The sequence below is a fragment of the Microbacterium sp. Au-Mic1 genome (genome assembly GCF_021341785.1).
Classification (GTDB): domain Bacteria; phylum Actinomycetota; class Actinomycetes; order Actinomycetales; family Microbacteriaceae; genus Microbacterium.
The window spans coordinates 1-115343 of sequence record NZ_JAJTTF010000007.1 but is presented as its reverse complement, the minus strand read 5'-3'; the positions used below and the strand labels follow the sequence as shown (position 1 = coordinate 115343).

Below are 115343 nucleotides of genomic sequence, written 5' to 3'. Positions count from 1 at the left end.
AGGGCCGGCCGGCCAGCGCGGCGAGCAGCTCCAGCACGCAGAGCGCGGCGAGGCGCACGGTACGGGCGTCCTCGTCGTCCGCCGTCGCGTCCACCTCGGCGATGTCGGCGCTCACGACGCGGGGATCGCCGGCGATGCCTCGCACCAGCGCACGCAGCTCCCAGGCCGCGAACCCGCCGGGCACGCTCGCGGGGCATCCCGGGGTCGCGGCGCGGTCGCACGCGTCCACGTCGATGTCGAGGTGCACGCGGGAGGCGTCTCCGGCGCCGGCGATCTCGACCGCCTCGGCCACGACGTCGTCGATGCCGCGGCGGCGCACCTCGTCCAGAGTGATCACCCGGATGCCCCAGTCCGCAGCGCGCTGCGCGTAGGCGGCGGAGTTCGCGAAGTCCGCGATGCCGATCTGCACGATCCGGTGCGGGTCGATCGCGGATCCCTCCGGGGCGTCCTCGACGAGGCGGCGCACGGGTGAGCCGTTCGAGACGCCGTCGCGCAGATCGAAGTGCGCGTCGATCGTGATGAGCCCCGTGGATCCGGATCCGAGGGCGACGGGGTAGGTGAGGGAGTTGTCACCGCCGAGTGCGATCACGAGGCGCGATGCCGCGGACAGCTCGGACACGCGGGCGATCGCGCGGGCGATGCCCTCGTCGCCGTCCGGCTCGTGCACGTCGCCGGCGTCGGCGATCCGCAGCACGGCGTTCAGGTCGACCACGGGCGGGCCCATCAGGGTCGGGCTGTAACGGCGCAGGGCGTCGCGGATCGCGGCCGGCGTCGCATGCGCGCCGGTGGGCGAGAGCGACGTGCGCCAGGTCGGAACTCCGAGCACGACCGCATCGGCGGGCGTGCCGAACTCGGGCCAGTCGCCCCCGCGGGGCCAGAGGGGATCGTGCGACAGTGCCATGTGGAGTCCCTTCCCGGACGCGCGGGCGGCATCCGAGAACAGCGTGCCACGGCGCGGGTTCTCCGCGGGGATGCCCGTGCGAACGTTGTCTGGCCCACCAGACACCCAGCGTGCAGGTTCCGGTTCGTCTCGCCCGGGCCCGGTTGACTCCGGCGGTTGTCGGTCGGGTTCGCGCCGCTGTCGTGTGTGCCGGCATGCCTCGCTTGCCGGCCTGCTGCCCGCGACGATCCGCACACGATGTCACGATCAGCACACGAATACGCCGGATCCGTGTGCTGATCGTGACAGGGTGTGCTGATCGTGACAGTCCGCGGTTCGTCACACGCCGCGGTTCGCCGCACGCCTCAGCTCGCCGCACGCCTCGGTTCCTCACCGCGGGTCGCCGCACGCTGCGGATCATCACTCGCCGTGCATCGTCACACCCCGCGGAGTGCGGCGAGGATCGCTGCCTGCACGGAAGGCCAGTCGTGCACGACCTGCGCGTAGTCGAACCGGAGGGTGCGGTATCCGAGGCGCGCAGCGGCGGTGTCGCGCACGAGATCCCGGTGTCGCTGCGTCTCTCCGTCGTGGTTCTCCCTGCCGTCCACTTCGATGATGAGCCGGTCGACCACGAAATCGACCCTGCCGACCCCGACGATGCGCACCTGGCTTTCGAGGCGCAGACCGATCAGGTGCAGTCTCAGCCGCAGCAGCGATTCGAGTCCGCTGTCCGCGTCGTGCCGCGCCAGATCGACGAGCCAGCGGGCGGAGGCCGGCAGAGCTTCGCGGATCCGCCGGCGAGCCGCCACGGGCAGAAGTCGTTGCCTCCAGGCGGACTCGAAGGCGGCGAAGAACGCCTCATCTCCGGCGCAGAGGCGCAGGTGCAGCAGGGCGGTCTCGAGATCCGCCCGACCGAGTGGCGGTGAGCCGCGGTAGTAGTGCGGAACGCAGGCGCAGTCCGGATGCGCGCGCCCATGCCGCCCCGCGCCCAGCCAGACGTGCGGCCCGGCGACCTCGGGCAGCACCCAGATCCGCTGCTCCATCAGCACGCTCGCGCACGTGAGCGCGCCACCATGCGTGACCGCGGCGCGGACGTCGGGAACGATCGGGCCGGCCGCGAACACGCCGTCCCTCAGGCGGTCGACCGTTCCGGCACGCACGGCACGGGCGAGCGCTGTGCGGGTGAAGCCGAGCCGCTGCAGGTCCGGTCCCCGGGCGATGCCGCCGCGGCGTCGGATCGTGTCGATCAGGGAGAGCATGTCCTCAGCGTGGCGAACTCCACTCGCCCCCGGCGCCGACATCACGGGATCCGTGCACAACCCTCGATGTCGGGCCACTGTGAGGGACGATCGACCGGAACGATCGGCACACGATGTCACGATCAGCACACGAAAACGCCGGATCCGTGTGCTGATCGTGACGGGGTGTGCTGATCGTCACGGGGCCATGGGCAACACCTCACCCGGGCCCCTCCGGATCCAGGGGCTAGACCGAACCGAGGGGTAGTCCGGATCCAGGGGGCAACCGTGCTCGGCAGCCAGGCCGGGCCCAGGGAGCAGACCGGGCCCGGCACGGCTAGGCCGGGCCCGGCATGGCTACACCGGGCCCAGGGGCCAGACCGGGCCCGGCACGGCTACACCGGGCCCAGGGAGCAGACCGGGCGCGGAACGGCTACACCGGGATCACGGCATGGGCGACCGCGAAGATCGCGAGCCCCGCCAGAGCTCCGACCACGGTGCCGTTGAGCCGGATGTACTGCAGGTCGCGGCCGACCATGAGCTCGATCTTCTCCGTGGTCTCGGCCGGATCCCACCGCTCCACGGTGTCGGTGATGATCGAGGCGATGTCGTGCCGGTAGCGGTCGACGAGGAACACGGCGGCGTCGGTGAGCCAGGTGTCCACGCGGTGCTGCAGCGGGTCTTCCGTGGCCAGGCGATCGCCGAGCTCGCCGATCGCCACGGCGGCGCGACGGCGCAGCCCGCTCTCGGGATCCGCGAGTGCGGACAGGAGCCCGGTCTTCGCCGCGTTCCACACCTCGGCGGCCAGTGCGCCCACGCGCGGGCTGTCGAACACGGCGGCTTTGGCGTTCTCCAGACGCGCCCTCGTGTCGGGGTCGTGCTGCAGGTTGTTCGCCAGGCGGGAGAGGTATCCGTCCAGGGCGCGTCGGGCGGGGTGGCGCGGATCCGCCTGCACCGCGCGCACGAAGCGCACGGCCTCGTTGTAGGCGGCCTCGTCGACGAAGCGGTGCGCAAGGCGCGGCACCCAGCCCGGCAGCCGGCGCGAGAGCAGCCCCTGGAACGCAGCTGCGTTGCCGTCCAGCCAGGTGGCGATGCTGTCCACCGCGAGGTCGACCGCCCCGCGATGGGCGTCGGCTTCCACGATGCGCTGCAGCCAGGCCCCCGCGGGCGTGCCCCACTCCGGGTCGACCAGGTGCTCGCGGGCGAGCTCCGCGATCACGCTCTGCACGTCGTCGTCGCTGAGAGCGCGCAGCACGGCGGAGGCGATCGTGGATCCCTCCGTCGCGACTCGCTCCGCATGCGAGGGCTCGCGCAGCCAGGATCCGAGTCGCGCGGCGATCGAGGCGTCCTCGAGCTTCGTGCGCACGACCTCCGCGGAGAGGAAGTTCGTCTCGACGAACTCGCCGAGCGTGCGGCCGATCTCGTCCTTGCGGCTGGGGATGATCGCGGTGTGCGGGATGGGCAGTCCGAGCGGGTGCCGGAACAGCGCCGTCACGGCGAACCAGTCGGCCAGAGCGCCGACCATGCCGCCTTCTGCGGCCGCGCGGACGTACTCCAGCCACGGGTAGCGCCCCTGCAGCCAGAACGCGACGACGAACGCGATCGCCATCACACCGAGCGCGGCGAGGGCGACGGCCTTCATCCGCCGGAGGGCCCGCAGACGCTCCAGATCCGCCGGGGACAGCAGTGCTTCACGGGCGCGAGCCATGCGCCCATCCTTGCAGAGCCTCTCCACGCCTTGCAGAGCCTCACCGCGCGAGGCGGGCGGTACTCTCTACCTCGTGATCGAAGACATCAAGAAGCGCGCCCTGCACCGCACCAGCATCCTCGAGGGGCAGCTCCGCGGCGTCGCGAAGATGATCGAGAACGAGGAGTACTGCATGGACATCATCACGCAGTCCCGCGCGATCCAGCGTTCGCTCGAATCCCTCAACAAGCTGCTGCTCGAGAACCACCTGCGCACGCACGTGGCGCACATGTTCGACGAGGGCGGTGAGCAGCGCGAGCAGGCCATCGAGGAGCTTCTGAAGGCGTTCGACTTCCAGGCGAAGTAGCTCGCTCGTAACACGCACGAAACACGCATATTCGTTGACAGACGCCTGATCGACAACGAATATCGTCGCAGGAATCCGACGAACCTACGTTTTCCTCTGTACTGAGCGCAGATCCTGTGCCAGACTCTCCGCAGCGAAGAACTCACTGTGGAGGTTCCATGAGCGGTCCCATGTCCGTACCTGCTCAGAGCACGACCGATGCGGCCACCGGCGGCGTCGAGATCTCTGGCGTCACCAAGTACTACGGTGAGGCGACGGCCGTCGACCGGCTGTCGCTGTCGATCCGGCCGGGGGAGTTCCTCTCCCTTCTCGGTCCCTCGGGATGCGGCAAGACCACGACCCTGCGCATGATCGCGGGCTTCGAGCACCCCGACGAGGGCGACATCCGCCTGAGCGGCCGGAGCGTCCTCGGCCTTCCCCCGCACAAGCGGGAGGTGAACACGGTCTTCCAGGCGTACGCGCTGTTCCCGCACATGACGGTGGCGGAGAACGTCGCCTACGGACTGCAGCAGCGCGGGGTGCCCAAGGCCGAGCAGCGCGAGCGCGTGGCCGAGGCCCTCGACATGGTGCAACTGCGTCGCTTCGCCGACCGCAAGCCCACCCAGCTGAGCGGCGGGCAGCAGCAGCGCATCGCGCTGTCCCGCGCTCTGATCAACCGCCCCAGCGTGCTGCTGCTGGACGAGCCGCTCGCGGCTCTCGACCGCCAGCTGCGCGAGGAGATGCAGCTCGAGCTGAAGCTGCTGCAGTCCCGGCTCGGCACGACCTTCGTGTTCGTCACGCACGACCAGGCGGAGGCGCTGTCGATGAGCGACCGGATCGCGGTGATGCGTGCGGGGCGGATCGAGCAGCTCGCCGCCCCCGCCGACATCTACGCCGAACCGGCCTCGGCCTACGTGGCCTCGTTCATCGGCCAGCAGAACTTCCTGCACGGGACGGCACTGGGCGGCGACGCCGTGGACACCTTCGCGGGAACCGTGCACGGCCGCTGGGGCGGCGCGCAGAGCGCTCCCGGATCCGCCGCCGTCGCCGCGATCCGCCCGGAATTCGTGCGGCTCGCTCCTGCGGGACGTGCGGACGAACCCGGCCTCGACGGCACCGTGCTGGGCGTCTCGCATCTGGGCGAGACCCTGCAGGTCGCCGTGGACGTGGGCCGCGAGCAGACGTTCCTGGTGCGGATCCCCGCTCCCGGCGCGCCGGCGGTGGCCGTCGGCGACGCCGTGCGCTGCACCTGGAGCGACGCCGACGTGCGCATCTTCGCCGGCGACGGGATCCCCGAGACGGCCACCCACGTGATCGCCCTGCCCAAGGAAGCGGCCTGATGGCGCACGGCGGCGCTCACGGCCAGGCCCCGGTGCGGGTGCTCGCGAACGCTCCCTCCGCACGCAAGATCGGTGCCGAGCTGACGCGGCGCGGCTTCCTCGCGACCGCGCTCGCGGCCTCGGGCGCCGTGCTGTTCACCGCCTGCGCCCCGCAGAAGGCGTCCGCGGCATCCCAGGCGAACGGCGGTCCGCTCGAGGACAAGCTCTCGATCTACACCTGGAGCGACTACGACAATCCGGATCTGCTGAGCGCCTTCACGAAGAAGAAGGGGCCGAAGATCGTCGTCGACGCGTTCAACTCGAACGAGGAGCTCGTCGCGAAGCTGGTCGCCGCACGCGGCACGTCGGGCTACGACATCGTCGTCCCGACGGGTCCGTTCATCCTCCCGATGGCCGAGAACGGTCTGCTGGAGCGGCTGAACCTCGACCTGATCCCGAACTTCCAGACGATGAACCCCCACTTCATCCACCGCACGTTCGATCCGAAGAACGAGTACTCGATCTGCAAGGCATGGGGCACGACGGGCTTCGCCTACGACAAGACCGTGATCAAGCGGGAACTGACCGGGTGGGCCGACTTCATCGATGCGGCGCAGAACGAGGCCTCCGGGAAGACCTCCCTCCTCGATGACCCGGCGCCCATGTGCGGCATCTACTTCTGGTCCCACGGGATCGACTGGAACACGACGGACGAGAAGCACCTCGCGGACTGCGAAGCGTTCATGACGAAGGAGATCGCCCCGCACGTGATCTCCTTCGACTCCGCACCCGGCGGACAGATCATCCCGCAGGCGACCGCGGCACTCGTGCAGGTGTACAACGGCGACGCGCGCACCGGGATCGCGGCATCGAAGAATCCGGAGCGCTGGCAGTGGGTGCTGGGGGCCCCGGCGACCGAGATCTGGATGGACAACTGGTCGATCGCAAAGGGGGCGCCGCACCCCGAGGCGGCGCACGCCTTCATCAACTTCATCATCGCGCCGGACGTGCAGGTGAAGCAGATGGACTACATCGGCTACGACACCGGCGTCGAGGGCAATCAGCAACGGGCCGAGGAGGCGGGATTGGAGAACCTCGACATGGTCTTCTTCACGGAGGAGCAGATCGCCACGATGCACGAGGGGAAGTTCACGAAGGCCCAGGAGCGGATCGTGGCGATCTGGAACGCGACGAAGGCGGCCGCCGGTGCGTAAGCTCAGGATCCGCTTCGGCCTGGCCCTGCCGGCCTGGGTGTGGCTGCTCGTCTTCTTCGTCGTCCCGATCGGCGTCGTGGTCTGGTACAGCTTCGGCTACAAGCCGAGCATCTTCTCGACCAACGCGAACGACAAGCTGTCCTTCGATCGCTACGTCGAGGCGCTCTCGCCCACCTTCTTCGCGACCTTCCAGAACACGCTCTGGGTCGGCATCGCCGGAACCGCCCTGTGCCTGATCATCGGCGCTCCCGTCGCGTACTGGATCGCGGTGAAGTGCGCGCCGAGCCGGCGCGGGATGTTCCTCGCCCTGGTGATGGTGCCGTTCTGGACCAACTTCCTGGTGCGCACGATCGGCTGGCAGATCATCCTGGCGCCCGAGGGCTGGCTCTCGCACGCACTGCAGTTCCTCGGCGTGATCCCGGGGCCCCTGGGGATCCTGAACACCCGCGGTGCGGTGCTGCTCGGCGTCGTCTACAACTATCTGCCGCTCATGATCCTGCCCCTGTTCGTGGCATTCGACCGCGTCAGCGGACCGCTGCGCGAGGCGAGCAAGGACCTCGGCGCCGGCAGCTGGCAGACGTTCTTCCGCGTGACGATCCCGCTCGCGCAGCCCGGCATCATCGCCGGGGTGCTTCTGGTCTACATCCCGCTCATGGGCGACTACATCACGGCGACCGTCCTGGGCGGTGCGAAGGGCAACATGGTCGGTCAGATCGTCGCCAGCCAGTTCCAGACCGCGCAGAACTGGGCGCTCGGATCCGCGATGGCCGTGCTGCTCATCCTCACGATCGCCCTGTCGATCGGGGTCATGGCGGCGATCGGCTGGCTCGTCACGATCCCCATCCGCCGCAGCTACCGACTGACGCTGGAGGACGCACGATGACCGTCGTCGCAGAACGCCCCGCCGAGCAGGCGGATCCGTCACCGTCCACGACCCGGGCGGGATCCGGTCGCCGTGCGAAGGCGCCGCGCAACGTCAGTCGCTGGCTGCTGCCGCTGTGGGCGACGCTCGTGTTCGTCTTCCTGTTCCTGCCGATCGCCGTCGTGATCGTGTATTCGTTCAACGTCGGCCGACTGCTGATCTCGTGGGACCACTTCGGCTTCGACTCGTTCGCCGCGATCGTCACCAAGCCGGCCGTCCGCGACGCGGTGCTGGTCTCGCTGCGCACCGGCCTCATCGCGGCCGTGCTCGCGACGGCGCTCGGCACCCTCGCCGGCATCGCGATGGCACGCACCCCCGGCAAGTGGGTGCCGTGGTTCCTGGGACTGCTGCTGCTGATCTCGGTGACGCCCGAGATCGTGGACGCGGTGGCGCTGCTGCCCTGGGTCGTCTTCCTCGGCCAGGATCTGGGGCTGTCGATCTTCAACGACGGCACCGTGCGCCTCGTGATCGGCCAGTCGCTGTTCTCCATCGCGATCGTGTCGTACATCGTGCGGGCGCGCCTGGTCGGCCTCGATGCGAAGCTGGAGGAGGCCTCGGCCGATCTCTACGCCAAGCCGTTCACCACCTTCGCGAAGGTCACGCTGCCGCTCGCGATGCCGGCCGTCCTCGCGGGCTTCCTGCTCTCGTTCACGCTGGGGCTGGACAACACGATCGTCTCCGCCTTCGTGCAGGTCTCGGGCACCACGCCCTGGCCCGTGTACGTGCTGAGCGCGCTGCGCAGCGGCCTGCGTCCGGAGATCGCCGCGGTGTCCACGATCATGCTCGTGCTGACGCTCGGGGCTCTCGCGCTCGTGGCCCTGGTCTTGAAGAAGGCAGGCGACTCCGCGGCCGACATCGCCCGGACGATGGCGGGAGGCTGAGCCGGGCGGCTAGCCTCGGCTGCGTGGACGCCTCCGACCTCGCCGCCCTCCGCGGCGGACTGCTCGCCTTCTGCTATCAGATGCTGGGCTCCCCGTTCGACGCGGAGGACGCGGTGCAGGATGCGCTCGAACGGGCCTGGCGCGGCCGCGCGTCCTACGATCCGGCCAGGGCCGCTCTGTCGACCTGGGTGTACCGCATCGCGCGCAACGTCTGCCTGGACAGGCTTCGCGAGACGCCGCGCCGCCCGCTCCCGCGCGACCTCACGGATCCGGGCATCGACGTCGGCGCCCCTCTGGTCCCGGCCATGGACGTGCCGTGGCTGGTGCCGGCACCGACCCGCTGGTGGGCCGACTCCGAGCCGGAGCGGGTGGTCGCCGAGGCCTCCGGGGTGCGGCTCGCGGTGACTCTCGTGCTGCAGGCGCTGCCCCCGAAGCAGCGCGGCGTGTTCATCCTGCGCGAGGTGCTCGGGCATTCCGCGGCGGAGACGGCCCGGATCCTCGAGACGAGCGTGCCGTCGGTGAACTCGGCGCTGCAGCGCGCGAAGGCGGCAGTGGCAGAGCGGTCCTCTCGCGCCGCGCCGCTGCGGCGCGAGACGGTCGAGCGGTATGCGCGCGCCATCGAGCAGGCCGACGTCGCGGCTCTCGCAGAGCTCGTCGCCGATGACGTGCTGTTCGAGATGCCGCCCGTGCCGTACTGGTCGATCGGTCGGGAGACCTACGCCGCGTTCATGGCGCACCTGTTCGACGGGCAGGGCACGCGCTGGCAGACCCGCCCGATCTCGGCCAACGGGCAGCACGGCTTCCTGCTCCTGCGCGTCGATGAGGACGGCCCTCAGCCGCACACCGTGCAGCTGTTCGAAGCCGATGCGACGGGAACCAGGATCGGCCACGTGCTGGTGTATCGCGACGCGGCGCTGTTCGCCCTGTTCGAGCGCGACGGCGTCGTCGCCGTATGAGGTACCCGAACGGATCCCGCTCGCACCGATGAGTTCGACGGCTCTCGTCCGTACACCCTTGTGAAGCCCTCCGCGGAGGATCCGCATCGGGGCACGACGCAAGGAGCACGACATGGCACGCATCATCGTGGCGCAGTTCATCACCCTCGACGGGGTCGTGGAGGACCCGGACGGATCGGACGGCACGCCCTTCGGAGGGTGGGCGTTCCGCCATGGCCGGGAGGCGATCGCGGGAGACAAATTCGGCTACGGGACGATCCTGCAGACAGGCGTCTTCCTGTTCGGACGCCGCACCTGGGAGTCGTTCTCGGCTCTGTGGCCGCCGCGCGACGCGACGGATCCGTTCGCCCGCGCGTTGAACGCCGCGGACAAGGCGGTCGTCACGGGCGGTGACGTCGACCTCGATCGCTGGCAGCACTCGCGGCGGGTCGAGTCGGATCCGGTGGGCTGGGCGCGGGAGACCGCGGCGGAGCGCGACGTCATCGTGATCGGCAGCGGCTCGCTCGTCGACGGCTTCGTCGCGGCCGGTGCCGTCGACGAGTACCGTCTGCGCGTCTTCCCGACGGCGACCGGCGCCGGCCGTCGGCTGTTCCCCGACGGCGCGGCGCTCGACCTCGTGAGCGTCGAGCAGATGGGGCCGACGAGCCTCGTGATCGCGACACCGTCCGCTCGGGGTCGTTGAGCGAGGACGCCGCACGGTCGTTGAGCGAGGACGCGCAGCGACCGAGACGAAACGCAGATCGAGACGAAACGCCGCACGGGTTCAGAGGGAGCGGATGCAGAGGAAAGGGGAGGGCGGATCCCCATCCGCCCTCCCCGTGTCGCGTCCCCAGCGACTACAGCACCGACTCGGCCTCCTTCAGCACGCCGCGCAGGATCCCGGTGATCTCGCGGAACTCCGCCGGACCGATCGTCAGCGGCGGTGCGAGCTGGATCACAGGGTCGCCGCGGTCGTCCGCACGGCAGTACAGCCCGGCCTCGTAGAGAGCGCCGGAGAGGAACCCGCGCAGCAGCCGTTCCGACTCGTCGTCGTCGAAGGTCTCCCGCGTCGTCTTGTCCTTGACCAGCTCGATCCCGAAGAAGTAGCCGTCGCCGCGCACGTCGCCCACGAGCGGCAGATCGAGCAGCGTCTCCAGTTCTGCGCGGAACAGCGGCGAGTTCTCCCGCACGCGCTCGTTGAGCTTCTCCTCCTCGAAGATGTTCAGGTTCTCCAGCGCGACCGCGGCCGAGACCGGGTGCCCGCCGAACGTGTAGCCGTGCGGGAACGACAGATCGCCGTGGGCGAAGGGCTCGTAGATCCGGTCGCTCACGATCGCGGCGCCCAGGGGGGAGTAGCCGCTCGTGATGCCCTTGGCGCAGGTGATGATGTCGGGCACGTAGCCGTAGGCGTCGCACGCGAACATGTGCCCGATCCGGCCGAAGGCGCAGATCACCTCGTCGGAGACGAGCAGCACGTCGTAACGGTCGCAGATCTCGCGCACCCGCTGGAAGTAGCCGGGCGGGGGCGGGAAGCAGCCGCCGGAGTTCTGCACCGGCTCGAGGAAGACGGCCGCGACCGTCTCAGGACCCTCGAACTGGATCATCTCCTCGATCCGGTCGGCGGCCCAGACTCCGAACGGCTCGGGATCCGTCGGCGCGCCCATCTCGGCCGCGCGGTAGATGTTCGTGTTCGGAACGCGGAACCCGCCCGGGGTGACCGGCTCGAACATCGCCTTCATCGCGGGGATGCCCGTGATCGCGAGCGCGCCCTGCGTCGTGCCGTGATAGGCGATCGAGCGCGAGATGACCTTGTGCTTGGTGGGCTTGCCCTGCAGCTTCCAGTAGTGCTTGGCGAGCTTGAAGGCGGTCTCGACGGCCTCGCCGCCGCCCGACGTGAAGAAGACCCGGTTCAGATCGCCCGGGGCGTAGCCGGCGAGCCGGTCGGCGAGCTCGATCGCGGCCGGGTGCGCGTACGACCACAGCGGGAAGAACGCCAACTGCTCCGCCTGCTTCGCGGCGGCCTCGGCCAGCCGCTTGCGGCCATGGCCGGCGTTGACGACGAAGAGGCCGGCCAGCCCGTCGATGTACTGCTTGCCGGTGTCGTCCCAGATGTGGTGTCCCTCGCCCCGGACGATGATCGGCACACCGGTGCGGTCCATCGTGGACTGCCGGGTGAAGTGCATCCAGAGGTGATCGTGTGCTTTCTGTTGCAGATCGGCGCTCATGTTCCGATCTTGTCACTCGAAATCGGAATTGACAACAGAAATCGAAGGTTGAAGTCCCCGGATCCTGCGGATTCCGAGGTCACGGGTTCCGGCGGCGGAATCACGCCGTCACGGCAGCTGGACGACCTCGGTGTCCGGCATGGGCGCGGCGTCGCGGTCGCGCAGATCCGGGAAGAACCGCACGAACACCGCCGAGACGACGAGCGCCGCCGCCGCGAAGCACGTGGCGGCGAGGTAGGCGCCCGTCGGGCTGTGCAGGCTGTCGATGAGGAATCCGGCGATGGCGGATCCGGCGGCCGCGCCGATCAGCTGCCCGGTGCCGGCCCAGCCGAACGCCTCCGCGGTCTCGGAGAACTTCACGCTCGCGGAGGTGATCGCGAACAGCACCGCGAGGGCGGGGGCGATGCCGATGCCTGCCGCGAGCAGGGTGCCGCCGAGCCAGAACACGTTGAGGGAGACCATGGTCAGCGCGAGGCCGACGGTCACGATGGTCAGTCGCCGTGCCATCGCCCACGGCCCCATGGGCACCCGGCCCGAGGCGAGACCGCCGACGAGGCTTCCCACGGAGAAGACGGCGAGCACGAGCCCCGCCTCCAGGCCGCCGTGGTCGAAGGTCTTCACCACGCCTGCCTCCACCGCGGAGCAGGCGCCGATGAGGAGGAAGCCGATGACCGTGGCCAGCAGCACCGGCGGCTTCAGCACGACGGCGCCGAAGCCGCGGCGGCTGCGCGGGATGCGCACGCGCCCGACCTCGGGGGAGAGGATGAACCAGGCTCCGCCGCCCACGAGCACCGCGGCGACGAGCAGCAGGCCCTGCACGGTGCCGACCTGCGTGGACACGATCGTGATGACGACGGGCGCCACGATCCAGATGATCTCCTGCAGCGATGCGTCCAGCGAGAACAGCGGTGTGAGCTGCGAGGAGTTCACGAGCTTCGGGTAGATGGTGCGCGCGGCGGACTGGATCGGCGGGGTGGAGAGCCCGGCGATCAGGCCGAGCACCACGTAGCCGGCGAGCGGCAGGAACGAGAAGAACGCCAGTCCGAGGAATGCGAGCACGCAGATCGACAGGGTCAGCGTGAGCACGGGGCGCATGCCCCAGCGGCCCATCCAACGGCTGGTGACGGGGCCGGACACGGCCTGTCCGATCGACGACGCCGCCAGCACGAGTCCGGCCGCCCCATAGGATCCGGTCGCGTGCTGCACGTGCAGCAGGATCGCGAGGCTCGCCATGCCGTTCGGGAACCGCGCCGTCAACTGCGCGGCGATGATGCGCCCGACTCCCGGTACGCGCAGAAGCTCCTTGTATCCCGATCCGGCCACGGATCAACGCTACAGGTCGCGGGGCGCGGAGAGCAGGTCCCGCGTCCGCCCGGACCGTCCTGCGGGAGGAGTCGATGCGACACGCCGACGACACGCCGGAGGGCGATTTCCACAGGCTGAGGAATGTCCGCGGCCCCTTCTAGCGTCGGATCTGTGGAGGGATCCGACGGGGGCGTCCGCGAGCCGCGGGAAACCGCGGTTCGGGAGGGCTCCGCGGCTGCCCCGGGCTGTGGACAGAAGCGTGGAGAACCTGTGTTGTAGCGGTGGAATACGGTGGAAAACTACACGGTTGTAACTACTAGCCCTTGTGGTCGATCCGAATGTCCGCACCTATATGTAGTATTGAACTCCCGGCAGGGCCACCTGTCCGAAAGCCGGGTTCTGAGGGGAAGAAGAGGCGCAATACATGTCCATCACGGTCTACACCAAGCCCTCCTGCGTCCAGTGCAACGCGACCTACCGCGCGCTCGACGCCAAGGGCATCGAGTACGAGATCCACGACGTCTCCGAGGACGCCGCGGCGCTCGAGCACGTGAAGTCGCTCGGCTACCTGCAGGCGCCCGTCGTCGTCACCGACGAGGACCACTGGTCGGGGTTCCGTCCCGACAAGATCGACGAGCTCGCCGCTCGCCTGGCGTAATCGCGGAGGAGGCGATCTCATGAACGCCGCCACCGCGACCGCCGCGCCGCTTCTGGTCTACTTCTCGAGCATCTCGGGCAACACCGCCCGGTTCATCGAGAAGCTGGGCCTGGAGGCGCGGCGGATCCCGCTGCACAGCACCGAGGAGCCGCTCGTCATCGATGAGCCCTTCGTGCTGGTCACGCCGACCTACGGCGGCGGGCAGGGGCGCGGCGTCGAGAAGGGCGCCGTGCCGAAGCAGGTCATCCGGTTCCTCAACGACGAGCGCAACCGGCGACACATCCGCGGAGTGATCTCCGCAGGCAACACCAACTTCGGCGACGCGTTCTGCGCCGCCGGTGACATCATCAGCCGCAAGTGCCACGTGCCCCACTTGTACCGGCTCGAGATCTACGGCACACAGGACGACGTCGATCGCGTGAGCGACGGATTGGAACGATGGTGGGTATTGCAGTCGAAGAGCACGCAGAGCGTGACGCAGTGAAGGCCGAGGCCGACTACAAGGCGAACCAGGCGTACGAGGGGCTCGATTACCACGCCCTGAACGCGATGCTGAACCTGTACGACGCGAACGGGCAGATCCAGTTCGGCGCCGACAAGCGCGCGGCACGGGAGTACTTCCTGCAGCACGTCAACCAGAACACGGTGTTCTTCCACTCGCTCAAGGAGCGCCTGGACTACCTCGTCGAAAAGGAGTACTACGAGGGCGCCGTCCTGGACAAGTACTCGTTCGACTTCATCAAGGAGCTCAACGAGTTCGCCTACTCGAAGAAGTTCCGCTTCGAGACCTTCCTCGGTGCGTTCAAGTACTACACGAGCTACACGCTCAAGACGTTCGACGGCAAGCGCTACCTGGAGCGCTTCGAGGACCGCGTCGTGATGACCGCCCTCGCGCTCGCCGACGGCGACGAGGACGTGGCGAAGAACCTCGTCGAGGAGATCATCTCCGGCCGCTTCCAGCCGGCCACCCCGACGTTCCTGAACGCCGGCAAGGCGCAGCGCGGCGAGCTCGTCAGCTGCTTCCTGCTGCGCATCGAGGACAACATGGAGTCGATCGCCCGCGGCATCAACTCCGCCCTGCAGCTGTCCAAGCGCGGCGGCGGCGTGGCGCTGCTGCTGAGCAACATCCGCGAGTCGGGCGCCCCGATCAAGCAGATCGAGAACCAGTCCTCGGGCATCATCCCCGTCATGAAGCTGCTCGAAGACAGCTTCTCCTACGCCAACCAGCTCGGTGCGCGTCAGGGCGCCGGCGCGGTGTACCTCAACGCGCACCACCCCGACATCATGCGGTTCCTCGACACCAAGCGCGAGAACGCCGACGAGAAGATCCGCATCAAGACGCTGTCGCTCGGCGTCGTCGTGCCGGACATCACGTTCGAGCTCGCCAAGAACGGCGAGGACATGTACCTCTTCTCGCCGTACGACGTGGAGCGCGTCTACGGCGTGCCGTTCGGCGACATCTCGGTGACCGAGAAGTACCGCGAGATGGTCGACGACCCGCGCATCAAGAAGACGAAGATCAACGCGCGCGAGTTCTTCCAGACGATCGCCGAGATCCAGTTCGAGTCGGGCTACCCGTACATCATGTTCGAGGACACGGTGAACAAGGCCAACCCGGTCAAGGGCCGGATCAACATGTCCAACCTGTGCAGCGAGATCCTGCAGGTCAACACCCCGACGACGTACAACGAGGACCTCTCGTACGCGCAGATCGGCAAGGACATCTCCTGCAACCTCGGCTCGATGAACATCGCCCTCGCGATGGACGGGGGCGACCTCGGCGCGACCGTCGAGACCGCGATCCGCGGCCTCACCGCGGTGAGCAACCAGAGCCACATCGCCTCGGTGCGCTCGATCGAGGACGGCAACGACCGCTCGCACGCGATCGGCCTGGGCCAGATGAACCTGCACGGCTACCTGGCGCGCGAGCACGTCTTCTACGGATCCGAAGAGGGCGTCGACTTCACGAACATCTACTTCTACACGGTGCTGTTCCACGCGCTGCGCGCCTCGAACAAGCTCGCGATCGAGCGCGGGACGGCGTTCGACGGCTTCGATGACTCGACCTACGCGTCCGGTGCGTTCTTCGACAAGTACATCGATCAGGAGTGGGCGCCCGCGACCGAGAAGGTCGTCGAGCTGTTCGCCGGTCACCACATCCCGACGCAGGCCGATTGGGTGGAGCTGAAGGAGTCCATCCAGAAGCACGGCATCTACAACCAGAACCTGCAGGCCGTGCCGCCGACCGGATCCATCTCGTACATCAACAACTCGACGAGCTCGATCCACCCGATCGCGTCGAAGATCGAGATCCGCAAGGAAGGCAAGCTCGGTCGCGTCTACTACCCGGCGGCGTTCATGACGAACGACAACCTGGAGTACTACGAGGACGCGTACGAGATCGGCTACGAGAAGGTCATCGACACGTACGCCGCGGCCACGCAGCACGTCGACCAGGGCCTGTCGCTCACGCTGTTCTTCAAGGACACGGCGACCACGCGCGACATCAACAAGGCGCAGATCTACGCCTGGCGCAAGGGCATCAAGACGATCTACTACATCCGCCTGCGTCAGATGGCGCTCGAGGGCACGGACATGGCCGAGTGCGTCAGCTGCATGCTGTGAACCTCTGATCAGGCATTCTTCTGAAGGATTGATATGACTCCCGAACCGCTCAAGCTCGTCGATCGCGTCCAGGCGATCAACTGGAACCGCATCCAGGACGACAAGGACCTCGAGGTCTGGAACCGTCTGGTGAACAACTTCTGGCTGCCCGAGAAGGTGCCGCTGTCCAACGACATCCAGTCGTGGAACACGCTCACCCCGGAGGAGCAGACGCTCACCATGCGGGTATTCACCGGCCTGACGCTGCTGGACACGATCCAGGGCACCGTCGGCGCCGTGTCGCTCATCCCCGATGCGATCACCCCGCACGAGGAGGCCGTCTACACGAACATCGCGTTCATGGAGTCGGTGCACGCGAAGAGCTATTCCTCGATCTTCTCGACGCTGTGCTCGACGAAGGAGATCGACGAGGCGTTCCGCTGGTCGGTGGAGAATCCGAACCTTCAGAAGAAGGCTCAGATCGTCATGGACTACTACCGGGGCGACGAGCCGCTCAAGCGCAAGGTCGCCTCGACCCTGCTGGAGAGCTTCCTGTTCTACTCGGGCTTCTACCTGCCGATGCACTGGTCGTCGCGGGCGAAGCTCACCAACACGGCCGACCTCATCCGCCTCATCATCCGTGACGAGGCCGTGCACGGGTACTACATCGGCTACAAGTTCCAGCGCGGCCTCGAGACGCTCGACCAGACCAAGAAGGACGAGCTGAAGGACTACACCTTCTCGCTGCTCTACGAGCTCTACGACAACGAGGTGCAGTACACCCAGGACCTGTACGACGGCGTCGGCCTCACCGAGGACGTCAAGCGCTTCCTGCACTACAACGCGAACAAGGCGCTGATGAACCTCGGCTACGAGGCGATGTTCCCGGCGACCGTGACGAACGTGAACCCGGCGATCCTGTCGGCGCTCTCGCCCAACGCGGACGAGAACCACGACTTCTTCAGCGGTTCCGGATCCTCCTACGTCATCGGCAAGGCCGAGGCCACGGAAGACGAGGACTGGGACTTCTGAGTCGCAGCACACGAGAGGCCCGGATCCGCGATCATCGCGGGTCCGGGCCTCTTCCTGTGCCGGAAGGGATCAACCCGCCTGGTGCTCGGCGGCGACGTCGAGGATCCAGGTCACGCCGAAGCGGTCGGTCAGCATGCCGAATCCCCGGCTCCAGGCCGATGCGGCGAGCGGCTCGATGATCGATGCGCCCGCGGACAGCGCGTCCCAGTACTCCTTCACCTCGTCCAGGGCGGTGCCGCGCACGGAGACGAAGAAGGGCTGCTCGGTGAGCGTGACGCCGTTCTCGCGGCGCGTCGGACCGCCGGTCGCGGGGCCGGCGGGCGCGCCGGGAATGTCGTAGGCCATGACCCGGAAGCCGCCCTCGGACTCGAGCTGCCCGAAGACGACGTCGTCGGCACCGGGGGCATCCTTCGGCATTCCGAAGTCGCCGTAGGTCGCGATGCCGAGCCGACCGCCGAACACGGCCTGATAGAACTCCAACGCCTGGCGCGCGTCGCCGCGGAAGTTGAGGTGGGTGGTCGTCGTGATGCTCATGAGCGCTCCTTGATCAGATGTTTTCCCGGCTTCCCCCGGACTCGCTCAGCCTCGCATCCATATAGGTCAGATCATGTCCTATACCAGAAGTACTGTTCATACATGGCCGCTCCCACCTCACGCCTGCTCACCCTGCTGTCGCTCCTGCAGACCAGACGCGACTGGCCGGGATCGACCCTGGCCGAGCGGTTGGAGGTCAGCCAGCGCACGGTCCGCCGCGACATCGAACGACTCAGGGAGATGGGGTACCGCATCCAGGCGACCATGGGGCCGGACGGCGGATACCGCCTGGGCGCGGGCAGCGAGCTCCCGCCCCTGCTCTTCGACGATGACCAGGTCGTCGCGCTCGCCGTCGCGCTCCAGGCCGCGACGGCTTCCGGAGCCGGCATCGAGGAGGCCTCCCTGCGGGCGCTGACCACGATCCGTCAGGTGATGCCGTCGCACCTTCGGCACCGCCTCGACGCGCTCCGCTTCACCACGCTCCCGTCGCGCCCCTACGACCACCTGCAGGATGCGGTCTCGACCGGCGTGCTGATCGCGATCTCGGCTGCGGTGCGGGCCGACGAGGTGCTGCGCTTCGACTACACGAGCGGCGCTCGTCGTGCGGACGACGACCATCGGCCTCTGCGGCGGGTGGAGCCACATCACCTCGTGACCGCCCGGGGCCGCTGGTATCTGGTCGCCTGGGATCTCGACAGGGATGAATGGCGGCTCTTCCGCGCCGATCGCATTGCGCCGCGCACACCTGCGGGCCCGCGATTCGCGCGCCGGGAGATCCCGGGCGGCGACGTCGCCGAATACGTCTCTGCGCGGTTCAAGGGCTCTGCCGAGGGGGACCGCTGGCCGTGCCAAGGCAAGGTCGTCCTCTCTCTGCCCGCTCGTGACGTGCTGCCGTTCGCGGGTGGCGGAGTCGTCGAGGACCTCGGCCCCGACCGGTGCTCGCTCGAGATCGGCTCGTGGTCCTGGATCGCCCTCGCGGCGGACCTCAATCGGTTCGACACCGACATCGAGGTCGTCCGCCCTCCGGCACTCGCGCACGCGTTCGCCGTGCTGGCTGAACGGAACGCGGCGACCGCCCGGGGGAAAGGTACGCCCGGTTCAGCAGTTGCGAAGGCGGCCGCTGATACCGTCTCCTGACGGCGGACGAGGGGAGACACGGTGGCCGACGACCCGACCCTCGGACTGACGCTGAGCGGCGGCGGCGCCTACGGCGCGGCCCAGGCCGGAGTGCTGCAGGTGCTCGCGGAGCGCGGCATCCGCCCCGGGATCGTCGCGGGGACCAGTGCCGGCGCCCTCCTCGGGGCCGCATATGCGGCCGGTTTCGATGCCGATGCGATCGATCGCGCGGTCCGTGGCTTCCGCTGGGGCGCGATCGCGCGATGGTCACTGCGCCCGCGCTGGGGCCTGCTCGACACTCATGCCGTGACGGACGCGATCCACCGAATCCTCGGGCGCGACCCACTGATCGAAGACCTGCCCCGCCGCTTCGGCGCCTACGCGACGGATCTGCGCACGCGCCGCGGTGTGATCCTCGACCGCGGTCCGCTCAGCACCGCCCTGCGCGCCACGGTCGCGGTCCCCGGGGTGCTGCCGCCGATCCGCCGCGATGGCGCGCTCCTCGCCGACGGCGGAATGGTCGACAACGTCCCCGACTCCGTGACCCGCGCGCTCGGCGCAGAGCGGACGATCGTCGTCCGCCTGCACGCGAAGTGGGAGAACGTGCGTATGATGCGCACCGTCACTGCGACGGCCGACCTCGTCGCCGATCCGACCGTGATCCTCATCCAGCCGCAGATGGAGCGCATGGCGCAATGGGTGATGAAAGATGTGCCCCGGCTCATCGCGGAAGGGCGTCGCGCCGCGGACGAGGCCCTGGATGCCGCGCATCGTGACGGCCGCCTGATGGCCGCTGCCTAGGCCGCCGCCTGCCCGCACGCCCTGGCGCCGCCCGTCTTCGCGCAAGGGTTCCCCGGTCTTCGTGCCAGGATTCCCCGGTCCTGATGCCAGGCCGTCGCCGTGGTCCGTCGTTCAGAGGCCTCGCAGGATGCTTTCGTGCCGGATGCGCAGGCGTCTCATGCCCGTCGATGCATATGGATGCGCGTACGGTGAGAGCAGCGATCGGCACCTGCCCTTGGCTCCAGCTCCGGCTCGTCCGGACACAGGGAAGGCGCTCGCGATGTCATCCACCTACGCCGAGACTTCGTCCAGGCTCGGACCCGTCCGACAGACCTACGCCCGCCAGGAGGACTTCCCGCACGTCGCGCGGGCGTTCGTCGAAGTGTCCCGGGTGGTGCGGGAGACCGGACTGATGCAGCGCACGCCGCGGTTCTACATCTTCGTGGCGATCGGGATCGCGATCGCATTCGGCGGTGCGATCACCGGATTCATCCTGTTCGGAGACAGCTGGTACCAGCTGCTCATCGCCGCCGCGCTGGGGATCATCTTCACCCAGGTCGCGTTCCTCGCGCACGAGGCCGCGCACCGGCAGATCCTCGCCTCCGGCCCGGCGAACGACCGGCTCGCCAGATTCCTCGCGGCGGCGGTCGTCGGGATCAGCTACTCGTGGTGGGACTCCAAGCACAGCCGTCACCACGCGAACCCGAACCGCGTGGGCAAGGACCCGGACATCGAGGTCGACACCATCTCCTTCCTCGAGGAGGACGCGGTCCAGGCGCGGGGTCTGCGCCGGATGATCACCCGCAAGCAGGGCTGGCTGTTCTTCCCCCTCCTCACCCTCGAGGGCCTGAACCTGCACTACCTCGGCATCAAGCATCTCGCCGGCCGGGAACCGGTCAAGGGCCGCTGGACGGAGATCGGCATGATCGGCGCCCGGTTCGCCCTGGTGCTGACGCCCGTCTTCCTGCTGCTCCCGCTCGGCAAGGCCTTCGCGTTCGTCGGCGTCATGCTCGCCGTGTTCGGCGTGTACATGGGGGCATCGTTCGCACCGAACCACAAGGGCATGGCCGTGATCGCCCCGGAGGCCCGACTCGACTTCTTCTCGAAGCAGGTGCACACCTCGCGCAACATCCGCGGCGGCTGGTGGGCCACCTGGCTGATGGGCGGCCTGAACTACCAGGTCGAGCACCACCTCTTCCCGAGCATGTCCCGGATGCACCTCGCACAGGCGAGCGAGATCGTCCGCGAGTTCTGCACCACGCACGGCGTCCCCTACACCGAGACCTCGCTCTGGCGGTCCTATGCGATCGTCATCGACTACCTCAACCGCGTGGGCCTCGCTGCGCGGGATCCGTTCGACTGCCCCATGGTCGGGCAGTACCGGCGCGCCTGATCGGGGGCGCCCGGCTCCTCGCCGCAGCCTCAGGAGACGCCTCGGGGCAGCCCTGGCGGAAGACCGCTCAGGCGAGGTCTGCGAAGAGCGCCATCGTCTCGGGACCCATCTCGACCTGGGTCAGGATCACTCGGAACGAACCGTCGGGGGCGACGTACACGTCGGTGCCCAGCCCTCCGGACCAGCCGTAGCGACCCCGATGCGGCCCTTCGGTCTGCACGGCGACGCCGTAGCCCCAGCCCATCCCATCCCAGAAGCCGGGGAAGAAGCTGTCCGGCGTCTTGAGGCGCGCGAGAACGCGGTCGGTCCGCATCTGCTCGAGCAGTGCGGGCTGCACCATGACGCGTTCGCCGACACGGCCGCCGGAAGCCAGCATCCGGGCGAAGGCCGCATAATCCGACGCCGTCGAGACCAGCTCGGCATGACTCAGGTCGAACGGCGCCGGGGCCACGTAGAAGCCCGATGCGGCGGGTTCGATCTCGATGAGCGCGCCCGGCCCGTCGTGGCGGTGCGCCGCGGGGAGACGATGTGCCTGCGGCTGCGGAACCGAGTATCCCGTGTCGGTCATGCCGAGCGGATCGAAGATCTCGTCCGAGAGGTGATCCTGCAGGGGGCGGTCCGCGACGCGGCTGAGCAGGATCCCGAGGATCCCGAACGAGTGGTGGTAGCGCCATCCCGCACCGGGCTGGAACATCAGCGGGAGCTCAGCGAGGGCGTCGAGCCAGTCCTGGGCGCCGAGCGCGACAGGATCCTGACTCGCCTGGGTGCGACCCCGCACCATCGCATCCTGCAGCGGTCCGGGAGCGGTCGTCATGCCGTAGCCGGACGTGTTCGTGAGCAGATGCCTGACGGTGATGGGCGATCGGGCGGGCACGACGTCGTCGAGCGCCGCACCCGGAGCGCGCAGCACGCGGCGGTCGGCAAGCTCCGGAAGCCACCGCTGCACGGGAGCGTCCAGCTCGAGCCGTCCCTCCTGCACCAGCCGGAGCGTCGCGACGGCCAGGACGGGTTTCGTCATCGACTGGATGCGCACGATGGCGTCGACGGGGAGATCGCCGGAGGAGACGATGTCCAGCCGTCCGTCGTCGGCCCCATCCGCGACCACGATGCCGGGCGCGGTGCCGCCCGCGACATGCCTGTCGATGATTTCCTGCAACTCCGTGGTCGTCATCGTCCGGCTCCTTCACGTGCGCAGGCGTCGTCTAGGGGTGGTCCCGGCCCACTCTAGGCGGAGAGCGGGAGTGGGCGCCCTCGTCCGCGCCGAAGGCCTTCGCCGCCGGTTGTCAACCCCCGTGCCACGGCGCGGGGTCCGGCCTAGTGTCGGACCGTTCGACCACCCAGTCACCGAACGGAGGCCCTCCTCATGGGCATCGGAACCGGCATCGTCCTCTTCGTCATCGGCGCGATCCTCGAATTCGCGCTCAACATCCAGGTCACCTGGATCGACCTGCACCTCGTCGGCTACATCCTGATGATCGCCGGTGCGGTCGTGTTCCTGCTGAGCCTGATCCTGATGCTCACGCGGCGCGGGCGCCGCACCGGGCCGGTCGACGACGAGGATCTGCTCTGACCGAGAATCGGCCGGGCGGAGAGGCGTCGCGAGGGTCGGCGAAGCGTCGGGGCGTCAGAGACCGCGGTGCGCGGCCCATCGTCGGGCCGCCTCGGTCGCCGCGCCCGTGAGGAGCGCATCGATCGCGGGGGAGTGCTGCACCGGGAACGACACGTAGGCGCCCCGCCCACCGGCGACGGGACGCCCGTACGCCTTCGCTGCGAGTGCCCCGTCGGGCAGGAGCCTCACGGTGAGGGACTGCAGTTCGAACCGTTCGCCGCGGCGTTCGTCCTCCCACCGCAGCTCCGGCGGGATGGTGACGTTCAGCGCGAGCGCGCCGATCTCGATCTGGTCGTCGCCCACGTCGGCGCCTCAGGCCTTCCGCTGCTCGCGGTAGTACGCGAGCAGCGCCCGGGTGGAGGGATCCTGGGCGTCGATCGCGTCCTGATCGCCCTCGATCGCAGGCGCGATCTGCAGGGCCAGCTGCTTGCCGAGCTCGACGCCCCACTGGTCGAAGGAGTTGATCCCCCAGATCACGCCCTGCGTGAAGGTGATGTGCTCGTACAGGGCGATCAGCTGACCGAGCACGGCCGGCGTCAGCGCGGGGGCGAAGATCGACGTCGTCGGACGATTGCCGGCGAAGGTCCTCGCCGCCACGAGCGCGCCGGTCGTGCCCTCTGCCTCGACCTCCTCGGCGGTCTTTCCGAACGCGAGCGCCTTCGTCTGGGCGAGGAAGTTCGCCAGGAAGAGGCCGTGCACGTCGCGGCCGTCGTCGGCGAGAGGGTAGGCGGGATTCGCGACGGCGATGAAGTCGGCGGGGATCAGTCGAGTGCCCTGGTGGATCAGCTGATAGAACGCGTGCTGGCCGTTCGTGCCGGGTTCGCCCCAGAACACCTCGCCGGTGTCGGTCGTCACCGGCGACCCGTCCCACCGCACGGACTTGCCGTTCGACTCCATCGTGAGCTGCTGCAGGTAGGCGGGGAAGCGGCTCAGCTGCTGCGCATAGGGGAGCACCGCGTGCGACTGCGCGCCGAGGAAGTTCGTGTACCAGACGTTGAGCAGGCCCATCAGAACCGGAACGTTGCGCTCCAGCGGCGTGGCGCGCACGTGCTCATCGACGGCGTGGAAGCCGGCGAGCAGCTCGCCGAACGCGGCGGGGCCGAACACGATCGCGAGCGACAGGCCGATCGCGCTGTCGACCGAGTACCGTCCACCGACCCAGTCCCAGAAGCCGAACGCGTTGGCCGGGTCGATGCCGAACGCGGCGACCTTGTCCAGCGCCGTGGAGACGGCGACGAAGTGGTGGGCGACCGCGTCGCTGCGCGCCTCATCGGTGGCGACGTCGACCCCGGCCTCGGCGAGACGCGCCCAGAGCCAGTCACGGGCGAGGCGCGCGTTGGTGAGCGTCTCCAGAGTCGTGAACGTCTTCGAGGCGACGATGAACAGCGTCGTCTCAGGATCCAGATCCGCCGTCTTCTGGGCGATGTCGGTCGGATCGATGTTGGAGACGAAGCGGGCCTGGATGCCCGCGTCGGCGTAAGGCTTGAGCGCCTCGTAGACCATGACCGGGCCGAGGTCGGATCCGCCGATGCCGATGTTGACCACGTGGGTGACCTTCTTGCCCGTAACGCCGCGCCATGCGCCGGAGCGCACGCGATCGGCGAACGCGCCCAGTGCGTCGAGCACGGCGTGCACGTCGTGATCCACGTCCTGGCCGTCGACGACCAGCTCCGGGGTCGCTCCCGCAGGCCGACGGAGGGCGGTGTGCAGCACGGCACGATCCTCGGTCGTGTTGATGTGCTCGCCCGCCAGCATCGCGGCGAAGCGCTCGGCGACGCCGGTCTGCTCGGCGAGCTGAACCAGGGCCGCTCGGATCTCGGGCGTGATGAGGTTCTTCGACAGGTCGACCCGGAGGTCGGCCAGATCGAAGGTCAGGCTCTGCACGCGCTCCGCATCGGCCGCGAACCAGCCGCGCAGATCGGGCGAGAACGACTCGCGCAGCGCGGTGAGCGCGGTCCAGGCGGGTGTTGCGGTGGCGTCGATCGGGGAGCTCATGGTGCCACGCTAGCGCGCGCGACGGCACCTGTGCGGACGATGTCACGCCGGCCGCAGACGAGAGGGGGCGGGGCGCACCTGACACCCCGCCCGCTCAGGGTCAGGCCTGCGCGCTGCGGTCCGGAAGCTCCTGCAGCGTCCAGCGGTTGCCATCGGGATCGGCGAACGTGACGAAGCGGCCCCAGGCCTGCTCGTCGACATCGGTCGCCTCCGCACCCACGCTGCGCAGGTGCGCCAGAGCCTCGTCGGCGTTCGGCACGACGACCTGGATCGTGTTCTGCCTGCCCGGTTCGAGGTCGATCCCGAGGTTGGTTCCGAACGCGATCGAGCACGCGGATCCGGGGGGCGTCATCTGCACGAAGCGCAGCCCGTCGAACGGTGTCTGGTCGTGGTCGGGGTTGAAGCCGATCCGCTCGTAGAACTCCTTCGAACGATCGACGTCCGTGACTGGCACGAAGATGAGCTCGATCTTCCAGTCCATACTGCACGCTCCTCTGAGTGGGAATTCCGTGGCGGAGGATCCGCCGTCGATCCGACGCTACGCCGGGCGTCGGACATTCGACTCGGTCGTGGAGGCGGCCCCGGCGGGTCGCACTCAGTCGTCGCGCAGAGCCTCGGTCGCCTGACGGTGCGGGAGCACCGAGTGCTTGCCGGTGAAGCCCTCGCGTTCCCGGGCCGCTGCGAGGATCCGGCGTCGGGCGGCGAACCATCCGACGATGAGCGCCGGGATGATCACGATGAGGGAAAGCAGCACCCACCGGCCGGTCTCGGTGAACCCCATGGTGACGAGCACGAACACGAGGAACGCGAGCGTGAGATACCCCGTGTACGGCGCGCCGAACATGCGGAACGAGGATCGCTCCAGCAGCCCCTTCTTCGTGAGCGCATGCAGGCGCAGCTGGCACAGGACGATCGTGGCCCACCCGCCGATGATGCCGAGCGCGGAGACCTCGAGCACGATCTCGAACGCCTGCGACGGCACGATCGCGTTCAGGACCACGCCCGCGAGGGTGATGACCGAGGTGAGCAGGATTCCGCCGTACGGTACGCCGTTCCGGCTCATCCGGGCGGTGAAGCGCGGTGCCGACCCGTTCACCGACATCGATCGCAGGATGCGACCGGTCGAGTAGAGGCCGGCGTTCAGGCTGGACAGCGCGGCCGTGAGCACGACGAAGTTCATCACGGACCCGGCCACGGCGCCGGTCTCCGCGCCGCCGAGGTGCGTGAAGAAGGTCACGAACGGCGATTCGCCGGCCTTGTACGTATTGAACGGCAGCAGGAGCGAGAGCAGCAGGATCGAGCCGACGTAGAAGATCGCGATCCGGATCACGACGGTGTTGATCGCGCGGGGCATGATCTTCGCGGGCTCCGCCGTCTCACCCGCCGCCGTGCCGACGAGCTCGATCGAGGCGTAGGCGAACACCACGCCCGAGATCGCGATGAGCGGCGCGAACAGGCCCATGGGAAGGATTCCGCCGTGCTCCGCGATGATCGAGAAACCGGTGGGCCCGACGTCGGTCGGGGCCTGGATGATGAGGATGACCGTTCCGATGATGAGGAACGCCACGAGGGCGACGACCTTGATCATCGCGAACCAGAACTCCATCTCGCCGAAGAGCTTCACGCTGACGAGGTTCAGCGAAAGCACCACCACCAGCGCCACGAGCGCGATCAGCCACTGCGGTACGGCCTGCAGCGGCGGCCAGTACTGCGCCCAGAACTTCACGTACAGCGCCGCCGCGGTCACGTCGACGATCGAGGTCATCGCCCAGTTCAGGAAGTACAGCCAGCCGCTCACGAAGGCGACCTTCTCGCCGTAGAACTCTCGGGCGTACGAGACGAAGGAGCCGGAGGACGGGCGGTGCAGGACGAGCTCGCCGAGCGCGCGCAGGATCAGGAATGCGAAGAAGCCGCACACCGCGTAGACGATGATCAGGGCCGGCCCGCTCGAGGCGAGGCGGCCGCCTGCGCCCATGAACAGACCGGTGCCGATCGCGCCGCCGATGGCGATCATCTGGATCTGCCGGGGCTTCAGCGCCTTGTGGTAGCCGGCGTCCTCGCTGGAGAAGTCCTCGACCGCCATGAGGCGATCGCCGGTGAGTTCGCGTTCGTTCTCCAGGGCGTCCTCGGGGTCGACCGCCCGGCCGGGGTGCTGATCGCTCATCTGCGCTGCCTTTCCTCTGGGCCGCCCCGGGACGACAGCCGATCATCGGTGCATCGAAGATCCTGCCGCGGATCGAGGGTGCAGGGCAACGAACGAACCGGCGTCGGGGGACAATGAGCCATGACCGAAACCAGCCTCGTCGGCGACACGATGCTCTCCCGGGCGGAGGGGCTCGCCGCCGGCCGCGCCGCCCGCGACCGCGTGCCCCGCACCGCCTTGGCGACGATCACCACGACCGGCCGCGACCCCCTCGGGATCCTGGATCGGCAGAACAGCACGCGGCTGCGGGACCTCATCCCGCTGCGCACGGAGCGCATGGCCGCCAGCCCGTTCGCGTTCTACCGGGGTACGGCCGCGATCATGGCCGCGGACTTCGCGCGGGAGCCGCACACGGGGATCCTGGTGCCGTCCTGCGGCGATGCCCACATCGGCAACTTCGGCTTCTTCGCGTCGCCCCAGCGCACGCTGATGTTCGACCTGAACGACTTCGACGAGGCCGCCTGGGCGCCCTGGGAGTGGGATCTCAAGCGGCTCGTCGCGAGCGTCGTGATCGGCGCACGGGGGAGCCGCGGGCAGGCGCTGGCGGATGACGCGGCTCGGCAGTGCGTGGTCGCGTACGCGAGGGCGCTGCGCTCCGCCGCCTCTGCGGATCCGCTGCAGCGGTACTTCGCCCACTTCGACGCGGCTGCCGCGCGGGACGGGCTCGACGTCGATTCGCAGCGCACCCTGCAGAAGGCGATCGCCGCGGCCGAGAAGCGCACCGGGGCGCGCGCGGCGCGCAAGCTCACGGTGCGCGGCGACGACGGGCATCTGCGCTTCGTCGAGCAGCCTCCGGTCATGACGCACGCCGATCCCGAGATCCGCGAGGTCAGCGACACCGCCTTCGCGCAGTACGCGGCTTCCGCCAACATCGACATCCAGCTGCTCCTGCGCCAGTACCGGGTGCGCGACGTGGCACGCCGCGTCGTCGGTGTGGGCAGCGTCGGCACGCGGTGCTTCCTCGCGGTGCTCGGCACCCCCGATGCCGAGCCGCTGCTGCTGCAGGTCAAGCAGGCGGGACGCAGCGTCCTCGCCGAGTACGGCGGGATCGAGCAGCCGGCCGACCTCCGGGGGCGGATCCGCGACGGCGGGGAGGGCGCGAGGGTCGTCGGGGTGCAGCGGGTGCTGCAGGCGTTCTCGGATCCCTTCCTCGGGCACATCAAGGGTTCGCGCGACGACTACTACGTGCGCCAGTTCCACGACATGAAGGGCTCGATCGACACCGACGAGATCGAGGACGAGGGGTACCGCGAGTACGCGGTGGCCTGTGCGATCACGCTCGCCCGCGCCCATGCGCAGGCGCCTGCGGCCGCGGAGATCGCCGGATACGCGGGAAAGGGCGCGCAGCTCGCGGATATCCTGGTGAGCTGGGCCAACGCCTACGCCGATCTGGCCGAGCAGGACTACCGGTCGTTCACAGCGCGGTCGGACGAGCAGGGGGCGGCGAGCGCCGCTCCACACGCAGCGCAGCAGTCTGCGCAGGAGGAGAGCACCGCATGAAGCAGATCCGATTCGGATCCGGATCCGCCCCGGCGGTCGTCGCGGGCATGATGCGCATCGACGGCCGCACGGACGCGCAGGTCCGCGAGCTGTACGACACCGCCCGAGCGAACGGGATCGACTTCTTCGACCACGCCGACATCTACGGCGGAGCGATGCACGTCTGCGAAGACCGGTTCGGCGCCGCGCTCGGGCTGTCCGCGTCGGAGCGGGACGAGATCACCCTGCAGACTAAGTGCGGCATCGTGCCGTCGGAGGGGATGTTCGACTTCTCGTACGAGCACATCATCGGCCAGGTCGAGGGTTCCCTGAAGGCCCTGCGCACCGACCGCATCGACGTTCTGCTGCTGCACCGCCCGGACGCCCTCGTGGAGCCCGAGGAGGTGGCGCGCGCCTTCGACGAGCTGCACGCCGCGGGCAAGGTGCGCTCCTTCGGCGTCTCGAACCACACCCCGCGCCAGATCGACCTGCTGAAGACCGCGGTGACCCAGCCGCTCATCGCGAACCAGCTGCAGCTGTCGGTCACGCATGCGCCGATCATCGCGCAGCCGCTCGCGGCGAACATGGCCGGACTCGACCAGAGCATCGTCCGCGACGGCGGCGGGATCGTGGAGTACTGCCGCATCGAGGGCATCACGATCCAGGCGTGGTCGCCGTATCAGGCGGGCTTCTTCACCGGCGTGTTCCTGGACAACCCGGCCTACCCGGAGCTCAACGCGGCGATCGACCGGATCGCGGCCGCGCACGGCGTCACCCCGATCGGCATCGCCACCGCATGGATCACCCGGCACCCCGCCGGAATGCAGGTGGTGCTCGGCACGACCACGCCGTCGCGCGTCCAGGAGGCGGCGGAGGGCGCCGACGTCGAGCTCAGCCGCGCTGAGTGGTACGAGCTGTTCCGCGCGGCCGGCCACACCCTGCCCTAGGGCGCGGCCGGAGCGCACCCGGGATCTCCTAGGCTGTCGGCATGGGCCTGGTGTTCACGATCCTCATGCTGGTGCTGATGATCGGCGCGCTCATCGACATCATCACGCGTCGCGACGACCAGGTGAAGCACCTGCCCAAGGCGTTCTGGATCATCCTCGTGATCATCGTCCCGCTGGCCGGATCCCTGATCTGGTTCCTGGTCGGGCGCGAGTACGACGGCGAGGGGATCCGCCTGCCGCGGCCGCGGGAGCGCCGCTCCGGTCCGCCGGCGCCCACGGCGCCGTCGCAGCCCGCCGACACGCGCAGCACGGAACAGCAGATCGCCGATCTGGACCGCGAGATCGAGGAGTGGCGGCTGCGCGCCGAGATCGAGAAGCGCAAGAAGCAGCAGGGCGAGGCGGAACAGGGATGAGCAGCGCTGCGGGCCTGCCCCGCGCGGTGATCGGCGGCGGAAGCGGCTACCTCGGATCCGCCCTGCGCGACGCGCTGCGCGTCGACGGCTACGACGTGCGCACGATCGGGCGCGGGGGCGATGCGGATGCGCGCTGGGGTGACGAGGACGGGATCCGGCGTCTGATCGACGGCGCCGCGCTCGTGATCGGCCTGGCCGGGCGGCGCATCGACTGCCGCTACACCGATCGCAACCGCGACGAGATCCTGCGCTCACGCGTGCGCACCACGGCGGCATTGCACCGCACGATCTCCACCGTGGCGCATCCTCCCGCCGTCTGGATGAACGGCAGCTCCGCGACCGCCTACCGCTACTCGCTCGACACGCCGCGCACGGAGGCGGACCCGCTCGACGAGCGCGGCTTCTCCTGCGACGTCACCCGGGAGTGGGAGGCGGCGCTGTTCGCCGGCGAGCTGCCGGACACCCGCCGGATCGCCTTGCGCACCTCGCTCGTCCTGGGCCGGGGTGCGCCGGTCATGACCATGCTGCTGCGCCTGGCCCGGCTGGGGCTCGGCGGGCCGCAGTACGACGGCTGGTGGTTCCCGCACCGGCGCTACCGGGGGATCGGCTCGCATCCGACGGAGCCGGTTCGGCCCGACTATGAGCGCTCGCGGGGGCGGCAGAGGCTGAGCTGGATGCACGAGCAGGACTTCGTGCAGGCGGTGCGGTTCCTCCGAGACCACGACGAGATCGCCGGCCCCGTGAACATGGCGTCACCGAACGCGGTGACCAACATCGCGCTCATGCGCGCGCTGCGCCAGGCTGTGCGCGCGCCGTTCGGGCTGCCCGCACCGCGCTTCGTGCTCGAGCCGGGGATGGCCGTGCTGCGCACCGAGTCCGAGCTCATCCTGAAGAGCCGGTGGGTGCTGCCGCAGGTGCTCGAGGACGCCGGATACGTGTTCCGGTTCCCGGAGCTGGACGGAGCCGTGCGGGCGATCGTGGGGCGCTGAGGCGCGCGCGGGGACGGCACCTCCCCGGGGAGTCCGGTGTTCCCGTCGCGAAAGCCACCGCTGCTGATCGCTCCAGGCGCAGAGGACGCCGCAGACCGGTGGTCAGAGCGACTCTCTCCGCGACGGCAACGGATCAGGGTCTCGCGACGGGGCAGCTCCGAGACCGAAGGACGCGCGGACGGCCTCATCGAGGTCGGGGTGCGCGAACGCGTAGCCCGCGGCGAGCAGCTTCTCCGGCGCGGCCCAGCGGCTCTTCAGGATCAGCTCGGTCTCGGTGCGGATCCCGATCGCGCCGAGCTCGAGCATCCAGCGGGGCTGCGGCAATCCGAACGGCACGTCCAGGGCGCGGCGGATCGTCGCCATGAGCGTGCGGTTGTCGCTCGCCCCGGGGGCCACCACGTTCACGGGTCCCTCCAGCGCGGGGTGATCCTCGAGGAACGCGATGATCCCCGCCACATCGTCGAGGTGCACCCAGCTGAACCGCTGCCGCCCGCCGCGGGTGCGGAAGTCGTGCGCCGTCCCCGCTTCGCGCCGCGCACGGCCCACGGGCCAGTGCCCGTCGTACTGGGTGCCGCCCAGCCCGAACCGCGCGAGCGTCCGCAGCGTGCCCAGCACGCCGCCGTCGCCGAGCACGATCGCGGTGCGCAGCGCCACGCGGCGCGTTCCCGGCAGATCGCCCGCGAACAGGGCCCGCTCCCACGCCTTCGCCACCTCGGCGGAGAAGCCGGTGCCCGGCTCGCCGCTGGCCTCCGTCTGCGCCCGGTCCTCCGCATGGCGGTAGATCGTCGCGGTCGAGGAGTTCACCCAGAGCGGGGGCGGCGTCGCCGCGCGCCCGATCGCGGTGTGCAGGGCGGCGGTCGTCCGCTCGCGGGAGCGGAAGATCTCTGCCCGGTTCGCCGGGGTGTACCGGCAGTTCACGCTCCTGCCGGCGAGGCCGACCACGAGACCCGCGCCGTCGACCGCGGCATCGATCCCGGACTGGTCGTCCCAGCTCAGATCGGCGTCGTGGCGCGAGATCGTGACGACCTCGCGCCCTGCGGCACGCCAGCGCCGCGCGAGATCCTGGCCGATGAACCCCGTGGATCCGCCCAGCACCACCCTGCCGCGACCGTCCTCGTGCGCGCTCATGCGTCCTCCTCGATGTCGTAGCGGAACGTCCCGGCGTACTCATGGATGCGACCGAGCAGCGGCACGTCCACCGTCAGGGCGACCCGCTGCCCGCCGAGGTCGGTGTCGGCGCTCTCGATCAGTCGGATCCGGGGAGCGAGGCACCGCGGGAACCGGATCCCCCGTCTCCCGAGCCGCACACCCACCCGAGTGCTGCGCAGCTCGAGGGCGCCGCCGGATGCCGTCACGTCGAAGACCGCGGCGAGCACCTCGCGCTGCCCCAGGCGATCCGCGACCCTGCCGCGCGGCAGGGATCGCACGCGGTCGCGCATGGTCCAGTCCCCGCCGGTGAGGTGCAGCGTCCGCTCGGCCGATCGGCCTTCGCCGTCACGGTTGCGGATCGTGAACGGGACGTCCTCCGCCCAGCCGGCGTACACCGCGCCGCGGCGTTGCAGGACGCGCAGCACCGGTCCGAGCAGCACGCGGACCGCGCCGCTCCGGCAGCCGACCCGCTCGAACACGCCGTGTCCGACGCCGACCCTTCCCGGAGGGATCGGCTGGAGGTACGCCCGCAGGTGCGGATGCAGCTCGCCGAGGCCGTCACCGAGTGCGGTGGCGTAGGGGGAGAGCGGATCGATACTCATGGTCCCACAATATCGAACACGTTCAAAAAACGCGAGCGCACCGCTTCGTGCCGTCGAGGTCCGCGAGGCTCCAACGGGTGACGAGCGGCGCTCGGGAGCGCCATCCCGCTACGGAAACGGACGCGGAGACGGAGTCTGAGACGGGCGCGGCGGACGCGGTACGCCTGAGGGGGCCTCAGGCGCCGACGTCGGCGCGGCTCGTCGCCTGCGCCACGTAGGCGTCGACGTTCGCCGAGGAGAGGATGTGGCGGGCCACCATGATCGCGGCGCCGAGCACGGCCGCCTTCTCCCCGGCGTGCGTCTGCACGATCGCGAGGTGCTGCGTGGCGAGGGGGATGGAGCGGCGGTAGACGACCTCGCGTACGCCCGCGAGGAGGTGCTCACCGGCGCGCGCGATGCTGCCGCCGAGCACGATGACCGACGGATTCAGCAGGTTCACGAACGTGGCGAGCACCTCGCCCACATCGCGGCCCGCCTGCCGGGTGGCCTCGATCGCCGCGGGGTTGCCGTTGCGGACCAGCTCGACCACGTCCGAACTCGTGACGGCGTCGAGACCCTGGGCCCTGAGTGCCGTGGCGATCGCGGTGCCGCTGGCGAGCTCCTCGAGGTCGCGGTCCTCCCCGGGTGCATGCGAGGACTCGGGGGAGTACGGCACCTTGACGTGCCCCATGTCGCCGGCCGAGCCCTGGGCGCCGCGTTGCAGCCGCCCGCCTGCGATGATCCCGGCTCCGATGCCCGTCGCGACCTTCACGAAGACGAGATCGTCGACGTCGGCGAAACTCGTGGCCTGTTCGCCCAGCGCGAGGACGTTGACGTCGTTGTCGACGAGCACGGGCACATCCAGGGTGCGCTGCACGTAGCCCGGCACGTCGAACCGGTCCCAGCCGGGCATGATCGGCGGGTTGTAGGGCCGACCTGTGGAGTGCTCCACGGGGCCGGGGACGCCGATGCCGATGCCCACGAGCGGGATGCCGCGCAGGGCTTCGGTCTCGAGCAGCGCACGGCCGTCGGCGAGCACCCCGTCGAGCACGGCGGCGGGGCCGTCGGCGATGCGCAGCGAACGTGTCGTGCTCTCCAGGATCCGTCCGCCGAGATCCGAGACGGCGACCGTCGCGTGCGAGGCGCCGAGGTCGGCGGCCAGAACCAGTCCGACCCGCGGGTTGAACGCGACCCGCGAGGGAGGGCGGCCGCCGGTCGACAGGCCTTCGCCGGCGGGGACGACGAGGCCGGACGCGAGCAGGGCGTCGACGCGCGCCGACACCGTCGAGCGGGCGAGGCCGGTGAGGTGCGCGAGGTCGGCCTTCGTGCGCGCCTGGCCGTCGAGGAGCAGCTGCAGCATGTCGCCCGCGCCCGGCGAGGCGCCGCCGTTCAGCCGGTCGGGGTCGCTCATAGGGTCAGTAAACCACACGGGTATTGCTGAGCTGAGGAACGACATCTGTCGGCGCCGGAAAGACTTTTGTCTAACACTTGACAAAAGGGTGTCGATCCGTGTCAGAATCATCGACATGACAACGGAGGTCACTCACACCGGCATCGGGACGATCCGATCCGGCTTCCTCGGCGGAGGATTCATGGCGCAGGCGCACACCCGAGCGGCGCGTGCCGCGGGCGCGGTCCTCGCCGGCATCGCCAGTTCCTCGCCCGAGCGCGCGGCGGTCGCCGCGGCTCAGCTCGGGGTCGAGCACGCCGCTACGGTCGACGAGCTCCTCGCCGGGGACAGCGATGTCGTGCACGTCTGCACCCCGAACTCCACGCACGCCGCGCTGGCGATGAGCGTGATCGAGGCGGGCAAGCACGTGATCTGCGAGAAGCCGCTGGCCACCTCGCTCACCGATGCGCGGGCGCTGGCCTCCGCAGCGCGGGAACAGGACGTGGTCGCCGCGGTCCCGTTCGTGTACCGGTACCACCCGATGGTGCGGGAGGCGCGAGCCCGCGTCCTCGCCGGCGAGCTCGGCGCTCTGCTCACGGTGGACTGCGGCTACCTGCAGGACTGGATGCTGCTGCCGACCGACGACGACTGGCGGGCGACGTCCGACGAGGGCGGCCCGTCCCGCGCGTTCGCCGACATCGGATCGCACCTCTGCGATCTCCTCGAGTTCGTGGCGGGCGAGCGCATCGTCCGGCTCACCGCCCGCACCCGCCGGGCGTTCGCGGAGCGCGGGGGTCACCCCGTGCAGAACGAGGACGCGGTCGTGATCCTCGTCGAGACCGCAACGGGGGCGATCGGCACCCTGCTGGTCTCGCAGATGGCGGCGGGCCGCAAGAACGCCCTCACCCTCGAGTTGCACGGCACCCGGGAGAGCATCCGCTTCGACCAGGAGCGCCCAGAGGAACTCTGGATCGGCCGGAGGGAGGGCAACGCGCAGCTGTTCCGGGATCCGCAGAACGCCCATCCCGGCGTCGCCCGGTTCTCCCGTCTCCCGGTCGGGCACGCCCAGGGGTATCAGGACGCGTTCAACGGTTTCGTTGCCGACGTCTACGCCGCGATCGCGGGGGAGCAGCCCGACGGCCTGCCGACCTTCGACGACGGCGTGCGCGCGGCGCAGCTGACCGAGGCCGTGCTCCTCGCCGCCCGGGAAGAGCGCTGGGTCGACGTTCCGGCCGAGACTCCCTGACCACCGCATCAGCACACGAGCTCCTGAACCGAAGAAGAGGAAGAGCAATGTCAGACGAATACGATCTCGTCATCGTCGGATCCGGTCCGAACGGCGCGATCATCGCCCGCCGGGTGCACGAGCAGAACCCGGAGGCGTCGATCCTCGTGATCGAGGCGGGGTCGCGGATCACGGGTGTCGACGGCGAGCACCTCGTCGAGGTCGACGAGAATGCGATGAACGCCTCCTACGAGGATCTGATGCGCCGTGCGCGGCAGATCGAGTACGTCCGCGGCGCCGCCTCGATGAACGAGATCGACGGCGACGGCTGGACAGCGGACTCGACCGGCATCTTCCCCGCGGCGTTCCTCGGTCACAACTTCTCCGAGTTCCCCGGCGCGTCCGTCGCCTGGAACATCGGCGGCATGGGCGTGCACTGGACCGCGGCGACCCCGTGGCCCTACGCCGAGGAGATCCCCCCGTTCCTGCCGCGCGCGCAGTGGGACGAGGATCTCGAGAGCGCGCGAGGCCTGCTGCGCACGTATGTCGGACCGCTCGTCGACAACCCGTTCACCGAGCCGCTGTTCGCCGCGCTCCGTGACGCCGTGCCGAGCCCTGACCCCGAGCGCCGCTTCGGGTACATGCCGATGGCAGGGGTCCCGCACCAGGACCGCCCGTTCGCCCGCACCGGCCCCCGCGACATCGCCCCGTACCTGTTCGACGGCAGCGAGCCGAACGTCGCGATGCGCACCGGCGTGCTGATCACCAGGATCGAGCACGACGGCGCGCGCGTGACAGGGCTCGTCGGACGCGACCTCGCATCGGGGGAGGAGGAGTCCTTCCGCGGCCGGGTGGTCCTGATCGCCGGTGACGCGCTGCGCACCCCGCAGCTGCTCTGGGCCTCGGGAATCAGGCCCGAGGCGCTCGGCGTGCGGCTCAACGAGCACGCGTCGATCGACGGCGACGTCGTGATCGACGCGGCCCGTCTCGGGCTCACCGACGCGGACATCCCGGTGCCGCCGGCCGGCGAGCCGTTCATCGGCTCGTACTGGAGCCCGTCGATCGGAGCCGCTCGCCCCGCTCACGGACAGCTCATGGAGCGCGAGTTCGACGGGCAGCACGTGCTCGGCGTCGGCTGGTACTGCGCCACGGAGATCCGGCCCGAGAACCGGATCGAGTTCTCCGACGACCGCACCGACGCTCTCGGGATGCCGCACATGACCGTGCGCTTCTCCTATTCCGAGGCGGACATGGCCGAGATCCGACGGACCATGGACGTGCAGCGCGCGGCCGCGAACGCGATCGGCGTCTTCCCCGCGGAGGACTCCGAGATCCTGCCCGCCGGCGCCTCCCTGCACTACACGGGCACCGTGCGCATGGGCCCCGTCGACGACGGCACCGCCGTCGTCGACACGGACGGGCGCGTCTGGGGCTTCGACAACCTCTATCTCGCAGGCAACGGCGTCATCCCGACCGCCCTCACCTGCAACGCCACCCTCACGGGCGCCACGATCTCGGTGCGCATCGCGCGCGCCGTGTCCGCGGCGCTCTGACCATCACCGAACCCGACCCACCACCCGATACAGAGGAGAATGCGATGCACCTCACCACCCGACGGTCGCGCCGAGCAATGCTGCTCGGCACCGCCGTCCTCACCGCCGGTGCCCTGCTGCTGACCGGCTGCGGACGCAGCAGCGACGCCGGCGCGCCCAGCGGCGGCACCGGCGCCGCGATCGACGACAAGCCGGCGAAGGGCACGGTCCAGCTCTGGGCCGAAGGCGCCGACGGCGACAAGCTGCCCGACATGATCGCCGAGTTCAAGAAGGCCAACCCGGACGTCGACATCAAGCTGACCAAGGTCCCCTCCGACCAGTTCGCCTCGAAGATGACGGCCGCGATCACCGCGGGGACCGTGCCCGACCTGCTCTTCGCTTACACCGAGGATCAGCCGGCGCTGCTGAACACGGGCGGATTCGACCCGGTGCCGGACGGCCTGGCGAAGAAGGACGACTTCTTCCCGGCGATCTGGAACAACTCGATCGTGAAAGACGTGCAGTACGGCGTGCCCTGGTACACCTACGCGAACATGCTCATCTACCGCAGCGACCTCGCGGAGAAGGCGGGGGTCACCGCCGCGCCGAAGACCTGGGACGAGCAGAAGGCGTTCGGCGAGAAGCTCAAGGCCGCAGGGTCCGAGTTCCCGTTCGCGCTCGCCGTCAACTACGACAAGTACAGCGCGGGACAGCTGCAGGTCATGGCCGTTCAGAACGGCGGTGCGTTCCTGAACGCGGATCACACCAAGTGGACGCTGAACGACCCGAAGAACGTCGAGGCGCTCGACTACTGGGCCGGTCTCATCAAGAGCGGCCTCTCGTCGCCCGACGGCCCGCAGTTCCTCGACACGGTGCCATGGTCCTCGCAGGGCAAGAACGCGGCGATCGTCGACGGCGGCCCGTGGTTCAAGGCGTGGTTCAACGACGCCAACGGCGCGGACTGGGCGAAGGACCACCTCGCCTTCGCCCAGAACCCGACCGGTCCCGACGGCGGCAAGGGCGCGACGACAGGCGGCGGAAGCTGGCTCGTGCCGAAGGACGCCAAGAACAAGGACGCGTCCTGGAAGTTCGTGCGCTGGATGTCGGCCACCGCCCAGCAGGTCAAGTGGTACCAGATCTTCGGCAACATGCCGGCGCTGAAGGCGGCCTGGGACGACTCGGCGATGAAGGGCGACCCCATGCTCGAGACCGTCCGCTCCGCGCTCGACAACGGCGTGGCGCAGCCGAACGTCCCGACCTGGTCGCAGGTCGGAGACGTGATCGGCAAGCAGATGGAACGGGTCGTGCGCGGCGGGGTCTCCGCCAAGGACGCGCTCGACGCCGCACAGCAGCAGGCGGAGTCGATCGGGCTGGGCGGGAAGTAGTCGCCGATGTCCACCGCCACGCGTGCACTGGTCACCCCGGGGGCGTCCTCGCGACGCCCCCGGGGCGCCACCCGGGCCGTCTCCGCGCATGAGGGATCCCGCGCGGAGGCGGCCACCGGATGGATCTTCCTGATCCCGTTCCTGCTCATCTTCGCCGTCTTCACCGCCGTACCCACGATCCTGGCCGTCGGCGCGAGCCTCACCGACATGACCGCTCGCGACATCCGCGATCCGCTCAACGTCAACTTCACCGGATTCGAGGCCTATGCCAAGGTCCTGGGATCGCCGGCGTTCCAGAGCGCGTTCGGGAACACCGTGATGTTCGTGGTGCTGTGCGTGCCGCTCAGCATGGTGCTCGGGTTCGCACTCGCGCTCATGCTGAACAACGGCATCCGGCGGCTGCGCACCTTCTTCCGCGCCGCCGTGTACGTGCCGGTGATCACGAACATCGTCGCTGCCGCCGTGATCTGGCAGTACGCCTTCTCGATCTCCGGCCCGGTCAACAGCGCCTTCTCGAACCTGGGCGTCCCGGTGGTGAACTGGCTGGGCAAGCCCGAGTGGGCGATCGTGACCGTGGTCATGATGGGGGTCTGGCGCAACGCCGGAACCTGCATGATCCTGTTCCTCGCCGGGCTCCAGGCCGTTCCCGAGGAGATCTACGAGGCGGCCGCGACGGACGGGGCCTCCACGATGCGCCGGCTCTGGTCGATCACGCTGCCGCTCCTGCGCCCCACCACCCTCCTCGTCACGGTCCTCATGACCGTGTCGTTCCTGAACATCTTCGAGGAGCCGTTCCTGCTCACCAAGGGCGGTCCGCTGGGATCGACCCGGCCGATGGCGCTGTGGGTCTACGAGCAGTTCGGCTTCGGCAACATCGCCTCATCGATGGCCGGATCCGTGATCCTGCTCATCCTCGTCGGCATCGTCGCCTTCATCCAGTTCCGAATGCTGAGGCCGAAGCATTGAACAAGACAACCCCGCTCCGCTCCACGCTGACCTACATCGCCCTCGCGGTGATCACGGTCCTGATGCTGCTGCCGTTCGTCTGGGTGTTCTTCGGATCCTTCAAGACCCAGGCCGAGTTCTTCTCGGACCCCGGCGCATGGTTCCCGAAGTCGTTCCAGGTGCAGAACTACATCGGCCTGTTCACGGACGGCGGCTTCGGCGGCTACATGGCGAACAGCATCGTGGTCTCGGCGATCGTGGTCGTGTGCAACGTGCTGTTCAGCGCGATGGCAGGCTATGCGCTCGCCAAGCTGCGCTTCCGCGGTCGCGCCGTGATCTTCCCGCTCGTGATCGTGTCGATGATCGTGCCCTACGTCGCGCTGTTCGTGCCGCAGTTCGTCATCGTCGTGCAACTGGGCCTGGTCAACACGCTCATCGCGATCGCCCTGCCGTTGCTGGTCATGCCGCTCAGCGTGTTCATCATGCGCCAGTTCGCGCACGGCGTGCCCTTCGAACTGCTCGAGGCGGCTCGCCTGGACGGCGCGGGGGAGACGCGGATCTTCTTCCGGATCTTCCTCCCGCTGACCGGCCCGGGCCTCGCGACCGTCGGGATCCTCTCGTTCCTGTCTTCGTGGAACAACTTCCTCTGGCCGCTCGTGGTCGCGCAGTCGCAGGACGTGTACACGGCGCCGGTCGGACTCGCGGTCGCCTCGCAGGCGTCCAACACGATCGCGTTCGGCGTGCTTCTCGCCGGCGCCATGGTCGTGCTGCTGCCGATCCTCATCCTGTTCCTCTTCCTGCAGAAGTACTTCATCCAGGGCGTCGCCGCCACAGGACTGAAGTAGCCCCACCTCTCGAAAGGCATCGACATGGCATCCCTCTCCACGCTGACGTTCTCGCTCAACGCGATCCAGTGGATCAACGTGCTGTCCGACCCCTCCGACCCGGACAGCCCCGGTCTGTGGCGGTTCGCGGATCCGACCTTCGTGGCTGAGTACCCCGATGTGCTCGCGCAGATCCGCACCGCCGGATTCGACACGACCATGATGGAGGTGCTCGACACCCAGACGCTGCAGAGCTACGCCCGCATGATCGCGGACTCCGGGCTGCGGGTCTCGCCGGGCTACGCGCAGGTGCCGGTGGGATCCGCGCACGGCGGACGCCTGGAGAAGGGGACGTTCGAGCGCGCCCACTGGTTCGACGGCGTGCGCCGCAAGGCCGAGGAGTCCACCTTCATGGGGCTGTCCCGGATCTTCCTCGCCGCCGAGGTCGACTACGCCGCTCCGCGCTGGGAGCATCCGGCGGTCGGCTACGACTTCGATCAGGACCGCCTCGACGAGCAGCTGGAACTGCTGGACGAGGCCGTCGACGTGCTCAACGCCGAGGGTGTGCGTCCCGGGCTGCACAACCACGTCGGCACTCTGATCGAGACCGAGCGGGAGTACGAGTACGTCCTGGAGAACATCGACGCGTCGCGCCTCGGAGCGGCGTTCGACATCGGCCACCTGGAATGGGCCGGGATCGACTCCCGGGCCGTTCTCGAGAAGTGGGGGGACCGGGTGCAGGACCTGCACATCAAGGACATCGACCTCGCCGTCGCCCGGCGCACCCGCGAGGAGGGGCTGAGCTACGAGAAGGCGACCAACCTCGGTCTGTACCGCGAGCCGGGCCTGGGAGATCTCGATCTCGTCGGAATCCTCGGAGCTCTCCCCGACTCGTTCGACGGCACCGTGCTGATCGAAGTCGACCGTGCCAGCATGGATCCCACGGAGAGCGCGGTCTACACGGCGGGCTGGCTGGCCGACGCGACGAAGTCCTGAGGAGACGCTCATGAGCACGCATCCCGTCACGCTGTTCACCGGTCAGTGGGCGGATCTGCCGTTCGAGGAGGTGGCCCTCCTCGCCGCCTCCTGGGGGTACGACGGGCTGGAGATCGCCGCGTCCGGCGATCATCTCGACCTGAAGCGCGCCGATGAGGACGACGCCTACGTGGCGTCGCGACTCGAGATCCTGGATCGCCACGGCCTGAAGACGTTCGCGATCTCGAACCATCTCGCGGGCCAGGCGGTGTGCGATGCGCCGATCGACTTCCGCCACCAGGCGATCCTGCGCGACCACGTGTGGGGCGACGGCGACGCGGAGGGCGTGCGGCAGCGTGCCGCGGAGGACATGAAGCGGGCGGCGCGCGTGGCGCGCAAGCTCGGCGTCGACACCGTCGTCGGCTTCACCGGGTCGTCGATCTGGCCGTACGTGGCGATGTTCCCGCCGGTCGGGGAGGACGTGATCGCCGCCGGGTTCGAAGACTTCGCGCGCCGCTGGAACCCGATCCTCGACGTGTTCGACGCCGAAGGGGTGCGGTTCGCGCACGAGGTTCACCCGTCCGAGATCGCGTACGACTACTGGAGCTCGGTGCGCGCCCTGGACGCGATCGACCACAGGGAGGCGTTCGGGTTCAACTGGGATCCGTCGCACATGATGTGGCAGAACATCGACCCGGTGGGCTTCATCTGGGACTTCCAGGACCGGATCTACCACGTCGACTGCAAGGACACCCGGATGAGGCCGCGGAACGGCCGCGCGGGCGTGCTCGGCTCGCACCTGCCCTGGGGCGATCCGCGCCGCGGCTGGGACTTCGTCTCGACTGGGCACGGCGACGTGCCGTGGGAGGACTCGTTCCGAGCGCTGGACGCGATCGGCTACACGGGACCGATCTCGATCGAATGGGAGGACGCGGGCATGGACCGCCTGCATGGAGCCGCTCAAGCCGTGCAGTACGTGCGCTCCCTGCTCTGGCCGAAGCCCGCCGCCTCGTTCGACGCCGCCTTCCGCAACCAGTAGCGGGCGGGTCAGGCCTCCTTGAGGCGCACGAGGCGCTCGTGCCCGGTCTCCTCGAGCTCGGCGATGTCGGCGCGCGATTTGAGGAAGGCGTTGAAGGAGCGGTAGCCGAGGGCCTTCTCGCTGAACGAGGGGTCCATGCGGCGCATCTGCGTCTTCACCGCCGAGCTGTGCAGCCACTCGTCGCCGTCGCTCTTGTCGTGGCCGAGGCGCAGCGCGCGCACGAGTGTGGCGGTCGCCTCCTCCTGCTCCGAGCGGGTCGGCTCCTCCTTCTCCGCGACCGTGCGGGACTGCTTGCGCGCTCCCTGGGTCTGCTTGGCGGCGGGCTTCTTCGGCGCCGTCTCCTCGGCCGCCGGCGCCGGCGCGGCCGCGCGCTCGACACCGGGGAGCGAGTCGTACGCCTCGAATTCGTCGCAGGCGGCGGCGAGCGACTTGGCGGTGGATCCGGCGACGCCGACGCCGATCACGTACCGGCCCAGCCGCTTGCACCGCTGGGCGAGCGGCACGTAGTCGCTGTCGCCGGCGACGATGACGACGTGGGTGAGGTCGGGGAGACGGAACATGTCCTCGACCGCGTCGACCGCCAGGCGGATGTCCGCACCGTTCTTCGCGTACGCCGCAGCGGGGAAGAGCTGCACGAGATCGACGGCACGGGCCACCAGCTGCGACCGGTACTCGGCGTTGACCGGCGAAGACCAGTCGGCGTACGCCCGCGTGAGCACCAGGGTGCCGAACGACGACGCGTAGTCGATGATCGCGCCGACGTCGATCATCGCGGCCTTGAGCCGCTCCGCGACCTCGGCATCGGCCGGATTGTCCTGGATCCGCTGACGGTCCTTGCTGTACGCGTTGCGTCCGTGCACGCGGTCGTACCAGGAGATGACGATGTTGTCGAAGTCGAGATAGACGGCGACACGGGTGTCCTGCGGCTCAGCCATGGGTTCTCCTCCGGAGTCGGTCAGGCGATCTCGTTGGGGTACCGCACGCCGATCTGCGCGCGGATCTCGTCGAGCAGACCCATGATCGCGACCGACTCCGCCACGGGCAGGAGATCGCTGTCCAGGGATCCGTCGGCGACGTAGCGCTCGGCGGCGATGGCCTCGTACTGCATCCCGCGTCCTTCGCCCTCGGCGGGGCGCGCGGAGAACTCCTCCAGCACGACGCCCTCGGGGTCGATCACGCGCAGGACGGAGGGCGACCACCACCAGCGCTCGATCTCCACGCGGGCCTTCGTGCCGAGCACGACAGCGGTGTTCGGCCCGGCGGTGCGCGAGGAGGAGAACGTGGTCGAGATCGCTCCGCCGTCGTGCGTCATGACGGTCGCGACCTCGGCATCGGCGCCCGTCTCGAGGAGGCGGGCGACCGCCTTGACCTCGGTCGGCACGCCCAGCACGCCGACGACGAAGGAGATCGGGTAGATGGCGAGATCCAGCAGCGCCCCGCCGCCCAGCTCGAGAGCGTTCAGGCGGTGTGCGGGATCCGTCGGCAGCGTCTGGGTGTGGTCCGCCGAGACGGTGCGGATCTCGCCCAGGGTGCCGGCCGCGATGATCTCGCGCAGCCGCGCCATGTGCGGCAGATACCGGGTCCACATCGCCTCCATGACGAGCAGGCCCTTCTCGCGGCCGAGGTCTGCGAGGTCCTGCGCCTCGGCGCGGTTGAGGGTGAACGCCTTCTCGACGAGCACGTGCTTGCCGTGCTCGAGCGCGAGACGCGCGTCGGCGTGATGCATCGGGTGCGGAGTGGCGACGTAGATGATGTCGACGTCGGGGTCCGCCACGAGCGCGGCGTACGAGCCGTGCGCCCGGGCGATGCCGTAGCGCGCGGCGAACGCGTCGGCGGAATCCTGCGAGCGGGATCCGACGGCCACGAGATCCAGACCCGCGGTGCGCAGGTCGGCGGCGAAGGCGGCGGCGATGCCGCCCGTGGCGAGGATGCCCCAGCGCAATGCTGCGGGTCGAGGGGAGTGGCCGGTCATGGCTCCCAGCGTACGGGCTCCTGCGTCGTTCCGATTCCGGGGAGAGCCCCCACCCCGCCCTGCGGTGTTGAGAAGATGGGGCCATGGCAGACCTCATCACCGCCGCCGGCCTCCGCACGCTCATCGAGGAGGGCGCAGATCCTCGGATCCTCGACGTGCGCTACCGCCTCGGCTTCACGGACGGGCACGCGAACCATCTCGCCGGGCACCTCCCCGGCGCGGTGTTCGCCGACCTGGAGGCGGAGCTGGCCGGTCACGGCGCCGCCTCGGAGGGCCGGCATCCTCTGCCCTCCGACGACGCGCTGGCGGAGGCGGCGCGGCGGTGGGGCATCCGGCAGGGGCAGACCGTGGTGGTCTACGACGACTCCCGCTCGCTGCCGGCGTCCCGCGCCTGGTGGGCCCTGCGTCGGGCGGGGATCGCCGACGTGCGCGTGCTCGACGGCGGTCTCGGCGCCTGGCGCGCCGCCGGGGGAGAGATCGAGCAGGGCGAGGTCGTCCCGGAGCTGGGTGACGTCGTGCTGAGCCGGCCGGGCACCGCGGACGTCCTCGACACCGACCAGGTCGCGGAGTGGGGCGGAGTGCTGCTGGACGCGCGCGCCCCCGAGCGGTTCCGCGGCGAGACCGAGCCGATCGACCCCGTCGCGGGGCACATCCCGGGTGCGCGCAACCTGCCGATCTCCGAGCTGCTCACCGCGGACGGGCGGTTCCGCAGCCCCGCGGAGATCGTTGCCGCGTTCGAGGCCGTGGGCGCCGGCGAGGAGGTGCCGATCGCGGCGTACTGCGGATCCGGCGTGACAGCGGCTCAGCTCGCGCTCGCCGGGGCGCTCATCGGCCGCGAGGTGACCGTGTACCCCGGATCCTGGAGCGCCTGGTCGAACACCCCGGGACGCCCGGTCGAGGTCGGGCCCGTGCCGGCCGTGGAGGATCCGCTCGACGAGTGACCTGCGCATCACGCAGGAGGGGGCGCCGCCGGTCCCCTCGGCGGCACCCCCTCCTCTCGGATCGCTGCGCGCCATCGCTTCCGCGCACATCCCCAGTTCACGGCGTCCCCTCTGGCCGACGCTCCCCGCGGCGGCCGCACCGTATCGATCCGAAGAGCAGGAGCCGCCGGCGACGGCCGTGATACATCGGGTTCAGAATCCGCTGCCGTGCACCTGGAAGGGCGAGAGCACGCCCGTCCGCGCCGTCGCTCCGGCCAGCGCCTCCGCGGGGACGAGGCCGGCGGCGAGACCGACGTGCACCGCGCCGAGCAGTTCGCACGCGTCGTCGTCGGCGACGATCACGGGCGTCGCGATGACGGCACGCGACCCCGCGTGCAGCCAGACCCGGGTCATGCCGATGGCTTCCCATCCCCAGCGCACCGACGAGCGCCCGACTTCGCACGCCGACAGCACGACGGTGTCGGGGACCCGTTCCATCCGGTCGATGTCATAGCCGAACAGGGCGCCGTCGGCGAGCTCCAGGCCCGAGAACATGGGGTTGCCGTCGGCATGGCGGCCGTGCGCGGCGATGTGCAGCACGCTCACCCGAGTGGACAGCTCCGTCGCGGCGGCGACGGTCGCCTCGTCGGGATCGAGGACCCGTGCGCTCGGCCAGGCGGCCGCGGCGCGGTTCACCTCCTCGCCGCCCCGGAAGACGCGCGGACCGACGACGAAGCCCGCACCGCGGAACGGCGCCTCGCCGCGGGCGCGCAGCCACTGCGTCGCCGAGTCGGTCACGGTGAACACCCGTTCGCGCATCGCCGGCAGCATGCCCCACGGGAGCCCGTTCAGGATCGCCGCGGCGGCCAGGGCGAGGCGCCGATCGCCGACCACCGGGAGCACCGGCGCCAGCAGCGCATCCGACAGCTCGGCGAGACGCTCGTCGAGCGCCCGGCGCACGACCGCGCCCATCGCACCGGCGCGCACGGTCGCGGCGACATCGAGGTCGGCGCGCAGCCCTGCCATCGCTCGTCGTGCCTGCGGCCAGCCGGTGATGTCGACCACCCGGGCGTCGTCCGCGGTCACCGCGACCGCGACCAGGCCGTCGCGCTGATAGGCGTAGGCGACGAAGGCGCTGTCCGCGTCGAGCGCCGCCTGCAGCTCGTCGATGGTGGCGCGCTCCCGACCTCCGGCCCGTCCGATCGAGGACCACTCCCGCTGCCGCACGCGCTGGCTCAGTTCGGCGGCGCGGGGGTGGGCGAGCCAGTCGCCCGACGCGGCCTCGGAGCGGAGCATCCGCAGCTCGGCGAGATCCGCGGCCAGCCCGGGGTCGGGCGGGGGGCGCAGGGGCACGGTCTGCTGGCTCAGGTGCCGGGCGCGCTCCGACCACTCGAACACGACCGCCGGCCGACGGGAGCGGACGGCCGCCTCGAGCCCGGCGTAGAGCAGGCCCGCACCATGCATGACGAGAGCGGTGGCCAGATCCAGGCTGCCGAACGAGGCCTGCCAGGAGGCCAGCTCGTCCAGGCCCGCAGCGGCGATCCGACGTGCGGCCGCGTCGTCGCCCGCGGCGGCGGCCCGCGCCGCCCGTACCTCCAGCGCGAGCAGTCGCACCTGCAGCCCCGCACCGGGCGGAACCCGTATGCGCGCCTGGGCCGCGGGGATCGCGGTGCGGGTCTGTGCGTGGTGACGCTGCCGGGTGAGTCGCAGCGACGCCGCCTCGGCCCGGAGCCGATGGTGAGTCAACTGCGCCTCGACGCGGTCGACCTCGGCGTCGCCCGGAGCGCGCAGCCCCGTCGGCCGGCCGTCCGCCTCGACGGTCAGCAGGGCGCGCAGCCGCACGGCGTCCGCCCGCACCGCCCACGAGTCGCTCCCCACGGCGCGGAATCGTCGTGCCGCGGCGGAGGAGATCGTCGCCGCCCGCTCCGGTTCGTGGCTCAGCAGGGAGCGCGCCAGATGGAACTCCGCCTCCGCGCGCGCCTGCCTCATCCGGTGCGCGCCGAACACCCGGATCGCCCGTTCGAGGGTGCGCTCCGCATCGCGGGTGAGCCCGGCGTCCCGCAGCACCTCGGCGCGATCGCGGTCGCAGATCGCCGCGTTCACGGCCGAGGCGGCGCTCAGCACCGTCTGCGCCTCGCCCATCTTCTCGAGCGCGGGCACCAGCTCGCCGGCGAGCAGTGCCGCGTAGCCGCGGTTGTGCACCGCCATCGCCCGCGAGACCTCGTCCCCCGTCGCGGCGTAGTCGGGGACCGCCCGATCGAGGTCGGTGATCGCCTCCTCGAGCCGTCCGGCCTGCATGTGCGCCACGCTGCGGTTGAGCAGCATCGGCCCCCGATGCTCCACCTCGTCTCCGATTCCGGCGATGCCGCGATCCAGCATCGTCATCGCGCGCGCCAGATCACCGCGTTCGAGCGCGACCAGCCCGAGCTGACCGTAGAGCATGGCCGCTGTCGCCTCGGAGAGTCCGGGCAGGTGCAGCGCGTCGAGGCACACGGCCTCGGCGGAGGTGCGGTCTCCCTGGCGGATCGTGATCGCCGCGATCGACCCCGCGATCCTCGCCCGGAGATTGGGATCCTCGGTGCGCGCTCGCGCGCGCAGGAACTCGCGCCGCGCCGCGGCGTTCCGGCCTGCGTTCAACTGCGCGCGGCCGCGCCGGTACAGCTCATCCGCCGTCAGCGTCACCCTCACAGCATGGCGCGTCGGCGCCCGCTACGGGAGGGTCTTCTGCGCGCGCGATCCATCCTCGATGATGCAGCGCTCCAGCACGGCATCCGCTGCCTCGGCGGGCGTGATCGGCCCGCGCGCGGCGAGCGCTCCCGCGCTGAGTTCGCGGGCGATCCGTCCGGCCACGATCGGCGCGGCGAACGAGGTGCCGCTCCATACCGCGAACCCTCCCGCGAAGTCGTCGAGGTCGAGTGTCTCGCGCCGACGGCCCTCCTCGTCGGCGCGCATGCCGGCCTGCGACCCCCCGTCGAACGACACCGGCAGCGTGGAGAGCACCGAGACGCCGACCACATAGGTCCGCACCCACGGGCCGAAGTTCGAGAACAGTGCCACCGAGCGCGCCGACGGATTGAGCGCGCCGACGGAGACCTGCGGCGCGAGGCCGGCTTCATCGGCCGGATCGATCCCGGATTCCGGACCCCAGGCGAAGAGCGCCGCGGGCGATGAGGGCCGGTCGGTCGCATCGTTGCCGGCGGAGCACACCACGACGCATCCGCTCCTGCGCACGCGCTGCAGCAGCGCGTACAGCTCGCTCTGCGTCTCCTCGGCCCCGGGGGACTCGTGGAAGAAGCCGAACGAGAGGCTCATCACGTCCAGGCGCAGCGTCCCGGACTCGAGGAGCCCGACGATGCGCCCGAGCGCGCCGAGCAGATCGTTCTCCATGATGATGCCGTTCCCGTCCGACACCCGGACCGGCAGGATCTGGGCCTCGGGACAGGCCTGCAGCACGAGGCCGGCGATGAAAGTGCCGTGCCCGGCGACCGGATCCAGGTGTCCGTCGAGCGGCTCGCTCAAGCTCGGGTGCCGCTCGGGGTCCGTCGCCGGGTCGGTCAGCCCGAGCGGCTCGCCGGTGAGACTCGTCCACGTGATCAGCACGGGATCCGCATCCGGCGCCGCTCCCGGCATGTTCCCGAACCAGGGGTGCGCGCCGCATCCGGTGTCCAGCACAGCGACGATCGGGCGACGCGCCCCCGCGGGCAGCGGGGAGCGCGCGGGCCCCGGTCCGGTCCAGGCGACGGGCTGCCGTCCGCCGAAGCCGGGGAACCCGTAGCTCGCGAGTCCCGCCGGGTTGCCCGTGAACGGGTTGCCGGTGAAGGGGTTGCCCGTGAACGGGTTGCCGGTGAAGGGGTTGCCGGTGAAGGGATTGCCGGTGAAGGGATTCCCCGTGAACGGATGGATCCCGAGCAGGTGGTTCAGCGCGAGGCCGGGGATGCCGTCATCGCGCGCGGCCACGAGCAGGCGCCAGGCATCCGGCGCGAGGATCGGCCGGGCGTCGCGGGCCGCGCTCGCCGACACGGCGATCCGCAGACGCGTCGAATCCGCGACGCCGGGGTCGCGAGGGGATCCGACTCGGCTCTCCTGCGCGTCCGTCCGCCGGGCTCCTTCGGTCTCCCGGGCTCCCTCCGGCGCCCGTCGTGCGCCGGGCGGGACGTCGCCGTCCTTCCGCGCTCCGGGGGCGTCTTCGAGTCGCTCCACGGTGAGGCTCCAGCCGAGCGCCTCGGCGAGAGCGGCCAGCCTCTCGTCGCCGCGCCGTCCGGACGCGTCCCGCTCGAAGAGTGCCGGCCGCACCAGCAGCACGTCCGGCTCGTAGACGGTGGTGTGGGCCGCGGGGCCGTGCGCCGGCTGCAGCGTCACGTCGAGCACCGCACCCCGGAGCCGCGCCGCGCGCTCCCGCTCGCGCCAGCTCGGTCGTGAGCGGGGCCTCGGCCCGTCCTCGTCCTGGTCATGCCGCCCCTCATCGTCCCGTGCCATCCGCGCCTCCTGATCGATCCGTCGTCTCGCATCACACTTCGAACATCGGAGTGCGGAACTCCGTCGGCTCGCCGTCCGCGCCGCGCAGGACCAGTCGCAGCGCCGAAAGGCCGGTCGGCACCGCATCGAAGGCGAACCGGCCCGGGTTCGCGAGCTCGGCCGTCCACTCGCGGTCCTGCTGCGTCAAGCGGACCACGAGCACGGCCCCGTCGACCCACCCGTCGATCCGTCGCAGATGCGCTTCGGTCGTCGTGACGTGCACCACGACGCCGGTGCTCCCATCGCTGAACTGGAGCGTCGCGGTGTCGGTCTCGCCGCGTACGGCGATCGGACCCTCCTGCTCGACCAGCGTCAGCAGCGCGTACTCGCGTCCGAGGTCCTCCACCGCGACGGCCGCGACCATCCGGTCCGCGAGCCCGGCGGGCACCGGATCGTGCATCCTCCACGCGCTGCGCAGCCGCGCGAAGAGCGCCGCGTCGGCCGCTGTCTCCTCAACGGTCATCGTCGTCCTCCCATCCGTCCTGCTCCAGCAGTGCGCGGAGCTTGCCCAGGCAGCGCTGCCTGGTCGGCCCGATCGAGCCGATCGGCATCGCGAGATCCTGTGCGATGCGCGCGTAGTCGGGCCGCTCCTCGAAGGCCACGATGCGCAGCAGCCGCTGGCACCGCGTGTTCAACGCCCCGACGGCGCTCCACAGCGCCCCCGCCTCCGTGCCGCGCTGCGCCTGGTGTTCGGCGGACTCGCTGACGGGCAGGTGCGGCTCGAGGAACTCCGTCTCGGTGGGATCCGCTCGGCGCTGCAGCCGGCCCACGCGCCACGCCTCGCGCCGGGCGCACGTCGTCAGCCACCCCGAGATCGCACGCGGCTCGTCGATCGCGGCGTGCCGGCGCATGAGCGCCATCCAGGTGGACTGCACGACATCCTCGGCCAGAGCGCGGTCGAGCCCGTACGCTCGCGCGACGTGCCACAGTACCGGCGTCATCAGACGCACGAGCTCGTCCATGGCGCGGGGTTCCCCGTCGCGCCAGCGCAGGAAGAGGGCCGTCGCCCGCTCCCATCGGGGCGGGTCCGATCCCGCGCCGGCCCGCGCCGCCACCCGGCCCTCGGCCGCGCTGCGATCACGCTCGACGGCGTCGCCGAAGGCCTCGTCGCGCTCGTCGAACGGCTGCGTACGGTCGCCGGTGGCCGTCATGGCGCCCATTGTCTCCACAAGGGGCAGGAGAGCGATAGTGGCTCGCTGATACAACTTCCGCGCGCGGATCTGGTGTCATCCGCGACAGGAGGATCAGAGCGCCTCGATGACCTCGCGCAGCACGTCCGGGTCGTACCAGGCGATCTCGCCGCCGGCGAGGGCGTGATAGCGCTCATGACCCTTGCCGAGGATCACCACGGTGTCCTCGGGGCGCGCCATCCGCACGGCAGCGGCCATCGCTTCGCGACGGTCGGCGATCTCGGTGATCTCGACCGTGCTCGAACGCGCGCCGGCGATGAGGGAGGCGCGGATCTCGGCCGGATCGTCGTCGTAGGGGTTGTCGTCGGTGATGACCAGCACATCGGCGAACATCGCCGCGAAGCGGCCCATCATGCGGCGCTTGGCGGCGTCACGGTGACCGTTCGCGCCGAGCACAGCGATCAGGCGGCCCTCCGGCGTCGTGGTGCGGATCGCCCGCAGTGCGGCGTTGATGGCCTCGGGCTTGTGCGCCGAGTCGACGATCGCCGTGAACGCCTGCCCGAAGTCGAACCGCTGCAGGCGCCCCTCGACGCTCGGCAGCGCGGCGATGCCGGGGGCGAGGTCGGCGAGCTCGCGCCCGGACTCGGCGAGCGCGGCGACGGCGGCGAGGATGTTGTTCACGTTGAACGCGCCCGTCAGCTGGGTCGTGAACGGCACGCGTTCGCCATGCGGGGAGCGCACGACGAACGAGGACCCGTGCGCACGCAGCTCGACGTCCTCGGCGCGCCAGTCGGCGGATTCGGATCCGCTCGCCGAGGTCGTGCGCACCGGCACCGTGGCCTGGGCGGCGAGCACGCGGCCCCAGTGCGAGTCGATGTCGACGATGCCGATCTTCGCGTGCGCGGGGGTGAGCAGCAGCGCCTTCGCGGCGAAGTAGTCGGCCTGGGTGGGGTGGTAGTCGCGGTGGTCGTGGCCCAGGTTCAGGAAGATCCCCGCGTCGAACGCGAAGCCGTCGACGCGGCCCAGGGTGAGGGCGTGGCTGGACGCCTCGACGGCGACCGTGCCGAGCCGCTGCTCGCGCATCACCGCGAACAGCGCCTGCAGCTCGGGCGCCTCGGGGGTGGTCAGCACGGGCGGGAAGAAGTCGTCGCCCACGGTCGTGCCGATGGATCCGATCGTGCCGGACCGGGACATGCCTGCGGCGGCGGCCACGTAGAACGCGGTCGTGGTCTTGCCCTGGGTGCCCGTGATCCCGATCGAGGTCATCGACGCGACCGGGTCTCGGTAGAGGAACGCGGATGCGGGGCCGGCGGCCAGGCGCGGATCGTCCACGACGAGCGCCGGGACGTCGTCGGGCACGAGGGCGGCGCCCTCGGCGTCGGTGAGCACCGCGGCGGCTCCGGCCTCGACGGCCTTCGCCGCGAACCGGGCCCCGTGCGCATTCGCCCCGCGTATTCCGAGGAACAGGTCGCCGGCGCGGACGTGCTCCGTGCCCACGGCGACACCCGTGAACGCCGCGTCGGTGCGGACGGGAGCGGCGACGTCGAGGTGTGCCGCGAGGTCGCCGAGCGTCGCGCGGAACGTCTCGACAGGGCGGGAATCCAGGCGCGGGGCGGGGTAGTTCGACACGGAGGGCATGACCGTCCGAGTCTACCGGGGCGCTTCCCGGTCGTTGAGCGAGGACGCCGAAGGCGACCGAGACGAAACGCGAACGTCCAGGACCCTCGCGACTCACTGCGCGCGCATGAACTCCTCGGCCGCGCGCACCTGCTCGTCGGTCGGGCGCACGCCCGTGTACAGCACGAACTGCTCGAGCGCCTGCAGTGTGGCGACGGAGGCCCCGTTGATGACGGTCTTGCCCGCGGCGAGTCCCGCCCGCACGAGCGGCGTCTCGGCGGGGAGTGCCACGACGTCGAAAACGACCCGGGCCGCATCGATCGCGGACGGGGGGAACGACAGCGCCGCGGCCTCGGCGCCCCCGGCCATGCCGATCGGGGTCACGTTGACGAGCACGTCGGCCGTTCCCCCGTCCACGTCCGCAGCCCAGCCGAAGCCGTAGAGATCCGCGAGTGCCCGTCCCGCGTCCTCGTTGCGCGCGACGATCGTGACGTCCGAGAAGCCCGCGTCACGGAACGCAGCGGCGGTCGCCTTCGCCATGCCGCCGGATCCGCGCAGCAGCACGGACGACGCGGGCTCGATCCCGTTCCGCGCGATGAGCTCGGCGATCGCCGAGTAGTCGGTGTTGTACGCGGTGAGCACCCCGTCGTCGTTCACGATCGTGTTGACCGAGTCGATGGCCGTGGCCGACGGATCCATCCGGTCGACGAGGGCGATCACGTCCTCCTTGTACGGCATGGAGATCGCGCAGCCGCGGATACCGAGGCCTCGCACGCCGGCGATCGCCTGCGCGAGATCGGTCGGGGCGAACGCCTTGTAGATCCAGTTCAGCCCGAGCGCCTCGTAGAGGTGGTTGTGGAACCGGGTGCCGTTGTTGCTCGGGCGCGCAGACAGCGAGATGCACAGCGTCATGTCTTTGTTCAGGATCGGCACGGGACCAGCGTACCGACGACGGCTCAGGCGTTCGCGAACTCCTGCTGCGTCGTCGTCGTGGTGATCGCGGCCGACAGCGCCTGCTCGAGGTCGGCGAGGATGTCGGCGGGGTCCTCGATGCCGATCGACAGACGCACGGTCGTGGATCCGATGCCGGCGGTGGCGCGCTGGGCGGCGTTCAGGTGCGAGTGCGTCATGGAGGCGGGGTGGGAGACGAGCGACCGGGCGTCGCCGATGTTCGCCACGAGGCGCACGATCTTCAGACCGTCCACGAACCGTTCCACGCGCTCCTGATCCAGGGCCTCGTCACCGGTGGGGACGAGATCTATCGAGAACACCGCGGGGATGCCGCGGGGGAGGTAGCGCGCGGCGAGGTCGTGCCAGGGGTTGCCGGGGAGGCCGGGGTGGTGCACGGCGGCGATCGCCGGGTTCTCGTGGAGGGCTTCGGCGATGGTCTGGGCGGACGCGCTCTGACGCGAGACGCGCAGGTCGAGCGTCTCGATGCCCTGCAGGATCTGGTGCGCGTTGAAGGGCGACAGCGAGGGCCCCAGGTCGTGCACGTACTTCGCCTTCACGAGCGCGGCGAAGGCGAAGCCCTGTCCGAACCGCTCCCAGAGCGAGAGGGGGCCGAACCGGTCGTGCTGCGCCGTGAACTGCGGCCACCGCGCGGGCTGCGCGCCGAAGTCGAAGGAGCCCAGGTCGACCGCGACTCCGCCGAGCGATGTGCCGTGGCCGCTCAGGTACTTCGTCGCGGAGTGCACGACGAAGTCGGCGCCGTGCTCGCCCGGGCGGATCAGGTACGGAGTGCCGACGGTGCTGTCGATGACGAGGGGGACGCCGGCGGCATGCGCGGCGTCGGCGACGGAGCGGATGTCGAGCACCTGCGCCAGCGGGTTCGCGACCGACTCCGCGAAGAACAGCCGGGTGCGCTCGTTCGCCGCCGCGCGCCAGGCCTCCGGGTCGTCCTGGTCGACGAAGGTCACCGTGATGCCGAAGTCGGCGAGCGTGTCCTGCAGCAGGTCGACCGTTCCGCCGTAGAGCCGGTCGGCCGCGACGACATGCCCACCGCGACCGGCGAGCGCGAGGATCGTGACGGCGACCGCCGCCTGGCCGCTCGCCACGGCCACGGCCGAGATGCCGCCCTCGAGCGCGGTCACGCGCTCTTCGAGCAGCTGCTGCGTCGGGCTGGCGTTGCGGCTGTAGATGTTGCCGGCACGGCGCAGCGCGAACAGGTCGCGGGCCTCGGCCAGTGAGCCGAACTCGTAGGCGGCGGACTGGTACAGCGGCGGCACGGCGGTGTTCTGCGGCGTGCCGGAGACATACGCGGCCTGCACCTGCTTCGTGGCGAAACGGGTGTCGGGGGCGGAGGCGGCGCTGTCGGTCACCCACCCATCCTCGGGCGCGCGGGTGCGGATCCGCAGGGATGTTTCCGACTGTTGCGGATCCGGCGGATCAGGGGCGCAGCACGATCTTGCCGCGCGCGGCGCGCGCCTCGATGAGCCGGTGCGCCTCGGCGGCCTCGGCCAGAGGCAGCTCAGGGCCGAACTCGATCGAGAAGAAACCCCGGGCGATGAGCCCGAGCGCGGCCGGCACGGCCTCCGCGCGCCACGCGAGCTCCTGCTCCGTGAGCGGGACGGGGCTGCCTCCGCTGAACGCGCGGATGCCGAGTGACGCCGCGTCCGGGCCGCGCACGATCGTGGCGATCCTGTCGCGGTCGGAGACCAGGGCGAGCGAGGCGGCGATCGCCTCGTCCGTGCCGGCGCCGTCGAGCGCGACCGTGACGGGCCGCCCGTCCGCGGCGTCCCGGATGCGCTGTTCGAGGCCCTCCCCGTAGACGACGGGGATCGCGCCCAGCTCGCGAAGGCGCTCCTGCGACGCCGCACCGCCCGTGGCGATGACGGTGGCGCCCCCGTCCACGGCGAACTGGACCGCGGCCTGGCCGACCGCGCCGGATCCCGCGTGCACGAGCAGCAGGTCGTCGTTGCCGACGCCGAGCGAGAGCAGCGACTGGTACGCGGTGCCCGCGGGGATCCCCAGGGCGGCGCCCTGTGCGGCGGTCACCTCGTCCGGCATCACCCAGGTGTGGGCGGCCGGCACGGCGAGCGCGGTCGCGTACGTGCCCCGGGTGTCGCGGATCGTGACGCGGTCGCCGACCTCGAGGCCCTCGACGCCGGATCCGATCGCGGTCACGACGCCCGCTCCGTCGAAGCCGAGGTGCCGGGGCTCGGTGATCGGCGGCAGGGGGCGGAAGCCACTGCGCTGCTTGACGTCGATCGGATTCACGCCGGCCGCTTCGATCCGCACGACGACCTCGCTGGGCGCAGGCACCGGATCCGGCACCTCCACGAGGGTGAGGACCTCGGGTCCGCCGAGCTCGGTCTGCACGATCGCCTGCGCCATGGCTCCAGGCTACGACGGGTCTGCGGGGTCGGGACGCGTGAGCGGCACGGGGCCGCCGGCGTCGCCCACCGGCGTGGCGGGGTGGATCGAGAGCAGCGCCACCCGGGGGGTCAGTTCCCGGCGAGCGCCTTCACGATGCGCTGCGGGGACACCGGCTGCGCGGTGCCCAGGCGCTGCGCGAACAGGCTCACGCGGTACTCCTCGAGCAGCCAGCGCACCTCGACGAGTCGGGGCTCGGTGCCCGCGGTCAGCGGGATCGCGCCGCCGGCGTCGGCGTAGGCCTGTGCCATGCGCTCGTACTCGCTCTGCCGGGTGCGGTCCTTGCCCGGGGCGTCGGCGAGGGTGCGCAGCCGATCCAGGATTCCGTCCAGGTAGCGCGGGTAGTGGGCGAGGCGCTCCACGCCCGCACCCGAGACGAAGCCGGACGTCACCAGCCCCCCGAGCTGACCGCGGATGTCGTTCAGCGGCCCGAGCAGCGCGAGCGAGTTCTGGCCCTTCATCGCGCGCTCGACCTCGCGGGCCTTCGTGAGGACCTTCGCGACCAGCGACACCAGCGCGAACAGCTCGTCCACGACGACCGCGGAGACGCCGTCCCGCACGCGCGTGAAGTCGGCCTCGGCGCGCACCACGCCCGACCCCTCTGTCAGACGGTCGATCGCCGCCCGTGCGACCGCCGCGCGCGCGTCCTCGATCAGCGTCGCGACGTTCGGGTACGGCGAGGCGGCGAGGGCGAGCTTCTCCGGGCTGGTCAGGTGCTGCTGCACGTAGGGCGCGGGGGAAGGGATCCCGAGGAGCACGAGCCGCAGCACACCGTCGCGCGTGGCGGCCCGAGCCGCCTCGGCGGTCGCCTCGACGCGCAGCGCGACGGACCTGCCCTGATCCACGAGGGCGGGATAGCCGCGCACGACGCCACCCGCCACGCGCGTGTCCAGCACCTCCGGCAGATCGCCGACATCCCAGGTCGTGATGCCGTCGCGCTCCGTCGGCGCCGAGGCGGCCGCGACCGCCGCCGCACCAGGTCCCGGGCGGGCCGGGCCCGGCGCCCGCTCGATCGAACGGGCCACGCTCGCCCGCGACCGGTCCGCGAGATCCCGCTGCAGCGTGGTCAGATCCCGGCCGGATCCGACCACGCGCCCGCGCTCGTCGACCGCGCGGAAGTTCATCCGCAAGTGTGCGGGAACCCGCTCCAGGTCGAAGTCCGCGGCCGACATGGGCTGGTTCGCGAGCGGCTGGATGAGACGCGCGAGCGCCTCGCCCAGGCTCCGGCCGGGAAGGCCCTGGCGTGATTCGGGTCCCTCGGCGGCGAGTTCGGCGCCGAACTTCTCGGCCCAGTCCGCGGCGGGGACGACGTGCCGCCGGATCGCCTTCGGCAGCGCTCGCAGCAGCGCGGTCACGAGTTCGGCGCGCAGCCCCGGCACCTGCCAGTCGAAGCCCGCGTCCTGCACCTGCTGCAGCAGCGCGAGCGGGATGACGACGCTCACGCCGTCGTCCGCGGCACCGGGCTCGAACCGGTAGGCCAGGCCGAGCATCTGATCGCCCTGGGTCCAGCGCGTCGGGAAGTCCTGCTTGTCGGCACGTTCTGCGTCGTCGATCAGGTCGCCCTCGCGCATCACGAGCAGCTTCGGCGTCGTCGTCAGGGCGTCGCGCCACCACGCCTCGAACGAGCGCACGTCGAACACATCGGTCGGGATGCGCTCATCGTAGAACCGGAATACGGCCTCGTCGCCCACGAGGATGTCGCGGCGTCGCTCGCGCTCCTCGAGCTTCTCGAGGCGCTTGCGCAGCTCGGCGTTGCTGCGCCAGAACGCGGAGACCCGCTTGTCGATCCGGCTCGGATCCCACTCGCCCTCCACGAGGGCGTGCCGGAGGAACAGCTCACGCGCCGCGGGTCGGTCGATGCGCGCGAACTGCACCCGCCGACGGGCCACGATCTCCACGCCGAACAGCGTCACCTTCTCGTACGCGACGGCGGCGCCCGACTCCTTGGACCAGTGCGGCTCGGAGATCTGCCGCTTGGCGAGGTCTCCTGCCAGTGCTTCCGCCCACGCCGGGTCGATCGCGGCCGCCGTGCGCGCGAACGTGCGCGACGTCTCCACGATCTCCGCCGCCATGACGGCACGCGGAGCCTTCTTGCGCAGGGCGGATCCGGGGAACAGCGAGAAGCGGATCCCGCGGGCTCCGCGGTACTCCGCGATGCGCCGCTTCGGATCCTTCTGCCCGCCCTTCGCGGGCGGGCCCTTGGCGACGTTGCGCTCGTCGAGGATCCCGATCTGGCTGAGCAGACCGGCGAGGATCGCGCGATGCACGGCGTCGGCATCAGTCGGGGTCGTTGAGCGAGCACCGACGGAGTCGGAGCGAGACGAAACGCGGTCCCCCGCGAGATCGCCGCGTTTCGTCTCGGTCGCGCTGCGCGCGTCCTCGCTCAACGACCCCTTGCGGGGCACGAGCGTCCGCAGCTGCCGGTGCACGTCGAACCACTCCCGCACGCGCACGTAGTTCAGGTGCTCCGAGCGGCAGAGCCGGCGGAACGCACTGGATCCGAGCTCTTTCTGCTGTTCGCGCAGGTGGTTCCACAGGTTCAGGATCGACAGGAAGTCACTCGTCGGGTCCGCGAAGCGCGCGTGCATCCGCTCTGCCTCGTCGCGCACGCCCTGCGGTGCATCCGCCGAGGGGCGCTCGCGCACGTCCTGGATCGACAGCCCCGCGACGATCGCGAGCACCGGCGCGACCACGTCCGTCCTGGCCGCCTCCACGAGCATGCGGGCGAAGCGCGGGTCGATCGGCATGCGCGCGATGTCGCGGCCGATCCGGGTGAGTCGCGGAGCCTCCTCCGCGCGGGATCCCGAGGCCTTCGACGGCACCTGCACCGCGCCGAGCTCGACCAGGAGGTCGAGTGCGGAGCGCACGTCGCGGGACTCCGGGGGAGTGATGAACGGGAACTCCGCGATGTCGCCGAAACCCAGGCTCAGCATCTGCAGCACCACCGCGGCGAGCGAGGTGCGCAGGATCTCGGGCTCGGTGAACTCGGGGCGCTTGTCGAAGTCCTCCTCGCCGTAGAGGCGGATCGCGATTCCCGCGCTCGTGCGCCCCGCACGTCCGGAGCGCTGGTTCGCGGATGCCTGCGACACCGCCTCGATCGGCAGTTGCTGCACCTTCGAACGGCTGCTGTAGCGCGAGATGCGGGCCGTGCCGGTGTCGATCACGTACTTGATGCCGGGCACGGTCAGGCTCGTCTCGGCGACGTTCGTGGCGAGGATCACGCGGCGGCGCAGGCCCGCCACGGTCGACGGCTCGAACACCCGGTGCTGCTCCGCTGCCGAGAGCCGTCCGTACAGCGGGAGCACCTCGACCGGCGCCGTCTGGGAACGATAGGCGCCGCGGATCGCGTCGGCCGCGTCGCGGATCTCGGCCTCGCCCGGCAGGAACACCAGCACGTCGCCGCGCTTGGAGCGGTCGAGTTCCCGGAGGGCTCGCACGATCGCGGTGACCTCGTCCTCGGGCTCGGACTTCGCGCCCTTGGCGGGCTTCGCCGGCTCGGCGGTCGCGGCCTCCTCGTCGACGAGCGGGCGGTACCGGATCTCGACCGGATAGGTCCGCCCGGACACCTCGATCACCGGCGCCGGCTCCCCGTCACGGTCCGCGAAGTGCTTCGCGAAGCTGTGCGGATCGATCGTGGCCGAGGTGATGACGACCTTGAGATCCGGCCGCTCGGGGAGGATCCGGTGCAGGTACCCGAGCAGGAAGTCGACGTTGAGGGAGCGCTCGTGCGCCTCGTCGATGATGATCGCGTCGTAGCGGCGCAGCAGTCGGTCGCGGTGGATCTCGTTGAGCAGGATCCCATCGGTCATCAGCGCGATCCGGGTCTCGTCCGAGACCTGGTCGGTGAACCGCACCTTGTATCCGACGAGCCCGCCGAGCGGCACGTGCAGCTCTTCCGCCACGCGCTCCGCGATCGTGCGCGCGGCGAGCCGCCGAGGCTGGGTGTGCGCGATGCGCTCGCGGCCGAGCTCGAGCAGGATCTTCGGCAGCTGCGTGGTCTTGCCGGATCCGGTCGCGCCGGCGACCACGACCACCTGATGGTCGCGGATCGCTGCGGCGATCTCGTCGCGCGCGGCGCTGACCGGGAGTTCCGGCGGATAGGTGATCACGGGCGCAGACATAGCCCTCCAGCCTATCGCGGACGAGCGCGCGTGCCGGGCTGGTCCGGCAAGATCGATCCCGTCCCGGTGCTCCGACCGCGGACATGGTGCCGCGGCATCCATCCGTTCGGGTCGGACGGATGCCGCGGGGTCGTGGACCCGGGACGCCGCGAGCGTCCCGGGCGCCGTTCAGAAGTGGGTGCCGCCGTCGATGCGGACTTCGGTGCCGGTGATGAAGGCGCCGTCGGCGCTCGCGAGCATCGCGACCACGCCGGCGACGGACTCGGGACCGGCGAAGCCCTGGCCGATGGCCGGGGCGAGCTTCATGAACAGGCTCATGTCGGCGTCCTCGGGAAGGCCCGGGCCTCGACTCTGCCCGCTCTGGCCGGATCCGTCGGTCATGCCGGAGGAGATCGACCCGGGCTGCACGGCGGTGAAGCGGATGCCCTGCTTGGCGTACTCCGCCGCCAGCGCATGCGTCATCGACTGCACACCGCCCTTGCTCGCCGCGTACGCGGCCATGTAGGGGTGCGCGAACATCGCCGAGGTGGAGCTGAAGTTCACCACGGCCGCGTCCGTGCCCTCGAGCAGCGCGGGGATCGCCTCGCGGATCATCAGGAAGGTTCCGACGAGGTTCACCTGGATGACCTGCTGGAACTGGTCGAGCGTGGTCTGGGCGGTGTGCGAGGAGCGCAGGATGCCCGCGGCGTTCACCAGCACGTCCAGGCCGCCGAGAACCTCGACCGCCGCGGCGACGCCTGCCGTGACGGAGGCCTCGTCGCCGATGTTGACCTCGATCGCGGTGAGGCGATCGGCCGCGTCTCCCGCCTTCGCGACGGTGTCGGCGAGACCGGCGGCGCTGACATCGGCGGCCACGACGCGTCCGCCCTCGGCGAGCATGCGCAGCACCGTCGCCTGACCGATGCCGGATCCGCCGCCGGTGACCAGAGCGCGGCGACCTTCATAGCGGTTCATGTCGAATCCTTCTTCCTTTGGAAGTCCTGTCGTGCCTGAATGGCACAACGTGTCATATTGACACATAACACCATGAAACGGAAGGTATTCCCGTACGCTCGGAGCATGCAGACCCGCACCGGACTCATGACGCGTCGCAAGGCCGCGACCGCCGGCGAGATCGCGGCGGAGGCGGCGCGACTGTTCGCAGAGCGCGGCGTCGCGCAGGTGACCGCGGCCGAGATCGCAGAGGCCTCCGGAGTCTCCCTGCGCACGTTCTACCGCTACTTTCCGACCAAGGAGGACGCGGTCGCCCCGGTGCTCGAGATCGGCGCCGCGCGGTGGCAGGCGGCACTCGAGGAAGCCGAGGAGGTGCCGGCCGTGGCGATCCCCGCGGTGCTCGCCGCGCAGCTGACCCCGGCGACCGCGGAGGATGCCGAGGGGCTCGCCCGCATGCGCCCGCTGCTGCGCGCGCTCGCCGAGGACCGCGAGCTCAGGGCCGTCTGGCACCGTGTCAACCACGAGTCCGAGGAGCGCCTCGTCGCACTCATCACCGAGCGCGGGGAGAGCGACCGGCTCGCCGCGCGGGTGCTCGCCGCGGCGGCGACGGAGGCGATCCGGATCGGACTCGAGGAGTGGGCGCGGTCGACGGCCCCGGTGCGCGGAAGCGGATCCCCGGCGGCGCTGGCTGCCCGTGCCTACGCGGCGCTTGCCCCGAGGCGCTGAGCGCTTGTCGCTCAAGGCCGAGCGCGGTGAGGCCGGCCCGTGGTTCCGTGCGGGAACCTAGGGTGGAATCATGACGATCCCCGGAATCCTGCTCAACGACGGCCACACGATCCCCCAGCTCGGCTACGGCGTCTTCAAGGTCGATCCGGCCGACACCGAGCGCACGGTCAGCGAGGCGCTCGAGATCGGGTACCGCCACATCGACACCGCCGCGATCTACGGCAACGAGGCCGGGGTCGGTGCCGCCATCGCGAAGAGCGGCATCCCGCGTGACGAGTTGTTCGTGACGACCAAGCTGTGGAACGACCGCCACGACGGAGACGCGCCCGATGCGGCCATCGCGGAGAGCCTGGAGAAGCTCGGCCTCGACCACGTCGACCTGTACCTCGTGCACTGGCCGACCCCCGCCAGGGACAACTACGTGCACGCCTGGGAGAAGGTCGTGGCGATCCGCGACCGGGGGCTGGCGCGTTCGGCCGGCGTCTCGAACTTCCTCGTGCCGCACCTGGAGCGGATCGTGGCCGAGACCGGCGTCACCCCCGCGGTCGACCAGATCGAGCTGCACCCCGCCTACCAGCAGCGCGACGTCGGCTCCTGGGCGCGCGATCACGAGGTGAAGATCGAGGCGTGGGGTCCGCTCGGTCAGGGCAAGTACGACCTGTTCGGCATCCCGGCCGTCGCGGATGCCGCCGCTGCGCACGGCAAGAGCCCTGCACAGGTCGTGCTGCGCTGGCACCTGCAGAAGGGCAACATCGTCTTCCCGAAGTCGGTGCGCGCCGAGCGCCTGCGCGAGAACCTGGATGTGTTCGACTTCGCCCTGAGCGACATCGAGTTCGCGGCGATCTCGGCCCTCGACCCGGGCGACGGATCCGGCCGCGTCGCCTCGCACCCCGACGAGGTCAACTGACCATCGCTTGGTCGTCGAGCGAGGACGGCGAAGCCGACCGCGACGAAACGCGGCGCCTCGCAAGGGCGCCGCGTTTCGTCGCGCTGCGCTCGCTCCACGACCATGGAGCGGTCCTGCCCGGCGTAGCGTGAGGCCATGAGCAATCGCCTCGCCGGCACCGGCAGCCCCTATCTGCGCGCGCACGCCGACAACCCGGTGGACTGGTACCCCTGGGGCGCCGAGGCGTTCGCCGAGGCCGCGCGCCGCGACGTGCCGGTGTTGATCTCGATCGGCTACTCCACGTGCCACTGGTGCCACGTCATGGCGCGGGAGTCGTTCGGGGATCCGGCCACGGCGCAGCAGCTCAACCGCGGTTTCGTCTCGATCAAGGTCGACCGGGAGGAGCACCCCCAGGTCGACACGGCGTACATGGCGGCGGCGTCGGCGTTCACGCAGGATCTGGGCTGGCCGCTCACCGTCTTCGCGACCCCGTCCGGGCGCGCCTTCCACGCGGGCACCTACTTCCCGCCCGTGGCCCGCGGGCAGCTTCCGGCGTTCGGCACCGTGCTCGCGGCCGTGCGCGAGGCCTGGACCGAGCGCCGTGCGGAGGTGGAGGATCTGGCCGGCGTGGTGGCGGAGGCCCTGGAGGCCTCGGCGCTGACGGATCCCTCGCCGCTTCCGGACGACGCCGCGCTCGCGGCGGCCGCGGAGGAGATCGTCGGCCGTGAGGACCGGAGATACGGCGGTTTCGGCACGGCGCCGAAGTTCCCCGTCGCTACGACCCTGCGGTTCCTGCAGGCGGAGGGGCGCACCGACGTCGTCGCGCGTGCGCTCGACGCGATGGCCACCTCCGAACTGCGCGACGAGGACGGCGGCTTCTTCCGCTACGCCACGCAGCAGGACTGGGCCGTGCCGCACTACGAGCGCATGCTCACCGACAACGCCCAGCTGCTCGAGGTGGCCGTCGATGCGGGCCGCGCGGATGTCGCCCGCGGCATCGCGCACTTCCTGCTCGCCGTGCTGCAGAGCCCCGGAGGCGGGTTCGGCGCGGCGCAGGACTCCGAGTCCGTGATCGACGGGCAGCGCAGCGAAGGCGGCTACTACCGCCGCCCGGCGGCCGCGCGAGAGGGCCTGTCGTCGCCGGCCGTCGACGGCAAGATCATCACGGGCTGGAACGGACTCGCGATCGCCGCCCTCGCTCGCGGCGGCGCCGCCCTGGGCGAGCAGTCCTGGATCGACGTGGCCGTCCGCGCGGCGGAGACCGTGCTGGCGGTGAACCGCGACGCGGACGGGCGCCTCGTGCGCACCTCGCTGGACGGTGCGCCCTCGGCCGCGGTCGCCACGGATGCCGACCTCGCCCTGCTCGCGGACGGGCTGTTCGCCCTCGCCCTCGCCACGGGGGAGGCGCGCTGGGCGACGCGCGGGCTGGAGGTGCTCAGCGCCGATGCGTCCGTCGACCCGGTGCTCGCCGCGCACGCGATCACCGCCTCCGCGGACGGCGGCGACGGCGACCTGCCCTCCGGTACGTCCGCGCGGGCCGCGGCCGAGTTGACCGCGTGGAGGCTCGGCGCGGGGGAGCAGCACCGCGAGCGCGCCACCGTCCTGGTCTCGGAGCGCGCGGGTCAGGCGCTGCGACAGCCGTTCGGATCCGGTGCGCTCCTGCGCGTGGCGGCGGGACTCGCCCGCCCGCCCCGGCAGATCGTCGCCGTGACCTCGGATCCGCGCGGGCCCCTCGCGACCGCCGCCCGCGCCGCCGACGCCGACCTCACCGCGGTGCTGACTCGGGAGCAGGCACGGGCCTTCGCCGATGCCGGCTTCACGCTGTTCGAGGAGCGCGACGGCGTCGACGGCGTCGTGCACGACTGCCGGGGCTTCGTCTGCCTGCTGCCGGTGTCGGATCCCGCGCTCGTGGCGACCGCCCGCTGACCGTCGGAGTCCTCAACGGCTGTACATTCTGACCAGGCGAACCGCGCATCGAGGCGGCAAGCTGTGCGACATGCGCAGGTGCTGCTGATCCGTTTGTCCAGCAGTCGCGGCCGCGGATACAGTGGCCGGATCCCCGGCGACGTCGCCGCTCGGCCCTGCCGCCCGACGCGCCTCCCCACTGGCCGCACGAACCGCAGCAAGGATGCCTCGACGATGACCCTCCCTGTCACCACGCCCCCGGCCACCCCGCCGACCAACGCGCGCCTGGATGCCGTGCCGGCCTACAAGCAGGGGCGCTCGGCTCCGGTCGGCGCCTCGAAGCTCTCCTCGAACGAGTCCCCGCATCCGCCGCTGCCGTCGGTGGTCTCCGCCGTCGCAGACCGGCTCGGATCGATCCACCGCTACCCGCAGATGGCCGCGCCGGAGATCATCGGCCGCCTCGCCGAGCGCTACGGAGTCGACCCGGAGCTGGTGACCGTCGGCGCCGGATCCGTGGAACTCGCCGCGCAGCTCATCCACGCGATGGCCGGCGAGGGCGACGAGGTCATGTTCGCCTGGCGCTCCTTCGAGGCCTACCCGTCGCTGGTCCGGATCGCCGGAGCGACCCCGGTGATGGTGCCGCTCGATGCCGAGCACCGGCACGACCTCGACGCGATGCTCGCCGCGATCACCGAGCGCACGCGCCTGATCTTCGTGTGCAACCCGAACAACCCCACCGGCACGGTCGTGGGGCCGGAGGAGCTCGAGCGCTTCGTGGCCGCGGTGCCGCGCGACGTGCTCGTGGTGATCGACGAGGCCTACGTGCACTTCGACGGCTCCCCCTACTTCGCGGACGCGCCCGGCGCGATCGATCCGGAACGCGGCGCGGGTCTCGAGCTGTTCCGCCGTCACCCGCACGTGGCGGTGCTGCACACCTTCTCCAAGGCCTACGGCCTCGCGGGCCTGCGGATCGGCTACGCCATCGCGCCCGCCGGGATCGCGGCCGCTCAGCGCAAGGTCGCCGTGCCCTTCGGTGTGACCGACCTGGCCCAGGCCGCCGCCGTCGCCTCGCTCGACGCCCAGGACGAGCTCGCCGTGCGCATCGCCGAGGTCGCCGCGCAGCGCGACCGCCTGCATGACGTGCTCGTCGCCGCGGGATGGCCGGCGGTGCGCTCCGAGGCCAACTTCGTCTGGGTGCCGGCGGGGGAGCGCGCCGTCGAGCTCGACGAGCTCCTGCATGCGGGCGGCGTCGTCGCCCGCACCTTCCCCGGCGAGGGCGTGCGCATCTCGGCAGGATCCGCCGAGGACATCGACCGTGTCGCGGCGGCGCTCGCCGCCGTGATCACGAACTCCGCCCACCCCACCGCCGACGTTCGCGAGGAGGCGACCGCATGACCACCGAAGTGCCCCTGACCACGACCACCACGAAGGGCCTGCATCCCGGGCTCACCCGCCGGCAGATCTCCATGATGGGGCTCGGCGGGGCGATCGGCGCCGGCCTGTTCGTCGGCTCCGGACAGGCGATCGGCATCGCGGGGCCCGCCGTGATCGTGTCCTATCTCGTGGCCGGCACGATCGTCGTGCTCGTCATGGCGATGCTGGCCGAGATGGTGGCCGCCAACCCGTCCTCGGGCGCGTTCAGCTCCTACGCGCAGAAGGCCATGGGCCGCAGCGTCGGCAGCGCCGTGGGCTGGCTGTACTGGATCCAGCTCGTCGTCGTGATCGCCGCTGAGGCCACCGGCGCCGCCGGCATCGTCGCGCACCGTTTCCCGGGTCTTCCCGAGTGGGCGTGGGTGCTGCTGTTCGTGCTCGCCCTCACCGTCGTGAACCTGCTCGGCGTGCGCAACTACGGCCGCTTCGAGTTCTGGTTCGCCGCGATCAAGGTCGCCGCCATCATCGCCTTCCTCGTCGTCGGCGTGCTCGCGATCATCGGACTGATCCCGGGCGTCCCGGCCACCGGCGTCGGCAACCTCGTCGATCAGGGCGGCTTCGCCCCCACCGGCATCGCGGGCATCGCGGGTGCCCTGCTGATCGTGGTGTTCGCGTTCGGCGGCACCGAGGTCGTCGCGATCGCGGCCGCCGAGTCGGACGACCCCTCGCGCAACATCAGCCGGATCGTGCGTCAGGTGATGGTGCGGATCCTGGTGTTCTACGTCGGATCCATCTTCGTGATCGTCGCCGTGCTCCCGTGGGACTCCAAGGAGGTGCTCGCCGGCCCGTTCTCCGCGGTGCTGGACACGCTGAAGATCCCCGGCGTGGGGCTCGTCATGGACCTCATCGTCATCGTCGCGCTGCTGTCGGCCATGAACGCCAACATCTACGGCGCCTCGCGCATGGCGTTCTCGCTCGGCGAGCGCGGCCTCGCCCCCCTCGCGCTCACCCGGACGAGCGCGGCGGGCGTTCCCCGCGTGGCCGTGCTGGCGTCCGTGGCGTTCAGCTTCGTCACGGTGATCCTGAACTGGATCTGGCCGGAGCAGGTGCTGCCCACACTGCTGAACGTGGTGGGATCCACGCTGCTGGTGATGTGGACGGCGACGGCGATCACGCAGCTGATCCTGCGCCGCCGCGCCGACGCCGAAGGCACGGCGCTGCCGATGCGCATGTGGGGCTTCCCGTGGCTGTCGGTCCTGACGCTCGTGCTGCTGGGCGCGATCATCCTGCTCACGATGCTGAACGAGGGCGCGCGGACGCAGCTGCTGCTGACGATCGGCCTCACCGTGGTGCTCGTGGTGCTCGCCCGCCTCACCCGTGGCCTGTCCCGACCCGGCGTCCTCAAGGACGGCGCGGACGACGTGTTCCGGAGCTGACGATGCGCATCGATGCCCTCGACGCGGCCCTGATCCAGCTGCTCACGGATGCGCCGCAGCTGCCCGTGCTGGAGTGCGCGCGGCGGCTCGGCGTGGCCCGAGGCACCGTCACCAGCCGCCTGGCGCGGCTGCACGAGAACGGCGTCATCGAGGGCATCGTGCCGCGCGTCGATCCGCGCGGCTTCGGATACGCGCTGACCGCGTTCTGCCAGGTGGAGATCGATCAGAAGGTCGGGCACGACGAGGTCGCCGGGGCGCTCGCGTCGGCGATCCCGGAGGTCGTCGACATGTACACGGTCACCGGGGCGAGCGACATGCAGCTGCGCCTCGTCGCGCACAGCGCGGAGCAGCTGCAGGAGGTGCTGGACCGCATCGCCCTGGTGCCCGGCGTCGCCCGCACCGCGAGCTCGATCGCGATGCGCACGCACTTCAGCGGCCGGGTGCTGCCGCTCGTGGAGCACGCGGCCCGCGGCTGAGCCCTACTCGTCGTTCCCGGTCCAGCCCTTGTGGCGGAACCACCACCACATGATCGCGCCGGAGATCACCATGGATCCGATGCCGAGCAGGAAGAACGACCACGGGCCGGACAGCACGTGCGCGATCGACCAGTCGAAGTTCATCCCGAAGAACCCCGTCAGGAAGCTCAGCGGCAGGAAGATCGAGGCGATGATCGCGAGCTGCTTCGACGTCTCGCCCTGCCGGTTCGCGACCGTCGACAGGTAGAGGTCGGTGCATCCCGAGACCATCTCGTGATAGCCGTCGATCTCGTCCGTGATCCGGATGAGGTGGTCGTAGATGTCGCGGAAGTAGTCGTGGCTGTCGGCCTCCAGCCCCGCCAGATCCGTGATGACCTCCGCCTGCCGGGCGAACAGATCCCGCATCGGGACGACCGCCCGCCGCAGCTTCAGCAGCAGGCGCTTGAGGCCGAAGGTCTGCTGCAGCTCCTTGCGCCCGCCGCCGGCGACGATCGCGTCCTCGAGGCCGTTGATCTCCTCGTCGAGGTCGCTGAGGATCGGGAAGTAGCTGTCCACGATCACGTCGATGATCTTGTAGACGTAGTAGCGCTCGGTCTTGGGCGCCGTGGAGTTCTGCAGCAGCGCGCGCACCTGACGCAGGTCCTGGAACCGCTCGGAGTGCACGGTGACGATGAACTCGCCGCTGAGGTGGCAGTGCACCTCCTCCAGCGGGTGGTCGTTCTCGTCCTCGGGATGCAGCTCGACCGCGCCCTGCAGCACGAGGAGCGCCCCCTCGCCGTAGACGTCGAGCTTGGGGCGCTGCCCCATCCGCTGGGTGTCCTCGATCGAGAGCGGATGCCAGCCGAGCAGGGTGCCGAGCCGTTGGATCTCGTCCGCGGTGGGGGAGACCAGGTCGAGCCAGAAGAACTCGCCCTGCCCGCGCAGTTGCGCGATCAGGGATTCGTCGATGCTGTCCAGGATGCGCATGTCAGATCCAGGTGATCATCCAGTTGTGCGCCTGCCAGAACCACCACGGCACGGGCAGACCGATCCACAGCGGGTAGAAGAACGCGCTCAGCAGCACGATCAGCACCACGATGATCGCCACGGTGCGCTGACCGGACTGTCGTCGGTGCCTCGGATCGCTCCGCCGGCCGGCGATGTCGCGCAGCGCGAGCACAAGCGCGAGGATCAGGAAGGGCGCCATCACCACCGTGTAGAACTGGAAGATCGTGCGCTCGGGGAAAGCCAGCCAGGGCAGGTAGGTCGCGGCGAGCCCCATGAGCGGGATCGCGTAGCTCCACGGCATGGGGGATCGGAGCACGAGTCCGCGCACGAACCGCACGAGCAGATAGACCGCGGCGGCGACGCCCAGGTACCAGATCAGCGGGTTCGGGATCGAGGTGATCGTGCCGATGCAGTGATCCGTGCCGAAGCAGGGCGCATCCTGCCCGCCCACCCAGAACGCGGTCGGCCGGATCAGCAGCGGCCACTGCCATGCCGGGCTCGCGTAGGGGTGCGAGGACGTCAGGCCGACGTGGAACGCGAGGATGTCGGAGTGGTACTTGAACCACGACGTGAGCACGTTGTCCGTGATGTTGCGGTCGTATCCGCCCGTGGTGAGGAACCAGCCGCTCCACGAGGCGACGTACACGGCCGCGGCGACCGGCACGAGCAGCAGGAAGCTCGCAGCGCCCTGCCGGATCACGGCATCGGTCGGCCACAGCGCGACCCCGGCCCTGCGACGGGCGAGCGCGTCGGTGACGACGAGGTAGATCCCGGCCGCGGCCAGCACGTAGGCGCCGGACCACTTCACCGAGGTCGCGGCTCCCAGCGCGAGCCCCGCGGCGAGCACCCACGGGCGACGCCAGAACACGCGGCCCCAGAGCGTCGGGTCATCGCCGCGCTCGTGCGAGACGCGGTCCTCGAGCCGTGGCATCGTCCGGCGTCGGTCGTACACGAGGAACAGGATCCCGAGCACGATGAAGAAGGTGAGGATCCCGTCCAGCAGGCCGATCCGGCTCAGCACGATGCCCAGCCCGTCGACCGCCATGAGCAGGCCCGCCAGGCTCGCCACCGCGATCGAGCGGGTGAGCGCCTTGGCGAGCAGGTAGACGACGAGCACGGTGAGCGTGCCGATGATCGCCGTCGAGATGCGCCAGCCGAAACTGGATCCGGGGCCGAAGGCGGCGATGCCGAGCGCGATCAGCCACTTGCCGAGAGGCGGGTGCACGACGAAGGAGGCCGAGTCCTCGAGCGCGCTCGTGTCACCCTTGACGAACAGCTCATTCGCGCCGGCACGCCAGGTGCCCTCGTAGCCCTGCACCCACAACGACCAGGCGTCCTTGACGTAGTACGTCTCGTCGAAGACGATCGCATGCGGATGCCCGAGGCCGGCGATGCGCAGCACCCCGGCCAGGAGCGTGATGAGCACCGGCGCGAGCCAGGAGATCATCCGGAGGCGCACCGGGTCGCCGAGCCACGCGTCGTGCAGCCGCTCCCAGGCGGTGGGGCGGTCGTCGTACCGGGCGTCGACGCCGGGCAGCAGGGGCGCGGTCACCCGCTCAGCCTATGCTGGGGCGGGTGATCATCCTCGCGGCCACTCCGATCGGAAACCTGGGCGACGCGTCCCGCCGGCTCATCGAGGTGCTGGAGAACGCCACGATCATCGCCGCGGAGGACACCCGCACGACGCAGCGGCTGCTGCAGGGCCTCGGCATCGCGAACCGGCCGAGACTGATCGCGCTGCACGATCACAACGAGAAGGCCAAGGCCGCCGAACTCGCGGAGGCGGCCGAGACCGAGGATCTCGTGGTGCTCAGCGACGCCGGCATGCCGACCGTGAGCGATCCCGGCTACGGGCTGGTCGCCGCGGCCGCCGAGCGCGGCGTGACGGTCACCGTGATCCCCGGTCCGAGCGCGGTGGTCACGGCGCTCGCGGTATCGGGCCTGCCCACCGACAGGTTCACGTTCGAGGGCTTCCTGCCGCGCAAGCCGGGAGAGCGCCGCTCGGCTCTAGCCGCGCTCGCGACGGAGCCCCGCACGATGGTGTTCTTCGAGTCGCCGTCGCGCCTGGCCGCGACCCTGGGCGACATGGCTGCGGCATTCGGCGATTCTCGGCGGGTGGCGGTCTGCCGCGAGCTCACGAAGCTCTACGAGGAGGTCCGCCGGGGCGGAGCCGCCGAGCTCGCCGCATGGGCGGAGCAGGGCGTGAAGGGCGAGATCGTGGTGGTCGTGGAGGGCGCCGCGCCACGAGCCGTCTCCCCGGAGGACGCCCTGGTGCAGGTGCAGGCGCTGGTCGCCTCGGGCGTGCGCCTCAAGGACGCGTGCGCCGAGGTCGCCGCGGCCACGGGCCTCGGCTCCCGCGACCTGTATCAGGCCGCGCTCGCCGCCCGCTGACCGGCTGGCGCGCGCTGCGACCTGCCACCGCTGGGGCTCGCCGCCTCTGGATCCGCCGTCGCGCTCGCCCGCCGAGAGCACGGCCTCCCGCCGAGAGCACGGCTTGTGGACGCGATGTTCCCGTGCACGCGACAGGATCCGGTGCCTTCGAGAAGCACCGGATCCTGTCGTCGTGTCACCGTCGCGGGAGCGGCGGCGACGGCGGCACGGCGGCGAGTGGCACGGGCACGCTGATCGTCGGGGGCAGCGTCAGGGCGGCGGGGGTGAGTGTCGGGCGCATCGCCGGTCAGCCGTTCTCGTCGCGCGCGGGCGCCGTCGCCGGCGGCACGGTGTCGACCACCGTCGTGGACATCGCGGTCAGGACGGTCTGCTCCTCGCCGGCCGCCACGGAACCGGCAGGGAAGAACCGGCGCTCACCGATGACCTGCCCCGTGCCAGGGTCGATGATGATCTCCTGGCGCTCACCCGAGCGCTGCGGTTCGTTGCGGCCGATCGCGACGCCGACCTGGCCGTCGAGATTCGCGACGCCGTCGGTCGATGTCGTGCCGGGGATCAACGCGAGTGCCTCGAACAGGCGCGCGCGCACGGTCGCCGGCACCGGGTAGGTGCGCAGCAGATCCGTGATCCGCACGAAGTCGTCCTCTTCGCGGCTCGCCGATCCGCCCTGGTACTCCGCGTCGAAGTAGGCGAGTGTCTCCGCCCCGGATCCGGTCGGGATCGCGGTCACATCCTGAGACGTCCACGCGCCGCCGTAGAACCTGCCTCCCGGAGCGTGGATCGTCTCCGCGGTGAACGCGCCGTCTCCCGTCACGCCGCGCTCCCAGTCCCGGTACAGTGCCCAGTCCGACCCCGGATCGGACGGGATGTACACGTCGACGTTCTGGATGTTGGAGGGCAGCCGCGTCATCGTCTCGTCGGACATGCCCTGGTAGCTGGCCCAGTCCGCGCGGGTGTGGAACTTCAGATACTGCCCCGGCCCCGCCGCAGGGTCGCTGTAGGTGATCGCCTCGGCCGCCGCCTTGCGCAGCACGATCGCGGCGGCGCTCGCCGATTGCGGATGCGGCGGGGCGAGCACGCCGCCGACGACGACCGCCGCGGCGACGGCGGCGGCCGCAGTGAGGCCGATGGCGGCCCACCGGACCGGATGCCGGCGGCGCGGTGCGCGGGATGCAGGCCTCTTCTCCGCCGCGCGCATCGCGGTCTCGAGGTTCAGATATGCGGGAGCGAGCCGGGCCGCGTCGGGCTCGGCGACGTCGTCACGCAGACTGCGGAGCAAGGTCAGGTCGTCCATTTTCACCCTCCTCAGGTGTGGAGCGGAGCAGGCGCCGGGCGCGGTTGAGTCTCGACTTCACCGTGCCGACAGGGATGTGCAGGGCTTCAGCGATCTCGTCGTACGAGAGCTCGGCCCAGGCGAACAACAGCAGACAGTCGCGATCGCCGGCGGAGAGCCGGCGGATCCGCCCGGCGAGACGCCCGACCGCGAGCTGCGCATCCAGCGCCTCGTCGGGATGGTGCGTCGTCGTCGCCGCTTCCGGCACGCTGCGCTCCATCGCCCTGAGCACGCGCGCAGTGGCGATGCGGTGGCGGTGGATGAGATTCGTCGCGATGCCGAACAGCCAGGGCCGGGCATCCTCCCGTGCGGGATCGAATCGGGCGCGGCGCTGGAACGCGATCAGGAAGGTCTCGCTCGTGACGTCGTCGGCGACGGCGTCACCGGCCCGTCGGGCCGCGTAGCGATGCACCGCTCCTGCGTAGCGGTGGAAGATCTCGCCGAAGGCCGACGGATCCGTCACCGATCTCGCGATCACCGTGTTGTCGTTGTTCACATCCTGTATTCCTCGCAGGGGCCGATCGTGTTCACGATGGCACAGGACACGTGCGTCAGGTGCGTGGGGAGATGGCCCCCACGGAGGGTCGACGGGTAGTGTCCACCATCGGGGGACAAATGCAGGATGCGCAGATCGCCGAGGCCTATGACGCCCGCGCCGAGGAGTACGTGGCGCTGCTGGGAGACATCGAGCAGATGGAGCGCGCCGATGTCGCGCTGATCGGGCGCTGGCGGGACGGGACGACGGGGTCGCTGCTCGACGCCGGGTGCGGGCCGGGATTGTGGACCGCCTTCCTCGCCGAGCGCGGACCCGACGTCGTCGGGGTCGACATCTCCGCGGAGTTCCTCGCCGCGGCCCGGGAACGGCACTCCGGGGTCCGGTTCGAGGCCGCGTCGATGCGGGAGCTGCCGTTCCCCGATGGCTCGTTCGGCGGGATCCTCGCCTGGTACTCGCTCATCCACCTGCAGCCCGGCGAGCTGCCGGCCGTGCTCGCCGAGTTGGCACGGGTGACGGCCCCCGGCGGCCGGATCCTGGTCGGCTTCTTCGACGGCGAGCCGGGGGAGCGGTTCGCGCACGCGATCGCACCGGCGTACTACTGGTCGGCCGCGGCCCTGGGCGAACGCCTCGAGACGGCGGGCTTCGCGGTGACCGAGGTCGAACGACGCGAGCGCGAGCCCGGCGCCGTCGGCAGTGTGCGCCCGCACGGTGCGCTGATCGCCGAGCGGCGCTGACGCCTGGCCCTCGCCCAAGACAGGGCCTAGGTCCCTGTTCGGACGAACGCCCGCGCCCTAGGGTGGGCTGCGTCGGAACGGGAAGGCGGCGGGACATGTCCAGGATCGTGCAGCAGCGACGGGTGCCGAAGGGCATCGCGACGGCCCTCGCGGCCGCGATGCTCGTGCTGACGGGCTGTTCCGGAGCTTCCCCCGGCGCCGGGTCGCCGGGCCCGACGGCCTCGGCGCACGCCCTGCCCGCGGCTGCGGCGCTGCAGAAGGCCCTCGACGATGCCCGCGCGGCGATCGGCTTCCCCGGCGCCATCGCGCGCGTGATCACCCCGGACGGCACCTGGACCGGGTCGACCGGCACCGCGAGCGGCGCCGGATCCGCGGCCCCCGCAGCCGATGACCACACGCGGATCGGCAGCCTCACCAAGACCATGACGGCGACGATCCTGCTGCAGCTGGTGGGGGAGAAGAAGGTCTCTCTGGACGATCCGATCTCGCAGTACGTGCCCGGGTTGCCGAATGGCGACGCCACGTTGCGGCAGGTCGCCGACATGACCAGCGGCATCCCCTCGTACACGCTGGATCCGCAGATCACCCAGACCTACCTCGACGATCCGTCCCGGCCGTGGACCCCGGCGGAACTCCTCGACGGCGTGCGCACCCTGCCGGCCTCGTTCCCGACCGGAACGGGCTGGCAGTACTCCAACTCGAACTACATCGCCCTCGGGCAGATGATCGAGAAGGTCACCGGCGAACCGCTCGCCACCGTGTTCCAGAAGCGGATCTTCGACCCGCTCGGCATGACCCAGTCGTCGTACCCGTCGGGCACGGCGCTGCCGGCGCCGAGCCTGTCCGGGGTCACCGCGCAGGGCGCGACCGGATCGACGACACGGGACGCCACGCACTTCACGCCCACCTTCGCGGGCGCGGCGGGGCAGGTGGTCTCGACGATGGACGACATGACCCGCTGGGCGCACGCGCTGTTCACCGGGGACGGCGTGCTCACCCCGGCGATGGAGAAGGTGCGGCGCGACTCGATCCTCACCTCGCCCGCGCCCAACAACGACACCAGCGGCTACGGCATCGGAATCGGCCGACGCGACGGCTGGTGGGGCCACGACGGCGACATCCCGGGCTACACGACCACCGTCTTCCACAACGACGCCCGTGACGTGACCGTGATCGTGCTCGTCGGCAGCGACATCGAGGGACCGGGGTCGTCGAAGGCGCCCGCGCCCGATGTCTTCGCGCGGCTGGTCGTCGCCCTCGGGCCGTGAGGCCGCCGGTGCGCTGCCGCCGTCATCGTCCGAACCGGCCCTCTCATCCCGCCTAGAATCGAACGCATGCCCGCAGGCGAGTCCTTCTACATCACCACGCCGATCTACTACCCGTCCGACGTGCCCCACATCGGCCACGGCTACACCAGCGTCGCCGTGGACACCCTCGCGCGCTGGCACCGCCAGTCGGGCGATGACACCTGGATGCTCACCGGCACCGACGAGCACGGGCAGAAGATGCTGCGCGCCGCCGCGGCGAACGGGGTGACCCCGCAGGAGTGGGTGGACAAGCTGGTCAGCGAGAGCTGGTTCCCGCTGCTGACGACCCTCGACGTCGCCAACGACGACTTCATCCGCACCACGCAGGAGCGGCACGAGACCAACGTGCAGGTCTTCTTCCAGAAGCTCTACGACGCGGGGTACATATACGCCGGCGAGTACGAGGCGCTGTACTGCGTGGGCTGCGAGGAGTTCAAGCCCGAGTCCGAGATCGTCGACGGCACCGGCCCCTTCGAGGGCCTCAAGGTCTGCGCGATCCACTCCAAGCCGCTGGAGCTGCTCCAGGAGAAGAATTACTTCTTCAAGCTCAGCGAGTTCCAGGACCGCCTGCTCGAGCTCTACAAGACCGAGCCCGACTTCGTGCGCCCCGACTCGGCGCGCAACGAGGTCGTCTCGTTCGTCTCGCAGGGCCTCAAGGATCTCTCCATCTCGCGCTCCACGTTCGACTGGGGCATCCCGCTGCCCTGGGACACCTCGCACGTCATCTACGTCTGGGTCGACGCGCTGCTCAACTACGTGACCGCGGTCGGCTACGGATCCGATGAGGCGACGTTCGATCGCCGCTGGCCCGCCTACCACGTGGTGGGCAAGGACATCCTGCGCTTCCACGCCGTCATCTGGCCGGCCATGCTCATGGCGGCGGGCCTCGAGGTCCCGAAGGGCGTGTTCGCGCACGGCTGGCTGCTCGTCGGCGGCGAGAAGATGTCGAAGTCGAAGCTCACCGGCATCGCCCCGTCCGAGATCACCGATGTCTTCGGATCCGATGCGTACCGGTTCTACTTCCTCTCCGCGATCGCCTTCGGGCAGGACGGATCCTTCTCCTGGGAGGATCTGTCGGCGCGCTATCAGGCCGAGCTCGCGAACGGGTTCGGCAACCTCGCGTCGCGCACGATCGCGATGATCGAGCGCTACTTCGACGGCGTCGTGCCGTCGGCGGGGGAGTACGCCGCGCAGGACCTCGCGGTGCAGCAGCTCGTCGCGAAGGCCGCGGTCGACGCCGATGCCGCCGTCGAGCGGTTCCGTATCGACGAGGCCATCGCCGACGTGTGGACGATCGTCGACGCGCTCAACGGCTACATCACCGACAACGAGCCCTGGGCCCTGGCCAAGGACGACGAGCAGCGCGAGCGCCTCGGCACCGTGCTGTACACCTGTGCCGAGGGGCTGCGCGCACTCGCCACGCTGCTGTCACCGGTGATGCCGCAGTCGACCGCCAAGCTGTGGGCCGCGCTCGGGGCCGAGGGCGGCCTCGGCGCGCTGTCGGCGCAGCCGCTGCGCGAGGCCGGACGCTGGGGCCGGCTGCCCGCAGGCACCGCCGTGCAGACGCTCTCGCCGCTGTTCCCGCGCATCGAGGCCACGGCCTGAGCGCGTGAGCGACGCCACCCCCGACACCTACGTGCGCGAACGCGCGACCGAGGGGCGCAAGGACCTGCGCTACCCGGCCGCGCCGGAGCCGCTCGCGGTGCCGGTGTACGACAACCACTGCCACCTCGAGATCGCCGACGGGGAGTCCTCGCTGACGCTCGTCGAGCAGCTGGACAGGGCGCAGGCGGTCGGCGTCCTCGGCGTCGTGCAGGCGTCGGGCGACATCGAGTCGTCCCGCTGGGCCGTGGACGCTGCGGAGTCGGATCCGCGCGTGCTCGCCGCCGTCGCGATCCACCCGAACGATGCCCCGACGTACGCCGAGGCGGGGCGCCTGGATGAGGCGATCGCGGTGATCGACGAGCTCGCGGCGCGCCCGCGCACCCGCGCCATCGGCGAGACCGGGCTCGACTACTTCCGCACGGAGGAGCAGGGGCGCGCGGCCCAGCACGCCTCGTTCGAGGCGCATATCGCCCTCGCGAAGAAGCACCGCGTGGCGATGCAGATCCACGACCGCGATGCGCATGACGACGTGCTGGAGACGCTGCGCCGCATCGGCGCACCGGACCGCACGGTGTTCCACTGCTTCTCCGGGGACGAGGCCATGGCGCGCGTCTGCGCGGACGCCGGCTACTACCTGTCGTTCGCGGGCAACGTGACGTTCAAGAACGCCCAGAACCTGCGCGACGCGCTCGCGGTCGCGCCACGGGACCGGATCCTGATCGAGACCGACGCGCCGTTCCTGACGCCGGTGCCGCTGCGCGGGCGTCCGAACGCCCCGTACCTGATCCCGCTCACCCTGCGCTTCATGGCGGCCGAGCTCGGCATCGACGCCGACGAGCTGGGTGCGCAGATCGCCGCGAACACCCTCGAGGTCTACGGCTCGTTCGCCTGAACGTCGTCGAGCACCGGGCGCGCGGAGACGATCTGCGAGATCGGACGCCAGACGAACAGCAGCGTGAGCGCGGCGCCCGCGAAGGCGAACCACCACGGGGCCGTGAGCCCCCACGCCTGTGCGATCACTCCGCCCAGCGCCTGCCCGATCACCATCCCGCCGAACACGCCGACCGAGTTCACGGACGACACCCGGCCCTGCAGCTCATGCGGTACGAGACGCTGACGCACGGTCGTCGAGATCGTGCCCCAGACGAACGCGTAGAACCCGAACACGAACATGATCAGCAGCGCGATCCAGCCCTGCGTCGTCAGCGCGAACGCGAGGTGCATCACCACCTCGAGGGACAGGCAGACCCGCATCATGGTGGCGAAAGACACGTGGCGTTCGAGCCAGCCGAAGCTCAGCGTGGCCAGCAGCCCGCCGGTCGCGGACGCCGTGGTCAGCATGCCGTAGCCGACCGCGCCCATGTGCAGGTGCTCCGTGGCGTACAGCACGAGCACGCCCCAGGGCGCGGCCCAGGTCACGTTGAACAGCAGGATGATGACCACGAGCATCCGCACCGGCGGGTTGCGCCACAGCCACCGCAGGCCCTCCGCGATGTCGGTGTGCACCTTCGTGCGGGCGGCGGCATCGGCCCCGGTCGCGTCGATCGAGTCGCGCGGCGGCACGGGTGTGCGCGCGATGCGCGAGATCAGCACGACCGCCAGGCTCACGCACACCGCCTCGAGGAGGAAGGGCCACGCGTGCCCGGCGGCGAAGAGGAACGCACCGAGCGGGGGACCGGCGAACTGGTTGGCGACGAGGAACCCGGCCTGCAGACGGGCGTTGCCGAGACCGAGGTCGGCCGGCTTCAGGAGCATCGGCAGCAGCGTGGATCCTGCCGTGTCGACGAACACCTCCGCGGTCCCGTAGAGGAACGCGGAGGCCAGCACGATCCAGATGTTCGCCATGCCCGTCACCAGGAACGCGCACAGTGCCAGCAGCACCACCGCTCGTGCCGCGTTCGCGACCATGACGAGCCGGCGACGGTCGAAGCGATCGGCGATCGCGCCCGCATGCAGGCCGAACACCAGCCAGGGCAGGAACTGCAGGATCGCACCGGACGCGACGAGGATCGGCGACGAGGTCATCGACGCGATCAGCAGGGGAGCGGCGGCCAGCGCCACGCCGTCGCCGACGTTGCTGGTCCAGCTGGAGGCGAGCAGCCAGCGGAAATCCCTGCCCATGCGCCGAGGCGCGACGAGTTCACCGATCCGGGGCATCCGAGAAGACTATCGAGCGTAGGGGACAATGGTCAGATGACCGTCTCCCTGCTCGGCGCCGCCGACATCCGCCGGCTCGCCGCCGAACTCGATGTGACGCCCACCAAGAAGCTCGGCCAGAACTTCGTCGTCGACGCGAACACGGTGCGCAAGATCGTCCAGGCCGCCGACGTCCAGCCCTCCGAGCGGGTCGTGGAGATCGGGCCCGGCCTCGGGTCCCTCACGCTCGCGATCCTCGAGACGGGGGCGAGCGTCACGGCCGTCGAGATCGACCACCGCCTCGCCGAGCGCCTGCCGCAGACCGCTCAGGACCGCGGTGTGCCCGAGGGTGCGCTGACTGTGGTCGATGCCGACGCGATGCGCGTGACGGCACTGCCGGGGAACCCGACGGTGCTCGTCGCGAACCTGCCCTACAACGTGTCGGTGCCGGTGCTGCTGCACTTCCTCGAGACCTTCCCCTACCTCGAGCGCGGCGTCGTCATGGTGCAGGCCGAGGTCGCCGAGCGCCTCGCGGCGAAGCCCGGTTCGAAGATCTACGGCACGCCCAGTGTCAAGGCCGCCTGGTACGGGCCGTGGAAGCTCAGCGGGACGGTGTCGCGCCAGGTCTTCTGGCCGGTGCCGAACGTCGACAGCCTGCTCGTCGGGTTCCATCGCGATCCCGAGCCGCGCGGATCCGAACAGGAGCGCCTGCGCACGTTCGCGATCGTGGATGCGGCGTTCAACCAGCGCCGCAAGATGCTGCGCCAGGCGCTGTCCGGGATCTTCGGCAGCTCCGCCGAGGCGTCGGCCGTGCTCGAGTCCGCCGGGGTCGCACCGACCGCGCGCGGGGAGGACCTCACCGTCGACGACTACCATCGCATCGCGCGGGCGGCGCCGGCCGCCTGAGCGCGTCGAGGTCGCCCCCAGGGCAAAGTTGTGCCCTCTCGGGATCGGGTTCCCGAGAGGGCACATTCACTTCGACTGGAGGTACCTTCATGTCGGCCGAGTCCCCAGTCCCGGTCGACATTCCTCAGCTGAGGTCTAGACAGTAACACCGGATGGCCTTGTCCCCCAAATGGGGGACAAGATCAAATGCTGAGAGTTTGCCGTGAATGACACCGCCGGGGCGGTGGGGAATCGCTTCGCGCGTGTCTCGAGGGCATGCAGCCAGGTGATGACCGAGCCGAACGCAAGCGCTTCGAACACCGTCAGGGTGAGCAGGCCCGCGACCAGTCCGGCCATGCCGAGAGTCAGGACGACGACCGCTCCCGTCGCGATGCGGTCCAGGCTCCGGGACAGGCCCCGCAGATAGCGGCGATGCAGCAGCAGCAGTCCGGCCGACGAGGCGAGCGCTCCGTTGGCCGCGCGCTCGTGCGCGAAGACGTTGAACGAGAGCGGCAGCACCCCGATGAGGATGAGGCTGAGCCCGAGGGTCGCGATGAGCAGCGGCACGAGGGCCGGAGCGGCGCTGTGCGCCCGGAATCCCGCGGCGGAAGCCGCACGGAGACCGCGCATGACAGGCAGCGCGGAGAGCGCGATCACGGCGCCGGTCAGGACCATGCCGCCGTTGAAGAGCAGGCTGGAGGCGTCGTCCATGGCGCCGAGCTGACTGAAGCAGGACAACCACCAATGGGGGTCGGACGTCGTCAGAGCGGCCGCGGGAATGCTCGCGCAGAGCACGCCTGCCGCGGAGAGGACGAGCGGTACACGCCGGTGCCGGTGCATGACGATCCTGTCGCCGCACGCTCGGGCGAATGCACTGGCCGGGTTTGGATCCGCACTCGGGCGAGCGTGATCGGACGCGGATCGGGCTCGGTCCGCGGTTGGCGGATCATCATAGCGATCCTGGGGTGCCACGGCGACCGGTGCGAGCTGCGGAGCGGAGTCGCCTTCTGCGTCCCGCGCGTCGGACGGGCACCGAAAAGGAGTGGCGACGCTAACCTGGGACGGTGACCGAGCCGCGCTTCCGCCCAGACGTCCTCGATATCCACCGCCCCTACACCGCCGCGGCGGACCGCTACGAGGGAGCACATTTCCGGCAGGTCGGATCCTCCGGTCTGTACCTGCCGGCGATCTCGCTCGGACTGTGGTGGAACTTCGGGGACAACATCCCGCTGGACGACCAGCGCGCCCTGCTGCGGCACGCCTTCGACCGGGGCATCACGCACTTCGACCTGGCGAACAACTACGGCCCGCCGTACGGATCCGCCGAGAAGAACTTCGGCCGCATCTTCGCGGAGGACTTCCGGCCCTACCGCGACGAGCTGATCATCTCGTCGAAGGCCGGCTGGGACATGTGGCCGGGACCGTACGGCGACCTCGGCAGCCGCAAGTACATCCTCGCGAGCGCCGAGCAGTCGCTGACCAGGATGGGGCTGGACTACGTCGACATCTTCTACTCGCACCGGGTGGATCCGGTCACCCCCGTCGAGGAGACGATCGCGGCGCTGGACACCCTGGTCCGCCAGGGCAAGGCTCTGTACGTCGGGATCTCCTCGTACAGCGCCGAGCGCACCGAGGCCGCGGTGGACGTCGCCCGGGAGCTGGGCACGCCGCTGGTCATCCACCAGCCCTCGTACTCCATCCTGAACCGCTGGGTGGAGGACGGCCTGACCGAGACCCTCCGCGAGGAGGGGATGGGAGCGATCGCGTTCACGCCGCTCGCGCAGGGGCTGCTCACCGACAAGTACCTCGGCGACGGCACCGCCGCGCGGGCCCAGAAGCGCGGCTCGCTGCCGGACAAGCCGCTCAGCGCGGAGGGACTCGCCGTCCTGCGTGCCCTGAACGAGCTCGCCAGGGAGCGCGGGCAGAGCCTCGCCCAGCTCGCACTGCAGTGGGTGCTGCGCGACGGCGTCGTTGCCTCGGCGCTCATCGGCGCCTCGCGTCCGGCGCAGCTCGACGAGAACCTCGCCGCGCTGGACGCGCCCGAGCTCACCGCTGCGGAGATCGCGCGCATCGACGGCATCGCCGGGGCGGGTCTCGACGTGAACCTGTGGTCGGTCTCATCGGAGCTGTGAGCCGATGAGCATCGCGGAGGAGCAGTCGGACGAGCAGCCGTTGCGCCGCGTGCACGTGCGCGCACCGGGGAAGGTGAACCTCTTCCTCGGGGTGGGGGATCTCGATGACGACGGCTACCACGAGCTCTCCACGGTGTTCCAGGCGGTCTCGCTCTATGAGGACGTGATCGCGACGCATGCCGACGACTTCACGATCAGCGTGTCGGGCGTCGCGGATCCGTCCACGGTCCCGCTCGACGACCGCAACCTCGCCATGCGCGCGGCCAAGGTGCTCGCCGCGGCGACCGGGTACGACGGCGGTGTTCATCTGGACGTGCACAAGAGCGTGCCCGTCGCGGGCGGCATGGGGGGAGGGTCCGCCGACGCCGCGGGCGCCCTCGTCGCCTGCAACGAGCTGTGGCGCACGGGCCTCGACCACGGGCGCCTGCATGAGCTCGGCGCCCGGCTCGGCGCCGATGTGCCGTTCTCGCTCATGGGCGGAACCGCCGTCGGCTCGGGGCGCGGCGACGTGCTGACGCCGGCGCTGTCGCGCGGCCGATACGAGTGGGTGCTGCTCCTCGACGACGAGGGGCTGTCCACGCCCGCCGTGTACCGCGCCTTCGACATGGTCATGGCCGAGGACCTGCAGAGCGACCCGGAGGGCCACGCGCAGCGGCGACGGCTGGATCCCGTCCAGGTGCCGCCCTCCTTCTTCGAATCCCTGCTCTCCGGCGAGGCGTTCGAGCTCGGCCAGAGCCTGCGCAACCAGCTGGAGGCCGGATCCTTCCGGCTGCGGCCGGCGCTGGAGGAGCTCATCGACGAGGTGATCGGCGGAGGCGGTGGCCCGGTCGTCGGCGGGATCGTGTCGGGTTCGGGTCCCACCCTCGCCTTCCTCTGCGAGAGCGCCGAGGGCGCCGACAGCACCGCCGAGCGGCTGCGCGGGTGGGGGCGCACGGCGCTGCGAGCGCATGGCCCGGTGCGCGGCGCGCACGTCGTCGCCGCCGACGACTGAGCTCCTGAAGGTCGAGCCGGGGCTCAGCGCTTCTCGGCGGTGAGCAGGCGCAGCTGCATCATCGCGGAGAACCGCGATTCGGGGTCCGCAAGGTCCAAACCGCTGATCTCGGCGAGCCGGCGCAGCCGATAGCGGAACGTGTTCGGGTGCGTGTAGATGCGGGCGGCCGCGATGCTGACATCTCCGAACGCGTCCAGCCAGGCCCGCAATGTCTCGATGAGCTGGGTGCCCTTCTCGCGATCGTGGTCGATCAGCAGGCGGACCGGGCCGGTCGGCTGATCCCCTCGCGCGCGGGCGAGATCGCCGAGCTCGACGAGCAGCGCGTCCACCTGCACCGCGGTGAACAGCGCCACGGGTTCGCGATGCCGGGAGTGCTGGAGCACGCGCAGCGCGCGATCCGCGTTCATGCGCGACGCGGGGATGCTCTGCATGTCCTCCGCGACCGTGCCGACTCCGACGCGCACCTCGCGGGTGCTGCCGAGGCGGCCGAGGAAGTCGGACGCGACCCGCGATGCGCGGAGGTCGGCATCGCCGTGATCGGCGCGGATCCCGACGACCGCGTAGACGACGTCGCCGATCGGCGCGACCGCCGAACGCAGGTACACCGCGCCGAGATGCATCGCGAACGCGTCCGCGATGTGCTGCCGCTCCGCGATGGCTCTGGCGTCCGCGGAGGACTCGTCTCCGAAGCGATCCGCGGCGGCGAGGGCGAGCACGACGCAGCGGTGTCCGTCGAGACGCAGCCGGGAGGCGGCATCCGCGGCACCGGTCCCGCCTTCCAGGACGGTGGCGAGCAGGTCGGCGCGGAGCCGCCGCTCGACATCGGCGCCCGCGCGCTGGCGGAGCATGTGCAGGGCGACGAGCCCGGCGGAGTCCTTGAGCGCGCGCACGCGATCCGCGGTGAGGGGTTCGTGCACGGCGGCCCAGATCGAGCCGAGGATCTCGTCGCCCGCGCGGACGGCGAGGGCGACCCGGGGGAAGGACGGAACCCCGTCGGCGTCGACCGGATCGATGTCGATCGGATCCTCGCTGCGGTAGAGATCTCCGAAGACGCCGCGCTCCTCGAGCTGACGGGTGAACCGCTCCGGCACCTGGCGGCCCAGGACCGTCTCGACACGGGCGGGATCGGCTTCGTCCTGGCGTCCGGAGAAGGCCACGACGCGCGAGTTGCGGTCCTCGATGGTGACCGGCGCGTTGAGGAGGGTGGCGATCGCGTTGGCGAGCGCGAACAGATCACCCGAGGGCATTCCGCCGAGCGTCTGCGCGCCCTGGTCGCCGACGTCGCCCTCGGCGATCAGGGAGCGGAGCATGGCTGCCAGCTGCGCCCAGGATGCGCCGCGCGTGAGGGCCAGCACCGGGATGCCCGCGGCTTCGGACGCGGCGAGCACCTGCTCCTCCGCACGCACCGGGGCGCGCAGGACGAGGGCGGTGGCCTGCTGCGCGGCGAGGGCGGCGAGCAGGTCGGCGATCTCGGCCGGGTCGCTCAGCCCCACGCCGAGCACCATCGCTCCGCGCATCGGCATCCCGTCGTCGAGCACGTCGTGGATGACGACGGTCTCGATCTCGGCGTCGCCGTCGGCCGCGCCGCACACCACCTCGAGCAGCGTGGTGCCGAGGTCCTCCACCACGCGACCGAGACTGGCACGTGGACGCGTCGTCACTGACATGAGCACAGCCCCCAGGATAGGGCTCGGGTGCGAGGCTCGCGATGGTGCGGGACGCCCGAATCGAGGGCGGAGTTCGTCGGAATCAACGAACGGGCGGTGCGCGCGAGGCGGGTCATGCGGGTTCCGGCTCGGGTGAGGCCCGCTGACGACGAAGGAGGGCGGTCCCGCGGATGCGGGGCCGCCCTCCTCGGCCTCGGAAGAGGTTTCCGCGTCAGAAGGTGATCCACTCGGTGCGGACCGTGACCTCCTCGAGCGCCTCGGCGGTCGGGGTCACGCCGATCCCGGGGCCCGTGGGCACTGCGAGAGTGCCGTCGTCGATCACGAACGGATCCGTGATGTCGCGCGTGTAGTAGCGGTTCGAGCCGGACGTGTCGCCGGGGAGCGTGAAGCCGGGAAGCGCGGCGAGTGCGACGTTGGCCGCCCGCCCGATCCCCGTCTCGAGCATGCCGCCGCACCAGACGGGGATGTCGTTGGCGGCGCAGACGTCGTGGATCCGCCGCGCCTCGAGATAGCCGCCGACCCGACCGGGCTTGATGTTCACGATCGAGCATGCGCCGAGGGCGATCGCATCGGCCGCCGCGCGGGCGGACACGATCGACTCGTCCAGGCAGATCGGCGTCCGCACCGCCTTCGCCAGCTGGGCGTGGCCGAGCAGATCCTCCTCGTCCAGCGGCTGCTCGATGAGCAGCAGGTCGAACGGGTCGAGGCGGGCGAGGTGTCCCGCATCGCCGCGGTGGTACGCCGTGTTGGCATCCACCTGCAGCAGCACGTCGTCGCCGAACCGCTCGCGGACGGCGCGCACGGGCTCGACGTCCCAGCCCGGCTCGATCTTCAGCTTGATCCGGACATAGCCCTCGTCCAGATAGCCGCCCACGGCGTCGAGGAGCTCGGGGATCGAGTCCATGATCCCGACGGACACGCCGCAGTCGACCTGCGAGCGCACGGCGCCCAGCTCCCGGGAGAGCGGCACGCCCTTGGCACGCAGCTCGGCATCGAGGATCGCGAGCTCGACGGCCGCCTTCGACATCCGGTGCCCCTTGAACTTCGCCAGGGCGGGCGCGACCTTGGACGCGTCGAGGTCCGGCACCTGGGCCAGGGCGGGCAGCAGGAAGCGGGTGATCACGTCGACGCTCGCCTCGACGTACTCGGAGGAGTACAGCGGATCGGCCATCGCGACGCCCTCGCCCCAGCCCTCGGCCTCATCCGTCACGGCCCGCACGAGCAGCGCCTCGCGTGCGGTCGCGACTCCGAACGATGTGCGGAACGGAGACACCAGGGGCATCTCGATGACGCGGAGTTCGATCCCGCTGAGCTTCATTGCACTTCTCCTCTGTCGATGGTGTAGGCGCCGGAGCGATCGAAGGAGAGCACGCGCGCTCCGTCGTCCATGAGGTCGCCGAGGGTCGCGCGCACGGCGAGTCGCCAGCGCGTGGCGAGCTCCGGATCCGTGCGACGGAGGGATTCGATGTCCCGGGGGAGCGAGACGCGGACGAGCCGGGCCGAGGTCTCGCGCACGACCGGCATCGTGTCGTCCTCCCGGCCGAGCAGCGTGTCGGCCGGCCCTGTCGTCGTCGCGGGGGCGGAGCCGCGACAGGCTGCCGACACCGCCGGATCGTGCAGATACCAGGTGACCAGCATGCGATCGGTGTCGTCGGCGCCGTTCAGCGCATCGCTCATCTGACCGTAGAAGTTGCGGAGGTATCCCGTCGGCGTGGCCGCGAGCTTCACGAGGTTGAAGTAGGCGTTGCGACTGATCAGCGGGTCGAACGTCCAGGAGATCTCGTCGAGGCCGTGCTCGAGCGCCCAGGATCGCTGGTGCACCTTGAGCGCGAAGCCCACGTTCCGTCCGCGCATGCGCGCGGAGACCCCCGCGATGTGACTGTGCAGCGCGCGCCGCTCCGGTGCCGCGAAGAAGCCGAAGCACGCGCCCACGAGCTCATCGCCCTCGTAGGCCCCTCCGACGTAGCTGCCGGCCTTCGAGAGCGCGCGCAGCGTCTCCACGTTGACCGGCGCGCGGTCGCCCGCCGCGGTCCAGATGCCGCGGAAGAGTGCGGTCACCTGGGCGAACTCCTCGACCCGGGAGAGGATCCGGATCTCGATTCCGGCCTCCGCCGCAGCGGCGTCGGCGGCACTCGCGGCGGCCGCGGTCTCCTGCATGGAGGTTCCCATGATGGTCATCTTCCGCCTCCTGTCAGGACGTCCGCGATGAGTTCTCGCACCAGGGCGATGCGCTCGGGGATCATGTCGACGATCACGTGCTCGTCGTCGGCATGCGCACCGCCGCCGACCGCGCCGAGGCCGTCGAGCGTCGGCACTCCGATGCCGGCCGTGTGGTTGCCGTCCGAGCCGCCGCCCACGGCGACGCCCTCGAGCGGGGCCAGGCCCAGCTCGTCCGCGATCGCGCGCGCACGGGCGAACAGGCCGGCGGAGGCGCTCCGCTCCATCGGCGTGCTCCGCGGGCCGTCCTCGATGCGCACCAGGGCGCCGGGAAGGGTCGTGCCGAGGGCGTGCAGCGCCGCGTCGACGCGGTCCTGCTCGGTGCGGGTGACCGCGCGCACGTCGACGGTGAACTCGGCCTCCGCGGGCACCGTGTTGCCGGCGGTGCCCGCCCGGAGCAGCGTGGGCGTCACCGTCGTGCCGGCCTCGTCATCGCCCAGCGCTGCGATCGAGAGGATGAGGTGGGCCGCCTCGACCGAGGCGTTCACCCCGCGTTCGGGTTCGAGGCCCGCGTGCGCGGCGCGTCCGGTGACGTGCACGCGGTAGACCGAGACGCCCTTGCGTGCCACCTTGACCGCGCCGCCGTCGGCCGAGGCCTCGAGCACGAGAGCGGCCGCGCAGCCGCGCGCCTCGCTCTCGATGAGGGCGCGCGACGACGGCGATCCGAGCTCCTCGTCGCCCGTGATGAGGATGCTCACGCCCTCGCGGTCGTCGAGCGCGGCGACCGCGTGCAGCGCCATCACGACGCCGGTCTTCATGTCGAAGCAGCCCGGCCCGCGCAGGACGCCGTCCTCGACGCCGAACGGGAGACGCTCGAGGGATCCGCTCGGCCACACCGTGTCGTGGTGTCCGAGCAGCAGCACTCGGGGAGTGCCGAACCGCCAGCGCAGATGGGGCGTGCCGTCGATGACGATGCGCTCGGGAGCGGCGCCGAGCACGCGCTCGCCGAGTGCCGCGGTGACCTCGGCGCTGCGCAGGAGCGCCTCCCCGTCGTGCGAGGGCGATTCGCAGCGCACCAGCGTGCCGATGTCCGCGACGATCACGTCGGGGGAGACCTCAGGAGCCTCCGCGATGCGGGCCTGCGCCGCCATCACGAGACCTTCGGCGCCGCGCGCACGCCGTAGTGCAGGTACTGCTCGCCGCTGGCGAGGCGGTAGAAGACCACGGCGTTCCACGCCTGCGTGCCCTCGGGCCGGACGACGAACTCGTTCTCCCGCACCGGGATCAGCGCGTGCTCCTCGACCGGATCCGGGAGCAGTGCCGCGAGCGGTCCCGTCACCGTCGTCCGCAGCCTCAGCCCGGCATCCGAGTCGAGCACCTCCGCCCGCACCCCGGCGCGGTCGTAGGTGCCGAACAGCTCCGAGAAGTCGGCGACGAAGGGATCCACGGGCGGAGCGAGCTCCTCGGGGAGATGCACGTCGGCGACCTCCGAGAAGATCTCCTCGAACAGCTCGAGGTAGAGGTCGTGCGCGCCTCCGCCGTTCGTCAGCAGGGTGACCGCGACGCCCTCGTCGGGCAGCACGCGCAGGAACGCGGACTGGCCGATCGTGTTGCCGTCGTGGCCGTACAGCCGCCGTCCGTTCCAGTCGAAGAGGATCCAGCCGACGCCCCAGGCGTCCCCGAGCGTGTACGGGTTCGGCATGTCGACCTCGCGCTGCTGCATGCGCGCCACGCTGCGCTCGGAGAGCACGCGGGTGCCGTCCGCGGCGAGGCCGCCGGTGAGGTGCATGCGCGCGAAGGCGAGCACGTCGGCCGTCGTGGAGCAGACCAGCCCGGCCGGTCCCATCGCCCGGGGCAGCATCCAGGCCGGGGCGAGCTTCGGACCGTCGTCGAGGATCTCGGTGTGGCCCGCGGCCGCGCTGTGCAGCAGCACCTCCTCGGGCAGCGTCGCCGAATGCTCGAGGCCGAGCGGCGTCATGACCAGGTCCCGCAGAGCCTGGTCCCAGGTCTTTCCGGTGACCTTCTCGATCACCCGTCCGGCCAGAACGAATCCCGAGTTGCAATAGGACATGGTGGCGCCGATGGGATGGTTCTGCGCGACGCCGTCCAGGATGCCGACGTACTTCTCGAGAGCGTCGTCCCCGCGACCGGTGTCGGTGAAGACGTCGCCGTCGATGCCGCTCGTGTGGGTGAGCAGATGACGGAGGGTCACGGTCCTCGTGATCTCGTCCTCGGACGAGCGGAACTCGGGAAGGTACTCCACGACCGGTCGGTCGAGATCGAGCACGCCGTCGTCCACGAGCCGCATGATCGCGGTGGTCGTCCAGACCTTGGTCATGGATCCGATCTGGAACAGGGAGTCATCCGTCGTGGCGACTCCGGTGCGCACGTTCAGGATGCCGTGACGGGCGAACACGGGATCCTCGCCGAGACGGAGGATGCCGAGCGTCGCACCCGGCACCTTGTGCGCGGCCGCGAGCGTGCTGAGCCGCTGCTGCCAGTGCCGCGCGTCCAGTCGCGCGCGCACAGGGCGGCCGGCGGCGGGGGCGTACTGCTCGACCCAGTCGATCACACGTCGGGAGAAGTCGGCCCGGTGCGAGGGCGGACCGGACAGCGGGAACAGGTGCGAGCCGCCGGGATACAGCACGAGGCGCGTCGGCACGTCGCGCTCGCGCAGCGCAGTGAACCACTGCTCCGCCTGACCGACGGGGCAGCGGTCGTCCTCCGCGCCGTGCAGGATCAGGGTCGGCGTGGTGACCCGGTCGACGTGGGTGAACGGGGACTGCGCCGAGATGAGAGCCTCGTCGCGCCACGGCAGGCCGCCGTTCTCCTTCGCGGAGAGGTAGTGGCCCATGTCGGACGTGCCGCCCATCGAGAACAGGTCGGTCACGACGCCGCCGGCGACGGCGGCCGCGAAGCGGTCGTCGCGCGAGGTGAGATAGCAGGTCATGAACCCGCCGTAGCTGTATCCGGTGAGGGCGAGGCGGGCCGGATCCGCGATGCCCTCTGCGACGAGAGCGTCGATCGGCTCGAGGAAGTCGTTCGCGTCGCTCACGCCCCAGCCGCCGGCCACGGCGCGGAAGAACGCGTCCCCGTAGCCGTCGCTGCCGCGTGGGTTGAGGGTGAGGATCGCCCAGCCGCGGCTCGCGAGCACCTGGTGGTAGGGATGGACCAGGTCGGCCGCGCCGTTCCAGGCGTTGTGCGGTCCGCCGTGCACGTCGAGCAGCAGCGCGAGCGGGCCGGAGGCGTTCGGATCCCGCCGTAGCCATCCGGTGACCACGGTGCCGTCGGAGATCGTGAACCTCCGCTCCTCGGCGGGGACGAGATCGAACCCGGGGTCGGGCGACGCGGTGAGCACCGTGGTCGTGCCGTCGGTCAGGTCGACGAGGACGACCTCGCCGAAGGAGTCGGGGCCGGACCGCACGATCGCGGCGGTCGAGCCCGCGACGGACAGCCCCGAGACGTTCGCCATGCCGTCCACGAGCGCGCGGGCGGCGGAGCCGTCCTCCGCGATGCGCCAGAGGTGGGAGGAACCGTTCTCACGCAGGCAGAACACGAGCGCGCCGTCGGCGGCGTGCTGCGGCATGCCGCCGGGGTATCCGGGACCGCCGGGCATCACGTTGCGGTCGAGCCCTGAGGTGAGATTCGTCGGGGCGCCGTCCGCGAGCGGGAAGAGCAGCAGATCCGCGTTGCCGACCTCGGTGTCATTGCGGCCGGCGGCGAGCACGTGCCGTCCGTCGGCGCTCCAGCCGACGGCGCCGGCCTGCACCCCGGAGGCGCTCACCCGCACGGGGGCGCTGTTTGCGTCGGTCGAGGAGGTGACGAAGACCTGGATGCGCAGAGTGAGATCGGCGTCGTCGTCCGGCGCGGAGGAGTATGCGAGCAGGGATCCGTCGGGCGACCAGAACGGATCGGAGGCGTGCGCGCGGCCGCGGGTCAGCACGGTGACGGCCCCGGTGGCGACGTCGACGACGTGCAGCTGCTGCACGAGCGTGCCGAGCCGGCCCGCACCGTCGGCCTTGTACCCGAGACGATCGGCGACGGTCGGGGCGGAACGGCGGGCGAGGATCGTCTCGGCGCTCTCGCCGGGCAGGGCCGCGCTGTCCACCGGCGCGGCGAACGCGATGCGCGTGCCGTCGGGGCTCCACTGCGGGGAGCCGGCCCCGAGCGGCAGGTCGGTGAGCGCGCGGGCCTCGCCGCCGGACGCGGGCAGGACCCAGAGCTGTGCGGGGCCCTGCTGGGCGCGCAGGAACGCGAGTGCGGATCCGTCCGGACTCCACACGGGCGTGGTGTCGGCGTCTCCGCGGGTGAGCCGCTCGGGCCCGCCTCCGCTGGTGGAGACCTGCCAGAGCGATCGGAGGTCGCGGTCGGCGTCGCGGTCCGTCGTGCGCAGCGCGTACACGACGCGCGTGCCGTCCGGGGAGAGGGCGGGCTGCTCGGGGGAGGCGATGGCGAGGAGGTCGTCGACGGTCGCGGGGCGGTTCATGCGGACTCCAATCGGTGGTCGGTACTCACTGTGTCCGCACGGGGACGGCGCATGTTGTCGTGCCCGCCGAAAGGCCGGCTGCCTCTTGGGCGCCGGGCACAGCGGTGGCCGACGGCTCGGCGCCGAAGGCCGAGAAGTGGCACGAGGCGCCGCGGACGCCCGTGGGCAGGACCGGGATGACGGTGCGGCAGACCGCGCGATCCGGATGCACGGAGGGCCCGATCGGGCACCGCGGGTGGAAGCGGCACCCGTTCGGCGGGGAGTGCGGGTCCGGCGGCTCGGCGTCGAGGGTCGAGACGCCGCCCGTGCGCAGGAGGTCGCCGTTGCGGGTCGGCGCGGCGGCCAGCAGCTCCTGCGTGTACGGGTGCTGCGGGTCGGCGAGGACCTGCTCGGTCGGACCGAACTCGACGATGCGGCCGAGATACATCACGGCGAGATGATCGCTGAGGTACCGGACCACGGCGAGGTTGTGCGAGATGAACAGCATCGTGAGCGACAGCTCCCGCCGCAGCTCGCGGACGAGGTTGAGCACCGAGCCCTGCACCGAGACGTCGAGCGCCGAGGTGATCTCGTCGGCGATCACGACCTCGGGATCCGCAGCGAGCGCGCGAGCAAGGGCGATGCGCTGGCGCTGACCGCCGGAGAGCGCCGCCGGGAGGGATCCGGCGCGCTCGGCGTCGAGACTGACCATCTCCAGCAGCTCCGCCACTCTGGCGCGCCGGGCCGCGCCGCCGCGCAGGCTGCGGGGCAGCGCCTCGGCGATCGATTCGCCGATGCTCATCCGCGGGTCGAGGGAGGAGAACGGATCCTGGAAGACCATCTGGATGGGCCTGCGTCGGCGGAGCGCGCGCACGTCAGCACCGTCGAGCGTGATCGCGCCGCCGCTGATCGGCGCGAGGCCGATCGCGGCGCGGGCGAGCGTCGACTTGCCGGATCCGGATTCGCCGACGAGGCCCACGACCGAGCCCGACGGGACGACGAGGCTCACATCGTCGACGGCGGTGAGGCCGGAGCGGTGGGTGCCGTAGCGCACGCTCACCTGATCGAAGCGCAGCTCGCTCATCGGACGGCCTCCTCGGATTCGAGCTCGGGCACCGGCACGGCCGTCGTGATCGCGGGCACCGCCGCGACCGGCAGATCGCCGTCGATCGGGTGCCAGCACGCCACCCTGTGCCCGTCTCCGGCGTCGACGAGCGCGGGATCCTGCTCCCGGCACAGCGCGGAGGCGAGCGGGCAGCGGTCCGCGAACCCGCAGCCGGCGGGGAACGCCCCCGGCGCGGGCGGACGGCCGGGGATCATCCGCAGCGGTGCGTCGCGGTCGGTGTCGAGCTCGGGCACGACGTCGAGCAGCGCCCGCGTGTAGGGATGACGCGCGCTGTCGTTCAGCCGGTTCGCGGGGAGATCCTCGACGATGCGTCCCGCGTACATCACGAGCACGCGATCGCAGGTCTGAGCGACGACGGCGATGTCGTGGCTGATCAGCAGGATCGCGGCCTCGGTGTCGCGCCGCACGCCCGCGAGCAGCTGCAGCACCTGCCGCTGCACGGTGACGTCGAGCGCCGTGGTGGGCTCGTCCGCGATGATGAGCCGCGGGTGGTTCATGAGGCCCATCGCGATCATCGCGCGCTGGCGCATGCCGCCGGAGAACTCGTGCGGGAACTGACGTGCACGGCGCTCGGCTGCCGGTACGCGCACCGCCCTGAGCCGCTCGATCGCCCGCTCCATCGCCGCCGTGCGGCGGAGGCCCTGGTGCTCCGTGGCGGCCTCCGCGAGCTGCGAGCCGATCCGGCGGGTGGGGTTGAACGAGGTCATCGGATCCTGGAACACCATCGCGAGCGAGGTGCCGAGCAGGGGGCGCAGCGTCCGCTCGGGGGTGTCGAGCAGCGGCGTGCCGCAGAACTCGAGCCGGGCCGCGTCCACGTGACCGGGGCGCTCGATGAGCTGCGCCGCGGCCAGTGCGGTCAGGCTCTTGCCGGATCCGGACTCGCCGACGACGCCGATCGCCTCGCCGCGGGAGATCGAGAAGCTCACGCCGCGGACCGGGGTGACCCAGCCGTCCGCTGCGGGGAAGGACACGCGCAGGTCGTCGACGAGGAGAACCAGGTCATCGTTCACGACCTGCGCGTGCGCGGGGACGCCCGTGGGGGCGGTCTGAGGGAGGCGGCGCGGGCGCCGTGCGTTCCGGCCGCCGAGGGCGGCGGCGGCGGTCTCGCCGAGGAGGTTGAAGGCGAGTCCCGCGATCACCACCGCGGCGGCGGGACCGAGCGCGGCGGCGGGGTTCAGGTAGATGCGGTTGAGGCCCTCGCCGAGGAGCCGGCCCCAGTCGTACGCCGGCACCTGCACGCCCAGCCCGAGGAAGGACAGGCCGGCGAAGGCGAGGAGCGCGCCGCCCGCGCTGATCGTCGCGTTGACGATGAGCGGCTCGCCGATGTTGGGCAGGACGTGCCGGAGCAGCACGCGGAAGCGCGACACGCCCGCCACCCGCGCCGCGGCGATGAAGTCGCGCCCGGCGATCGCCGCGGACAGGGTCTGGGTCAGGCGCGCGAAGCCCGGGGCCATCGCGAAGCCGATCGCGAGGACCGATCCGACGGTGCCCACGCCGAAGATCACGGCGAGGAACAGCGCCAGCAGCAGCCCGGGGAAGGCGACGGCGATGTTGACGAACGTGGAGAGGATGCGGCCCGCCCACCGGGGCAGCACCGCCGGGGCCGTGCCGAGCACGGTCCCCGCGACGACGCCGATCAGCACCGCGGCCATCGCGAGGCCCAGGGACAGGCGTGTGGCGACCATGACGCGGGCGAGCACGCCGCGGCCGAGGGCGTCGGTGCCGAGCAGGTGGGCCGCGCTCGGGGCGCGGTAGGCGGCGGTCGGGTCGATCTGCTCCGCCTGCGCGCCCCAGACCAGCGGGCCCAGCACAGCCACGAGCACGAGGAGGAGCACGAGGGCCAGTGAGACGGATCCGAGTGGGGTGCGGACGACCTTCTTGATCGTGGCTGCGGCGGACATCAGGCCTCCTTGATCGTGGAGCGCGGATCGAGGACGGCGAGGGCGATGTCGATCACCAGGTTCACGAGCAGCACGCCCATGCCGTAGACCAGGACGATCGCCTGCACCACGGGGTAGTCCTTGGTCAGGATCGACTGCACGATCATGGTGCCGAGCCCCGGCCAGGCGAAGACGTTCTCCGCGAGGACGGTGCCGGTGACCATGCCGGCCAGCAGCAGCCCGGTGAGGGTGAGGGTCGACGTCATCGCGTTGGGGAGCGCGTGGCGCGTGTAGACGCGACGGGGGAGCAGTCGCTTGGCGCGGGCGGTGCGGATGTAGTCCTGCCCCAGCACGCTCAGCACCTCGACGCGGATCAGGCGGGAGAACACCGCGATCGGACCGATCGCGAGCGCGGTCACGGGAAGCACGAAGGAGAGCGGTCCGGAGGCGCCGGCGATCGGGAGCCAGCCGAGCGAGACGGCGAAGAGGTACACGAGCCCGACCGCGAGGAGGAACTCGGGGATCGCGGCGAGCACCACGGTCACGACCGCGAAGCTCAGCTCGAGTCCGCGCCGGCGGCCGCCGCGCGTCGCGACCGCCATCGTGACGCCGATCGGCACCGAGGCCAGCAGCACCACCAGCACGGCGAGAAGCGCGAGCTGCAGCGTCGCGGGGAGGCGGGTCGCGATGATGTCCGAGACGGGCTGATTGGTGAGCATCGAGACGCCCATGTCGCCGGTGAAGAGGTTGCCGAGGTAGTGCAGGTACTGCACGATCAGCGGCTGGTCCAGGCCGAGTGCGGCTCGACGCGCCTCGACCAGGGCGACGGGGGCGTTCAGTCCCAGGGCGGCGCGCACGGGGTCGCCCGGCACCAGGTGGATCATCAGGAAGGCAGCCGTGACCAGCACCCAGACCGACAGGACGAAGAGACCTCCGCGACGGACCAGGAAGGACAGCCAGGGGCTGCCCGACCGTGCGGATCGGATGAGTATCGCCTGGGTGGCGGTGGTGCTGGTCACGGCTGGGTCCTCACGGGTGCGGAAAAGACGAGGCGGGTCCGGTGGGACCGAGGCTATTGACCGCGGTGCGGAGCCGGATTGTCGGCGGCCACGAGATGGACGGGCGAAGTTGTGCGTCGTGACAACGTCGCCCGCCCATCGGCCGACGGATCAGATCCGCGGGGCCGCACGCAGCCCCATGTGCAGGAACTCCGTGCCGTCCGCGGCGGTGAGGAACCGGCCCACCGCGCGCCCGTCGTGGTCGCGCAGCAGCAGGTCCGCGCCGAGGGTGGCGCGGACGGTCGGCAGCGACGGGAGTCCCAGGTCGATGAGGTCCTGGCGCAGCTCGGGCGTGATCACGATCTCGTCGTGCTCGCGCGTCACCACGTTCTGCCAGAGGTTGACGTCGTAGCGTCCGAGGACATCGTCGGGCGACGGGTGGGTCGGCACGTCGTCCACCGGCGCAGGACGGATCCCGCGCAGGTTCTCCAGGCACCAGGACACGATCTGCGGACCGAGCCCGCTCGCACCGTTCGTCAGGACGGTGACGGCCAGGTCGTCGTCCGGCAGCAGCACCATCTCGCTGAGCTGCAGATTGCTGATGTTCCCGCCGTGCCGTACCACGCGTGCGTCGCCGACGTGCGTGAGCAGCCAGGGCAGGCCGATGCCGTCCAGCGGCGGACCCACCTCGATGTGCGCGCGCTGCATCGTCCGTCGCGTCTCGTCGCCGATCGGGGCGGTTCCCTCCGCCTCGCCGCGCAGGTGGAACCGGGCATACCGCAGCTGGTCGCGGACCGAGGAGAGCAGGCCGCCCTCGGGCGCCAGATCGCGGGTGAGGCCCCACACCGGAGCCGGCCGGGCGACGCCGTCGACGACGACGTGGCCTGTCACGACCGGCCGGGTGATCGCTTCCCAGGGGAAGTACACGCTGTCCGTCATGCCGAGCGGCCCGAGGACCGACTCGGCGATCAGCTCCTCGAACCCGCGCCCGGCCACGACGGCGCAGAGATGGCCGAGCAGGCGCAGACCGCTGTTGCTGTACGACGCGATCGCCCCGGGCGGGAAGAGCTGCGGGAGCTCGCCGAAGCCGGCGATGCTCTTCTGCAGCGCATCCGGCCCCCAGTCCTCGGCGTCATCGTCGATGTCGCCGAGGAAGCCGCCGGAGTGCGTGAGCAGATGCCGCACTCGGAGCTGGTCGAGGGCGTCCGCGTCGGCCAGCCGGAGATCGGGCAGGAGGTCGGCGACCCGGGTGTCCAGGTCGAAGGCGCCCTGTTCGATGAGGCGCATCGCGGCCGTGGCGGTCACGGTCTTCGAGGTGGATCCGATCGCGAACAGGGTGTCCGCTGTCACGGGCGCCCCGGTCGCGGTCGAGGCGACGCCCGTCGTGAGCACGTGCTCCGCGCCGCCGTCGACGATGCCGACCGCGATGCCGGGCACCTTCGTCTCGCGGGCGCCGTCGTCCAGCAGCTCCTGAAGGTCGTCGAGCATGGTGCTCCCCCTCACTCGTACATGCGGATCGAGGTCGGAGCGATGCCGTCGTCCTCGCTGAAGGTGGCTTTGTTGGCGAAGGTGTGCCGCGCGATGGTCGCATAGAGCACGACGGACGACGTCGTGAGCAGCGACTTCTCCGCGGCGGCCCAGTCATCGCATCCTTCGGTGCCCGCCTTGGCGGATGCAGCGGTCACCGCGGCGACGTAGGCCGGGTCGTCCACCGCGGCGAAGTTCGAGCCGTTCGGCGGCGTCGGTCCGGAGAAGAACGGCACCAGTGAGCTGGGCAGACCCACCGTGACCCCCGCTCCTGAGATGTCCCAGTCCCCGGTCGACAGCAGCGTCTCGCTGAGCGAAGGGCCGTCGAGGGACTTCACGGTCACGTCCACCCCGATCTTCTTCCACATCGACTGCAGCAGCTCGACGGCCGCCGTGCCGGTGTCGCCGAGAACCGAGGCGTAGATCATCTTGAGCGTGAGCGGCTTGCCATCCTTGGCCCTGATTCCGTCGGATCCGAGCTTCCAGCCCGCAGCGTCGAGGGCGGCGCCGGCCGCCTTCGCATCGAAACCGGGGATGTTGCCCTTGACGGTGTCCGCACGGCACGGGTTGGGGGCGACCGTGACGAAGCCGGTCGGCTCCTCGCCCGCGAACACCTGACGGGCCTGTGTCAGATCCACCGCCTGGGTGAGCGCCTTGCGCACAGCGGGATCCGAAGTGGCCCTGCCGCTCGCCTGGTTGTAGATCAGCTGGCCGGCCGGGGCGAGGATCTGCGTGTTGAAGAGCTTGGCGTTCTGGAGCCGTTGCTGATCCGGCCCGAGCACGCCGGCGGCGTTGACCTCGCCGGACATCACGAGGTTGGCCGCCGTGGTCTCGTTCGGGATGATCCGGAAGACGGCCTTGTCCGGCAGTCCCTTCTGCGTCGGATCCCAGTCGCCGGGTCCCCAGGTGAAGTCCTTCCGGCGCGTCAGGGTGTACTGGCTGTTCGGCGTGATCTCGGTCATCGTGAACATGCCCGTCGCGCCCTTGCCGGCGGCGAGGGCCTTGGGGTCTTTGAGCACGGTGCCGCACACGATCGAGATGCTGCCGACGTTCTGAAGGAGGAAGGAATCGGGGCGGCCGCTCGTGACCGTCACGGTCCGCGTGGCGTCGTCGCCGACCGCGGTCGTGCCCGGTTGCACCTGGAGCCCCATGAGGGGAGAGGCGGTGGCGGGATCCGCGACATGGCTGATGTTGGCGGCCACGTCGGTCGCCGTGAGCGGCGTGCCGTCGTCGCAGGTGAGCTTGTCGCGCAGCGTGAAGGTCGCGGTCGTGGTGTCGCCGCTCCACTTCTCCGCGAGGCCGGATGTGATGCTGCCGTCGTCCTTGATCTCGACGAGGCGCGAGTACAGGAACCGGTCGATCCCTCGCGCGACGGACATCGCCGTGATGAACGGATCGAGTGAACCGGGGTCGGTCGCGATGGCCTGCGTGAACGTCTTCCCGGTCGCGAGCGCGGCGTCCTTGCCGGCTCCGGCTGCGCCGCCTCCGGCGCAGGACGTCAGGACGAGGGCGGTCGCGCCGAGGATCGCGATGAGCGGGGTGCGGTGTCGCATCAGAAGCCTCCAGCAGTGTTCGGGTGGTGCGGGATGGGATGGGGAATGGCGCAGAAAGGGGAGAGGGATCGAGGTGAGGAGGGTCCGGGCCGACCCTGGACGGGTCGGCCCGGACCTCAGGAGCGCTCGGAGCGCAGCTGCTCGACGGCCGCGAATCCGGCGCGGCCGATCGCGGCGTCGACACGCGGAAGCCGTTCGTCGAGCGTGTGCGCGCGGGTGAAGACGGCGACGGCGTACGCACGGCCGTCCGGATACGTGACCACACCGGCCTCGTTGCGCCAGCCCGGCAGCGTCCCGGTCTTCGCCGCGAGGGTCACCCCGTTCGGGAACCCGGAGGTCAGGCGGTGCGGCCAGATCTGCTGCGCCATGATCGCCCTGGCCTGTGCGCAGGCCTCGGCGGGCGCCGCGGTGTCGGTCCACAGGGCGTTCAGCAGCGTCGTGACGTCGCGGGGCGTGGACGCCGAGGTGCGTGCGGGATCGAGAGCAGAGATCCGGAGCAGCCGCTCGGGATCCGTGCCGGCCAGCAGCTCCTCCAGATCGTCGTCGGCGGAACCGCCGAGGTCGGCCACCACGGACGCGAAAAGGTCCTCGCAGCATCCGATGAGCCGAGTGCTCCGCAGGCCGAGGTCGGCGATCACGCGATCGACGGCCTCGCCGCCCAGGCGGTGGTACAGGACGTCGGTGGCGGCGTTGTCGCTCATCGTCATCATGTTCTGGGCGAGGTCGCGCCAGCTCGCCTCCACGTCGTCGGAGAATCCGGCCGTGCCGATGCCGCCGATGCGGTACCGCGCGGTGACGGTCGTCCTCTCGGTCGGATCCAAGGTGCCCGCGGCGACGGCGCGGACGTAGGCGGTGAGCACCAGGATCTTGAAGACCGAGGCGAGCACGACGGGCTCGTCGGCGCCGGAGTCCACCTCCGGCCCGGACTCCGTGCCGATCGCGCGTGCGTGCAGGAAGCCCTCCGCGTCGGCGTCCGCGAAGACCTCCGCGATCGAGGTCGCTGTGGCGGTGAGGGCGCTCATGCGTCGACCCGGCGGTCCGCGCGTCCGGTGTGCAGGTACAGGGCGCGGCCGCTGCCGTCGTCGCCGACGAAGGCGTGCGGCATCCGCATGCCATGGTCCTTCTCCCGGGGGAGGAGGCTGTCGCCGGACCAGCCCACGAGCTCGACCGGAGCGGGTGCCGGTCCCAGTTCGGCGAAGATCCCCTTCATCGTGCGGGTGAGCCAGATCCGGCCCTCGTCGTCGACGCTCACCGTGGAGTCGGAGACCGAGGATGAGTAGGTGCCGAGGATGCGGTCGAGATCGACGTCGACAGGAGCGTCGGGGAGCACCGGGAGCGGAGCCATGTCGACACCGGCGAGGGCCGAGAGGATCTTCGAGAACAGGTCGTAGTAGAGGCCGACCGTGTCGCCGCCGTTCGTGAGCAGCACGACAGCGACGCCCGCGGAGGGCACGAAGCGCAGGAAGGCGTTCTGCCCGATCGTGCCGCCGTCGTGACCGTAGACCGGCCCGCCGGTCCAGTCGAAGATCTCCCAGCCCAGCCCCCAGGCGTCGCCGAGCACGCCGAGGTTCGGGAGGTCGACCTGTCGCTCCTGCATCGAGGCCACGCTCTGCGCGGAGAGCACCTTGGTGCCGTCGGGAGCGACGCCTCCGGCCATGTGCATGCCCGCGAACCCCAGCAGATCCCGCGGGGTCATCGCGAGCATCGAACCGGCCGGAGCATTGGAGCGCACCAGGCTCCACACGGGGGCGGCGACGGGCTCGTCGCCGTCGTCCGCAGGGATGTGCCCGAGCGCGGCGCGGAACATGATCGCCTGCGAGGCGTCGGTCGCGACATGCGTGAGACCCAGGGGGCGCGCGAGGTGCGCGTGCAGCGCCTGGTCGTAGGTCTGGCCGCGCAGCACCTCGACGATGCGGCCGAGCACCACGAAGGCCGCGTTGTTGTACGAGAAGCGCTCGCCGGGGGCGAAGAGCTGCGGGGCGTCGGCGATGGTCGCCAGGTACTTCTCGACCGCGTCGTCGCCCACGCCGGTGTCGTTGAAGAGGTCGCCCTCGAAGCCGCTGACATGGCTGAGCAGCTGGCGGGTGGTGATCGCGGAGGCGGCGGCGTCGTCGCCGATCGCGAAGGCGGGGACCGTGTCGCGCACCGGGGCATCGAGATCGAGCAGCCCTTCGTCCACGAGCTGCATGATGAGCGTCGCGGTCCAGGTCTTCGTGATGGAGCCGATCTGGAAGACCGAGTCCTCGTCGGCCTCCACCCCGGTGTTCTTGTTCAGGATGCCGGCCGCGGCGGTGAAGACCTCGCCGCCGGCGAGGATTCCCACGGAGGCGGCGGGGACGTGCGCATCGGCGATCAGTGCAGGGAGGTTCTCCCGCACCCAGGTGCCGATTTCGTTCAGGTCGGACATGTGCGCTCCTCTTCGTCGAGTGCGCCGTCGGTCAGGGTGACGGCGATGGGGCCGAGACTATGCGCGCGGATCCGCGTCCCGTTGGTGCGTGCCGACGAGGCTTCCGGAGACCTTGGTGCCTTCGGACAAGGCTGTGCCGGTCAGCGGCCGTGGACCGGGCACAGGGGCGTCGCCGACTATGCGGCGCCGCGCACGGCGCGCCCCGGGTGGGCGTCGACCACGATGTCCCCGGCGCGGACGACCTCGGTGCCGTGCACGAACAGGTGCCGCACGCCCCGGGAGGGGCGCGTGGGGTCGGCGTAGGTCGCACGGTCGGTGATCGTGGTGGGGTCGAGCACGACGAGGTCCGCATCGGCGCCGACCGTGAGGTGGCCCTTGGCGCGCATGGCGGGGGAGACCTCGTCCAGCACGCGCGCGGGCAGGTAGGAGCAGCGGCGGAACGCCTCGGTCCAGCTCCAGGAGCCGGATTCGCGGACCATGAGGCGGAGCGACTTCGCGAAGGTCCCGGCCGTGCGCGGGTGCGTCTGCCCGCCCTCGGGGAGCGGCCAGCGGCGCTGCTCGTAGACGGTCGGCGCTCCGCCGGATCCCGGCCACGAGATCGGCATGGCGTCGCTCGCCACGATCGCGTCCGGGTAGGCGAGCGCCCGGTGCAGGTGGGCGCGATCGAGGGGATCCGCCTCGTCCAGGAACGTGACGATGCACGCGGCCCCGGGATCCGCGGCGCGCACCTCGCGCAGCCGGGCCTCGTCGGCGATGCGCTCCCCGGTGTCGACGAGCACGAGTGCAGTCGGGTCGATGCCCAGGCCCGCGAGCTTCTCCGGCGCGAGGAAGAACGCGCCGATCGCGGTGCTGCCCGCGCCGTAGGGATACGCCTCGACGGTGACCCGGGATCCGGCCGCACGACTGCGGTCCAACAGTCCGAGGACGCGGTCGACGTGGCGCAGCGACGTGCTGTTCACGTGGCAGTGGTGCATCGCGGCCCCGGTCTCCGCCGCCGCCCGCACGAGCTCCTCCGAGCCGTCGATCGGGGTCGCCGGGTCGGCTTCGATCAGCTCCCGCACGTGCGTGAAGGTCGGCGCGTGGGCCGCGGCGGCGAGGCGGGCGAGCTGGAGGTACTCATCGGGGTCGGAGCGCGGGGCGTAGCCCATCAGCACGCCGATCCCGAGGGCCCCGGCGGCGAGCTCGTCCTCCAGCAGCCCCAGCCAGCGGCGCCGTTCCGCGGGGCTCGACGAGCGCTGCCATCCCGGGTTGCCGAGGAGATCCATCGACGCCGTGAAGTCGGGGACCGGGACGCGTTCGAGGTGCGCGTAGGCCCGCGCCTGGGCCCAGGAGGCGGAGAACCCGTAGTTGAGCGGACGCCCCTCGCGTCCGGCACGCGCGATGGCCTCGGCCACCGGCATGAGGCCGGCCTCCAGATCGAGCGCCGTGGTGACGCCGTCCAGAGCCTGCAGACGATGTCCGGCGATCGAGTGCACGTGGCTGTGCAGGTCGACGAAGCCCGGCCCGACGACGAGGCCCCCCGCATCGATCACGGTCGCCCCCTCCGGCGCGGCGATCCCGGATCCGATCGCGGCGATCCGGCCGTCGGAGATCAGCAGATCGGAGATCGTGTCGGAACCGGTCCTCGGGTCGATGACGCGCCCGCCGCGCAGCAGAGTTTCCACGCCCCCACGGTGCCAGCATCCGCACCCGGATGTCCGTTGCGGGCGGACGAAGATCCCGCCTGTTCCGGTGCGCCGCGACGAAGGTCACGGGCGGCGCGGCGGCGACGCGGATGCGCGCGGATCGCTCCGACCCCATAATGGACTCATCCATGTGACCGTGCACATCGAGGAGGCTCTGCATGTCGACCTCCTCCGAGCGCGCCCGGATGCCCAGCATCCGTGACGTCGCGCGGCTCGCCGGGGTCTCGCATCAGACCGTCTCGCGCGTGCTCAACGAGCATCCCAGCATCCGCCCGGAGACGAAGGAGCGGGTGCTCGACGCCATCCGCGTGCTGGACTACCGGCCCAACATCGCGGCACGCGCGCTCGCCACCAGCCGCTCGAACACGCTCGGGATCCTCTCGGCGACCACCGGCGAGTTCGGGCCCACATCCTCGATCGCGGCGATCGAGGACGCGGCGCGTGCCGAGCGCTACTCGGTCAGCACGCTGAACCTGCCCGACACCACGCCCGAGGCGATCGGCGCCGCGGTCCGTCAGCTGGTGCGGGAAGCCGTCGACGGCATCGTCGTGCTCGCCCCCCAGGTGCGCGTCTTCAACGTGCTCCGCGGGATGGCCGTATCGGTGCCGTTCGTCAGTCTGCAGACGGCGTCGGGATCGGACGGCTTCAGTCATTCCGCGGATCAGCTCGCCGGCGCGCGCATGATCACGGAGTACCTCATCCGGCTCGGGCACAGCGACATCCTGCACCTCGCGGGACCCCAGGACTGGATCGAGGCAGAGTCCCGCATGCGCGGGTACCTCGATGCGATGCGCGATGCGGACCTGCCGACGATCCCGCCGATCCGAGGTGACTGGACCGCCGACTTCGGGTATTTCGCGGGTCAGGAGCTCGCCCGCCGGCGCGATTTCACGGCGGTGTTCGCCGCGAACGATCTGATGGCGATCGGGCTCATGCACGGCTTCCGCGACGCGGGCCTGAGGGTGCCGATCGATGTGAGCGTCGTCGGCTTCGACGACATCCCTGTGGCGGCGCACGTGGCCCCGCCGCTGACGACGGTGCACCAGGACTTCGCCGAGCTGGGCCGACGCGCGGTGCGGATCCTGCTGGCACAGCTGCGCGGAGAGACCCCGCCGGCGTTCGGTCCGGTCGTGCCGGTGCTGTGCGGACGCGAATCCGCCGCGTCACGGTAAGGACACGAATTCGGCGACGGCACTTGACACTGCCGAAGCGCGAGGGCACGATGTAACCCGATGTGAACGGTAACATTTACTGGAACATCAACATCGGACTTTGGTATCGAAGGAGATCCGTGAGCGAGACGACGGCGTTGCCCACTGTGGCGGGACCGATCCTCGAGATGCGCAGCATCACGAAGGAGTTCCCGGGCGTGAAGGCCCTCTCCGATGTGTCGATCACCGTGCGCACCGGTGAGGTGCACGCCATCTGCGGCGAGAACGGTGCCGGCAAGTCGACCCTGATGAAGGTGCTGTCCGGGGTGTACCCGTTCGGCAGCTACGACGGCGAGATCCTGCTCTACGGGCAGGAGCAGCGCTTCAAGGACATCGCGGCCAGCGAGCATGCCGGGATCGTGATCATCCACCAGGAGCTCGCGCTCATCCCCGAGCTCTCCATCACCGAGAACATCTTCCTCGGCAACGAGATCCGCCGTGGGCCGCGCATCGACTGGACCGCGCAGAAGCAGCGCACCGTCGAGCTGCTCGCCCGTGTCGGTCTCAAGGAGGACCCGGACATCGCGATCAAGCACCTCGGCGTGGGCAAGCAGCAGCTCATCGAGATCGCCAAGGCGCTCAACAAGGACGTCAAGCTGCTCATCCTCGACGAGCCCACCGCGGCACTCAACGAGAACGACTCGCAGCACCTGCTCGACCTGATCCTGGGCCTGAAGGCCAAGGGCATCACGTCGATCATCATCAGCCACAAGCTCAACGAGATCGAGCAGATCGCCGATGAGATCACGATCATCCGCGACGGGCGCACGGTCGAGACGCTCGACGTCGGCCGCGGCGAGATCAACGAGGACCGCATCATCCGCGGTATGGTCGGACGCTCGCTCGAGAGCCGCTACCCCGACCGGACCCCGGAGATCGGCGACGTCTTCTTCGAGGTCAAGGACTGGTGGGTCCGCCACCCCTCGGTCGCCGAGCGCATGGTGGTAAAGGGATCCAGCATCGAGGTGCGCCGTGGCGAGGTCGTCGGCATCGCCGGGCTGATGGGCGCCGGCCGCACCGAGTTCGCGATGAGTATCTTCGGGCGCTCCTACGGGCAGTTCCTCTCCGGCACGATCGTCAAGGACGGGCAGGAGATCTCCCTCCCGGACGTGCGCAGCGCGATCAGGCACGGACTCGCCTATGTCAGTGAGGACCGCAAGGTACTGGGCCTCAACCTGCTCGACACCATCAAGCGCTCGATCGTCTCCGCCAAGCTCTCCAAGATCTCCCGCAACGGCGTCGTCAACGATGTCGAGGAGGCGCAGGTCGCAGAACGCTACCGCAAGTCTCTGCGCATCAAGACCCCGACCGTCGATCAGGGCGTCGGCACGCTCTCGGGCGGCAACCAGCAGAAGGTCGTGCTGGCGAAGTGGATGTTCACGGATCCTGATCTGCTGATCCTGGACGAGCCCACGCGCGGCATCGACGTCGGCGCGAAGTACGAGATCTACGGCATCATCAACGAGCTCGCGGCTCAGGGGAAGGGCGTCATCGTCATCTCCAGCGAGCTGCCCGAGCTGCTCGGCATGTCCGACCGCATCTACACCGTGTTCGAGGGGCGCGTCACCGACTGCCTCCCGGCATCCGAAGCCACCCCGGAGGCGCTCATGCGCAGCATGACCTCCCTCACTCAGAAAGCATCCGCATGAGCACCACCACGACCCCGACCCCGTCGGCCACGACGCCGACGCCTCCGACGCCGGAGGGTTTCCGCTTCCGCGACATCACGAAGATGATGGGCGGCGGCCAGTCCACCAGCCGTCAGTTCGGCATCCTCGGATCCCTGGTCGTGATCATCATCATCTTCCAGATCTGGACCGGCGGGCTGACTCTGTCGCCTGGCAACCTGATCAACGTCGTCAGCCAGTACTCATACATCCTGATCCTCGCGATCGGGATGGTGATGGTCATCATCATGGGCCACATCGACCTGTCCGTCGGCTCGGTCGCCGCCTTCGTCGGCATCATCGTGGCCCAGTCGATGGCGAACTGGCACTTCCCGTGGTGGGCGGCCATCCTCCTCGGCCTCGCCCTCGGCGCGCTCGTCGGCGCGTGGCAGGGATTCTGGGTCGCATTCGTGCGCGTCCCCGCGTTCATCGTGACCCTGGCGGGAATGCTGTTCTTCCGCGGCGCGAACCAGTGGTTCGGCCAGTCGACCTCGGTCGCCGTTCCCACCGATTTCCAGTACATCGGGGCCGGCTACCTTCCCGAGCTGCCGATCTCGGTTCCGTTCAACTTCCTCACCATGGTGCTCGCGCTGCTCGCCGTCGTCTGGGTGGTCGTGTTCGAGATGTTCCTGCGCCGCTCGCAGCGCAAGGCGGGCACCGAGGTCGCGCCGGTCTGGGTCAGCGTCGTCAAGGTCGTGGTCCTGTCCGCCCTGATCCTCGTGGCGGGCTGGCTGTTCGCCACCGGGCGGCCGGGAACGAGCTTCCCGATCTCGGGCGTGATCCTGCTGCTGCTCGTCATCGTCTACACCTTCGTCACCCGCAACACCGTGTTCGGCCGTCACCTCTATGCGGTCGGCGGCAACCGTCAGGCCGCGCGCCTGAGCGGCGTGAAGGACCGCTGGACCGACTTCTTCGTGATGATGAACATGTCGGTGCTCGCGTCGGTCGCGGCGATGATCTACGTCGCCCGCGCCACGGCTTCGGGCCCCCAGGACGGCAACGGCTGGGAGCTCGACGCGATCGCGGCCGTGTTCATCGGCGGTGCGGCCGTCTCCGGCGGCATCGGCACCGTGATCGGATCGATCATCGGTGGTCTGGTCATGGCCTTCCTCAACAACGGTATGGCGCTGCTCGGCTTCGGCGCCGACGTGGTCTCGATGGTCAAGGGCCTCGTGCTCCTGCTCGCGGTCGCGGTCGACGTCTGGAACAAGCAGCAGGGCCGTCCGTCCCTCACCGGTTTCATCACGCGCCGGTTCTCCCGTTCGGAAGAGCCGTTCCCCACCGCCGCCGGCAGCGCGAGCGGCAAGTAAAAGAGGTCCGGGCCGCGCTCGCGGCACGATCCTGCATTCACCTGAGATGCACACACCAAGAGAGAAAGAGATCCCAATGAAGAAGATCCTCCTTTCGGCGACAGCGGTCGTCGTCGCGGGTGCCTTCGCCCTCACCGGCTGCTCGTCCGAGCGCGGCGGAACCCCCGCCTCGAGCGGTGCGGCCGCCAAGGGCTTCGCGGCCGACGCGAAGATCGGTGTCGCCCTGCCGGACAAGACCAGTGAGAACTGGGTGCTGGCGGGCAAGCTGTTCACCGACGGTCTGACCAAGGCGGGCTTCAAGCCCGACGTGCAGTACGCGCCGGCCAGCAACACCGTCGCCGAGCAGCAGAACCAGATCCAGGCCATGGTCACCGGCGGTGCGAAGGTCATCATCATCGGCGCGAAGGACGGCAAGCAGCTGTCCACCCAGGTCAAGGCCGCGCACGACGCCGGCGCGACCGTCATCGCGTACGACCGCCTGATCGAGAACACGGACGCCGTGGACTACTACGTCGCGTTCGACAACTTCAAGGTCGGTCAGCTGCAGGGCCAGGCCCTGCTGGACGGCCTCGCCAAGCGCGCGGGCCACCCGGCGCCGTACAACATCGAGCTGTTCTCCGGCTCCGCGGACGACGCGAACTCGGCGGTCTTCTTCAAGGGCGCGATGGACGTGCTCGAGCCGAAGATCAAGGACGGCACGCTCAAGGTCGTCTCGGGTCAGACCGAGATCACCCAGACCGCGACGGACGGCTGGAAGGCAGAGAACGCGCAGCGCCGCATGGACGCGCTGCTCACCGCCAACTACAGCTCCGCCACGATCGACGGCGTGCTGAGCCCGAACGACACCCTCGCCCGCGCCATCATCACCTCGGTGCAGCAGGCCGGCAAGCCGGTTCCGGTGGTCACCGGCCAGGACTCCGAGGTCGAGTCGGTGAAGTCGATCATGGAGGGCGTGCAGTACTCCACGATCAACAAGGACACCACGCTGCTGGTCGCCCAGGCGATCAAGATGGCTCAGGAGCTGCAGAAGGGCGACAAGGTCGACGTCAACGACACCAAGTCCTACAACAACGGCGTCAAGGTCGTCCCGTCGTTCCTGCTCGCGCCGGTCATCGTGACGAAGGACAACGCCGCCGAGGCGTACGCCAACGTCCCGGCTCTGCTCGACGTCGTGAAGTCGTACAACAAGTAAGTCCTGCACCGGACAGAGACAGCGAAGGGCCGCGCGGATCACCGCGCGGCCCTTCCGCGTTCCCCGGCCGTGGCGGCGGCCGGCTCGGCGCCCGTGCGGCTAAGCCGTGTCGGGCCGGATGCGCCGCCGGAGGGAGCGGCCTGCGTCGCGCGTCGCGCGTGCGGCGCGCCGCACTCCGGCCCGCGGCCGCGCGACGTGCCCCCATCGCCAGCCCCTCGCGTCGGCGAACTCGACCAGTTCGATGTCGTTCGGCTCCTCCGATGCCAGGAGCTCGACGTAGTAGGCCGCTCGGCGCGCCAGATAGGGCTCGCGTCGGAACACCTGCGGCACGAACTCGTCGAGCCGGCCGGCGACATCGAGGGTGAGCATGGTGCGCATGCATTTCCAGCAGCGTGAGCAGTTCGTCGTCCTCGCCGGGTCGGGATCGATGCACACGTCGAGGTAGCGCGAGTGCCGCATGCCCGCGAGCGCGAGCGTCCGCTCGATGCGGGACAGTCCCGAACCGGTCGACTCCAGGGTCAGCGCGGGTGTCGACAGCAGCGGGAACGTCATCGGGCCCGCCAAGCCGATGTCGCCATGCGGGGGCGGCATGCGCACATTCCGGTAGGCGCCCTCGGACGCATGGTAGGAGCGTCCGACGCCTCCGCCAAGAAGATGCACCGCGGCCGCATTCCGGAACGTGACCGTCTCCATGAACCCCATTCCCGGATAGTGCGCTCCGACGTTGCTGTCGACACGGAGGAACGGGAGCCCGAGGTCGGCTGCGAGAGGCGCCAGCGCGCGGTAGCGCGCGTCCCACAGCGCGCCTCCGCCCTCGCCATGGGCTCCCACGTTGTTGTTCACCAGGTGGGTGACCCGCATGTCCGGCGGCACCCCCGGACGGAGCGCGTACTCCATGAGCGTCGCGAAGCTGTCCACGCCTCCGGAGAACCCCGTCACGACCCCGGGCGGGGCTGATCCGGCCGGGACGGCGTCGTCCGCCGTCACGGAGACTCTGCGGTAGGCCGCGTGCACCGAGCGCACGAGCGGCTGCAGATCATGGTTCAGCCGATGCAGCAGGCTGTCCGTGACGGTCCCGCCCACATGCAGGTCGCGCCCGTACCGCATCGCGGGCAGAAGGAGCGCGACCGCGATGTGGTCGGCCCGGTCGCCGAGGAGGTCCTCGTGCTCGGCGGCCACCGAGAACCACAGCGGATCCGCTCCGTCGACATCGGCGGACACGCGAACGCTCCCGTCGCCGTCGCGCATCCGACGCGGCGCCGCCGTGATCAGAGCGGGTGGGGAATCGAGCACCACAGGGGAAGGATACCGATCCGGTGCGGCGGCGTCATCGGCGGGATCCGGGTCGTGGCCCGCTGCGGCGGACGACTCCGGGACAGGGCCGGCGATACCGGCGCAGGTGGCGACGACTCGAGGGCACCGGTCGCGGGCGCCCGCGCTTCATCATCCGTGGTCCGAGCCAGGCTCCGACTAGACTGGGCTGCGGATCGACGACGCTCCACCACCCCACTTCCCTCTTGAACAAGGAGCACTCTGTGGCACTGATCGAGGCTGTAGGCGCACGCGAGATTCTCGACTCCCGTGGCAACCCGACCGTCGAGGTGGAGGTGCTCCTCGATGACGGCATCGTGCAGCGCGCCGCCGTGCCGTCGGGTGCGTCCACTGGCGCCTTCGAGGCGTACGAGCTCCGCGACGGCGACAAGAGCCGCTACGGCGGCAAGGGCGTGCTGAAGGCCGTCGAGGCCGTGATCGACGAGCTCGGCCCCGCGATCGAGGGCGTCGAGGCCAGCGAGCAGCGCATCATCGACGAGATCCTCATCGAGGTCGACGGCACCGACAACAAGAGCCGGGTGGGCGCGAACGCGATCCTCGGCGTGAGCCTCGCCGTGGCCAAGGCCGCGGCCGACTCGGCGGATCTGCCCCTGTTCCGCTACCTGGGCGGCCCCAACGCGCACCTGCTGCCCGTGCCGCTGTTCAACGTCATCAACGGCGGCTCCCACGCCGACAACGGCATCGACATGCAGGAGTTCTTCCTCGCACCGATCGGCGCCGACAGCTTCTCCGAGGCGCTGCGCTGGGGCACCGAGGTCTACCACGTGCTCAAGGGCGAGCTGAAGGCCGCGGGCTTCGCCACCGGCCTCGGCGATGAGGGCGGTTTCGCCCCCGACCTGCCCAGCAACCGCGAGGGCCTCGAGTTCCTGGTCAAGGCGATCGAGAAGGCCGGCTTCACGCCGGGCACCGACATCGCGCTCGGCCTCGACGCCGCCGCCACCGAGTTCTACAACGACGGCGTGTACCGCCTCGACGACAAGGACTGGGACGCCGCGTCGCTCACCGACTACTACGTCGGCCTGGTCAAGGACTTCCCGATCGTGACGATCGAGGACGCCCTCGCTGAGGACGACTGGGACGGCTGGAAGGGCCTCACCGAGAAGCTCGGCTCGCAGATCCAGCTCGTCGGCGACGACCTGTTCGTCACCAACCCGGAGCGCCTGCAGAAGGGCATCGATCTGGGCGTCGCGAACTCGCTGCTGGTCAAGGTGAACCAGATCGGCACGCTGTCCGAGACGCTCGACGCGATCAGCCTGGCGCACCGCTCCGGCTACACCACGATGCTCTCGCACCGCTCCGGCGAGACCGAAGACACGACGATCGCCGATCTCGTCGTCGCCGTGAACTCGGGCCAGATCAAGAGCGGCGCGCCCGCTCGATCCGAGCGGGTCGCGAAGTACAATCAGCTTCTGCGCATCGAGGAGGAGCTGGGCGACGCGGCGGTCTTCGCCGGACGTTCCGCCTTCCCGCGCTTCAAGGGCTGAGCGGCACATCCGCATATCGCCGGTCCGGCCATCGGCCGGAGGCCGCTGACGACACGGAGGAGGAGTCATGACATCACGTCGGACTCCTCCTTCGTCGTCCGCGGCGGCCGCTTCCGGAGTCCGGCCGGCCGGGCGGCCCGAGCGCGCCGCGCCCGCCCGCGCCGTCGACGTGCGGGGCTGGGTCGGCGGCATCAGGCTCAGCGGCTTCATGGTGATCATGCTGTCGCTCGTCGTGCTCGGGGCGTGGGTGCTCGTGCCCACCCTCGGCACCTATCTCGATCAGAAGCAGCGGATCGCGGCGCTGGAGCACTCCGTGCAGGTCACGCAGAAGCAGATCGACGCCCTCACGGCGGAGCGCCAGCGCTGGAACGATCCGGCCTACATCACCGCGCAGGCCAGGGAACGGCTGTTCTACGTCAAGCCGGGCGAGGTCGTCTACCTGATCGACAACGACATCGATCCTGCCGCTCAGCCCGTCGAACAGGCACCCGTCAGCGACACCGTGCAGGAGAAGTCGTCGGACTGGGCAGGACAGCTGCTGCGCAGCGTGACCGGGGCCGGCCTCGCCAAGACCGCCGCAGGCTCGGGCGCGCGCTGAGGCGTCCCGCAGGCGGACCCCGTACCCTGGAGGGGTGACCACGCCGCCCTTCGCCCCGCCCACCGACGCCGAGATCGCGGTCGTCTCCGCCCAGCTCGGCCGTGAGGCCAGGGGGGTCGTCGGGGTCGCCGCTCGGTGCGTCTGCGGCAACCCGACGGTCGTGGCGACGCTGCCGAGACTGGCCGACGGTTCGCCGTTCCCCACCTTCTACTACCTCTCGCACCCGGCCGCGGCCGCCGCGATGTCGACCCTCGAGGCCGAACACGTGATGCCGGAGCTCGCCGCGCTGCTGGACAACGAGGACACGGCGGCCGCCTACCTGAGGGCGCATCAGGCATATCTCGCCGACCGCGCGCAGTACGGCGATGTGCCCGAGATCGCGGGCGTCTCGGCGGGGGGCATGCCCTCCCGCGTGAAGTGCCTGCACGCCCTGGCCGGCCATGCGCTGGCCGCGGGGGAGGGCGTCAACCCCATCGGCGACGAGGCGCTGCAGCGCGCGCGGTGGTCGCCCCAGCGCTGCGAGTGCGTGGAGCCGGGAGCCGCCCTGGGGCGGTGAGCCGAGTCCGATGACGTCGTCGACCACACGCCTCCTGAACGCACGGCGGATCCGATCCGTCGTGGCGGTGCTCGCGCTCGCTCTCGTGGCTCCGCTCGCGATCGGGGCCACCCCGACGCCGAGCCCGACGGATCCCGAGCGCGCGGCCGAGTACTGGCTCGAGGGCGCCCACATCGACGCCGCGTGGAAGACCACGCGCGGCGCGGGCGTCACCATCGCGGTCATCGACACGGGCATCGCCAAGGGCCCGCCCGAGTTCGAGGGCGCCGTCACCGACGGCACCGACGTCTCGGGGATCGGATCCGATGACGGCCGCACGCCGCTCGGGCCGCTGGACAGCGATCACGGATCCAGAGTCGCCTCCCTGGCGGCGGGCAGGCCGAAGGCCGACGGCACCGGCATGATCGGCGTCGCGCCCGAGGCGAAGCTGCTCTCCGTCTCGCTCGGGTTCGGAACCACGGCGCCCGTGCCGTTCACGAAGCAGGTGGCCGACGCGATGAAGTGGGCCGTCGACCACGGCGCCAACGTGATCAATCTGTCGTTCACCACGAACACGTTGGAGTGGGACCGCAGCTGGGACGAGGCGTTCCTCTACGCCTTCCAGCACGACGTCGTGGTGGTGGTGGCGGCCGGCAACCGCGGCAGCGGTACGGCCATGGTCGGCGCCCCCGCGACGATCCCGGGTGTGCTCGCGGTCGGGGGAGTGGACCAGCGCGGTGTTGCCAGCAAGGCCGCATCGACCCAGGGCATCTCGATCGCCGTCTCGGCGCCCAGTGAGTCGCTGCTCGGCGTCGACGCGAACGGGACGATCGAGACCTGGAACGGCACGAGCGGTGCGGCCCCGATCGTGGCCGGCGTCGTCGCCCTCGTGCGCGCGGCTCACCCCGACATGGACGCGAACAACGTGATCAACCAGATCATCCAGACGGCACGCCCTGCGCCGCAGGCGACCGCGCATCCCGACCCGCTCTACGGTTACGGCCTGATCGACGCGGCGGCGGCGGTGTCCGCGTCGGTGCCTTCGGTCGATCAGAACCCGCTCGGCGACCTGGCCGACTGGATCCGCCTGCACCGCCGGGCGGAGGCCCCGCAGCCGCAGCAGCCGACCTCGACCCCGGTCGCGATCCCGCCTCTGCCGCGCGCGGATGCGCCGACCAAGGCCACCTCGCCGCTGATCCCCAGCCCGGACTCGTTGCTGTACGGTACCCTGCCGCTCACAGCCCTCACGGTGCCTGGTATCCTGATAGCGCTTGGCGTCACCGCTGCTGCCCGGCGCATCCGTTCGGCGCGCGCATCCGCACGCCAAAATCCCGATGACTGAGGAGTAAGCCTCCGTGACTGAGAGCACCGTGGCAAAGAGCGCTGCTGCGCCCAAGATCCTGATCGTGGGCGGTGGTTACGCCGGTTTCTACACCGCGTGGAAGCTCGAGAAGCACCTCCGCAAGGGCGAGGCCGAGGTCACGATGGTGGACCCGCTGCCGTACATGACATACCAGCCCTTCCTGCCGGAGGTCGCCGCGGGGTCGATCGAGCCGCGGCACGCGGTCGTCGCCCACCGACGCCACCTGAAGCGCACCAACGTGGTGACGGCGAAGGTCACCGGCATCGACCACGCCAGCAAGGTCGCGACGATCACGCCGGCGATGGGCGAGCCGTACGAGTTCGCGTACGACCAGATCGTGGTGACGGCGGGTGCCGTCTCGCGCACCTTCCCGATCCCCGGCATCGCCGACAACGCGATCGGTCTGAAGACCATCGAAGAGGCCGTCGCCGTGCGCGACAAGCTGCTGTCGAACTTCGACAAGGCCGCCTCCATCCCCGCCGGGCCCGAGCGGGACCGCCTGCTCACGGTCGTCGTCGTCGGCGGCGGTTTCGCCGGCATCGAGGCGTTCGCCGAGCTCCGCTCGTTCGCGTCGTCGCTCATCGCGAAGTACCCGCAGCTGTCGTTCGACGACACCCACTTCCACCTCATCGAGGCGATGGGCCGGATCATGCCCGAGGTCTCGCTGAAGACGAGCGAATGGGTGCTGAAGGATCTCGCCAAGCGCGGCGCCAACGTGCACCTGGACACCCAGGTCAAGGGCGCCGTCGACGGCAACGTCGAGCTCTCCACCGGTGAGGTCATCCCGACCGACCTGATCGTCTGGACCGCGGGCGTCATGGCCAACCCCACCGTCGTGCGCGGCGGCGACCTGCCGGTCGAGGAGCGCGGGCGCATCCAGACCCGCGCCGACCTGCGCGTCGGCACCCCCGAGGCGTTCGTCGAGGGCGCCTGGGCCGCGGGCGACGTGTCGGCCGTCCCCGACCTGTCCGGCGGCGGCGTCGGAGGCATGTGCGTGCCCAACGCGCAGCACGCCGTGCGCCAGGCCAAGCTGCTCGCCAAGAACCTCGTCGCGGTGCTGCGCGGTGAGACGCCCAAGGACTACTTCCACAAGAACCTCGGCGCCGTGGCCGGTCTCGGCCTCTACAACGGCGTCTTCCAGTCCGGCAAGCTTGCGCTGAAGGGCTTCGTGGCCTGGGTCGCGCACCGCGGCTACCACGGCCTCGCGATGCCCTCGTGGGAGCGCAAGTGGCGCGTGCTGTGGGGCTGGTGGAACAACCTGTGGCTCGGCCGCGACATCGTCGGCCTCGAGGCCGTGCAGACGCCGCGCGCCGTGTTCGACGAGTTCGCCGCACGTCCGCGCCCGGCCGTCGAGGCGGCTCCGGCGAAGGTCGAGAAGGCCAAGGAGCCGGTCGGCGCCGCCAAGTAGGGCCCCGTCTCGTTCGGAACGCCCCCGGATCCTCTTCGCAGAGGGGCCGGGGGCGTTCTGCGTCTGCAGCAGGGCCGCCATGCCGGCGTCTCGCAGGAAACGCCGTCGGAACTGGCTGTATGTCGTCGACGGCATGGGGGCGGATCCGCCGCGGAACGCGCGAATCGACGACGCGGCGGACTTCCGGGATTTTGGGTATTGACGCGGGAGCTCCAGGGCGAGTACCACTTGTCTCGGTATCCGCGTGGGGGAGCGCGCCTACCAGTTCTACGGAGCTGTGCGTTCTACGGGGCTGGAGGTCTTGGTGTCGACCAGGACGGATGACAGGGGGCGGCGCGCGTCGGATCTTCCGATCGTGCGCAGCTGGCGCACACGCGCCGTGGCGCTGGTCGCCGCGTTCGCGACCGCGCTCGTCATGTCGTTCCCGGCGAGCGCCTCGGCCGTTCCGCCGGTGGCCGCACCCGCCTCGGTCCCGTCCCGCCCCGCTCCCGCGATGACGAACGTCGCCGCGGACGCTGCGAACAGCCGGGCACGGCTCGAGGGGCTGATCGCCCAGCAGCAGTTCTCGGCGTACGCGGAGGCGCTGGCCGCCTACCTCGCCGAGAAGGCCGCATACGAGGCCGCGCTGCAGCAGGCGCAGGTGGACGCCGCGAGCCAGGTCACCCCGGTCGCGGACGCCGGGACGGTGGCATCGGGCGTCGTCGAGGCGCCGGTGAGCGATCCCGGCACGGTCGTGACGGTGACTCCCGCCGCGTCGCCGGCGACGACGGATCCGACCCCGTCGAACCAGGGCTCGCAGATGCACTGCGTGCGCAGCGCCGACGGCAACTCCGTCACGTGCAGCTCGGGCACGCCCGCGACCGGGTCGACGGGCACGGGTTCGACCGGCGCCGGGTCGACGGGCACGGGTTCGACCGGCACCGGGTCGACGGGCACAGGTACGACCAGCACCGGGTCGACGGGCACAGGTTCGACGGGCACGACGGGGACCGGGACGGGTTCGACCGGCACCGGGTCGACGGGCACGGGATCATCCGACACGTCGACCGGGACGACCGGATCCGGAACCGCCGGCACTCCGAGCCCGACTCCGGATCCCTCGCCTTCGCCGATCATGGCGGACGCGGCCCCCGCCACGCCGGTGGACGCTTCCGCCGTGCTCACCCAGAGCCAGCTCGACTCCGCGGTGGCCCAGGCGCAGGCCGAATGGCAGGCCGTCGACCCGAACGCGGACTTCTCCGGATTCAGCGCGACCGTCGGCGACCTCGACGCCGGCTGGCTCGGCAGCGAGGACTCCGGATCCGTCATCATCGACGCGCACGCCGCGGGGTGGGGCTGGGACGTGACGTTCCCCGGCGATCCCGCCTCCGCGCACATGGACCTGCTCACTGTCGTGCGCCACGAGCTCGGCCACGTGCTCGGCCTCGGGCACACGCCGGGGACGGTGATGACGCCTTCGCTCTCCGCCGGCGAGAGCTACGGCGTGGATGCTTCACTGCTGCCGGCTCCCGCGCCGGCTCCCGATCCCGCGCCGGCTCCCGATCCTGCCCCTGCCCCTGCCCCTGCCCCCGCACCGGACCCGGCGCCCGCCCCTGCGGCCGACCCCTCACCGGCGCCCTCCGCCGGCCCTGCGCCCGTCGCCGACGCCTCAGCCG

Annotated in this window: 97 protein-coding genes (1 of these 97 running past the window's edge); 51 read left to right on the top strand and 46 right to left on the bottom strand. The window is 70.6% G+C overall.

Going from position 1 to position 115343, the window contains the following annotated elements; genetic code table 11:
- The 3 genes from LXM50_RS11145 to LXM50_RS11135 all read right to left on the bottom strand — a co-directional run.
- On the bottom strand, window positions 1–901 hold the 5' portion of the coding sequence (locus LXM50_RS11145; protein WP_233311392.1) for an agmatinase family protein. 2 nt of this gene lie to the left of the window's left edge; the window shows 901 of its 903 coding nt (coding positions 1–901); it begins with the start codon at window positions 899–901; only part of the stop codon is in view: it crosses the left edge, with 1 base visible at window position 1.
- A gap of 416 nt (window positions 902–1317) precedes the next feature.
- Window positions 1318–2139, bottom strand: a complete 822-nt coding sequence (locus tag LXM50_RS11140; protein ID WP_233311391.1) for a type IV toxin-antitoxin system AbiEi family antitoxin domain-containing protein — start codon at window positions 2137–2139, stop codon at window positions 1318–1320.
- 412 nt (window positions 2140–2551) lie between these two features.
- The gene (locus tag LXM50_RS11135) at window positions 2552–3826 is read right to left on the bottom strand and encodes a DUF445 domain-containing protein (RefSeq protein WP_233311390.1); all 1275 of its coding nucleotides are present in this window, start codon (window positions 3824–3826) and stop codon (window positions 2552–2554) included.
- A 73-nt stretch (window positions 3827–3899) separates the two neighbouring features.
- Here LXM50_RS11135 and LXM50_RS11130 point away from each other — a divergent pair, with 73 nt between their 5' ends.
- The 7 genes from LXM50_RS11130 (at window position 3900) to LXM50_RS11100 (ending at window position 10125) form a co-directional block, all read left to right on the top strand.
- Window positions 3900–4172, top strand: coding sequence for a metal-sensitive transcriptional regulator (locus LXM50_RS11130; RefSeq protein ID WP_233311389.1), 273 nt, complete (start codon window positions 3900–3902; stop codon window positions 4170–4172).
- 158 nt (window positions 4173–4330) lie between these two features.
- Window positions 4331–5491 (top strand): ABC transporter ATP-binding protein, encoded by a 1161-nt coding sequence (locus LXM50_RS11125; RefSeq protein WP_233311388.1) that lies wholly within the window; start codon window positions 4331–4333, stop codon window positions 5489–5491.
- The gene (locus LXM50_RS11120) at window positions 5491–6684 is read left to right on the top strand and encodes an extracellular solute-binding protein (protein ID WP_233311387.1); all 1194 of its coding nucleotides are present in this window, start codon (window positions 5491–5493) and stop codon (window positions 6682–6684) included. The genes LXM50_RS11125 and LXM50_RS11120 overlap by 1 nt, the downstream gene beginning before the upstream one ends.
- Window positions 6677–7567 carry an ABC transporter permease gene (locus LXM50_RS11115; protein WP_233311386.1) on the top strand — a complete coding sequence of 297 codons (891 nt, stop codon included), beginning with the start codon at window positions 6677–6679 and terminating at the stop codon, window positions 7565–7567. The genes LXM50_RS11120 and LXM50_RS11115 overlap by 8 nt, the downstream gene beginning before the upstream one ends.
- The gene (locus LXM50_RS11110) at window positions 7564–8487 is read left to right on the top strand and encodes an ABC transporter permease (RefSeq protein WP_233311385.1); all 924 of its coding nucleotides are present in this window, start codon (window positions 7564–7566) and stop codon (window positions 8485–8487) included. The genes LXM50_RS11115 and LXM50_RS11110 overlap by 4 nt, the downstream gene beginning before the upstream one ends.
- Window positions 8488–8510: 23 nt before the next feature.
- Window positions 8511–9443 carry an RNA polymerase subunit sigma-70 gene (locus LXM50_RS11105; protein ID WP_233311384.1) on the top strand — a complete coding sequence of 311 codons (933 nt, stop codon included), beginning with the start codon at window positions 8511–8513 and terminating at the stop codon, window positions 9441–9443.
- Window positions 9444–9555: 112 nt separating this feature from the next.
- A complete protein-coding gene (locus LXM50_RS11100) occupies window positions 9556–10125 on the top strand; it encodes a dihydrofolate reductase family protein (RefSeq protein WP_233311383.1) in 570 nt (189 codons plus the stop codon).
- A 154-nt stretch (window positions 10126–10279) separates the two neighbouring features.
- Here LXM50_RS11100 and LXM50_RS11095 read toward each other — a convergent pair whose 3' ends face one another.
- Together LXM50_RS11095 and LXM50_RS11090 are read right to left on the bottom strand one after the other, a co-directional pair.
- Window positions 10280–11647: an aspartate aminotransferase family protein gene (locus LXM50_RS11095; protein ID WP_233311382.1), complete on the bottom strand. Its 1368-nt coding sequence runs from the start codon at window positions 11645–11647 to the stop codon at window positions 10280–10282.
- Between the two features lie 108 nt (window positions 11648–11755).
- Complete coding sequence (locus LXM50_RS11090; protein ID WP_233311559.1) at window positions 11756–12919, bottom strand: MFS transporter; 1164 nt, start codon at window positions 12917–12919, stop codon at window positions 11756–11758.
- 457 nt (window positions 12920–13376) lie between these two features.
- Here LXM50_RS11090 and nrdH point away from each other — a divergent pair, with 457 nt between their 5' ends.
- The 4 genes from nrdH to nrdF are packed head-to-tail and all read left to right on the top strand — an operon-like array spanning window position 13377 to window position 17246.
- Window positions 13377–13610: a glutaredoxin-like protein NrdH gene (gene nrdH / locus LXM50_RS11085; RefSeq protein ID WP_045273567.1), complete on the top strand. Its 234-nt coding sequence runs from the start codon at window positions 13377–13379 to the stop codon at window positions 13608–13610.
- A gap of 19 nt (window positions 13611–13629) precedes the next feature.
- Entirely contained in the window at window positions 13630–14094 is a 465-nt protein-coding gene (gene nrdI / locus LXM50_RS11080; protein ID WP_233311381.1) for a class Ib ribonucleoside-diphosphate reductase assembly flavoprotein NrdI, read from the top strand.
- The gene (gene nrdE / locus LXM50_RS11075; RefSeq protein WP_267920812.1) at window positions 14049–16235 is read left to right on the top strand and encodes a class 1b ribonucleoside-diphosphate reductase subunit alpha; all 2187 of its coding nucleotides are present in this window, start codon (window positions 14049–14051) and stop codon (window positions 16233–16235) included. The genes nrdI and nrdE overlap by 46 nt, the downstream gene beginning before the upstream one ends.
- A 33-nt stretch (window positions 16236–16268) precedes the next feature.
- The gene (gene nrdF / locus LXM50_RS11070) at window positions 16269–17246 is read left to right on the top strand and encodes a class 1b ribonucleoside-diphosphate reductase subunit beta (protein ID WP_233311380.1); all 978 of its coding nucleotides are present in this window, start codon (window positions 16269–16271) and stop codon (window positions 17244–17246) included.
- Window positions 17247–17315: 69 nt separating this feature from the next.
- Here nrdF and LXM50_RS11065 read toward each other — a convergent pair whose 3' ends face one another.
- Window positions 17316–17780: a VOC family protein gene (locus LXM50_RS11065; RefSeq protein ID WP_233311379.1), complete on the bottom strand. Its 465-nt coding sequence runs from the start codon at window positions 17778–17780 to the stop codon at window positions 17316–17318.
- 102 nt (window positions 17781–17882) lie between these two features.
- Between LXM50_RS11065 and LXM50_RS11060 the strand changes: the two genes are divergently transcribed.
- The 3 genes from LXM50_RS11060 to LXM50_RS11050 all read left to right on the top strand — a co-directional run bounded on the left by LXM50_RS11060 (window position 17883) and on the right by LXM50_RS11050 (window position 21069).
- Window positions 17883–18917 (top strand): YafY family protein, encoded by a 1035-nt coding sequence (locus tag LXM50_RS11060; protein WP_233311378.1) that lies wholly within the window; start codon window positions 17883–17885, stop codon window positions 18915–18917.
- Between the two features lie 21 nt (window positions 18918–18938).
- Window positions 18939–19697, top strand: a complete 759-nt coding sequence (locus tag LXM50_RS11055) for a patatin-like phospholipase family protein (RefSeq protein WP_233311377.1) — start codon at window positions 18939–18941, stop codon at window positions 19695–19697.
- Window positions 19698–19956: 259 nt separating this feature from the next.
- The gene (locus tag LXM50_RS11050) at window positions 19957–21069 is read left to right on the top strand and encodes an acyl-CoA desaturase (protein ID WP_233311376.1); all 1113 of its coding nucleotides are present in this window, start codon (window positions 19957–19959) and stop codon (window positions 21067–21069) included.
- A 67-nt stretch (window positions 21070–21136) separates the two neighbouring features.
- On the opposite strand, the gene LXM50_RS11045 is transcribed toward LXM50_RS11050, so the two are convergent.
- Complete coding sequence (locus LXM50_RS11045) at window positions 21137–22240, bottom strand: serine hydrolase (RefSeq protein WP_233311375.1); 1104 nt, start codon at window positions 22238–22240, stop codon at window positions 21137–21139.
- A gap of 192 nt (window positions 22241–22432) precedes the next feature.
- Here LXM50_RS11045 and LXM50_RS11040 point away from each other — a divergent pair, with 192 nt between their 5' ends.
- A complete protein-coding gene (locus tag LXM50_RS11040) occupies window positions 22433–22639 on the top strand; it encodes a DUF6458 family protein (protein ID WP_374107826.1) in 207 nt (68 codons plus the stop codon).
- 54 nt (window positions 22640–22693) lie between these two features.
- Here the strand turns inward: LXM50_RS11040 and LXM50_RS11035 are convergent, their stop codons facing one another.
- The 4 genes from LXM50_RS11035 to LXM50_RS11020 all read right to left on the bottom strand — a co-directional run bounded on the left by LXM50_RS11035 (window position 22694) and on the right by LXM50_RS11020 (window position 26756).
- Window positions 22694–22981 carry a hypothetical protein gene (locus tag LXM50_RS11035; protein WP_233311374.1) on the bottom strand — a complete coding sequence of 96 codons (288 nt, stop codon included), beginning with the start codon at window positions 22979–22981 and terminating at the stop codon, window positions 22694–22696.
- 9 nt (window positions 22982–22990) lie between these two features.
- Window positions 22991–24673: a glucose-6-phosphate isomerase gene (gene pgi, locus LXM50_RS11030; protein ID WP_233311373.1), complete on the bottom strand. Its 1683-nt coding sequence runs from the start codon at window positions 24671–24673 to the stop codon at window positions 22991–22993.
- A gap of 100 nt (window positions 24674–24773) precedes the next feature.
- Window positions 24774–25154, bottom strand: a complete 381-nt coding sequence (locus LXM50_RS11025) for a VOC family protein (protein WP_233311372.1) — start codon at window positions 25152–25154, stop codon at window positions 24774–24776.
- Window positions 25155–25268: 114 nt separating this feature from the next.
- Window positions 25269–26756 (bottom strand): amino acid permease, encoded by a 1488-nt coding sequence (locus tag LXM50_RS11020; RefSeq protein ID WP_233311557.1) that lies wholly within the window; start codon window positions 26754–26756, stop codon window positions 25269–25271.
- 201 nt (window positions 26757–26957) lie between these two features.
- On the opposite strand from LXM50_RS11020, the gene LXM50_RS11015 reads away from it, so the two are divergent.
- From LXM50_RS11015 to LXM50_RS11000, 4 genes are read left to right on the top strand one after another with little or no spacing between them, the layout of a single operon-like run.
- The gene (locus LXM50_RS11015; RefSeq protein ID WP_233311371.1) at window positions 26958–28376 is read left to right on the top strand and encodes a DUF2252 domain-containing protein; all 1419 of its coding nucleotides are present in this window, start codon (window positions 26958–26960) and stop codon (window positions 28374–28376) included.
- Window positions 28373–29302 (top strand): aldo/keto reductase family oxidoreductase, encoded by a 930-nt coding sequence (locus tag LXM50_RS11010; RefSeq protein WP_233311370.1) that lies wholly within the window; start codon window positions 28373–28375, stop codon window positions 29300–29302. The genes LXM50_RS11015 and LXM50_RS11010 overlap by 4 nt, the downstream gene beginning before the upstream one ends.
- A gap of 41 nt (window positions 29303–29343) precedes the next feature.
- Window positions 29344–29715, top strand: coding sequence for a PLD nuclease N-terminal domain-containing protein (locus tag LXM50_RS11005; protein WP_233311369.1), 372 nt, complete (start codon window positions 29344–29346; stop codon window positions 29713–29715).
- Window positions 29712–30704: an epimerase gene (locus LXM50_RS11000; RefSeq protein ID WP_233311368.1), complete on the top strand. Its 993-nt coding sequence runs from the start codon at window positions 29712–29714 to the stop codon at window positions 30702–30704. Before LXM50_RS11005 ends, LXM50_RS11000 begins: the two co-directional genes overlap by 4 nt.
- Window positions 30705–30806: 102 nt before the next feature.
- Here the strand turns inward: LXM50_RS11000 and LXM50_RS10995 are convergent, their stop codons facing one another.
- From LXM50_RS10995 to LXM50_RS10985, 3 genes are all read right to left on the bottom strand, one after another.
- Window positions 30807–31832, bottom strand: a complete 1026-nt coding sequence (locus LXM50_RS10995; protein ID WP_233311367.1) for an epimerase — start codon at window positions 31830–31832, stop codon at window positions 30807–30809.
- Complete coding sequence (locus LXM50_RS10990) at window positions 31829–32455, bottom strand: DUF4166 domain-containing protein (RefSeq protein ID WP_233311366.1); 627 nt, start codon at window positions 32453–32455, stop codon at window positions 31829–31831. The genes LXM50_RS10995 and LXM50_RS10990 overlap by 4 nt, the downstream gene beginning before the upstream one ends.
- Before the next feature lie 175 nt (window positions 32456–32630).
- Entirely contained in the window at window positions 32631–33845 is a 1215-nt protein-coding gene (locus LXM50_RS10985) for an ROK family transcriptional regulator (RefSeq protein WP_233311365.1), read from the bottom strand.
- A gap of 115 nt (window positions 33846–33960) precedes the next feature.
- On the opposite strand from LXM50_RS10985, the gene LXM50_RS10980 reads away from it, so the two are divergent.
- From LXM50_RS10980 to LXM50_RS10950, 7 genes are read left to right on the top strand one after another with little or no spacing between them, the layout of a single operon-like run.
- Window positions 33961–35070 (top strand): Gfo/Idh/MocA family protein, encoded by a 1110-nt coding sequence (locus tag LXM50_RS10980; protein ID WP_233311364.1) that lies wholly within the window; start codon window positions 33961–33963, stop codon window positions 35068–35070.
- 47 nt (window positions 35071–35117) lie between these two features.
- The gene (locus LXM50_RS10975; protein WP_233311363.1) at window positions 35118–36602 is read left to right on the top strand and encodes a GMC oxidoreductase; all 1485 of its coding nucleotides are present in this window, start codon (window positions 35118–35120) and stop codon (window positions 36600–36602) included.
- A gap of 44 nt (window positions 36603–36646) precedes the next feature.
- Window positions 36647–37966 (top strand): extracellular solute-binding protein, encoded by a 1320-nt coding sequence (locus LXM50_RS10970; protein ID WP_233311362.1) that lies wholly within the window; start codon window positions 36647–36649, stop codon window positions 37964–37966.
- Window positions 37967–37972: 6 nt separating this feature from the next.
- Window positions 37973–38932 carry a carbohydrate ABC transporter permease gene (locus LXM50_RS10965; RefSeq protein ID WP_233311361.1) on the top strand — a complete coding sequence of 320 codons (960 nt, stop codon included), beginning with the start codon at window positions 37973–37975 and terminating at the stop codon, window positions 38930–38932.
- Window positions 38929–39756 carry a carbohydrate ABC transporter permease gene (locus LXM50_RS10960; protein WP_233311360.1) on the top strand — a complete coding sequence of 276 codons (828 nt, stop codon included), beginning with the start codon at window positions 38929–38931 and terminating at the stop codon, window positions 39754–39756. The genes LXM50_RS10965 and LXM50_RS10960 overlap by 4 nt, the downstream gene beginning before the upstream one ends.
- 24 nt (window positions 39757–39780) lie before the next feature.
- On the top strand, window positions 39781–40731 hold the full coding sequence (locus LXM50_RS10955) for a sugar phosphate isomerase/epimerase (protein ID WP_233311359.1): 951 nt from the start codon (window positions 39781–39783) through the stop codon (window positions 40729–40731).
- A 10-nt stretch (window positions 40732–40741) separates the two neighbouring features.
- A complete protein-coding gene (locus tag LXM50_RS10950; RefSeq protein ID WP_233311358.1) occupies window positions 40742–41749 on the top strand; it encodes a sugar phosphate isomerase/epimerase in 1008 nt (335 codons plus the stop codon).
- An 8-nt stretch (window positions 41750–41757) separates the two neighbouring features.
- Here LXM50_RS10950 and LXM50_RS10945 read toward each other — a convergent pair whose 3' ends face one another.
- A complete protein-coding gene (locus LXM50_RS10945) occupies window positions 41758–42684 on the bottom strand; it encodes an NYN domain-containing protein (protein WP_233311357.1) in 927 nt (308 codons plus the stop codon).
- Between the two features lie 20 nt (window positions 42685–42704).
- Complete coding sequence (locus LXM50_RS10940; RefSeq protein WP_233311356.1) at window positions 42705–43721, bottom strand: Gfo/Idh/MocA family protein; 1017 nt, start codon at window positions 43719–43721, stop codon at window positions 42705–42707.
- Window positions 43722–43804: 83 nt separating this feature from the next.
- On the opposite strand from LXM50_RS10940, the gene LXM50_RS10935 reads away from it, so the two are divergent.
- Window positions 43805–44662 (top strand): sulfurtransferase, encoded by an 858-nt coding sequence (locus tag LXM50_RS10935; RefSeq protein WP_233311355.1) that lies wholly within the window; start codon window positions 43805–43807, stop codon window positions 44660–44662.
- 192 nt (window positions 44663–44854) lie between these two features.
- Here the strand turns inward: LXM50_RS10935 and LXM50_RS10930 are convergent, their stop codons facing one another.
- The 10 genes from LXM50_RS10930 to LXM50_RS10885 form a co-directional block, all read right to left on the bottom strand.
- Window positions 44855–47323, bottom strand: coding sequence for a CHAT domain-containing protein (locus LXM50_RS10930; RefSeq protein ID WP_233311354.1), 2469 nt, complete (start codon window positions 47321–47323; stop codon window positions 44855–44857).
- Between the two features lie 27 nt (window positions 47324–47350).
- Window positions 47351–49117 carry a S8/S53 family peptidase gene (locus LXM50_RS10925; RefSeq protein ID WP_233311353.1) on the bottom strand — a complete coding sequence of 589 codons (1767 nt, stop codon included), beginning with the start codon at window positions 49115–49117 and terminating at the stop codon, window positions 47351–47353.
- Between the two features lie 31 nt (window positions 49118–49148).
- Window positions 49149–49619 carry a hypothetical protein gene (locus tag LXM50_RS10920; protein WP_233311352.1) on the bottom strand — a complete coding sequence of 157 codons (471 nt, stop codon included), beginning with the start codon at window positions 49617–49619 and terminating at the stop codon, window positions 49149–49151.
- A complete protein-coding gene (locus tag LXM50_RS10915; RefSeq protein ID WP_233311351.1) occupies window positions 49609–50307 on the bottom strand; it encodes an RNA polymerase sigma factor in 699 nt (232 codons plus the stop codon). Before LXM50_RS10915 ends, LXM50_RS10920 begins: the two co-directional genes overlap by 11 nt.
- A 93-nt stretch (window positions 50308–50400) precedes the next feature.
- A complete protein-coding gene (locus tag LXM50_RS10910) occupies window positions 50401–51924 on the bottom strand; it encodes a Mur ligase family protein (protein ID WP_233311350.1) in 1524 nt (507 codons plus the stop codon).
- Window positions 51925–52017: 93 nt separating this feature from the next.
- Window positions 52018–52836, bottom strand: a complete 819-nt coding sequence (locus tag LXM50_RS10905; protein WP_308192520.1) for a shikimate 5-dehydrogenase — start codon at window positions 52834–52836, stop codon at window positions 52018–52020.
- Window positions 52837–52859: 23 nt separating this feature from the next.
- A complete protein-coding gene (locus LXM50_RS10900) occupies window positions 52860–54221 on the bottom strand; it encodes a PLP-dependent transferase (RefSeq protein ID WP_233311349.1) in 1362 nt (453 codons plus the stop codon).
- A 67-nt stretch (window positions 54222–54288) separates the two neighbouring features.
- Window positions 54289–55236 carry an NADP-dependent oxidoreductase gene (locus tag LXM50_RS10895; protein ID WP_233311348.1) on the bottom strand — a complete coding sequence of 316 codons (948 nt, stop codon included), beginning with the start codon at window positions 55234–55236 and terminating at the stop codon, window positions 54289–54291.
- A 110-nt stretch (window positions 55237–55346) separates the two neighbouring features.
- The gene (gene hrpA / locus LXM50_RS10890) at window positions 55347–59396 is read right to left on the bottom strand and encodes an ATP-dependent RNA helicase HrpA (RefSeq protein WP_233311347.1); all 4050 of its coding nucleotides are present in this window, start codon (window positions 59394–59396) and stop codon (window positions 55347–55349) included.
- A gap of 168 nt (window positions 59397–59564) precedes the next feature.
- Window positions 59565–60350 (bottom strand): SDR family NAD(P)-dependent oxidoreductase, encoded by a 786-nt coding sequence (locus LXM50_RS10885; RefSeq protein ID WP_233311346.1) that lies wholly within the window; start codon window positions 60348–60350, stop codon window positions 59565–59567.
- 105 nt (window positions 60351–60455) lie between these two features.
- On the opposite strand from LXM50_RS10885, the gene LXM50_RS10880 reads away from it, so the two are divergent.
- The 6 genes from LXM50_RS10880 to LXM50_RS10855 all read left to right on the top strand — a co-directional run bounded on the left by LXM50_RS10880 (window position 60456) and on the right by LXM50_RS10855 (window position 67129).
- A complete protein-coding gene (locus LXM50_RS10880; RefSeq protein WP_233311345.1) occupies window positions 60456–61055 on the top strand; it encodes a TetR family transcriptional regulator in 600 nt (199 codons plus the stop codon).
- A 70-nt stretch (window positions 61056–61125) separates the two neighbouring features.
- Window positions 61126–61962: an aldo/keto reductase gene (locus tag LXM50_RS10875; protein ID WP_233311344.1), complete on the top strand. Its 837-nt coding sequence runs from the start codon at window positions 61126–61128 to the stop codon at window positions 61960–61962.
- Window positions 61963–62097: 135 nt separating this feature from the next.
- Window positions 62098–63867: a thioredoxin domain-containing protein gene (locus LXM50_RS10870; protein WP_233311343.1), complete on the top strand. Its 1770-nt coding sequence runs from the start codon at window positions 62098–62100 to the stop codon at window positions 63865–63867.
- A gap of 213 nt (window positions 63868–64080) precedes the next feature.
- Window positions 64081–65241 carry a histidinol-phosphate transaminase gene (locus tag LXM50_RS10865; protein ID WP_233311342.1) on the top strand — a complete coding sequence of 387 codons (1161 nt, stop codon included), beginning with the start codon at window positions 64081–64083 and terminating at the stop codon, window positions 65239–65241.
- The gene (locus tag LXM50_RS10860; RefSeq protein WP_233311341.1) at window positions 65238–66653 is read left to right on the top strand and encodes an amino acid permease; all 1416 of its coding nucleotides are present in this window, start codon (window positions 65238–65240) and stop codon (window positions 66651–66653) included. The genes LXM50_RS10865 and LXM50_RS10860 overlap by 4 nt, the downstream gene beginning before the upstream one ends.
- A gap of 2 nt (window positions 66654–66655) precedes the next feature.
- Window positions 66656–67129, top strand: coding sequence for an Lrp/AsnC family transcriptional regulator (locus LXM50_RS10855; protein ID WP_233311340.1), 474 nt, complete (start codon window positions 66656–66658; stop codon window positions 67127–67129).
- 3 nt (window positions 67130–67132) lie between these two features.
- On the opposite strand, the gene LXM50_RS10850 is transcribed toward LXM50_RS10855, so the two are convergent.
- Window positions 67133–68095 carry a magnesium transporter CorA family protein gene (locus LXM50_RS10850; protein ID WP_233311339.1) on the bottom strand — a complete coding sequence of 321 codons (963 nt, stop codon included), beginning with the start codon at window positions 68093–68095 and terminating at the stop codon, window positions 67133–67135.
- 1 nt (window position 68096) lies between these two features.
- The gene (locus LXM50_RS10845; RefSeq protein ID WP_233311338.1) at window positions 68097–69668 is read right to left on the bottom strand and encodes a dolichyl-phosphate-mannose--protein mannosyltransferase; all 1572 of its coding nucleotides are present in this window, start codon (window positions 69666–69668) and stop codon (window positions 68097–68099) included.
- 23 nt (window positions 69669–69691) lie between these two features.
- Here LXM50_RS10845 and rsmI point away from each other — a divergent pair, with 23 nt between their 5' ends.
- Window positions 69692–70507, top strand: coding sequence for a 16S rRNA (cytidine(1402)-2'-O)-methyltransferase (gene rsmI, locus LXM50_RS10840; RefSeq protein WP_233311337.1), 816 nt, complete (start codon window positions 69692–69694; stop codon window positions 70505–70507).
- Between the two features lie 286 nt (window positions 70508–70793).
- On the opposite strand, the gene LXM50_RS10835 is transcribed toward rsmI, so the two are convergent.
- Together LXM50_RS10835 and LXM50_RS10830 are read right to left on the bottom strand one after the other, a co-directional pair.
- Window positions 70794–71798 carry a CU044_5270 family protein gene (locus LXM50_RS10835; RefSeq protein ID WP_233311336.1) on the bottom strand — a complete coding sequence of 335 codons (1005 nt, stop codon included), beginning with the start codon at window positions 71796–71798 and terminating at the stop codon, window positions 70794–70796.
- Window positions 71764–72333 (bottom strand): RNA polymerase sigma factor, encoded by a 570-nt coding sequence (locus LXM50_RS10830; protein ID WP_233311335.1) that lies wholly within the window; start codon window positions 72331–72333, stop codon window positions 71764–71766. Before LXM50_RS10830 ends, LXM50_RS10835 begins: the two co-directional genes overlap by 35 nt.
- A gap of 119 nt (window positions 72334–72452) precedes the next feature.
- On the opposite strand from LXM50_RS10830, the gene LXM50_RS10825 reads away from it, so the two are divergent.
- From LXM50_RS10825 to LXM50_RS10810, 4 genes are all read left to right on the top strand, one after another.
- Complete coding sequence (locus LXM50_RS10825) at window positions 72453–73067, top strand: class I SAM-dependent methyltransferase (RefSeq protein WP_233311334.1); 615 nt, start codon at window positions 72453–72455, stop codon at window positions 73065–73067.
- 95 nt (window positions 73068–73162) lie between these two features.
- On the top strand, window positions 73163–74335 hold the full coding sequence (locus LXM50_RS10820; RefSeq protein WP_233311333.1) for a serine hydrolase: 1173 nt from the start codon (window positions 73163–73165) through the stop codon (window positions 74333–74335).
- Between the two features lie 66 nt (window positions 74336–74401).
- Window positions 74402–75979 (top strand): methionine--tRNA ligase, encoded by a 1578-nt coding sequence (gene metG / locus LXM50_RS10815; RefSeq protein WP_233311332.1) that lies wholly within the window; start codon window positions 74402–74404, stop codon window positions 75977–75979.
- 4 nt (window positions 75980–75983) lie between these two features.
- On the top strand, window positions 75984–76871 hold the full coding sequence (locus LXM50_RS10810) for a TatD family hydrolase (RefSeq protein WP_233311331.1): 888 nt from the start codon (window positions 75984–75986) through the stop codon (window positions 76869–76871).
- Here the strand turns inward: LXM50_RS10810 and LXM50_RS10805 are convergent.
- On the bottom strand, window positions 76853–78136 hold the full coding sequence (locus tag LXM50_RS10805) for an MFS transporter (RefSeq protein ID WP_233311330.1): 1284 nt from the start codon (window positions 78134–78136) through the stop codon (window positions 76853–76855). The two genes, LXM50_RS10810 and LXM50_RS10805, sit on opposite strands and share 19 nt — an antisense overlap.
- A gap of 36 nt (window positions 78137–78172) precedes the next feature.
- Here LXM50_RS10805 and rsmA point away from each other — a divergent pair, with 36 nt between their 5' ends.
- Window positions 78173–79021, top strand: a complete 849-nt coding sequence (gene rsmA, locus LXM50_RS10800; protein WP_233311329.1) for a 16S rRNA (adenine(1518)-N(6)/adenine(1519)-N(6))-dimethyltransferase RsmA — start codon at window positions 78173–78175, stop codon at window positions 79019–79021.
- Window positions 79022–79156: 135 nt separating this feature from the next.
- Here rsmA and LXM50_RS10795 read toward each other — a convergent pair whose 3' ends face one another.
- Window positions 79157–79711, bottom strand: coding sequence for a hypothetical protein (locus LXM50_RS10795; RefSeq protein ID WP_374107825.1), 555 nt, complete (start codon window positions 79709–79711; stop codon window positions 79157–79159).
- Between the two features lie 353 nt (window positions 79712–80064).
- On the opposite strand from LXM50_RS10795, the gene mgrA reads away from it, so the two are divergent.
- On the top strand, window positions 80065–81132 hold the full coding sequence (gene mgrA / locus LXM50_RS10790; protein WP_308192519.1) for an L-glyceraldehyde 3-phosphate reductase: 1068 nt from the start codon (window positions 80065–80067) through the stop codon (window positions 81130–81132).
- Between the two features lie 4 nt (window positions 81133–81136).
- Window positions 81137–82123, top strand: coding sequence for a 4-(cytidine 5'-diphospho)-2-C-methyl-D-erythritol kinase (locus LXM50_RS10785; protein WP_233311327.1), 987 nt, complete (start codon window positions 81137–81139; stop codon window positions 82121–82123).
- 23 nt (window positions 82124–82146) lie between these two features.
- Here the strand turns inward: LXM50_RS10785 and LXM50_RS18745 are convergent, their stop codons facing one another.
- The 13 genes from LXM50_RS18745 to LXM50_RS10720 form a co-directional block, all read right to left on the bottom strand.
- The gene (locus LXM50_RS18745; RefSeq protein ID WP_233311326.1) at window positions 82147–83751 is read right to left on the bottom strand and encodes a CdaR family transcriptional regulator; all 1605 of its coding nucleotides are present in this window, start codon (window positions 83749–83751) and stop codon (window positions 82147–82149) included.
- 250 nt (window positions 83752–84001) lie between these two features.
- Window positions 84002–85108: an o-succinylbenzoate synthase gene (gene menC, locus LXM50_RS10775; protein ID WP_233311325.1), complete on the bottom strand. Its 1107-nt coding sequence runs from the start codon at window positions 85106–85108 to the stop codon at window positions 84002–84004.
- Window positions 85105–85968 carry a GNAT family N-acetyltransferase gene (locus LXM50_RS10770; protein ID WP_233311324.1) on the bottom strand — a complete coding sequence of 288 codons (864 nt, stop codon included), beginning with the start codon at window positions 85966–85968 and terminating at the stop codon, window positions 85105–85107. The genes menC and LXM50_RS10770 overlap by 4 nt, the downstream gene beginning before the upstream one ends.
- Window positions 85965–87098 carry a M20 family metallopeptidase gene (locus LXM50_RS10765; RefSeq protein ID WP_233311323.1) on the bottom strand — a complete coding sequence of 378 codons (1134 nt, stop codon included), beginning with the start codon at window positions 87096–87098 and terminating at the stop codon, window positions 85965–85967. Before LXM50_RS10765 ends, LXM50_RS10770 begins: the two co-directional genes overlap by 4 nt.
- The gene (locus tag LXM50_RS10760; protein ID WP_233311322.1) at window positions 87098–90433 is read right to left on the bottom strand and encodes a serine hydrolase; all 3336 of its coding nucleotides are present in this window, start codon (window positions 90431–90433) and stop codon (window positions 87098–87100) included. The genes LXM50_RS10765 and LXM50_RS10760 overlap by 1 nt, the downstream gene beginning before the upstream one ends.
- 25 nt (window positions 90434–90458) lie before the next feature.
- The gene (locus tag LXM50_RS10755; RefSeq protein WP_233311321.1) at window positions 90459–91496 is read right to left on the bottom strand and encodes an ABC transporter ATP-binding protein; all 1038 of its coding nucleotides are present in this window, start codon (window positions 91494–91496) and stop codon (window positions 90459–90461) included.
- Window positions 91493–93439 carry a dipeptide/oligopeptide/nickel ABC transporter permease/ATP-binding protein gene (locus LXM50_RS10750; protein WP_233311320.1) on the bottom strand — a complete coding sequence of 649 codons (1947 nt, stop codon included), beginning with the start codon at window positions 93437–93439 and terminating at the stop codon, window positions 91493–91495. Before LXM50_RS10750 ends, LXM50_RS10755 begins: the two co-directional genes overlap by 4 nt.
- The gene (locus tag LXM50_RS10745; protein WP_233311319.1) at window positions 93439–94437 is read right to left on the bottom strand and encodes an ABC transporter permease; all 999 of its coding nucleotides are present in this window, start codon (window positions 94435–94437) and stop codon (window positions 93439–93441) included. Before LXM50_RS10745 ends, LXM50_RS10750 begins: the two co-directional genes overlap by 1 nt.
- 150 nt (window positions 94438–94587) lie before the next feature.
- Window positions 94588–95904: a serine hydrolase gene (locus tag LXM50_RS10740; protein WP_233311318.1), complete on the bottom strand. Its 1317-nt coding sequence runs from the start codon at window positions 95902–95904 to the stop codon at window positions 94588–94590.
- 11 nt (window positions 95905–95915) lie between these two features.
- Complete coding sequence (locus tag LXM50_RS10735; RefSeq protein ID WP_233311317.1) at window positions 95916–97496, bottom strand: ABC transporter substrate-binding protein; 1581 nt, start codon at window positions 97494–97496, stop codon at window positions 95916–95918.
- A gap of 116 nt (window positions 97497–97612) precedes the next feature.
- Window positions 97613–98518 carry a serine hydrolase gene (locus LXM50_RS10730; RefSeq protein ID WP_233311316.1) on the bottom strand — a complete coding sequence of 302 codons (906 nt, stop codon included), beginning with the start codon at window positions 98516–98518 and terminating at the stop codon, window positions 97613–97615.
- On the bottom strand, window positions 98515–99903 hold the full coding sequence (locus LXM50_RS10725; protein WP_233311315.1) for a serine hydrolase: 1389 nt from the start codon (window positions 99901–99903) through the stop codon (window positions 98515–98517). The genes LXM50_RS10730 and LXM50_RS10725 overlap by 4 nt, the downstream gene beginning before the upstream one ends.
- Before the next feature lie 176 nt (window positions 99904–100079).
- A complete protein-coding gene (locus LXM50_RS10720; RefSeq protein WP_233311314.1) occupies window positions 100080–101567 on the bottom strand; it encodes an amidohydrolase family protein in 1488 nt (495 codons plus the stop codon).
- 179 nt (window positions 101568–101746) lie between these two features.
- Between LXM50_RS10720 and LXM50_RS10715 the strand changes: the two genes are divergently transcribed.
- The 4 genes from LXM50_RS10715 (at window position 101747) to LXM50_RS10700 (ending at window position 106968) form a co-directional block, all read left to right on the top strand.
- Entirely contained in the window at window positions 101747–102760 is a 1014-nt protein-coding gene (locus LXM50_RS10715; protein WP_233311313.1) for a LacI family DNA-binding transcriptional regulator, read from the top strand.
- Between the two features lie 167 nt (window positions 102761–102927).
- The gene (gene mmsA, locus LXM50_RS10710; RefSeq protein WP_267920820.1) at window positions 102928–104448 is read left to right on the top strand and encodes a multiple monosaccharide ABC transporter ATP-binding protein; all 1521 of its coding nucleotides are present in this window, start codon (window positions 102928–102930) and stop codon (window positions 104446–104448) included.
- Window positions 104445–105776: a multiple monosaccharide ABC transporter permease gene (gene mmsB / locus LXM50_RS10705; RefSeq protein ID WP_374107824.1), complete on the top strand. Its 1332-nt coding sequence runs from the start codon at window positions 104445–104447 to the stop codon at window positions 105774–105776. The genes mmsA and mmsB overlap by 4 nt, the downstream gene beginning before the upstream one ends.
- Before the next feature lie 76 nt (window positions 105777–105852).
- On the top strand, window positions 105853–106968 hold the full coding sequence (locus LXM50_RS10700; RefSeq protein WP_233311312.1) for a sugar-binding protein: 1116 nt from the start codon (window positions 105853–105855) through the stop codon (window positions 106966–106968).
- A 99-nt stretch (window positions 106969–107067) separates the two neighbouring features.
- On the opposite strand, the gene LXM50_RS10695 is transcribed toward LXM50_RS10700, so the two are convergent.
- Window positions 107068–108264, bottom strand: a complete 1197-nt coding sequence (locus LXM50_RS10695) for a hypothetical protein (protein WP_233311311.1) — start codon at window positions 108262–108264, stop codon at window positions 107068–107070.
- Between the two features lie 239 nt (window positions 108265–108503).
- On the opposite strand from LXM50_RS10695, the gene eno reads away from it, so the two are divergent.
- The 6 genes from eno to LXM50_RS18740 all read left to right on the top strand — a co-directional run.
- The gene (gene eno / locus LXM50_RS10690; protein WP_233311310.1) at window positions 108504–109784 is read left to right on the top strand and encodes a phosphopyruvate hydratase; all 1281 of its coding nucleotides are present in this window, start codon (window positions 108504–108506) and stop codon (window positions 109782–109784) included.
- Window positions 109785–109851: 67 nt separating this feature from the next.
- A complete protein-coding gene (locus LXM50_RS10685; RefSeq protein WP_233311309.1) occupies window positions 109852–110382 on the top strand; it encodes a septum formation initiator family protein in 531 nt (176 codons plus the stop codon).
- Between the two features lie 34 nt (window positions 110383–110416).
- Complete coding sequence (locus tag LXM50_RS10680) at window positions 110417–110938, top strand: DUF501 domain-containing protein (RefSeq protein ID WP_233311308.1); 522 nt, start codon at window positions 110417–110419, stop codon at window positions 110936–110938.
- Between the two features lie 10 nt (window positions 110939–110948).
- On the top strand, window positions 110949–112259 hold the full coding sequence (locus LXM50_RS10675; protein ID WP_233311307.1) for a S8 family serine peptidase: 1311 nt from the start codon (window positions 110949–110951) through the stop codon (window positions 112257–112259).
- A gap of 13 nt (window positions 112260–112272) precedes the next feature.
- Window positions 112273–113688 carry an FAD-dependent oxidoreductase gene (locus LXM50_RS10670; RefSeq protein ID WP_233311306.1) on the top strand — a complete coding sequence of 472 codons (1416 nt, stop codon included), beginning with the start codon at window positions 112273–112275 and terminating at the stop codon, window positions 113686–113688.
- Between the two features lie 355 nt (window positions 113689–114043).
- A partial coding sequence (locus LXM50_RS18740) for a matrixin family metalloprotease (protein ID WP_233311305.1) occupies window positions 114044–115343 on the top strand: 1300 nt, incomplete at its 3' end.

Coding starts and splice junctions, on each gene's coding strand:
- menC (WP_233311325.1), bottom strand. CDS start 85,108: ATGAAGCTCAGCGGGATCGAACTCCGCGTCATCGAGATGCCCCTGGTG.
- LXM50_RS10675 (WP_233311307.1), top strand. CDS start 110,949: ATGACGTCGTCGACCACACGCCTCCTGAACGCACGGCGGATCCGATCC.
- LXM50_RS10700 (WP_233311312.1), top strand. CDS start 105,853: ATGAAGAAGATCCTCCTTTCGGCGACAGCGGTCGTCGTCGCGGGTGCC.
- LXM50_RS10935 (WP_233311355.1), top strand. CDS start 43,805: ATGGCAGACCTCATCACCGCCGCCGGCCTCCGCACGCTCATCGAGGAG.
- LXM50_RS10730 (WP_233311316.1), bottom strand. CDS start 98,518: ATGAGCGCCCTCACCGCCACAGCGACCTCGATCGCGGAGGTCTTCGCG.
- LXM50_RS10990 (WP_233311366.1), bottom strand. CDS start 32,455: ATGAGTATCGATCCGCTCTCCCCCTACGCCACCGCACTCGGTGACGGC.
- LXM50_RS10850 (WP_233311339.1), bottom strand. CDS start 68,095: ATGCGCATCCTGGACAGCATCGACGAATCCCTGATCGCGCAACTGCGC.
- LXM50_RS10995 (WP_233311367.1), bottom strand. CDS start 31,832: ATGAGCGCGCACGAGGACGGTCGCGGCAGGGTGGTGCTGGGCGGATCC.
- LXM50_RS11040 (WP_374107826.1), top strand. CDS start 22,433: ATGGGCATCGGAACCGGCATCGTCCTCTTCGTCATCGGCGCGATCCTC.
- LXM50_RS11010 (WP_233311370.1), top strand. CDS start 28,373: ATGAAGCAGATCCGATTCGGATCCGGATCCGCCCCGGCGGTCGTCGCG.
- LXM50_RS10970 (WP_233311362.1), top strand. CDS start 36,647: ATGCACCTCACCACCCGACGGTCGCGCCGAGCAATGCTGCTCGGCACC.
- LXM50_RS10805 (WP_233311330.1), bottom strand. CDS start 78,136: ATGCCCCGGATCGGTGAACTCGTCGCGCCTCGGCGCATGGGCAGGGAT.
- LXM50_RS11045 (WP_233311375.1), bottom strand. CDS start 22,240: ATGACGACCACGGAGTTGCAGGAAATCATCGACAGGCATGTCGCGGGC.
- LXM50_RS10740 (WP_233311318.1), bottom strand. CDS start 95,904: ATGCTCGACGACCTTCAGGAGCTGCTGGACGACGGCGCCCGCGAGACG.
- nrdE (WP_267920812.1), top strand. CDS start 14,049: ATGGTGGGTATTGCAGTCGAAGAGCACGCAGAGCGTGACGCAGTGAAG.
- LXM50_RS11005 (WP_233311369.1), top strand. CDS start 29,344: ATGGGCCTGGTGTTCACGATCCTCATGCTGGTGCTGATGATCGGCGCG.
- LXM50_RS10760 (WP_233311322.1), bottom strand. CDS start 90,433: ATGAACCGCCCCGCGACCGTCGACGACCTCCTCGCCATCGCCTCCCCC.
- LXM50_RS11095 (WP_233311382.1), bottom strand. CDS start 11,647: ATGAGCGCCGATCTGCAACAGAAAGCACACGATCACCTCTGGATGCAC.
- LXM50_RS10985 (WP_233311365.1), bottom strand. CDS start 33,845: ATGAGCGACCCCGACCGGCTGAACGGCGGCGCCTCGCCGGGCGCGGGC.
- LXM50_RS10785 (WP_233311327.1), top strand. CDS start 81,137: ATGAGCATCGCGGAGGAGCAGTCGGACGAGCAGCCGTTGCGCCGCGTG.
- LXM50_RS10715 (WP_233311313.1), top strand. CDS start 101,747: ATGTCGACCTCCTCCGAGCGCGCCCGGATGCCCAGCATCCGTGACGTC.
- LXM50_RS10795 (WP_374107825.1), bottom strand. CDS start 79,711: ATGGACGACGCCTCCAGCCTGCTCTTCAACGGCGGCATGGTCCTGACC.
- LXM50_RS10915 (WP_233311351.1), bottom strand. CDS start 50,307: ATGACGGCCACCGGCGACCGTACGCAGCCGTTCGACGAGCGCGACGAG.
- LXM50_RS10980 (WP_233311364.1), top strand. CDS start 33,961: ATGACAACGGAGGTCACTCACACCGGCATCGGGACGATCCGATCCGGC.
- LXM50_RS11000 (WP_233311368.1), top strand. CDS start 29,712: ATGAGCAGCGCTGCGGGCCTGCCCCGCGCGGTGATCGGCGGCGGAAGC.
- LXM50_RS11065 (WP_233311379.1), bottom strand. CDS start 17,780: ATGAGCATCACGACGACCACCCACCTCAACTTCCGCGGCGACGCGCGC.
- LXM50_RS10755 (WP_233311321.1), bottom strand. CDS start 91,496: ATGAGCGAGCTGCGCTTCGATCAGGTGAGCGTGCGCTACGGCACCCAC.
- LXM50_RS10955 (WP_233311359.1), top strand. CDS start 39,781: ATGGCATCCCTCTCCACGCTGACGTTCTCGCTCAACGCGATCCAGTGG.
- LXM50_RS10870 (WP_233311343.1), top strand. CDS start 62,098: ATGAGCAATCGCCTCGCCGGCACCGGCAGCCCCTATCTGCGCGCGCAC.
- pgi (WP_233311373.1), bottom strand. CDS start 24,673: ATGAGCTCCCCGATCGACGCCACCGCAACACCCGCCTGGACCGCGCTC.
- LXM50_RS10875 (WP_233311344.1), top strand. CDS start 61,126: ATGACGATCCCCGGAATCCTGCTCAACGACGGCCACACGATCCCCCAG.
- LXM50_RS11110 (WP_233311385.1), top strand. CDS start 7,564: ATGACCGTCGTCGCAGAACGCCCCGCCGAGCAGGCGGATCCGTCACCG.
- LXM50_RS10825 (WP_233311334.1), top strand. CDS start 72,453: ATGCAGGATGCGCAGATCGCCGAGGCCTATGACGCCCGCGCCGAGGAG.
- LXM50_RS10865 (WP_233311342.1), top strand. CDS start 64,081: ATGACCCTCCCTGTCACCACGCCCCCGGCCACCCCGCCGACCAACGCG.
- LXM50_RS11125 (WP_233311388.1), top strand. CDS start 4,331: ATGAGCGGTCCCATGTCCGTACCTGCTCAGAGCACGACCGATGCGGCC.
- LXM50_RS10895 (WP_233311348.1), bottom strand. CDS start 55,236: ATGGCGCAGGCGATCGTGCAGACCGAGCTCGGCGGACCCGAGGTCCTC.
- nrdF (WP_233311380.1), top strand. CDS start 16,269: ATGACTCCCGAACCGCTCAAGCTCGTCGATCGCGTCCAGGCGATCAAC.
- LXM50_RS11050 (WP_233311376.1), top strand. CDS start 19,957: ATGTCATCCACCTACGCCGAGACTTCGTCCAGGCTCGGACCCGTCCGA.
- LXM50_RS11015 (WP_233311371.1), top strand. CDS start 26,958: ATGACCGAAACCAGCCTCGTCGGCGACACGATGCTCTCCCGGGCGGAG.
- LXM50_RS10975 (WP_233311363.1), top strand. CDS start 35,118: ATGTCAGACGAATACGATCTCGTCATCGTCGGATCCGGTCCGAACGGC.
- LXM50_RS10835 (WP_233311336.1), bottom strand. CDS start 71,798: ATGGACGACCTGACCTTGCTCCGCAGTCTGCGTGACGACGTCGCCGAG.
- LXM50_RS10885 (WP_233311346.1), bottom strand. CDS start 60,350: ATGAACCGCTATGAAGGTCGCCGCGCTCTGGTCACCGGCGGCGGATCC.
- LXM50_RS11120 (WP_233311387.1), top strand. CDS start 5,491: ATGGCGCACGGCGGCGCTCACGGCCAGGCCCCGGTGCGGGTGCTCGCG.
- LXM50_RS10765 (WP_233311323.1), bottom strand. CDS start 87,098: ATGGCGGCGCAGGCCCGCATCGCGGAGGCTCCTGAGGTCTCCCCCGAC.
- LXM50_RS11140 (WP_233311391.1), bottom strand. CDS start 2,139: ATGCTCTCCCTGATCGACACGATCCGACGCCGCGGCGGCATCGCCCGG.
- LXM50_RS10725 (WP_233311315.1), bottom strand. CDS start 99,903: ATGTCCGACCTGAACGAAATCGGCACCTGGGTGCGGGAGAACCTCCCT.
- mmsA (WP_267920820.1), top strand. CDS start 102,928: ATGCGCAGCATCACGAAGGAGTTCCCGGGCGTGAAGGCCCTCTCCGAT.
- LXM50_RS10910 (WP_233311350.1), bottom strand. CDS start 51,924: ATGCCCTCCGTGTCGAACTACCCCGCCCCGCGCCTGGATTCCCGCCCT.
- LXM50_RS11060 (WP_233311378.1), top strand. CDS start 17,883: ATGGCCGCTCCCACCTCACGCCTGCTCACCCTGCTGTCGCTCCTGCAG.
- LXM50_RS10685 (WP_233311309.1), top strand. CDS start 109,852: ATGACATCACGTCGGACTCCTCCTTCGTCGTCCGCGGCGGCCGCTTCC.
- LXM50_RS10855 (WP_233311340.1), top strand. CDS start 66,656: ATGCGCATCGATGCCCTCGACGCGGCCCTGATCCAGCTGCTCACGGAT.
- nrdH (WP_045273567.1), top strand. CDS start 13,377: ATGTCCATCACGGTCTACACCAAGCCCTCCTGCGTCCAGTGCAACGCG.
- mmsB (WP_374107824.1), top strand. CDS start 104,445: ATGAGCACCACCACGACCCCGACCCCGTCGGCCACGACGCCGACGCCT.
- LXM50_RS11135 (WP_233311390.1), bottom strand. CDS start 3,826: ATGGCTCGCGCCCGTGAAGCACTGCTGTCCCCGGCGGATCTGGAGCGT.
- LXM50_RS10860 (WP_233311341.1), top strand. CDS start 65,238: ATGACCACCGAAGTGCCCCTGACCACGACCACCACGAAGGGCCTGCAT.
- hrpA (WP_233311347.1), bottom strand. CDS start 59,396: ATGTCTGCGCCCGTGATCACCTATCCGCCGGAACTCCCGGTCAGCGCC.
- LXM50_RS10770 (WP_233311324.1), bottom strand. CDS start 85,968: ATGACCATCATGGGAACCTCCATGCAGGAGACCGCGGCCGCCGCGAGT.
- LXM50_RS10950 (WP_233311358.1), top strand. CDS start 40,742: ATGAGCACGCATCCCGTCACGCTGTTCACCGGTCAGTGGGCGGATCTG.
- rsmA (WP_233311329.1), top strand. CDS start 78,173: ATGACCGTCTCCCTGCTCGGCGCCGCCGACATCCGCCGGCTCGCCGCC.
- LXM50_RS10735 (WP_233311317.1), bottom strand. CDS start 97,496: ATGCGACACCGCACCCCGCTCATCGCGATCCTCGGCGCGACCGCCCTC.
- LXM50_RS10880 (WP_233311345.1), top strand. CDS start 60,456: ATGCAGACCCGCACCGGACTCATGACGCGTCGCAAGGCCGCGACCGCC.
- LXM50_RS11100 (WP_233311383.1), top strand. CDS start 9,556: ATGGCACGCATCATCGTGGCGCAGTTCATCACCCTCGACGGGGTCGTG.
- LXM50_RS10945 (WP_233311357.1), bottom strand. CDS start 42,684: ATGGCTGAGCCGCAGGACACCCGTGTCGCCGTCTATCTCGACTTCGAC.
- LXM50_RS11025 (WP_233311372.1), bottom strand. CDS start 25,154: ATGGACTGGAAGATCGAGCTCATCTTCGTGCCAGTCACGGACGTCGAT.
- LXM50_RS10820 (WP_233311333.1), top strand. CDS start 73,163: ATGTCCAGGATCGTGCAGCAGCGACGGGTGCCGAAGGGCATCGCGACG.
- LXM50_RS10925 (WP_233311353.1), bottom strand. CDS start 49,117: ATGGCACGGGACGATGAGGGGCGGCATGACCAGGACGAGGACGGGCCG.
- LXM50_RS11020 (WP_233311557.1), bottom strand. CDS start 26,756: ATGGCGGTCGAGGACTTCTCCAGCGAGGACGCCGGCTACCACAAGGCG.
- metG (WP_233311332.1), top strand. CDS start 74,402: ATGCCCGCAGGCGAGTCCTTCTACATCACCACGCCGATCTACTACCCG.
- LXM50_RS10920 (WP_233311352.1), bottom strand. CDS start 49,619: ATGACCGTTGAGGAGACAGCGGCCGACGCGGCGCTCTTCGCGCGGCTG.
- LXM50_RS10965 (WP_233311361.1), top strand. CDS start 37,973: ATGTCCACCGCCACGCGTGCACTGGTCACCCCGGGGGCGTCCTCGCGA.
- nrdI (WP_233311381.1), top strand. CDS start 13,630: ATGAACGCCGCCACCGCGACCGCCGCGCCGCTTCTGGTCTACTTCTCG.
- LXM50_RS10940 (WP_233311356.1), bottom strand. CDS start 43,721: ATGACCGGCCACTCCCCTCGACCCGCAGCATTGCGCTGGGGCATCCTC.
- LXM50_RS10750 (WP_233311320.1), bottom strand. CDS start 93,439: ATGTCCGCCGCAGCCACGATCAAGAAGGTCGTCCGCACCCCACTCGGA.